Genomic DNA, 109,505 nt, shown 5'->3' on the forward strand with positions numbered 1-109,505 from the left:
CCGATGTCGGCGTAGACGAAGTCGGTGAGCTGCCAGACCAGGAAGCCGGCCGCGCACAGGGCCGCCGCCCGGGAGGGGCCGGAGCGGGTGCGGATGCCCCGCCGTACCGACCAGATGATCAGGGCCGCCCAGAACAGCACGAAGGCCGACAGGCCGAGCAGGCCCTGCTCGCTCAGGACGAGCAGGTACATGTTGTGCGGGGAACGCAGCTCCTGGCGGTGGAAGCCGTTGACCGGGTCGGCGGTGTCGCTGCTGGCCGAGACGTGCAGCGGCGCGTAGGTGTCACGGAACTCGGCGAAGCCGCGCGGCCCGACGCCCAGGGCGGGCCGGTCGGCCCACATCGTGACCGCCGTCTCCCAGAGGCCGTAGCGGTCGTTGACCGACTGGTCGGGCTGGGAGGAGACGTCGGCGATGGAGGCGGCGCGCTGCTTGAGCGTCGTCGAGCCCCAGCCGGTGGCGAACATCAGGAGCACGACCAGCGCCCCGGCCGAGACCAGGGCCAGCACCTTGCGCCAGCCGGAGAGCACGACCATCACCGCGCCGGCCACGAAGCAGGCCAGCCACGCGCCCCGGCTGAGCGACAGCACGAGCGCGGCGACCAGCAGGACCGAGGCGAGCACCGCGAGGATCCGGCCCCGCCCGCGCATCGAAAGCGCGATGGCCAGGGCGATGATCAGGCCGTAGCTGACGACGGTGGCCATGCCCATGACGTCGACCGCGCCGAAGGTGCCGACCGCCCGGATGTCCTGCCCGCCGTAGGAGGCGCCGGTGCCGGTCGCGGCCTGCCAGCAGCCGAGTACGGCCTGCACCAGGGCGGCGGCGAGCACGGAGCCGGCCACCAGCCACCGGTCGGTGCGATCACGCACCACCACGGCCACGGCGAGCGGGATGACCACGAAGATCTGCAGGAAGCGGACGAACCCCGGCAGGGCGGCGAAGACCTCGGGCGAGGCGATGGTCGCGGCGGCGACCGCCACGGCCGGCAGCGCCAGGAGCAACACCCGGCGCGGCAGCCGGCGCCGCTCGCGCAGCGCGACGACCGCCGCGCCCAGGGCCAGGCCGCCCGAGGCCAGGTCGGCGGGGGTGACGGTGAACGCGGCGTCGAGCTCGGCGCGTTGCTGGGGGGCGCACACGGCGGCGATGGCCAGCACGGCCAGCAGGCTGGGCCGCGCCCAGCGGGCACGTGGCGGCGCCGGGGCGGCCCGGCGTGGCTCGGCGTCGAGCACTACGCGCCGCCCAGCCGCAGGACGCAGCCGACGGTCCGGAGCGCGATCCGCAGGTCGAGGCCGAAGGACCAGGCCTCGATGTAGTAGTTGTCCAGGCGGGCGCGCTCCTCGATGGAGGTGTCGCCGCGCAGGCCGTGCACCTGCGCCCAGCCGGTGATGCCGACCGGGACGCGGTGGCGGCGGTCGTAGTGCTCGACCTGGCGGGAGAACTGCTCGACGAAGAAGGGCCGCTCGGGACGCGGGCCGACCAGGCTCATCTGGCCGATGACGACGTTCCAGAGCTGCGGCAGCTCGTCGAGCGAGGTCTTGCGCAGGAAGCCGGCGATCGGGCCGCTGATCCGGTTCTCGCCGACGGTCCAGCGGGTGGCCGAGTCGTGCGGGCTGCACGGCTTGAGCGTGCGGATCTTCAGCATGTCGAAGGGCCGGCCGTTCATGCCGACGCGCCGCTGGCGGAAGAGCACGCCGGGGCCGCCCTCGATGCGCGCGGCCAGCAGGCAGAGCAGCAGCACGGGGGACAGGGCCAGCAGCGCGAGCGACGCGATCGCCGAGTCCATCACCCGCTTGACCAGCCATAGCGGGCGCTGCTGGGCGCGGGGGCGCATCGGGACCAGCGGGAAGCTGTGCAGGTGCCGGTCGGGGACGACGAAGTCGTGGGCGAGGTCGTCGGGTGCGGGCGCGAACAGCACGTCGCAGCCGGTCTGGCTGATCTGCTGGAGCAACGTGCGGGAGATCGGCGGCCGGCCGGCCACGATCACCGTGCGGACGGCCGAGCGCCGGAGCATCGGGACGCACGTGTCGAAGGTGGCCAGCAGCGGCAGGTCGTGGTCGTCCTCGCAGCCGGGCAGGCCGTCGCCGATCAGCCCGACCGGCTCGACCCGGTACTCCGGGTGCTGGAGCAGGGCCTTGGCCAGCCGCGCGCCGTGCTGTCCCGAGGACAGCACCACCGCCTGGCGCGGTGCCCGGCACCGCGCCACCAGCCGTCCGGCCACCTGCCACACCGCGGTCAGCAGCCAGCCGAGCGCGGCGTACGCGGCTCCGGCCGCCAGCCATGTCACCGAGGGCGGCGGCGGGGCCGCGGCGAACCACCAGGCCTCCAGCATGAAGGTCACCAGTCCCGCCACCGGCGCGACCGCGGCCCGCCGCCCGAGTACGGCCCGCAACCCCCAGGCCAGCACCACCGCCGCGACGAGGTTGGTCACCGTCCAGCCGGCCAGCGCCGCGGCGGCCGGCAGGCACAGGGCCTCCCGGCCCAGCCCGGCGAGCGCGGTGGCCGGACCGCGCAGCGACAACGGCCGCCGCCCCGGCCCGGGCGCGGGGGAGTGCTGCACAGGGGCCGTCGTCGCGCGTTCGGCTGTCGGTTCGCTCGTCCCAACAGCTACGGCCATCTGTTGCCTCCAAGATCGCGGTCGCACACGGCGCTGCCGGAATCGGGTCTCGGCAGGGTGGGAGTCGTGGGTGGGTGCTGGTGCTCGGCGGGGTGCGATGGAGCGCAAGAATGGTGTTCATTCCGCCCCAGAACGTGGAGATGGTATCGGCGCGAGTAGCGCTTTCCGCTGGTGGACGACTCGTGCGGCGGCCAGGCATGGGCAAATCTTTCGGCAGCGCCCTGATCTTTGAATTAGGCGTGCCTTGCTGAATACCGCCCGTGCGTTGTGTTGCCGCGAACCCGGACAAGTCTCCGGTACCCGGCAGGCCCGCTCTATTGGTGGCCATCGCGACATGCCGCACCCGGATGACCGGCTGATACGTGCTTCGCCGATGAATGTCCGCATTATGCCGCGTAGGAGGTCCGTGCGGGCGACGCAATCTTCGTGTGCTATTAACCGGTCGTCGATGGCAAAGCCTGGGTCCCCTTAATCTAAGAGCGATGGTTGGCTGCGAACGGGCAGTGATACAACCTTTCTCAGTAGCTCGGCTGCGATAGCGCTTTGTGTGGTGTCCACGGCGCGCGTATCGCGGCTTTCGGAGTAATCGGCGCGCAGGTCATGCGAATTCGCGCCGCGTCCGATCACAGGCCCGAAAGGCAATCATGAATCGTGTAATCAAAAGCACTGCCATGGCAATGGCGTGCCTGGGAATGGCTGCTGCCCTGGCCGGTCCGGCCATGGCCGCCCCGGCCGGGTCCGACCCGCTCGGCGGCCTCCTCGGCAGCGCCACCAAGCAGGGCGGCGGCGGTGGCGGTGGCCAGAGCCCGCTGCAGGCGCTCACCGGCCCGCTGCAGTCGCTGACCTCCGGCGGTCAGAGCCCGCTGAGCAGCGTCACCCGCCCGCTCCAGGGTGCCGGTCCGCTCCAGGGCGCCGGCCGCCCGGTCCAGGCGCCCGCCGCGGTCGAGGCGCCCGCCGAGATCATGCCGCAGAGCGCGCCCGTCGCCGACCCGCCCCTCACCCAGGCGGTCCAGTTCGCCGGCCTGACCCCCGGCGGCACCCCCGTCGCGGCGCTGACCGGCGCGGCCTCCGCCCCGCTGGCCTTCACCAAGATGAACAGCAAGCGCGTCATGACGGTGGAGTACCAGCCGAGCGAGTTCCCGAGCGTCGTCGGCGAGGTCGCCAACCGCTCCGACCGTGTCCTGCACGGCCCGGGCCTGGGACAGGTCACCGAGTCCGTCCTGCCGCGCGTCATCGACCGGACGGCCGTCGAGACCGAGCCCATGTCCGCTTCGGTCTCCCAGGCCGCGAGCGGTGTCGACACCGAGGACCTGCTGGTCGGCCCGACGGAGGCGGTTCGCCACACCCTGCCGGAAGAGGTCGCCGCCGAGCTGGACCCCGTGCTGGGCGCCCCGTTGACGCAGCAGCACGCCGCTCGGGCGGGTGACGTCCCCCTCGACGGGATCGCCCCGCTCGTCGAAGGCCCTCTCTCCTCCGCGCCGGCTCTGCCCGGCACCGGGGGCGCCCCCGCCGTTCTGCAGGACACCCTGGAGAACGCCGGTGGGACCTCCCAGGCCCTGACGAAGCTCACGCCGAGCCTCTAGCCCGGCCCCGGCCTGAGCGCGACCGCTTTGGTCGCGCGGGCCTCCGCAAGTCTCGTGGACGGAGCTGGCTGGCTCCGGTCTCTGAGTCCTGACGCCCGGTACTCCGGCGGGGCCTCGGCCCCAGTGCCCCCGGTACGACCGTGGCGCTCGCCACCCGAAGCTTCCTGAACCCCCGTCCGGCGAACGGTGCCTTCGCCGGGTGTGGACCTCGGGAACGGGACGGCTTTCAGGAAGATCCGCCGGTCGACGGGCCGGCGGCGGATGATCACGCAGACCACCGGGCGCAGTGATGGTGCCCGCTTCACCGTCGCCCGGGGTCTCGTGTCCGTCCAGGTACAGGAAGATCGTCCATTTCGTGGGATCTCGTATACCGCTCCACAGGTGAGAAGGCGCTCGGCCGGCGGGTATTGCCGATCAAGGGCCGATGCCCCCTGAGTGCGGGCGATCCACCGGGAGCGGACGGCATGCGATTCACCTTCAACGGCACCACCCTGGCCATGACGCTTCTGGCCGTGACCTGGCTGCACCCGCCCGGCGTCCTGGCCGCCGGCGAGACCGACCCGGCGGAACGCCTGTCCTCAGCCGGTCAGAGCTTCTCGGTCGATCTGACCTCCGCCGGTGAGAGCCAGCACAACATCGACCACACCACGCGCGGCCTGCGCCTGCCCGCCCTGCCCGTTGACCTCGCCGGGGAAGAGGGCGCCCGCCACGGCTTCTACGTGAGCGCGGCCTTCGGGACCGCCGCCCCCACCCACCGGGTCCGTCCGGTCCTGTCGGCGCAGATCCCGCCCGGCAGCGACGTCCTGGTCGAGATCCGTGGCCAGACCGCCACGAACCGCTGGACCGAGTGGCGTGAGTTCGCTCGCGACGCCCCCGAGGTCGTCCTGCCGAGGTCCGTCGTGCGGCTCCAGGCGCGCATCACCCTGGAGCGCCACACCGCGTCCGGCCCCGGCCCCGAGGTGCACAGCCTGCGCCTCCTCGTCGACCCCGCCCGCACCGGACCCACTCCTGGGCCCAGTGCTGTACCCACCCCCACGGCCACCCCCACGGCCACCCCCACGCCCCAGGTCGCCCCCGAACTGCCGCTGACCAGCCGGGTCTACGCCACCCGCATCGGCCAGATCGGCGACAAGACCGCCAACGGCCACACCATCCGCAGCACCGACCGTTTCGCCGCCCTCCCGTCGCGCCGCGCGCTCAACGCCGGAATTCGCGACAAGGCGTACGAGGTCAAGATCTGCTACGCCGCGACCAGCCGTTGCGCCACCGCGCCCATTTGGGATGTCGGCCCGTGGAATATCCGCGACGATTATTGGAACGGTCCCGATGTCCGCGAGATGTGGCGCGATCTTCCGCAAGGAAAACCGCAAGCTCAGGCCGCCTATTTGGACGGCTACAACCAGCGCCGCGACGACCGCTCCCGCCAGGTGCGCAACCCGGCCGGCATCGACCTCGCCGACCGCCTCTTCCTGGACGACCTGGGGATGACCACCAACGACTGGGTCATGGTCACCTACCTCTGGACGGGCGACGACGAAGCGCTCGTCTAACCGCCCTGTACGGCCAGCACTTCCCAAAGAGATCGCAAAGCCGGCCGTCCGCCCCCGCCGGACGTTCTAGCGTTGCTGCGTGGCCCCCCAGCCATACCTGGACGGCCTGTTGCCGCCAGAAGGGAGCCCGGTGCCGCGCCGGGCTCCCTCTTCTTTTGCCCAGGGCCCGCCGCGCCGGCAGAGGTGTCGGCGAGGTGGCTCCCAGGTGTCGTAATCGCGACATGTCAGACAAATGGCAGGTCTGAGCGCTGGCGGCTCGCCCGTCCCATCGCTCACCCTCGTGTCCACAGGTTGTTGATGCGAGAGGTCTGCCCCCCATGCACTGGTCCGCACATGTGGCGGCGGTGGGAGTTTCCACCGCCGCCCTGCTGAGTCCCGCGCCGGTCGCGGTGGCCGAGGCGGCGCAAGCCGCACCCTTCGACGTGCACCGCGTGACGCTGGTCACCGGCGACGTGGTGACCGTACGGCAGGCGGACCAGGGCCGGCGAGCGGTGGAGGTGCGACCGGGCCCGGGCCGCGAGCGGATGGGCTTCCACACCACCGAGGAGGACGGGGAGCTCCGCGTCGTACCGGTGGACATGGTTCCGCACCTGGCCGCCAAGCGCCTGGACCCGGCCCTGTTCGCGGTCAGCGACCTGATCGAGCAGGGCTACGACGACGCGAAGACCAGCAAGCTGCCGCTGCTGCTGCTCAACGAGAGCAAGGGCGAGAGCTTCGCCGCCGCCTCGGGCACGCCGCTGCCGAGCATCGGCGGGCGCGCGGTCCAGGCCGACAAGGCCACGATCGGCAAGCTGTGGAACCCCTCCGCCCTCAGCCAGGGCGCGGCCAGGATCTGGCTCGACGCCAAGGTCAAGGTCGCCCTCGACCACAGCGTCCCCCAGGTGGGCGCGCCCGAGGCGTGGCGGGCGGGCTTCGACGGCAAGGGCGTGAAGGTCGCCGTCCTGGACACCGGCGTGGACGCCACCCACCCGGACCTCGCCGGGCGGGTCAAGCAGGCGGAGGTGTTCACCGGCGAGCCCAGCGCGGCCGACGGCAACGGGCACGGCACGCACGTCGCCGCCACGATCGCGGGCGGCGACGGTAAGAAGGGCGTCGCACCGGGCGCCGAACTGATCATCGGCAAGGTGCTCGGGGACGACGGCTCGGGCAGCACGTCCGGCGTCATCCAGGGCATGGAGTGGGCCGCCGCCTCGGGCGCCTCGGTGATCAACATGAGCCTGGGCGGCGAGGCCACCGACGGCACCGACCCGCTCAGCCAGGCGGTCGACTCCCTGACCGAGAGCACGGGCGCGCTGTTCGTGGTCGCCGCGGGCAACGACGGCCAGTCCTACTCGGTGGGCAGCCCCGGCGCGGCCACCTCCGCGCTGACGGTCGGCGCGGTGGACCGCAACGACGCCGTCGCCGACTTCTCCAGCCGCGGCCCGCGCCTCGACGACGCCCCCAAGCCGGACCTCACCGCGCCGGGCGTCGCGATCGTGGCGGCCCGCGCGGCGGGGACGTCGATGGGCCAGCCGGTGGACGAGCGCTACACCGCCGCGTCCGGCACCTCGATGGCCACCCCGCACGTGGCGGGCGCCGCCGCGATCCTCAAGCAGCGTCACCCCGACTGGCGGGCCGACCAGATCAAGAACGCGCTGATCGGTTCCGCCCGGATCGTGGACGGCCAGCTCGTCGACGACGCCGGCGCGGGCCGGCTCGACGTGGCCCGCGCGCTGCGCCAGGGCGTGACCGCGACCGGTTCGGTCAACCTCGGCAAGCACGAGAAGGGCGGCTCGACCGCCGCCGAGGGCACGATCGCCTACCGCAACGGCACCGACGCCCCGATCACCCTCGCGCTGTCCAGCACCCTGCAGGGCGTGGCGCTCAGCGCGCCGAGCGTCACCGTCCCGGCCGGCGGCACCGCCGAGGTGCAGGTCCGGGCCGACCTGGCCGCCCTGCCCTACGGCCGGTACGGCGGGCACGTCGTGGCCACCGCGGGCGCCGAGACCGTGCACACCACGATCGCGCTCACCTGGACCGGCCCCCAGCACACCGTCCGCTTCACCGCGGTCGACGCGGCGGGCAACCCGACCGGCGCGGACACCATCTCGATGTTCGGCGCCACCCGCCTGGACGACCTGCTCACCTGGCTGCCGCAGGACGGTCTGACCGTGGAGGTCGCCGAGGGCACCTACATGACCCAGGTGCTCAACCTGGCCGGCGGCTGGGGCCGCATGCACCCGCGGGACGGCCTGGTCGTCATCCCGGAGCTGAAGGTCGATCGCGACATGGAGGTGCTGATCGACTTCCGCAAGACCACCCCGGTCACGGTCAAGGTGAGCGAGCCGGCCGAGCAGGTCGGCATCTTCACCTACTTCACCCACCGGGCCTACGGCTCGCGCAAGATCTCCCAGGGCGTCATGAACTTCGACGTCATCGAGGGCCTCAACGTCTCGCCCACGCAGCCGGTCGCCGAGGGCAGCTTCGAGTTCGCCTCCCGCTGGCAGCTCGTCAAGCCCAAGATCACCGCGAAGCTGGCGGGGGAGACCTACCCGATGGGCCTGTGGGGCGGCTCGCCCGCGGTCGACGGCCGGCACCTGTGGCGGCTCGTCGAGGGCACCAGCGGCGTGCGGGGCAAGACCGCGATCCTCGACGCGGCCACCATGAACTGGGAGGACCCCGCGGGCGAGGCGGCCAAGGCGGGCGCGACCTCGGCGATCATCGTGCTGACCCCGGACAGCGCGTTCTCCCGCGGCTGGAACCCGGCGAACATCCACCAGCCCATCCCGCTCCTGGTCATGGCGAACGACCACGGGCAGCGGCTGCTGGAGCGGGTCAGGAAGGGCCGGGCCCTGCTCGACGTCACCGGCACGATGGCTTCGCCGTACCTCTACGACGTGTGGCAGGTCTCCAGCGGCCGGGTGCCGGAGCGGATCGTGCACGAGGTCAGCCACCGCAACACCGCGCGGGTCGACACCAGGTACCACGACGCGGGCGGCTTCGGCTGGGCCAAGGAGCAGCGTTTCGGCTGGCGGCCGTGGCAGGCGTTCTCGCTGGGCAATACGATGGAGACGCAGCGGGTCGTCAAGGCGCCCTCCAGCCGCACCGAGTACGTCAGCGCGGACGGCTCCGTCTGGCAGCACCTGGTCAACCACCAGTACACCTGGGACGACATGAACCGGCTGCGCGACGGCCTGACCGAGGCGCCGCGCAGCTACCAGCCGGGCGAGCGGGTCAGCGAGGGCTGGCACGGCCCGGTCGTCCGGCCGGCGATCCCCGCCTGGCTGGCGCAGCCCACCCGCAAGGACGACACCTTCGAGATCCGCGTCCCCGAGTTCGTGGATGCCTCCGGCCACGTCTCCCGGGCGGGCGTCGACAACGACACCGTCTCGGCCCGGTTCCTGCGGAACGGGGTGCTCGTCGAGGAGCGCGACGCCGCCTGGGGCGCCTTCCCGGCGGTCGCCGAGGAGGCGGAGTACCGCCTGGAGCTGTCCACCAAGCGCACCTCGGAGGAGTGGACGACCGCGGTGGCGACCGAGACCGCCTGGACCTTCCGCTCCAAGCGGGGCCAGGAGGCGGTGCCGCTGCTGCAGCTCGACTACGACGTCCGGCCGGGCCTGCTCGGCCTCGCCGTCCGGCACCTGCCGGGCGTCAGCGTCAAGGACCTGCGGCTGGAGGTGTCCTACGACGCCGGCGCGACCTGGCGCCGGCAGCCGGTGCACCGGCTCGGCGACGGCCGCTACACCGCGATCGTGCTGCGCTCCGGCCCGTCGCTGCGGGTCAGCGCCACCGACTCGGCCGGCAACCGGGTCACCCAGACGGTGATCAGGGCGTACTGATCGTCACAGCCAGTTCTCGCGCGCGGCGTGCCAGGCCAGTTGCATCCTGGTCTGGGCGCCCGCCTGTTCCATCAGGTGGGTTATGCGGCGCTGGACGGTCCGTTGCGACACCTTGAGCTGGGTCGCGATGGACTTGTCCGGCACCCCCGCGACCAGCAGCGACAGCAGGTAGAGGTGGTCGGCGTCGAGCGGGCTGTCCGGCCGGGTGAGGCTGACCGGGGTGGCCCGCTCCCACAGGCTCTCGAACAGCGCCTTGAGCGCGTCGAGCAGGCTGCTGGGCCGGATGAGCGCGGCGGTGAGCTGGGTCAGCCCGCCGGTGTGCTGGACCAGCGGGAGCACGCCGAGCTCGCCGTCCGCGATGATCATGCGGACCGGCAGCTCGGCCGCCGCCCGGGCCTGCTCGCCGAGCTTGATGCCCTCGGCCAGGTTGACCAGCATGCCCGGCTCCTCCAGCAGCGCCCGCTCGTACAGCACGCGGTAGCCGACCCCGCGGCGCAGCGCGGCGAGCTCCTCGGTGTTCTCCTCCGAGGTCATCGCCACGTGCCCGGCCCGGCAGAGGCTGACCACCTCGTGCCGGGCGTTGTCCTGGAGCAGCCGCAGTTGCTCGCGCAGCGCGGTCCTGCTGGTGATCACCTCGATGAGCTGGGTCGCCTCGCGCCGCCGCGAGTGCGCCAGGTACTCGGCGGTGAGCTGCTCGACCGCCTGCCGGGCGCGGTCGACCTCCTCCTGCCGGCGGTGCAGCCGGGCCGCCAGCGCCACGTCCGGCGCGACGGCCACGAACCGCTCCTCACCCGGTACGGCTCGCGCCAGCCCCTTGGCCAGCAGGGCGGCCAGCGCGTGCCGGGCGCTCTCGCTCTCGATGCCGAGGACCTCCGCCAGTTCGGCCGGCTCGACCCCGGCGCTCCTGATCAGGAGCCGGTAGGCGGCCTCCTCCTCGGTGGTCAGTCCTGCGGCGCTGAGCAAGGTCGTGCTTTGGGGTAGTTTGCCCGGTAAGTCGAGATCACCGGGCCATTCTAGAGACCGCCGCCGCGGCCGCGGGGAACGGCACCGGCGAGGAGGCCCCCGTCACCAGCCGCTTCGGCTGTCCGGTGCCGTCGGCGGGCACCGACCAGACGTCGCCGGCCCTGCCGTACAGGACGGTCTTGGTGTCCAGCCACGCCGCCTGGTCGTCCACGTTGGCCGGCTCGCCCAGCGGGGTCTGCCGCATGGTGGCCAGGTCGAGGACGTGCAGCCGCCAGTCGCCGCCGGGCATGCGCTTCTTGAAGGCCAGCCGGGTGCCGTCCGGCGACAGCGACGGGCACTCGACGTTCTGCGCCAGCGTCTTGGCCCGCCAGTTCGCGTAGTCGCCCTCCACCAGGTAGGTGCGGCCCTTGGTGGAGACGGTGGCGTAGAAGCGGTTGTCGTCGGCGGCGAAGCTGACGCCCCAGTAGTTGACGTCGACCGAGTAGTACCGCTTGCCGTCCAGGAAGAGCGGGATCTCCTCCATGTTCGTGACCAGGTAGCCGGTCTTGGTGTCGAGGATCCCGGTCCAGGTGGAGAAGCCGCCGCTGTTGTAGGAGTCGCCGGTGACGAAGACGGTCCAGGAGATCATCCGGCCGCTGGCCGAGACGCGGGCCCGGCTGGGGATGCCGGCGATCCGCACCCGCCGCACCTCGCGCATGTTCCGGTCGAGGACGAGCGCGAAGGTCTTCGGCACCGCGCCCGGCTCGACGACCAGGCAGACGCCGGTGTCGGCGGCCCGGTAGAAGCGCTCGCAGCGGCGGTCCGTGCCGGTGATCAGCCCGGAGGCCGCGTCGCGCACCAGGAGGCCCTCCGGCGCCCCCGCCACCGGCCCGGACCGCCACCACGCGTACCCGGTCACCCCCAGGCCGAGCAGCAGCGCCGCCAGGCTGACGATCAGCACCCGTTTCATCCCAGCACCGTCCAAGCCAGACCGAAGAGGATCGAGGAGAGCATGCGCGCCACGGCCTGCCCGGTCTGGACCCACGCCAGCCCGCTGGCCCGCGTCGCGTCCGGCAGCAGCGGGCCGACCGCCGCCATCAGCACGCCGTCGGTGGCCGCGTAGAACAGCCCGAGCAGCACCAGCACCGCCAGCGGCGAGGCGTTGACCGCCAGCAGCACGTACAACAGGGCCAGCAGGCCGTGCCCGGCCAGGAAGACCCGCATCCGGCCGAACCGGTCGGCCAGCCGCCCGACCGGCACCGCCAGCAGCAGGTAGGCCAGGGCCGTGCCGAGCGGCAGCAGCGGGAAGAAGGCCGGCTCGACCCGGTCCTGGAGCAGCAGGTAGATGAACGAGTCGCTGAGCGTGACCAGCCCGAACAGGCAGGCCAGCAGCAGGATGCGCCGGAAGCGGCGGTCGGTGGGCAGGCGCAGCGAGGGCCGCGGAGCCGGGGGCGGGGTGACCGTGGCCAGAGTGGCGACCGGCCCGGCGGGCACCGGGACCGGGACCCGCGCCGGAACCGCGTCGCGCACGTAGAGGACCAGCAGCACGACGCCGAGCGCGCCGAGCGCGAAGCTGGCCACGAAGACCAGGTCGTAGGCGCCGCCCAGGGCCAGGAGCCCGAAGGCGGCCAGCGGTCCGAGGAAGGCGCCGACGGTGTCCATGGCCCGGTGCACGCCGAAGGCCTGACCCTGCTGCCCCGGCTCGGCGCTGAGGGAGATCAGCGCGTCGCGCGGGGCGGTGCGCAGGCCCTTGCCCGCCCGGTCCACGGCGACCGCCGCGCCCAGGGCGGGCACCGAGGCGCCCGCCGCGAGCAGGCCGAGCCGTGACAGCGCCGACAGGCCGTAGCCGAGCCCGGCCACGAGCTTGCGCCGCTGCCAGCGGTCGGCCGCGTACCCCGAGGCCAGCCGTACCAGCGCGGTGACCCCGAAGTAGAGGCCGTCCACCAGCCCGAAGGCCAGCGGGCTGAGCCCCACCACGAGCACCAGGTAGTACGGCAGGACCGCGGTGACCATCTCGGAGGAGATGTCGGTGACCAGGCTCACCGCTCCCAGCGCGACCACGTTTCCGGGGACGGCCAGGAGCAGTCTGAGCCTGGTCAGTTTCGCGGTGGCGACGTACATCAGTGGCAGGAGTAGGTCGGGCTGGAGTCCTTGACCGAGCCGTCCAGGCCGATGAGCTGCGTCTGGAAGGAGTCGGTCCCGAGCGTCAGCTTGACCACGCCGTAGGTGTCGGTCAGCCGCTTGAGGCTGTTGGGCTGGACGTTCTCGATGGCGTACGGCGAGGCGCCGCCGGTGCCGCCGATGATCGACACGATGCCCTGGCTGTCGGAGCCGCCGTTGGCGTTCTGCGGGCCGAACCGCTCGTAGTGGTGGTCGTGCCCGCCCAGCACCAGGTCGGCGCGGGCGTCGTAGAGCGCCTGGAAGGTGGCCCTGGCGACCGGCTGGTTGCCGTGCTCGCCGGAGCTGTAGAGCGGGTGGTGCCAGTAGGCGGCGATGCACTTCTTGGTGTTCGCGGCCAGGTCGGCCTTCAGCCAGTTGAGCTGCGTGCTGCCGAAGTCGTTGGAGTCGAGCGCGACGAAGTGCCAGTTGCCGTGGTCGTAGCTGTAGTACGGCTTGCCGTTGGGGTAGGCGATGGCGCCGAAGTAGGACTTGTAGCCGGCCAGCGAGCCCGCGGGGTCGTAGGTCTCGTGGTTGCCGGGGGTGGGCCGGGTCTTGTTCTTGAACCTGCCCCACGTCTTGTCGTAGTAGTTGCGGAAGTCGGAGATCAGGGCGTCGTCGTACTGGTTGTCGCCCATGGTGATCACGAACTCGGGGTTCATCGACTCCACGAGGGTGGCGGTCTTCGGGTGGATACAGGAGCTGGAGCTCGCGGTGCACTGCTGGGCGATGTCACCGGCCGCGGCCACGACGAAGCTGCTGCCGCCGCCGGTGTCGGGGGCGATGTCCAGCTTGTCGATGTTGGGTCCGCCGACCGAGCTGGTGGCGGTGGCCCGGATGGTGTTGGCGCCGGCGTTGAGCGTGACCGTGGCGCTCTGGACGGTCCAGTTGGTCCAGGCCCCGGTCGGCGGGAAGGTCAGGCTGGCGGCGTTGGAGCCGTTGACCGTGACGGCGACCGGCCGGTTGCCGGTGGTGGAGTTGTTGGCGTAGCGGAAGTCGAGCCGGTGGGCCCCGGCCGCGGCCGCGGTCACCGTCCACTCGATGTAGCCGCCGGTGGTGTTGACGTAGTCGACGAAGCCGGTGCCGGTGTAGCCGGCGTGCTTGGTGTCGATGATCGCCTGGGAGATCGTGGCGTTCTCGGCCTGGTAGCTCGGGTCGGGGGTGGTGCCGCCCTCGCCGTAGACCTCCATCTCGTAGAGCGAGTAGCCGTAGGAGGTGCCGCGGGCCGTGCCGTACATGCGGACGTAGCGGCCGGCGCCGCTGACGGTCACCTCGTCCACGCCGCCGTCGCCGGTGCTGGTGGAGTAGGCGTCGGTCCAGGAGGAGCCGTCGGCGGAGAGCTGGATCTTGTACGTCTTGCCGTACGCGGCCTCCCAGGTGAGGCGGACGCGGGTGATCTGGCGGCTGGCGCCCAGATCGACCTGGATCCACTGCGGGTCGCTGCCCTCCAGCGAGGCCCAGCGGCTGGAGGTGTCGCCGTCGAAGGCTTCGCCGGCTTCGAAGCCGGAGGCTTCGATCGAGGAGGCGGTCGCGGGCTTGCCCTGCGAGAGCAGGGTCTCCGCGGCGACGCCGTTGAGGCTGGGGAAGAGCAGGAACAGGGGTAACAGGAATCGTGTCATGAAGGTTCCCGGGGGTGCAGGCGGCGTGGACCTGAGGGCCGGGGCAGCTCGACAAGCTGAGCACGTCACGTCCGGAGGGACGCCGCGCCAAGCCCTTCACTGGGCATCATGCAAGCCCTGCCGGGGGGTGTCAAGAAAGTTAGGAAACGTTCCTAACCTCTTAAGCCGGCGGCAACCGCGCTCTGGCCAGGCGAAAGATTGGGCCTTGTATGGTTCGGTAAGGCCGCTTACTCTCCGCTGAGAGTTAGGAACGTTTCTTAACTAACCGGGAGTGTCCTCGTGAAACTCTTCATGGCCGTCGCCCTGGCGTTACCCCTGCTGGTCCCGGCCTCGGCCGACCCGCTGGTGTCGCGAGGCAAACCCGCGGCCGCCTCCTCCATCGAGGCCAGCGGCTTCGAGGCGGGCAAGGCGGTCGACGGCAGCACCACGACCCGCTGGGCCTCGCTCGAAGGCGTGGACCCGCAGTGGGTGCGCGTCGACCTCGGCTCGGCCCACACCATCAGCCGCGTCCGCCTCAACTGGGAGGCCGCGTACGGCAAGACCTACAAGATCCAGACGTCCAACGACGCGGCCACCTGGTCCGACGTCTACTCCACCAGCAGCGGCGACGGCGGCGTGGACGACCTGACCCTTTCCGGCGCCGGCCGCTATATCCGCATGTACGGCACGCAGCGCGGCACCCCCTACGGCTACTCCCTGTGGGAGTTCGACGTGTACGGCGCCCCCGCCGGCGGCGGCGACACCTCGCCCCCCACCGCCCCGGGCAACCTCCGCGCCACCGGCACCACCTCCTCGACGGTGAGCCTGGCCTGGGACGCCTCCTCCGACAACGTCGGCGTGAGCGGCTACACCGTCTTCCGCGGCGGCACCGAGGTCGCCACCGTCACCGGCACCAGCCACACCGACACCGGCCTGACCGCCTCGACCGCCTACGCCTACACCGTCCGCGCGAGGGACGCCGCGGGCAACCTCTCGCCGGTCAGCAACGGCGTCACCGCCACCACCCAGGCCGGCACCGGCGGGGTCGCGGTGCCCTTCGGCAGCCACACCCGGCCCTACGTGGCGGGCATGCTGAAGCCGACCGGCGGCCAGTCCGCCCTCGACGCCCAGGTGGTCGACTACTACAAGCGGTGGAAGGCCGCCTTCGTCCGGCAGAACTGCGGCAACGGCTGGTACCAGGTCTACTCCCCGGACGCCGACCACGACTACGTCGCCGAGGCCCAGGGCTACGGCATGGTGATCGTCGCGACCATGGCCGGAGCCGACCCGGACGCCAAGAAGATCTTCGACGGCCTGGTCAAGTGGAAGCTCGACCACCCCTCCTCGATCAACCCCGACCTGCTGGCCGCCGAGCAGAACAGCTCCTGTGTCAGCGTCAACGGCACCGACGCGGCCACCGACGGCGACATGGACGTGGCCTACGGCCTGCTCCTGGCCGACCAGCAGTGGGGCAGCTCCGGCGCCTACAACTACAAGCAGCTCGCGATCCGGCACATCAACGCCATCAAGAAGGACGAGGTCAACCCCTCGACCAACCTGATGAAGATGGGCGACTGGAGCACCCCGGGCGGCGAGCACTACTACATCAGCCGCACCTCCGACTGGATGGCCTCGCACTTCCGCGCCTTCAGGAAGGCCACCGGCGACTCCGCCTGGGACACCATCCGCAACGCCCACCAGAACCTGATCACCACGCTGCAGAACAACTTCGCCTCCAGCACCGGCCTGCTGCCCGACTTCGTCATCAACACCAACTCCACCCCGAAGCCGGCCGCCGGCGAGGTGCTGGAGTCGCCGAACGACGGCAACTACTACTGGAACGCCTGCCGGGTGCCGTGGCGGATCGGCGACGACGCGGTCACCAGCGGGGACGCCAAGTCCCTCGCCCAGGCCCGCAAGCTGAACACCTGGATCAAGAGCAAGACCGGCGGCGACCCCGGCAAGATCGCCATCGGGTACAAGCTGAACGGCACGCAGCTCGCCGGCGGCAGCTCCCCGGCCTACTTCGCGCCCTTCGCGGTCGCGGCGATGACCGACTCCGGCAGCCAGGCCTGGCTCGACGCGCTCTGGAACCGGATGGTCGCCACGCCCATCGACAGCAGCAGCTACTTCGCGGCCAGCATCCAGCTCCAGGTCATGATCACCGTCACGCACAACCACTGGGTGCCGTAGCTTGCCTTAACTCCGTTGAACGGAGTACGTTGATCGCCATGCCGAGACGATCAACGGAAGTCAGCGAGCCGATGTACTTCGTGCTCGCCGCGCTCCTCGACGGCCCCCTGCACGGCAACGCGATCGCAGGACAGGTCATCGCCCTGTCCTGCGATCGCGTCCGTCCGTCGATCAGCACCCTTTACGGCATCCTCGAACGCCTCACCGCCCAGGGCCTGCTCAGCATCGACCGCGAGGAGGTCGTGAGCGGCCGCAACCGGCGCTACTTCCGGATCACCGACCACGGCCGGGCGATCACCGCCGCCGAGGCCGAGCGCATGCACCAGGCCGCCGGCGTGGTCAGGGGCCGCCTCGACCCGGGCCGCACGTGACCACCGCCGAGCGCTGGTACCGCCGGCCGCTGAGCGCCTCCCGGGCCAGTTCCTGGCAGGCCTCCAGGGTGTGCCCGGCCAGCGCCTCGCGCACCGCCGGGAGCGCGACGGCCGACATGGACAGGCTGGTGACTCCGAGGCCGGCGAGGATCGGCGCCAGGCGGGGGTCGCCCGCCGCCTCGCCGCACACCCCTACCGGCTTGCCTGCCGTACGGCCGGCGGACGCGCACAGCTCGACGAGCCGCAGCAACGCGGGCTGGGCCGGGTCGAGCAGGTCGGCCAGGCCGGGGTGCTGGCGGTCGGCGGCGAAGGTGTACTGGCCCAGGTCGTTGGTGCCGATGCTGAGGAAGTCCACCTCGGCCAGGATCTCGGCGGCCAGCAGGGCGGCGGCCGGCACCTCGATCATCACCCCGACGCGGGCGATCCCGGCGGCGCGGGCGCGCTCGGCGAAGGCGGCGGCCTCGGCCGCGGTGGCGACCATGGGGGCCATCACCGACGGCTCGGTTCCGGTCGCCCGCGCGGCCTCGGCCAGGGCGGCGAGCTGAGTGTCCAGCACCTCGGGCCGGAGCCTGTCCACGCGCAGCCCGCGGATGCCCAGCGCCGGGTTGGGCTCGTCGGGGAGGTCGAGGAAGGGGAGGGGTTTGTCGGTGCCGGCGTCCAGGGTTCTGACGACCACGTCCGGGCAGGCGCGGAAGACGGCGGCGTAGGCGGCCACCTGCTCGTCGAAGCCCGGCGTGGACCGGCGGCCGAGATAGAGCAGCTCCGTCCGGAACAACCCCACCCCTTCGGCCCCGGCCCCGAGGTCTTCGACCTCCAGGTCCGCCGCTGAGCCGATGTTGAGGAGGAGCTTGACCGGGTGCCCGTCGGCGGTCCGGCCCGGGCCGCGGCTGCCGGACAGCCGGGTCCGCTCGGCGGCGGCCTCCGCCTGGATCCGGGCCACCTCACCCGGCTCCAGACCCGCCACGACCTCGCCGCTGCCCCCGTCCACAGCCACCAGCGCCCCCTCCGCCAGCCCCAGCGCCCCCTCGCAGGCCACCACCGCAGGCAGCCCCCGTCCACGGGCCAGGATCGCGGTGTGACTGGTGGGCCCGCCCTTCTCGGTGACCAGCGCGAGCACGTCCCCGCTCAGCCCGGCGGTGTCGGCGGGGGAGAGGTCCTCGGCCACCAGCACGAACGGGTGCCCGGGATCCGGCACCCCCGGCATCGGCAGCCCGAGCACCGCGGCCACCGCCCGGTTCCGCAGGTCGTCCAGGTCGGCGGCCCGCTCGGCGAAGTACCCTCCAGCGGCCACGAGCGCCTCGCGGTGCGTCGCGAAGGCGGCGTCGAGCGCGTGCGCCGGGTCGAGCCCTTCCTTCACCAGGTCCTCGGCCGCCTCCCGCAGCATCGGGTCGGCGGCCATCATGGCCTGCGCCTCCAGGATCTCCCCAGCCGCACCCCCCGCCCGCGCGGCCCGCGCCTCCAGCTCATCCGCCACCGCGGCCAGCCCCTCACCCACGGTCCTCTCCGAATGGGCCGTCCCCGGCGGCGGCAGGACCGGCGGCGCCGCCATCCGGACCACCGGCCCGGCCGCCCGCCCCGGACTCACGCCGAGCCCCCGCAGCCCCCGATCCACAGCGCCCGCGTCGTCAGTCATCGGAGGCGTCCAGATCCCGTCCCAGCAAGGCGGCCAGCGCGTCCAGCGCCGCCTCCCCCTCGGGCCCGTCCGCCGCCCACAAGGTCACCTCGGTCCCCTGCCGAGCCCCGAGCGACAACACCCCCAGCATGCTGGCGGCCGGCACCTGCTTCCCCGCCCCCACGCTGATCTTCACCGCCACCCCGAGCCGCTGCGCCTCCTGGACGAACAGCTTGGCCGGCCGCGCGTGCAGCCCCGACCGCGACCCGACGGCCACCGTACGCTCCGCCATCTCCGCCTCCTACGGCTCGATCGTGACCTTGATGGCCTCGCCCCGGCTGACCAGGTCGATCCCGTCCAGCACCCGCTCCAGCGGAAGCCGGTGCGTGATGAGATCCGCCACCGGCACCTGGCCCGAGGCGATCAGCTCCAGCGCCTGCGCGTTGTGCGCGGGGCTCGACCCGTTGGCCCCGACGATGGTCAGCTCGCGGTAGTGCACGAGGTTGGAGTCGCAGGCGATGATCGGGTCGTCCTTGGGCAGCCCGCCGAAGAAGCTGATCCGCCCCTGCCTCGCCGCCATCCGGATCGCCTGCTCCTGCGCCTGGCCCGAGGCGGCGGCCGTGATGACCACGTCGGCGCCGCGCGAGCCGGTGAGCTTGAGCAGCTGCTCGACCGCCGAGTCGTCGATCACCGCGTCGGGCTGGACCAGGTCGGCGGCCATCGCCAGCCGTTCCTGGTTGACGTCGACGAGGAAGACCCGGTTCGCGCCGCGGGCCCGCGCCAGCCGTACGTGAAGGCAGCCGATCGGGCCCGCGCCCATGATCACCACGTCGTCGCCCTCGCCGACCCTGGCCAGTTCCTGGCCGTTCAGGACGCAGGCGAGCGGTTCGGCGACGGACGCCTCGGCGTAGGAGACGCCGTCGGGGATGCGGTTGACGCCGCCGACCGCGACGACCTTGTCGGGGATCGCCATGTACTCGGCGAAGCCGCCGTCGTAGTCGTAGCCCATCGACTCCTGGTTCGGGCAGACGGTGAGCCGGCCGCGCCGGCAGTCCGGGCAGGTGCCGCAGGGGATGGCGGCGATCACCTGGACGCGTTCGCCGGTGCCGACCACCTCGCCGGCGATCTCGTGACCCAGCACGCGCGGCGGGCGGAGCCGGTGGTGGCCGTGGCGGAGGATCTTGGCGTCGGTGCCGCAGGTCGAGCAGTTGCGCACCCGGATGACCAGGTCGCCCTGCGGCCGCGGCGCCTCCTCCAGCCGGATGTCGCCGGGGGCGTGGAAGCGGGCGACCTTCACGTGAGCTCCTTCAGAACGGTGTCGACATCGGTGGCCTCGCGCAACGTGCGGGCGCGTTCGGGATCGAGCAGGACCTCGGCGAGTTCGGCGAGCAGCGCCACGTGCCCGTCGCCGCGGGCGGCGATGCCGACGCACAGGGTGACCCGCTCGCCGTCCCAGTCGATCCCGGCGGGGAAGCGCAGCACGCAGAGGGCGTCGCGCAGCACGTGCTCCTTGGAGACGCCGTGCGGGATCGCCACCTGCTCGCCGACGTAGGTCGAGATCGAGCGCTCGCGCTCGATCATCGCCTGGACGTACGGCGGAGCCACCGCGCCGATCTCCACCAGCACCTCGCCGCAGCGCACGATCGCCTCGTCCCGCGTGGCCGCGCTCTCGTTCAGCAGGACGGCACGCGGCTCCAGAACCTCACGCACCGACGGTCCCGCCGTTCTTGATCGCGTCGATGACCTTGGCGACGGCCGGGTCGCCGAGGAAGATCTGGAACGGGACGACCACCTTGCCCGGCGCGGCGGCCCGCGCCCGGGCGGCGAGCCCCGCGTGGGTGAGCACCACGTCGGCGTCGGCGGGGATGGCGTTGACCGGGGTGTGCTCCACCTCGACGCCGGTGCCCTTGAGCTGCTTGCGGACCGTCCCGGCCAGCATCACGCTGCTGCCCATGCCCGCGTCGCAGGCGATGACGACCTTGCGGATGTCCTTGCTGTCGATGCCGCTCACGCGGAGGCCTCCTCTGCCTGCTGCTGCTCCTGCAGCTTCTTCTCGCCCCGGCCGAAGCCGAGCAGGATCGCCGCCACCACGAAGGTCACCGCGGTGGACAGCAGGATCCCCAGGCCCACCCCGAGCCAGCCGCCGCGCGGCGTGACCGCCAGATAGGCGAAGATGCTTCCCGGCGACGGCGGCGCGACCAACCCCGCGCCGGTGATCATGAAGATGAAGACGCCGGTCGCGCCGCCCGCGATGACGGCGAGGATCAGGCGCGGCTTCATCAGCACGTACGGGAAGTAGATCTCGTGGATGCCGCCGAAGAAGTGGATGATGATCGCGGCGGGGGTGCTGGGGCGCATCGCCAGCGGCCCGAAGACCATGAAGGCCAGCAGCAGCCCGAGGCCCGGCCCGGGGTTCGACTCCAGCATGAACAGGATCGACTTGCCGGTCCTGGCCGCCTCGGCGACGCCCAGCGGTCCCAGCACGCCGTGGTTGATCGCGTTGTTGAGGAAGAGCACCTTCGCCGGCTCGATCAGCAGCGAGGCGGCGGGCAGGACGCCGTTGTCGATCAGCCAGCCCACCGCGCTGCCGGCGGAGTCGGTGACCGCCTTGACCACCGGGCCGATGCCCCAGGCGCCCAGCAGGGCCATGCCGCCGCCCACGATGCCGGCGGTGAAGTTGTCCACCAGCATCTCGAAGCCGGGCTTGACGCGGTTCTCGGTCGCTCCGTCGACCAGCTTGAGGACGTAGGCGGCGAGCGGACCGATGATCATCGCGCCCAGGAACATGGGGATGGTGGCGCCGACGACCAGGCCGATCGTGGCCACCGCACCGGCGACCGCGCCGCGCTGGCCGTGCACCATCCGGCCGCCGGTGTAGCCGATGAGGATGGGCAGGAGGGTCGAGATGATCGGGCCGACGAGCTTGGCGAAGTCCTCGTTCGGCAGCCAGCCGGTGGGGATGAACAGTGCGGTGATCAGGCCGAACGCGATGAACGCGCCGATGTTCGGCATGATCATCCCGGCTAAGTAGCCGCCGATGCGCTGGATGGTGGCCTTGGCGCCGGTGCCGGTGACCGGCGGGGTGTAGGTGTCCGCCATGGTTACTCTCCCAGGGGGATGGAGGGATCTACGGGGCGAAGCCGGACTCGGTCGCGGCGGATGTCGGCTGGGCGCGGCATGCGGCTCCCGGGCAGCCCCACGGCCGCCGCGGCCCAGGCCAGCCCTTCACGCAGCCCGTCTTCGAGTGCCTGCGGCCGTGTCCCACCTGAGGGGGACCGGCCGGGTGTCGAGGTGGTGGCGGACAGGGCGGCCAGGAAGCCGGCCAGCAGCGCGTCTCCCGCGCCGACGGTGCTGCGGGGCTCGTCCACCCGGCACTCGCCGTACCAGACCCCCTGCTCGGCCACCAGCAGCGCGCCCCCCGCCCCCAGGCTGGCCAGGACCGTGCGCGCCCCGGCCGCCCGCAGCTTCTCGGCCGCCTCGACCGCGTCGCCCAGGCAGTCCACCGGCCCCCCGGTCGCCTCCGCCAGCTCGTCCCGGTTGGGCTTCACCAGCGCGGGCCCCGCCGGCAGTACGGCCAGCAGCGCGGGCCCGCTGGTGTCCACGGCCACCTGGATCCCCGCCCCGCTGAACCGCCGGCACAACCGCGCGTACACGTCGTGCGGCACCTCGGGCGGCAGGCTCCCGGAGGCGACCACCCAATCTGCCGAGTGCGCGGCGGCCAGCACCGCCTCGGCGATGGTGTCCAGCTCCGCGGCCGACAACGGCGTCCCCGGCTCATTGATCTTGGTGACCGTGCCGTCCGGCTCGGCCAGCGTCACGTTCGACCGGGTCCGGCCCCGGACCGGCACGGTCACCATCTCCAGCTCCGCGTCGGCCAGCAGGTGCACGAGCTGCCGCCCCTCGTCCCCGCCGAAGGGCACCACCGCGCACGACACCACCCCGTTGGCCAGCAGCGCCCGCGAGACGTTCACCCCTTTGCCGCCCGGGTCCAGCCGCGCCGCCCCGGCCCGGATCACCGCGCCGCGCTCCAGCTCGGCCACCTCGATCGTGCGGTCGAGGCTCGGGTTCAAGGTCAGGGTCAGGATCATGCCCGGACCACTTCCAGCCCCGCCCCCGCCAGCTCGGCGGCGACCGAGGCGTCCAGGCCGGTGTCGGTGATCACCAGGTCGATCTCCTGCACGGAGGCGAACCTGGCCAGGTAGGTGTTCCCGAACTTGGTGTGATCGGCCAGCAGCACGCTCCGCTCGGCCGCGGCCACCATCGCCCGCTTGATCGCCGCCTCCGCCGGGTCCGGCGTCGTCAGGCCGTTGGCCACCGAGCACCCGTTGGTCGCCATGAACGCCACGTCCACGTGCAGGTCGGCGAGCGGTCGCAGGGCCCAGTCGTCCACCGTCGCCAGCGTCCGCCCGCGCACCCGGCCGCCCAGCATGATCACGGTCAGGTTGCCCCGCGTCGCGAGCACCGAGGCCAGGGGAGGGGAGTTCACCACCACCGTCAGCTCCCGGTCCACCGGCAGCACCTGCGCCAGCCGGCCCGTCGTGGAACCCGCATCGATGATCACCGAGCCGTCGTCCGGGAGTTCGGCGAGGGCGGCCTTGGCGATCCGCTCCTTCTCCGCGGTCATCACCTCGTCGCGGGCCGCCAGCCCCGGCTCGAACCCCAGCCGCTCCACCGGGATCGCGCCCCCGTGCACCCGCCGGACCACACCCGCCCGCTCCAGCGCCGTCAGGTCGCGGCGGACCGTCTCGGTGGTGACGTCGAAGATCTCCGCCAGGGCCACTACGTCCACGCGTCCGGCTTCGCGAGCTCTGCGCAGGATCTCCTGCTGGCGCTCCTCGGCGTACATCGTGTTGGTTCACCGCCGTTTCGATGTGGTTTTGATTGTTTTTATCTCCGGATGTGTGACCGGTCAAGACCTGGCTCACGCGGGGGAGATGGCGGTGTGCGCGGTGAGCGCGTGGAGACCCAGGGGGCACGTCACCCTGGAAGTCCTGGAGGTCCGGAAAAACAAAAACGCCCCGAAGCGGCATTCGCTACGGGGCTTCTTGCTGGTAACTGGTGGTCAGGGGCGGGGTCGAACCGCCGACCTTCCGCTTTTCAGGCGGACGCTCGTACCGACTGAGCTACCTGACCTTGAGCGGTCCTGACGGGACTTGAACCCGCGACCTCCACCTTGACAGGGTGGCGAGCACTCCAAACTGCTCTACAGGACCTTGCTTTTGTTTCGCTTGGCGTTTCCGCCTCGCTTAGCTTACCAGGTTTTCGGAGGCCTTCGACCTGCCGTTTTCCCGGTAAACCCGGTGCCCCCAACGGGATTCGAACCCGTGCCGCCGCCTTGAAAGGGCGGTGTCCTAGGCCGCTAGACGATGGGGGCTCAGGATTCACATCCTGTTCCCGACGCCTTCCGTCGGAGACCTCTGAAGCATAGGGGACGATTGCCCCTCATGCCAAAGCGGTGACGCCGGCGTCGTAGTACCGGTGATCGTTCCCGTTGGCGACGGGGCGTTCGTCGGTGCTGGAGAAATCATACGTCCAGGGTCCGGCTCCACGTGACGCCGGATGTGGATGGACTGCTCGCCGAGGCCCCCGAGGGTCACATCGTCCCAGGCCTGGAGGCGGTGCGTGCGTTTGTCGAAATACAGAACAGACGCCTGGACGGGGGTCGGTTCGGCGTGTTCGAGGGCGCGCAGGCCGGCTCCGCCGGTGGATCCCTGGACGAGAACCCGGGTGCCGGAAGCGAAGACCGTGGTCGAGCGGCGGTGGGCGTGGCCGGCGAGGATCATCGGGGTGGACCCGGAGAAACCCTTACCGATGGTCGGGTCGTGGACCGCCACGAGGTCAGGGCCGGGCTGCGGCAGCCGTACGGCATGCTCACGGCCGAACTGCTCCAAACGGGCGGGGTCGTTGTCGGCGGCGACGGACTTGTCCGGGGTGAAGCGCGGGTCGCCGAGGCCGTAGATGCGCAGGCCGGCGACGGTGGCCTCGGCGTTGTCGAGCACGATGGCGTTCTTGTGACGGGCGACCGCGCGCTGGGTGATCTTGGAGTCGTGGTTGCCGCGGATGAAGACGTACGGCACGCCGAGCTTGCCGATGTCGTCGGTGATGTAGTTCTCCGCCTTCGTGCCGTGGTCGGACAGGTCGCCGGTGTCGACGATCAGGTCGATCTTGAACTGGTCCTTGAGCGAGCGGATGACGTCCCACGCGATCGGGTTGATGTGGATGTCCGAAACGTGGAGCACCCGCACCGAACCCGGGTCGGCGTCGTAGACGGGCAGGCCGGAGACGGTGTCGTAGAGCTTGGAGACGTTGGTGACCAGCTTGGTGAGCTGCCCGCGGTACGACTCGAAGCGGGTCATGATGGACTCGGCGCTGCCGATCAGCGACGGCGCGGCGGCGATGAGGCCGGTGTAGCGCGGCTCCATGAGCGACTGCGGCCGGAAGGTGACCGCCGCCGCGGCCCCGGTCGCGGCGAGGCCGACGGCGGCCGCGGTGATGCCGACGAAGGCGAAGACGGGCCGCCGGAAGACCAGCAGCACGGCGACCAGCGCGCCCGCGGTGGCGCACAGGATCGAGCGGATGACCAGCGTCTCGATGCCGTCCCTGAGGTCGCGTTCGATGATCCCGGGCAGCCGGTCGGTCAGCCGCGGGTCCTCCAGGAGGGCCTTGGCCTGCTCCTGGTCGATGTTCTCGAGGGTGACGCGCAGGCGCAGGGGCGCGGTGTGGGTGCGGAAGCTGAGGGTGCCGAGGGGGCTGGCGTCGACGACGGTCTCGCCCCGCCAGGCCGGGCGGAGGGACATACCAGTGTCGACGGGGCCTACGGGGGCGTGCACGGTGCCGCTGAGGAAGATGCCGAGCCACGCCCCGGCGGCCGCGATGAGCAGGACTGCGGCGAGCCGGAGAACTCTCATGGCCTAATATCAAGCGTGATCGAGGTATCGCGGGAAAAGTTCGAAGAGCTCGTCGCCGAGGCGTTGGACACGATTCCTGGCGAACTCACAGCGATGATGAGCAATGTGTTCGTCGTGGTCGTGGATGATCCACCCGAGCCCGATCTGCTCGGTCTGTACACCGGTGTCCCCCTGACCGAACGTGGCGACTGGTACTCAGGGGTCTTGCCCGACCGCATCGAGATCTACCGCAATCCGATATGCCAGATCTGCGATACCGAAGACGATGTGGTGGAAGAAGTGCAGATCACCGTCGTGCACGAGATCGCCCACCATTTCGGGATTGATGACGATCGGCTACACGAACTCGGCTGGTGACCCGACATATCGTCATCGGTGATTACAGTTTGCAAGGCCTTGGATGCTATCGGTTGCGACGTGCCACTCCATCAGGCACCTTGGGTGACATACCGAACACTCTGAGCAGTCACGGCGGGGACTATGGGGCGGCACCGACGTGCTCCCGAACGACAGGCCACCTACGGCGAAGTGATCGCCGTCCGGGAGTTCCGCGCGCTCTGGTACGGCCAGGGCCTTTCCCTCCTGGGCGACCAGCTCGCGCAGGTGGCGCTCGCGGTCCTGGTTTATGAACGGACCAGATCACCGCTGGCCACGGCGGCCGTCTACGCGCTGACCTACCTGCCGCCGATTCTGGGCGGCCCTTTCCTGGCCGGTCTCGCCGACCGATTCGCGCGCCGCCGGGTCATGGTGGTCTGCGACCTGCTCCGCGGTCTTCTCGTCGCGCTGATGGCGGTGCCGGGACTCCCGCTGCCCGTCATGTGCGTCCTGGTCTTCCTGGTCGTGCTGCTCAGCGCGCCCTTCTCGGCCGCCCGCGCGGCGCTGCTGCCGGAGATCCTCGACGGCGATCGCTACGTGGTCGGATCCGCGCTGCAGAACATCACCAACCAGGCCGTCCAGATGCTCGGCTTCGCCGCGGGCGGCGCGCTCATCGCCACGCTCGGCCCGTACCGGGCCCTCGCCCTCGACGCGGCCACGTTCCTGTTTTCGGCCCTCATCCTGCTGTCCGGGGTACGGCGACGCCCGGCGGCCGAGGCAGGCCGGGAAAAGCGCTCGATGTGGCGAATGACCAAGGCTGGGGCGGGGCTGGTTTTCGGCGACCGGAAACTGCGGACGCTCGTCCTGTTCGCCTGGTTGTGCGGCTTCTACGTGTTGCCGGAAGGGATCGCCGTGCCGTACGCGATGTCCCTCGACAGCGAGAACGCTCCGGTGATCACGGGTCTGCTGATGGCGGCCATGCCGGCGGGGACGGTGCTGGGGGCGTTCCTGTTCGGACGGTTCGTCACACCGTCCGGGCGGCTGCGCTCCATGGGCTGGATGGCGATGCTGAGCTGCGGCCCGCTGATCGGGTGCGCGATGCGGCCACCGCTGGAGATCGTGCTGGTGCTGTGGGTCCTGTCGGGCATCGGCGGGGCCTACCAGCTCGCGGCGAACGCGGCTTTCGTCCAGGCTGTTCCGGCCGAGCGCCGGGGCCAGGCCTTCGGGCTCGTGCAGTCGGGGCTGATGGCGGTGCAGGGGATCGGCATCCTGCTGGGGGGCCTGGCAGCCGAGCGACTCGGCCCCGAGCCGGTCGTCGCACTCGCCGGGGTCAGCGGGCTGACCGCGGCTGCCGTGCTCGCCATGCTCTGGGCCGAGTCTCGTGGAGACCTTGCCACGCCGGTCCGCGCTGAGGCGGCTGCCTGAGGCTCAGTGCTGCGGCTTGTCCTCCCGGGTGTCCTGGGTGACCGGGGTGTCCTGGGCCGGGATGGTCTCCTCGGGCTTGGTGACGTGGGTCACCGGCTCCTGCACGGTCGTCTCGGCCGGGGTGCTCTGAGGAGCCTGCGGCGGGTACGGGGCGCTCTGCGGCGCCTGCGGCGGGTACGGGTACTCCGTACGCCCGGGGTACTCGGTCGAGGCGGCGTCATGCCACGGGTTCCCCTGCTGGGTGTCCGAAGCGGTCGAAGCCTTGTGCTGCTGCTTGCTGATCAGATCCTGCACGATCGACGGCCGCCCCTCATCGGGCAGCAACAACCACCCGATCGCGTAGGCGGCGATTCCGGCCCCACCGAAAAGGGTGAGGATGGCGAGGGCGATGCGGATGATGTTGGGATCCACGCCGATGTACTGGCCCACTCCCGAGCACACACCGGCGATCATCCGCCCCTGCTGGGTCCTGCGAAGCTGCTTGGTCTCGTTCATGTCTTCAGACTGCCCTCCGTCCCGGTGTTCGCACATCGGGATTCCCCCTGGTAGAACCCTGGTAGCCCCCTATGCCCTCGGCTGAGAGGATTCCGGACATGGATGACTTGCTGCGCATCGACGACCGGCTCGACAGCGACCAGCGGCTGATCCGCGACACGGTCAGATCCTTCGTCTCCGACCGGATCCTCCCCTTCGTCGGCGACTGGTTCGAGGACGCCACCTTCCCCGCCCGCGACCTCGCCCCCGCCCTCGGCGAGCTCGGCCTGCTCGGCATGCACCTCACCGGGTACGGCTGCGCCGGAACCGATGCCACGTCGTACGGCGTCGCCTGCCGCGAACTCGAAGCCGGCGACTCCGGATTGCGGTCGTTCGTGTCGGTTCAGGGTTCCCTGGCGATGTTCCCGATCTGGAAGTACGGGTCGGAGGAGCAGAAGGAGGAGTGGCTGCCCCGGATGGCCGCCGGCACCGCCATCGGCTGTTTCGGCCTGACCGAACCCGACCACGGCTCGGACCCGGCCAGCATGCGCACCTACGCCAAGCGCGACGGCGCCGACTGGGTCCTCAACGGCAGCAAGATGTGGATCACCAACGGCTCCATCGCCGACGTCGCCGTCGTCTGGGCCCAGACCGACGAGGGCGTCCGCGGCTTCGTCGTGCCCACCGACACTCCCGGCTTCTCCGCTCCCGAGATCCACAAGAAGCTCTCCCTGCGGGCCTCGGTCACCTCCTCGCTCTACTTCGACGACGTCCGCCTGCCCGGCTCCGCCGTACTCCCGGGGGTCACCGGCCTTCGCGGGCCGCTCTCTTGCCTGTCCGAGGCCCGTTTCGGCATCCTCTGGGGCGTTGTCGGCGCCGCCCGTGCCTGCCTGGAGTCCGCGGTCGAGTACTCCAAGACGCGTATCCAGTTCGACCGGCCCATCGGCGGCTTCCAGCTCACCCAGGAGAAGCTCGCCTGGATGTACGTCGCCACCGCCCAGTCCTCCCTCACCGCCTACCACCTGGGCGCTTTGAAGGACGCCGGCACGTTGGAGCCGCGCCAGATCAGCTTCGGCAAGCTCGCCAACGTCCGTGCCGCCATCGACGTCGCCCGCCAGGCCCGCTCCATCCTGGGCGGCAACGGCATCACCCTGGAGTACCCGGTCATCCGGCACATGAACAACCTCGAGAGCGTCCTGACCTACGAGGGCACCCAGGAGATCCACACCCTCGTCCTCGGCGAGGCGCTCACCGGCCTGGCCGCGTATCGTTAGACGTCAGGGTGCTGTGCGTTATCGTGATCGGACCGCGCCGCGAATCGCGTCGCGAGCCGGGCACTACGCTCGGTACCCTGCATCTTGCGAGGGGCGTTAGCTCAATTGGCAGAGCTGCGGACTTTTAATCCCCTCGCTCTCTTTATACGTGCCGACCTGCGTAGATGCAGGTCGGCTTTTCTATGCGTGCCCCAAATCCGTGGCTGTCGATTTGGCCGCCTGGAGGGGATCGGAGGTAAGCGGGATGTAGCCGCTCGGTAAGCTCCGAGGGCCGGTTTCGGACCCCCCGAAACGGACGATCTCGGGCGCTCGTGCCCGTGACAGCACGCTAGCGATCAGCTACGATCCGAGATCAACCGCTCGGGCGAGGGCGTGGGGAATGAACGCCGCACCGGCCCGAGCCCTGCCAACCCGAGGCACTCACGGCCTGGGTCGGTGCGGCCCCCGAGAGGGGGAGCGGGGACCCCGGCAGGGAAATTGCCGGGGTCCCCAGTCTTCGGTGCAGTCTGGTCCCTAGCCGGTAGCCCTGTCCGCCACCTCGTCGCGGTCGGCCACGAAGGTCCCCAAGTTGGGCTTCGTGTAGACCAGGCCCTCCTCGCGCAGCCGGCGGATCGCCTTGCGCGTGGTCTTCGCCGAGACGCCAAGCTCCTGCTCCAGGGTCCGCTCCGACGGCACCATCATGTGCGGCCGATACGTCGCATCCTCGATGCGCGTCTTGATCAGCTCATAGACCTGGACCCACCGGTGCTCGTTCTCCCGGAACTCGAATTCCTGCACCGCACCAGGATCCGGCGGCACCCCGCAGCCCTCCCCGGCAGGCACCGGCATCCCGCGGGATCCCGCAGCCTCCCGCACCCACTCCAGTAGGGGCCGCGAGGGTAAGAGCGCGGCGCCCGTCAGCGCTCCCCCGAGGCCCTCCGCTTGCGCTCATCAGCCGTCGTCGGGAACGACCCGACGCCCTGCGAGGTGACGACCCACCCCTCATCGCGGAGCCGCTCCATCGCCTTGCGGATGGTCGGCCGGCTCACGTCGAACTCGGCCTCCAGCGACACCTCGCTCAGCTTGGTGTCCGGGGTGTACTCGCCGGTCTCGATCCGCTGCTTGATCTCGTCGACGATCTGGAGCCATCGCGGGAAGCGCGGATCGTAGATGAACATATCCCGACTGTAAATAGCTGCTGACCTGCGACGATAGAAACTGACGTCAGCTAACGTCAGCTAGCGAGTCTTTACGGGTGTTTACATGTAGGCGTAGTGTGAGGGGCACATAAAGACGGGCCCGGCAGGTGCGTCAACACCTGGTGCTCCGGGCCCTTGATCGCACGTGGAGGTGCGACCCGTGAGCCACCCTAGACCGGCCGACACGCAGGTGACCACACCCTGCGGCCGGCCCAGCTACGGCCCCTGCTTCACCACCAGCCGCCCGCCCCTGCCGTACGGGTGCGGCATCTGTGGCCACGCCCCCTACGAGCACGGCCCCACCGGCTGCGGCTCCGTCCCCGCCCACGAGTACGTCACCCCCGGCCCCGAGCAGGTGGCCGCGCGCTGGGACCTGCTGCGCGCCGCCGGCATCCAGGGCCGCCACATGCCCGCCACCGAGTGGCTCCCCCCGGTCGAGTGCGTCCCCGCGGCCCCGGCCCAGCCGGCCGAGCCGGACCTGACGCCCGTCGAGGAGCAGGCTTCCCCGCTGCTCGTCGACGAGACCGAGCACACCCTCCTGGAGCAGCTCGCCGCCAGCACCACCGCGCCGTCCCGGCCCAGCGCGCTGGACCTCGCCTGCCGTACCGCCCAGCCGTCGGCCGCACCCGCCGCGCCCCGGCCCTACCTGCCCGCGACGCTGCCCCGGCCGGTCGGGTGGCGGCGGCGAGCACCGTACCCCGGCGAGCAGCTCGCGGCGGTGGCGTGATGGCGACCGAGGAGAGCATCCTGCGCGAGACCACGCCCCTGGTGCTCGTGGTGGTCCCGGCCGATGCCGCCGCCCTGCGCGCCGAGTTCCCGCAGCACACGATCTGGCGCGCCGGCGGCATCTGGCAGGCGGCCGGGCCGTGCCCGGACCTCGGCTGCTTGTGCACGCGCACCGTGCACGCGCCGACCGTGGGTGGTCTGCGCTGCGAGCTTGTCGGCCGGAGGTGCGCGTGATGGCCAAGCCGCCGCTCACCGACGCCGAGCTCGACGAGCTGCTCGCCGACGCCACGCGCCAGCTCGACGCCGAGATCCGCGCCCGGATCGACCCGGCGGCGTTCGAGGCGTGGCTGACCACCTTCTACGCCGAGGGCAGGTGATCCATGCCGTTCGTTCCGCACGCGGAGGCCGACCCGGACCATGTCGCATGGGTTCCTGAACCCATCGACCCTGAGCTGCTGCTGGACAACTTCGAGACCGCCACACGCGTGCTGCGGGGGATGATGACGGGCGGGCCAGCGGCTGAGCCGTACATCCCGCCAGAGAAGCGCGGTGCGTGACGGCCACCGGCGCAGCGCCTGAGACCGTGCTCGTGATTGTCGGGCTCGGCCGGTACTGCCTGGCGCGTCTCGCCGACCCCCGGCCAGGGGCCGCGGTGGACTGCTTGTGCGGGCAGCGCGGTGTGGTCGCCGGCCGGATGCTCGGGCAGCCGATGACGCCTCAGCACGGTGACGCGATCCACCCGGTGTGCTTGAAGCTGTCGCGGCGGCCGGAGACCGACCCTTAGACCGGCGCGGCGGCGAGCGCCTGGGCGTCTGCCTCTCTCCCGGCCACGACCGGGTGGGCGCCCTCTGTGCCGCTTCTCGTCGCCGCGCCTTCCAGACGAGAGGGGGCGCCCGGACCCTTCCCCGAGACCGGACGCCCGTAGGGAGAGCCTACGCCGAGGCTGGGCTCCGCTTCCGGCACCAGGAAGCGGAGCCCGGTCAGGCTACTCGCGTTTCTTCCAGAGGCGGTCGATGACCCGGAAGGCTGCGCGCCGACGTTCGGGGCACTTCGACCAGACGGCCGGGAGCATGATGCCGACGACGATCAGCAGGACGACGCCGACGGCCAGAATGCCGGCGATGGTCGTCTTGTCCAGGAGCGGCCCGAGGGCCGGGATGAGCGCGACCGCGTGTAGGGAAATCCTTGCGGTGTTGGGCGGAGGCGTTGACCCCCGACGCTCCCCCCTCCTACGGTCATGGGATAGCTTGCTATTCAGGGCGGGCCTCCTTAGGGCTGCCTAACTTGGAATGACGGCCTCCCGTTGCCGCGGGGGGCCGTCGTCTTTTTGTTCGACAATGGCCCGTGGCCCTCGAAGGAAGATTGGATCAGTACCGGCGAGAGTTGGCAACGCGACCTGTGGACAGTCCTGTGGATTCGCTGTGCATAGAGTGGGGACGGTCTGTGGAAACTGTGGGCACTCGAACCACGACTTATGCACAACACTTCGTTGAGCTGCGGATACATGATGCACAAGCTGTGGATGAAGAAAAGTTTGAGCGACACGCCGTGTAATTGACCAAACCGCCGTATGCCCATTTCACCGCTGTCCGCGCGGTCGCCGAATGGTGAGCTGCGCTTGCCTTTTGCTGATCTTGCCGGGGGCGAAAATGCGAAAAATCCCCCGCCCGTCCCGGAGGACGAGCGGGGTTGGCGTGCGCTTAGAAGGCGTGGTCGCTGTGCACCCCGGGGTGGTAGCCCGGGGTTCGGGTCGACGCCTTGCCGTACGTCGGGGCGGCCTTCCAGCCGAGCAGCACTCCGGCGCCGGGCCACACGGACTCCAGGAGCCGGATGACGGTGTAGTAGCCGGAGATCGCCAGGGAGACGAGGACGACGCTGGCGGGCGCGACGGGCAGGTCTACGCCGTAGGAGGCGAGCCAGGCGGCGAGGGAGGGGATCCAGGCGGCGACGTTGGTGCGCAGCCAGGAGACGAGCCAGTCGGACAGGGACATGTGCCTCTCCTTCGGAGATGACGAAGCCCCGGCCGGGAGGCTCGGGGCGGGGTTGACCCTCGAGGGTCGGGGAGCGTTGACCCTCGAGGGTCAGGAGGCCGGGGTGGCCGACGGGGACGGGCTCGGGGTGACGCAGTCGAAGCGGGGGAGCTTCGACGCCCCCGGCTTGCCCGGCTTGCAGGTGGCGACCTGGCCGCCGAGGCTGATCTCGAACCCGGCGGTGAGCGGCTTGACGAGCTTGTCGACGCCCGACCGCGAGTACCAGGTGATCTTCTCTCCCTCGCGGCTGTTGCACTTGCCGTGCACGCTCTTGTCGAGGTTGTCGCGCTGAAGGATGCGCAGGTAGCCGGTGTTCTTGGGGAAGCAGCCGCCGTACGAGGCGGCGGGCTCCTTCCATGCCGCGTCGGCCGAGCCCGCGCCGAGCACGAGGACGGCGGCGCCTGCGAGGGCGGCGATGCTGGTCTTCTTCACGAGGGGTTCTCCTTGGTGAGGGCGGCCCAGCACTTGGCGGTCCAGCCGTAGCCGGTGCCGAGCTTGTGCTTGGCCTTGAAGCGGCGGACCAGCTCCATCAGGTCCGGGTCCTCGACCGCGTAGAGCGGTGAGGTCTGGTTGGCGGCACCGAGCGCCCGCCGGATCGTGACGACGTGCGGGGAGGAGTCGCCCGGCTGGAGCTCGGGACGGCGCGGCGCGGCGGGGCGCGCGGGCTTGGGGGTGTCGATGGGCATGCCGTCGTCGACCCAGGCGGCCAGGCGCGGGCCGGGGCAGGCGGTGGCGTATCGGTCGCCGTGGCCAAGCATCCGGAGCTTCCGGCCGGCGCGGCGGCATGCCTCCTCGTACAGCCAGCGGATCGCGCGCAGCGCGGCTGGGGAGGGGCTGTTGTCGCCGATGTAGGCGACGCTGACGCCGGTGCGGTTGTGGCCGGGGCAGTGCGCGCCGACGGCCAGCCAGCCGCGGCCCTCGAATAGCCGCCCGCGGTCGTCGACGAGGAAGTTGTAGCCCACGTCTGCCCAGCCGCGCTGCGGGCCCTGGTGGAACGCCTGGATGCTGCGCACGGTCTGCGTGGTGGGGCCGGTCGTGTGGTGGACGAAGAACTCCGTCCGGGCGCTCCAAGGCACCGTGTAGACGGTTCCGATGGGTGTGCGCGCGTCCCACTCGGCGCGGGTGACGATGTCCATGGTCAGTCTCCGTGGTGGGTGCGCAGGTGGTCGGCCTGCCCGGCGCGGATCTCATTCACCGCGTCCCGCAGCGTCGACCCGCCGTTCGGCTTCAACTGGGCCTCGATCGCCTCCAGGCGGGCCATCACGCCCGGCCGGGCGGGGACCCCGGGGCGGGCGGGCTCGCCCTGCCAGTCGTCGAGCACGTCGCCGCCGCGCTTGATCAGGCCGAGGGCTTTGGTGACCACTGCGGCGCCGCCGGCGATGGCGGCCAGGGCTATGCAGAGGTCGACGACGAGAATGCCGGTCACTCGGCGCTCCGTTCTGGGGTTGGTACGGCAGAGCGCCGCGGTGGATGGTCAGAAAGAGGAGATGAGGCCGGCGAAGCGCAGGGAGGCGAGGAGCTGGTTGAGCCTGCCCTTGGTGTCGTTGATCAGGTTCGCTTCGTTGCCGCTGTAGGTGGTGTCGGCCTCGCCGGTCACGTCCGACACCGCTGACCCTTGCGGGATGGTGGGTGGCACCAGGCTGTAGTCGGCCCCTGAGGCTGACCGCCAGCGCGCCTCACTGCCTGAGGCATACAGGTAGAAGCCGGACGGCGGGGTTGAGGGGGTGCCGGGCGGGATCAGGAGCGGCCCGGACGCCTGCGTGACGGGGATGCCCGGCCGTTGCCGCTCCCTGGCCTCCACGGCGGCCACTCGCGCGCTCAACGCCTGCACGTAGCGGATCAGGTCGTACGCGGACGCGCCGGCGTACGGGTCGAGCATGCTCACGACAGTGCGGCTCCTTCCAGGACGAGGGTGAGCCGGTCTTTGCCGCGGCCGCGGGTGCGCGGCTGCAGCTGCCAGCCGATGATGCGGAACAGCCGGTCGAACGTCGGCGAGCCGTCGGTCCGCAGCGGGTAGCGCGGGTTGTTGAGGCTGATCCGGGCGTACTCGCCGATCGAGTTGGGGCCGAAGGAGGAGCCTGCGCCGAGCAGCACGGTGGCCTGGAAGACGGCCGGGGCGCCGGGCGCCCGCGCCGCCCAGTAGGCGGCGTATTCGTCGATCGTCGTCTGGTCGGTGCTGTCGTGGCGCAGCCGTTTGTCGATCCATGGCCAGCCGGCTGCGCGGTGGGCGCTGGCCTCGATCAGCTCCGACCGGATCGCCGTCGCGGTGGTGGTGATGTCGGCCTGCTGCGGGGTGCCGCCGATGACGCCGAGGCGGGTGTAGCCGGTGAGCGCGGAGCGGGTGCGTGACCAGGTGAGGGTGTCGCCGCCGTTCGGTGATTCGACGAACTCGTGCGTGACCAGAGGGAAGTCGAGCTTGGGGGCGCCGAGCTCGATGGTGCGCAGGACCGCGCCGTCGACGAGGCGGGCGGCGGCGGTGTACTCGAACCCGTCCAGCGCCTTGGCGTAGGACTGCATGAGCTGGCCGATGTAGGCGTCGATGTCGCCCTTGAGCGGGCGCAGGCTCGCCGAGGTTCCGGCGCCGAGGGTGAGGCCGACGTTGGAGCCGGGGTCGTCCAGGGCGACCTGGACGAGGGCGCGGAAGTTGTCGAGCTGGTCGCCGAAGTCGAACTCGATCGCCTGCTGGAGGGCGACGTGGGCGAGGTAGCCGTCGAGGGTGACGCCTTGGATCTGCAGTTCGACCTTGCCGGAGCGCTGGTTGCGGGTCTCGATCACGGTGTGGATCCAGTGCGGGCCCCACAACTGCCCGCCACGCCAGGTGTGCAGGACGGTGCGGCCGACGCCGGCGCTCAGGTCGTACTCATCCGGCGGGAACACCTCGGCGGCTTTTGCGGCCTCCAGCGGTGAGGTGAGCGGGATCGTCGCGGAGAAGCTGCCGGGTTCGTTGATCCGGCCGTCCAGGCTCACGTCTTTGAGGGTGGGCAGGTCGCCGCGGAACTCGCCGGTGAGCAGGTCGAGGCCGACGAAGGAGGTGGTGCGGATGCCTTTGGCGGGTGCGAACGGCGGGAACGGGATCGGGGTCGGGATCTGGCCGCCGCCGGTGCCGCCGTCGGTCGACTGGATGAGCAGGGTGACGGCCCGCTGGGCGGTGGGGGTGGGTGCGGCCAGCATCCCGGCCGCGTCCAGGGGGGAGGTGGAGGCGTAGGGGCGGGCGGCGAGGGTGGCGGTGATCGCCCCGGTCTGGACCTGGTCCTGGGTGTAGCCGGGCAGGGCCGCCCACGTGGTCGCACCGAAGTTCTGCAGACCGGCCGAGTAGCGGATCTCGATTCCTGAGGGGCTGGAGGGGGTCAGGCCCGGCGCCATGTTGCTGGTGTCGAAATCGAGCTGGAGGCCGGCCAGGGTGGCGTCCCGGATGACGTGCAGGATGACGACGCCATCAGCCACGGAGTCCTGGGTGACCGTGTACTCCTCGGGCTCGTCCGCGCCTACGGTTTTGCCCCAGACGCGGGCGCCCGCCCAACTGGTGGACGGGAACTCGCCGAGGGGCTGCCAGGTGCCGCCGCCCGTGATGGTCAGGTCCGCGTTGGCCCCGAACGAGGCGGTGCTCCAGGCGAGGATGATGTCGCCCGGCTGGGCGGCGCCGCGCGCCACCGCGCCGGGGGCGACGCGGGAGACGAGAGAGCGGGTCTCGGCGGGCACGAGCTCACCCCCTCGGGTCAGATGATGGCGTGGTTCCAGAACGCCTGGAGTGGCGGCGCGGTGCCGTCGGCGGTGGAGTAGTAGATGCGGGAGATGCGCGGCTGGAGCACCATGTCGGGGATCGTGCTGGTGCCGTTGAGGCGGGCGCGCGCGACGGACTCGTCGCCGATCATCGCGGTGCCGCGCTGCACGTCGATGATCATGATTTCGTCGGCGGCGACTTCGACGTCGTACTCGATGACCCGCGTGTGCTCGGTGGCGTCCAGGTCGGTCCAGACGACCTCCACCTGGGGTTGTATGGCGGGCCCGCGCATCCGGTAGCGGGGGGGTGTCGCGGTGTTCCCGGCGTTGACGACGTCGACGAAGCCGCCGTCGGCGACGGTCGCGTTGGCCAGCTCCCGGCTGTAGAACCTGGGGTCGCTCATGGTGAACTGGACGTAGGCCTTGACGTGGCCGATCGGGGTCGGCTTGTCCATCGCGGCCCGGCGCTGGGTGACGCGGCCGTAGCCGACCCAGATGCGGTCGATGACCTGGACGGCGATCGGCAGCCGCTCGTCGGCCACGGCTTTGGGCAGGCCGATCGTGAACGCGTCACACACCGCCTCGATCTCGCCCTTGGGCGCTTTGATGAGGAGTTCGGCGGTCATGACGCGGGCCTGGGCGAAGTCCTGGCCGGGCAGCTCGCCGTCCGCGCTGGGGTGGGGTTCGTCGCCCTGGTCGAGGCCGGGCATGTCCCACGGGCTGCCGTCCACGCGGTGCAGCCGGTAAGGGGTGCCGCCGCCGATCTTGAACCCGTTGTAGGAGATCTGGCCTTTGCCGTCCAGGTCGTCGCCCGGGGTGACCGGGACGCTGACGGCCGGGTCGGGCAGCGCCGCGACGACGGGGATGGCGCCGGGGGTGGCGAACACCTGCTTGACCGTGGACACGTCCGGGGCGGGCACCGCGACGGGGACGGCGATCGCGGGCGGGTCGACGGGGACGACCCCGCCACCGACGAAGATCTGCGGGGTCGGCAGCGCGACGGTGACGGGGATGGCGGCGGGGCTGACGGTGGTGGTGAGCGACACCGCCGGGGCGGGCATCGCGACCGGGGCCGCGACCGGGGCCGGGGTGGCGTTGGCGGGGATCTCGCCGGGGATGAGGGGCGAGCGCGATCCCTGCCGCCACGGGATGCCGGGCCCGTCGTCCTGCGCCGCGCCGGTCCCGCCGGTCAGGGTGTTGCCGTTGCCGGACAGGTCGGCCAGGTCGGTGGTGCGGATGAGCGGGTACCAGCCGCGCAGCCCGGCCGTACGGCTGGGCATCTGCCGGAAGCACTCGGCCTCCAGCTCGGCCTGCGACAGGCTGGCCGACCACCAGCGGAAGGCGGCGAGGCTCCCGTCCATGGGGACGCCGCCGTCGTAGTGGTCGCCGAGCGCGAGCCGGGAGAACTGGTTGCTGCTGGCGCTGCCGTCCGACCAGGTCAGGACGGTGAACGAGGTGGCGGTGAGGGTGCGGATCACCCAGACGCCCGAGGCGCCGTTGTTGCTGTAGCCGACGTAGTGCCACACGCCGGCGGTCGCCGCCGGCCCGGTGTGGCCGGTGTCGCCGGCGATGAGCCGGAACTCGCTCGACTCGCTGAAAAGCATCTCATCGGCGCCGGTGCTGGCGTTGTTGAGCGACCAGATACGGCCGGTCGTGGCGACCGGTTTGATCCAGAATGCGACCGACCACTGGTTGCTGGTCGGCGGGCTGGCGATGGTCGCCCTGTACCGGTGTGCTTCCGCGCTGATCCGGACCGCCATCTGCTGCCTCCTAGGAGTCGGAGTAGGAGATGCGGACCTCGACGAGGGCGGCGTCGTTGGCGAGGGTGTCGGCGCCGTTGGAGCCGATCCGTCGGACGCGGAGTGCGACCCAGTCGCCCGCGGCCACGCTGTCGAGGTTGGACAAGGTCACGGTGGCCTTGTGTAGCCGCTTGCTGGTGGTGCCGAGGTGGGCGTCGTCGACCGTTTGCTCGGTGGCCAGCGCTTTGGTCTCGATGTCCTGGCTGTCGGATTCGGGGGTGATCGCGGCCAGAGATACGCCCCATCGGACGGTGCCGGTGGTGGCGTTGACCGCGTACCAGATGATGTCCACGGTCCAGTTGCCCGACCCGTAGTTGACGGCCTCCAACGGCCAGAACGCGGCCTCGTCCGCCGTGGCGTCGTACAGCAGCCGGGAGACGGGGAGGTTGGTGCCGTTGGCCTTGTCGTAGGGGGCGATGTTGCTGCCCAGGTGCAGCGCTTCCTCGGGCTGCAGGCGGTGCTTGATCGTCGCCACGTCGCCTCCTTACGGCACCAGGTCGAAATAGAGGATCCCCAGCGAGTCGTGGGTGACCAGGTAGTCGCCGTCCTGCGTTTCCTGCGTCAGTCCGAAGTCGATCGCCGCCAGCGCCCGGTTGCTGTGCACCGAGTCGTACAGCAGGTAGCCGCGCGCCTCGATCGTCGAATCGGCGATCAGGATGTTGTTCGCATCGAACGTCACCCGGCCGGAGGCGATCACCAGCGTCGTCCCCGTCAGCACCGGCCCGCCCGCCGTATACCCGGCGCCGGACGCCTCGTTGCCCGACGCCCACGTGCCCGTGCCGTAGGCGGTGTCGGAGTTGTAGTTCGGGGTGGCGGTGTCCTTGAAGAACGCGCCCTTGAGCTCCGTCTCCGACGTCCAGTCGGTCGCCAGCAGCGTCGGGTCGAACTTGTCGACGAACGCCTCACACATCACGCCTGAGCCTGCCCACGCCATCACGCACCTCCAGACTGGCCGAGCGCCTCCATGGCGGCCAGCAGCGGCCCCTGCTCGCGCGGGATCCGCTCCAGGTCGTAGACCGCCTTCGCGTACTTGCGCTTGCCCTTCTCGTCGCGGGCGTTCGCGTACTCGACCACGTGCCGTTCCGCCTCCCGCAGCCGGGCGAGCGCCCGCAACCACGTCCGCGTCTCGGCGTAGGAGGCCATGGCGGCCCGCTTGGCGGCCGCGGTCTCCTCGCTCGGATCGACCGCGTGCGCGGCCTTGGCCGCCTCCAGCCGGTCGTGCTCGTCGGCCAGCGCCAGCTCCAGGTCGAGCCGGGCGCGCACCCGTCGCGTGCTCGTCACTGCCGCCCCCCTCTCCCCGCAGCCCGCAGGGCCGGGACTTGGACCGTCACGTCACGCTGCTGGTCGTGGCGTTTGCCGCGGTACTCGCGGGTGATGACGAGCGCCCCGGTCTCGGTGACCTGGCCGATCAGCCGTACCCGCCGGCCGCCGACGATCGGCTCTCGCCTGCGCGGCGCGGTATATCCGTTGTTGGTCTGGATCGACTTGAGCCGGGCCAGGTCGTCAGGTGTGTAGCCCTGCAACCCCATCGGGCCTCCCTCCTTCAGTTGAGTACGGGCGCACGCAGCGAGAACTCGGCGCCCAGGGCGGTCACGACCTTCGGCAGGTCGGCCTCTTCGCGGACGGTGATCGTGCTGCCGGTCATGTCGACCTGCACGCCCGCGGGCCCGGCCGGAAGACGTGCGCCGGAGAACGCCGACGAGCCACCCAGCACCTGGGTCGGATCCCCGCCGCCCGCCCCGGCCACCATCCGGCCACCCTTGCCGCCGGTGAGCGCCTGCTCGGCATGCCCGACGAGGCTGCCCGCGGCCGACGACATGGCGTCGAGGACGCTGCCGGATCCGGCCTGGATGCCGACGACCAGGCCGGCCATGGTGTCCATGCCGATCTCGGCGAACACCTGGCTGGGCGACTTGATCTTCAGCTCTTTCTTGATCGCCTTCACGAGGGCCTTGACGATCTTCTCCATCATCCCGTCGAGCTCTTTCAAGCCCTCCTGGAGCCCGCGGAGGTACCCGTCGCCCGCCTTCTTGCCGGTGTCGAACATCGCGTCGGCGCCGGCCTTGCCCAGTTGCTTCGACATGTTGTCGATCTGCTTCTGGGCTTTGTTGATCGCCTTGATCTCGGAGCCGTCTTGGCCGACGAGCATCTCGGCGAGGCTGCCGCCCTGCTCCACGCCAGCGTTGATGATCTGCTGGAGGGTGGTCTTATTCAGGCCTTTCCGCGCCAGCTCCTGGATATTGCGGGCGAAATCCTTGATCTGCTGGGCGCGATTCTTGAGGCTGCCGGAGAAGTCTCCGGTCTCCATCTCCTCCTTGGTCAGCCCGGTGATGCTGGCCCAGGACTTGGCGTCACCGGCGATCTTCTTCGCGGCCTCGTTGGCGTCGGCGATCCTCTGGACGATCTCCTGACGCTTGAGCGCGAGCCCCTCCAGCTCCAAGTTGCCGCCGCGCACGAAGTGCAGCAGCCAGTCCTGGACGTCAGGCTTGTTCTTGAAGGCGTCCTTCACCTGGGCTATCAGGCCGTCGATGACCTGCTTGACGTCGGCGTCCTTCGCCCGCAGGCCCTTGAGGAGCCCTTCGACGGTCAGCTTGCCGATCTCGTGCATCGCGGTCGATGGGTGCCCGCCGCCGCCCGGTCCGTTCCCGGTACCGGTGGCCTTCTTCGCCGAGGTGATGACCTCTTTGACGGTGTTGTAGGTGGTGTCGAGGAGTTCCTTGCCCTTGTTGAGCAGGCCGTTGATGAACCCGTCGATCGTCCACTCGCCGATTTCTTCGGTCGCCTTGGACGGGGAGTGGCTGTCGACGGCGGCCTTGAAGGCTCCGAGGATGTTCGCGCCGAGGCTCTTGACGGCGTTGACTGGCTCCAGCGCCTTGGCCTTGATTCCGGCCACGAGGCCGTTGATCAGGTCTTTTCCGGCCTGGACGAGGAGCTTGCCGAGGTCGCCTAGACCGGTTTTGATCTTGGTCGGGATGTCCTTGACGAAGGTAACAAGATCATTAATCTTGGTGGAGACGGTCTTCTTGATTCCCTCCCACGAGTCAGCCGCCCGGGACTTGATGTCCTCCCACGACTGGCCGAAGAGCTCGGACACCTTCTCGCCGTAGCCATCGATCGTGTCCTCGAAGTAGCGCCAGATCGAGTCCCAGATCTTGGACAGCCCGGCCTTGATCTCCTCGAAGTCGCCGGTCAGCAGGCCCTTGAACAGCTTGAACAGGCCGGAGAAGGTGCCCCAGAAGGCGTTCCAGACGTTCAGGAAGTTGTCGACAACCCACCCGAGTCCAGTGAGGATCTCGTCGCCCCACTCGTCCCAGAACTCCTTGATGCTGGTCAGGACGTCCGTGACCACGGTCGAGACGGAGTCGAACCCCTCCTGGAACTTCTCCTTCCACTCGCCGAGCGTCTCGCCGTTCGCGGCGACCCATTCCTTGACGTCAGCGACGATCCCGTCCCAGATGCCGCCCAAGTCAGCAGCCCAGCCGCGGACCTCCTCGGCCACGCCCGACAGCTCGAAGCCCCGGGACATGACCGTCCCGAACTCCTCCAGCTTCGGCAGCACGCTCCCGCCGAGAAACTCGACGACGTTCTGCTCGATGCCGCGCTTCCACGCTTCGAGCTTCACCGTGGCCGTGTCGTTCAGGGTGTCGCCGGCCTCCTTGGCCGCCCCCTTCACCTTGCCGAGCGCCTCGGCCGCCGAGGCAGGGTCAAGCGCCAGCAGCGCGTCCTGAAGATCCTCGGCCTTGGTGCCGAAGAGCCCGACCGCCACCGCATCCTGCTCGACCGGGTCCTTCATCTCCCGGATGCGCATCAGGACGTCCCCGAGCGCGGCCTTGGCCGCCGGACCGCCCTTGGCGAAGACCTGGAACATGGTGTCGGCGTCGTAGCCGAGCGTCTTGAACGCCGCGGCGCTGGTGTCGGAGCCGTCCTTGGCCCGGATCGCGAATTCCTTGATCGCGTCCGCGATCGTGTCCGCGTCCCGAGCACCAGCCTTGAGCCCCTGCGAGATCAACCCCAGCGCGTCCGCGCCGGACAAGCCCAGCTCACGGAACTGGGTGGAGTACTCGTTGAAGGTGTCGAGCAGGTCCTCGCTCTTGTTCGCGCCCTCCTGAGCCCCGCGAACGAGCAGGTCGAACGCGTACTCAGCGTCCGGGGCGAGCCGGTTGCGCAGCATCTGCGCGACCGCCCGAGTCACCCCGGTCACGTTCTCGTCGAGGATCTTGGCGGTGTCCATGGCCCGCGCGCCCATCGCGCCGAGGCTCTCCTCGGAGGCGCCCTGCATCCCGTCGAGCTGCTGCACCACCGACTTCAGGGCCTCGGTGACGTCGCCCATGCTCTCGCCGTAGGCGTCGGCGTAGAGCTTCCCGGCGACCTTGCCGAGCTTCTCCGACTCGGCCTTCGTAGTGCCGAGCTGGGCGAAGAGCTTCTGCTTGGCCGACTCGGCGTCGAGCGCGCCCTCCAGGCCCTGCATCAGCTTCGCGCCGATGGCCGCGCCGGCCGCGAGCGCCAGGCCCAGCGCGCCCGCCTTCAGCCCACCGATCAGGTTCGCGCCGATCCCGGCCATCCGGCCGCCACCGCCCGCCCCACCGCCGCCGTCCTCGACTCCGTCGCCGAACTCGCGCCCGGCCTCCCGGCCGGAGTCGCGGGCGACCTGGTCGGCTTCGGCGAGCCCGTCCTCCAGGCCGTCGACGAGCTCCTCGCCGGCGCGGCGGCCAGCCTGCCGGGCGTCGTCGTCGAGCCGGTCGAACGCTTCGTCGATCTCGCGCTCAAGGTCGGAGGCGAAGGCGTCGGCCTCGGCGAGCATCTCGTCGAAGCTGGCGTCGAGCTCGCGTTCCAGTTGGTCGAGGTCGGCGATGGCGGCGGCCGGGTCGAGGCCGTCGCGGATCGACTGCTCGATCTCCGATAGGGAGCGGGTGACCGAGGACTCCATGCTGGCCATGGAGCTGCTGGTCTCGGTTTGCATGGTGCGTAGCCCGGCCGCGATGTCGCGGGTGCCGGTCTGGAAATCCCGGCGGTCGATCTGGGCGTAGGCGACGAGCTCGCCGACGGTGAGCGTGGCCACGAGGATCACCTCCTCGCGGGGTCAGTCGTCGAACGATGCCTGCTCTGGTGGCCTGGCTGGCCCGTGCTCGTCTTCGCGGGCGCGCAGCACGCGGAAGAGCCGGGTGGAGGGCTCGGAGAGGAGGCCCAGGATGCGGAGCCTCAGCCAGTGCCCGGTGCGCTCCTTCAGGAGCCCCGGTCGGCCGATGTCGATCTTGTAGGTCTGGTGGAGGTCTACTTCGACGAGCGCCCACCGCCCGAAGATGAGCTCCCACGTGATCCCTGAGTCCTGCGGTTCGGGGTTGTACCACTCCCTGAGGCCCGTCTCGGGGTCGACGGGCCCTCCTCCTGGGTCTCCGTCTGGTCGTCCGTCTCCGACGTCGACAGTCGTTTTGGGACGCCGCCCTCCCACACCTGGAGTGCGCGCTCCTCGCCGTGCATGTGCCACTGCATCGCGGTCGCGCCGCACCGGCGGATCTGCACCCAGGCGGCGCCGTCGGCCGCGAGCTCGTCGTAGATCTCGTCACCGAGTGCCTTGCGGAAGATGACCTCTTCGTCGACAGGCTCGTCGTCCTCTCCGAGGGCGCGCATGCCGGATGCGAAGCGTGCCCAGGTGTCGGCGTCCAGAGGCTGAATGACGTACGTCTTGGTTCTGCCGTTGGGGAGGGGGACGGGCAGGTCGAGGGTCTCGCCGAGGCTGGCGGCCATCTCGGGGAACTTGGGCATGAGGGTGCGCTCCTTCTGCTGTTAGGCGGCGGGGTTGGTGATGGCGGTGCGCTTGCCCTTGCCGCCGAACACGACGTTGAAGGGCTCCAGGGCGGTCACGGAGCCGCCGCCACCGCCGTACTGGACGTTGACGCGGCCCTGCCACGCGTCCGGGGCGCCGTCGCGGCGGTAGTACCGGATCTCGATGTCGGAGCCGACGCCGACCGCGTTGCCCGCCTCCAGGACGTACTGCTGGCCAGGGTCGGGGATGAACGACGCCTCGTTGTCGGCGTCGCGCTTGCGCTTGCCCTCGGTCTCCAGCTTCCACTTGCGCTGGGTGACCTCGTCGCTACCCCAGCCCTCGTTGTCGTAGTCGGAGTCGTCCTCCATCGTGGTGTCGATGGTCTCCTTGAAGGACGACATGCCCTTGAGCGGGGTCCACACAGGAACCGCGGTGGTCCCGGTGTTGACGTCCAGCGCCCAGGCGCTGGCCAGGAGTGAACGGGTTGCCATGGGGTGATCTCCCTATCCGGGGCGGTTGCTGCTGGGTTGGTGGATGAGCAGGTGGTAGGAGTCGGCGCGCTCCCAGCGGTGCAAGCTGTCGACGCCCATCGCGGCCTGCATGCGGCGTGTGCAGAGCAGCACGCCGTCGGCTGGCGCTTCGAGGCCCTGGAGCACGTCGAACACGTGGTCGGCGATGTCGTTGACGCTGCCGGGGTCCTCGCGGGCGCCGCGCATGCGCACCTGAAGGCCGAGGGTGCCGTCGGTGTTGACGGGGTCGTCTGCGAGCTGGTCGACGCCGTAGGTGGCCAACGCCAGGGCGCGGTCTGGGGCGGAGGGCAGCGCCCAGTGGACGATGGCGATCTCGGCCGCGCCGTACGGCGAGCCGTCCGGATGCCACACGCCGACGCCGGCCGCGGCGAGCCGTACCGAGAAGGCGGCGAGGAGGTCGGTGGTCCAGCTCATCCCATCGCCCGCCGCATCTCGGCCGCGATGATCTCCAGCATGGCGCCGCGCTCTTCGTCGGCCGGGTCCTCCAGGTACTTCGCCTTCCTGCCTTCGTCGTGCTTGAGCGTCAAATCCTCGTGCTGGATGATCGCGTACGGCGTGTCGTAGGACACCGCGCCGACCAGCTCGCCCTCGTCGACGACGACGGTGCCGGAGCGTTCGAGGGTGCCCTCCTCGTGGGGGACCTGCTCGCGGCTCTTCTGGAGCAGGTGCTCCAGCGCTTTCTTGAGGCCCTTCGCCGCGGCGTCGTGGACGGCCTGGTCGAGGTCGCCGATGTTGAGAGTCAAGTCGGACTTCTGCGGCATCGGCGGCCTCCTACTGCAGGGCGACCTCACGGTGTGAGGGGACGGGAAGGTGCACGCCGTCGACCTCGGCCGAGGTGATGGCGTGGGTGATGGAGCCGTCGGGGAGCGTCACGCGGGACTCAGCCGGGCAGGCGTCGGCGAGCTGCATGCGCAGCGTCGTCTCCGAGATGACCTCCGAGCCCGCGGAGTCGCGGACGAGCCGCCGCTTGGCCTCGACCAGCGCGCGGACGGTGACGGCCGGGCCGTACACCGCGCCGTACGGCCCGGCCCCCGCGTACGGCTCGACGATCACGTCCTTGCCCGCCTTGCGGAGCAGCCAGCCGGGGATCGCGCGCATCAGTAGCCCGTCCACGGCTCGTGCCCCTGCAGCCCGGCGCCGTCGAGGATCTCGACCGCCTCCGGTGCTCGGCGAGGGTCGCCGCGGGTCAGGTCGGAACCGCCCGCGCCCTTGGTGAACGAGATCGAGCCGGCGGCCACGCTGGTGTACTCGTCGCCAGCGCCCAGGCCGTCGTCGCCGTTCTCCTCCCACCACTCGACCAAGGCGCAGCACGCGTCACGCATGGCGGTGATGTGCGACTGCTCGGTGGGCAGGCCGTTGTCGTCGATGGGGTAGATCGCGGTCTTGAGGAGGACGTTGTTCATGTAGCGGGTGGCCCGGGCGAGCTTGCGGGCGGCGCTGGCGGGGACCGGGTCGGGGTCGAGCCAGGCCTCCAGCTCGTCGACGGTCGCGTAGGCCATGGCCACCACCTCCTGGGTTGTGTCGCGGGCGGGCGCGCACCCTCATAGCCCCCACCCGCCCGCGAGCTGTGGACCCCTACTTGGGGGTGATCTCGACGACCTCGTAGGTCACCGTGGTGATAGCCGAGAAGTCGAGGTGGACCGAGCCGTCCTCCTGGGCGTAAGCGCCGCCCCACGGGCCGAACCACTTCGTCGCCCCAGCGGCCAGAGGGATCACGCGGTCGGCCGGGGCGACCCCGTCGACGGCGGCGCTGGGCCCGAACTTCTCGGTCACGTTGATGCTCGCCCCGCTGCCGTTCGTGACCCGGGCAGCGCGCTTGGTGCCGTTCGGGATCGCGAGCCCGTCCACGGGCGCGGCGGCCGGGGTGACGGCGACGCCTGCGGTGGAGGGGATGGTGGGGGCGGTGACGGTGAAGCGTGCCATCTCCTACTCCTCTCCCTCGTCCTCGGCGGCCGTCATGCGGTCGTGGAGGTCGATGAGGTCCTGCTTGGTCATGGCCTCGGCGTCGTCGGGGAGCATGCCGTTGGCGACGGCCCAGCCGACCCATTCGGCCTTGGACGAGCTCTTCGTCAGCCGGGAGGCCGACGATTCGGAGCCGTCGGCCTCGGTGTAGGGGCTGCCGTCGGGGTTGACGCGGCGCAGGTAGCCCTTGGTCACCTGCTGCTGCATCACCTCAGGCAGCGGCAGGTCCATCGGCCAGGGCGCGCCACCGCCCTGGCCGACGAAGTAACCGGTCGTGGTCATCACGTGTTCCTCGGGACCTTGAACGCGGTCACGGTCATGGCCTGTGAGGTCTCGAACACGAGAGACCCGTCGGCCTGGAGGAAGCGGCCGGACTCGAACGGGCCCAGCCACTCGACGGCGCTGGCGGTCAGCGCCTCGACGTAGTCGCCCTGGCCCGCGGCGATCGCGGGCGGGTTGGCGCCCTTGAGCAGCGTGAAGTTACCGCCGGTGCCGCCACACACGACGCGCAGGAGAGTCCGCTCCGGCTCCGACTTGGTGATCTGGCCGCCGTTGCCGGCGCCCGCGGTGACGGCGGTACCGGCCGGGTCGGCCAGGGTGCCGTTGGGGACGAGGTTGCTGTACGGGACAGCGGTGCGAGGCATCGGTCTGCCCTCCTATCAGGCGGTCGGGTCGGCGAGGACGGTCGAAATGCAGTCCGGGCGCAGCAGCTTCGCGCCGTAGACGTGCAGGCCGCGAACTCGGTCGGCGAACCGGACCTCCGAGCGCAGGGCCTCGGTCTTGAGGATCTGCTCGGCGAAGGTGATCGCCTGGGGGACGCCCGCCATGATGACGCGCTGGTCAGCGGTCGGGTTCGGCGTGTTGTTGGACTTGTGCAGCCGGAAGCCGGCGGCGTCGCCGACGTAGCCGTTGCGCAGCGTCTCGGTGGTGCCGCTGGCGCTGGCGTCGGTGAAGCGCGGGTCCTTCTGCATGAGGCCGTGGAACCACGCCGGGATGACGACCCAGCGGCCCTCGGCGGGGACGTCGGCCTCGTCGAGCTTCACGCCCAGGTCCACGAGGGTGTCGTAGGCCTCGCCGGGCGCGTCGATGACGCGGGCGGCGCCGGCGTCGAGCCGGTTGGCCGAGGCGACGCCGGTGTAGAGGGAAGCGACGTAGCGATCGACGACGTCGCGCAGCCCGTAGGAGCTCTCGCTCATCGCCTCGGGTACGACGTTGGCGCGGGCCTGGGCGGCGTCGACGTCGTCGACGGTGATGGCCCAGTACTTCTCCTGGTCGACGACCAAGGTGCGCTGCGCGTCGGTCAGCTCCTCGTAGGAGATGTCGTTGTTGCGCGTGTAGGTGTTGATAGTGGGGCGGGAGATCGAGGTGATCCGCACCGTGTCGCCAGCAGCCCGGATCTCGCCCTCGTAGTTCGTGTTGCACAGGGAGGCGTAGACGTGGGCCCGCTTGAGGCTGGACAGCAGGAGGGCGGACCAGATCTCCGGACGGAACCGGGTGATGGCCATGGGGTCCTCTCTTACATGAGGTGCTTGAGCTTGCCTGCGGCGAACGCCTTCTCGATCTGGTCGGGCGTCATCCGGGCGAGCTGCTCTTCGGTGATGGGCTGGCCTTCGCCGGGGGCGCCGGCGAACTCGCCGCCGGACACGGTGGGCGTCGGGGGCGCGGGCGGGGAGGCCGGGGCGGCGGCCATCCAGGGGTTCGCCGCGAGGATCTCGGTGACCCTCGTGGTGAGCTGGGTGGCGAAGTCGGCCGCGTTGGGGTCCAGCTCGGCCGCGGCCTGCTGGAACGGGATGGAGCTGAGCAGCGCGTGGCCGTTCACCCCGAGGGTCGGGGCGGCGGCGAACGCGTGCTGTGCGACCGTTGCCGTCCGGGCGCTGACCCGGTACTTCGCGGACTCGCCGCGGAGATCCTGGATCTCCTTCTGGGCCCACTGCGGAAGCCGGGAGATGTCCCGGGAGCCGTCGTCGACGGCCTGGGCGGGCGGTGCGGGTACCGGCGGTGCGGGTACGGCAGGCGGCGGCGTCCACTGCGGGGCGGGCGGGGTCGGGGCCTGCGGTGCCGGGTTGACCGGCGGCGTGGGCGCCTGCGGTGCGGGCGCGGGAGCCGGGGCCGGGCTGGGTCCGGCATCGGTGGGCGGGGTGGGCATGGACATGCGGACCCTCCAGGGGACTCGCGGGATGGGACGCTCGGCTCCAGGCCGGGCGGAAACAGGTTTGGACCGCGCCAGGCGGCCCGTTTCGGGCATCCGTCTAAGACGATTCGGACGGATGGTGATCTAAGGGGGCGTACGGTGCGGACCATGCACCCTCAGCAGCCGCGGCAGGCGACGCAGGTCTACACGCAGCAGTACACCCAGGCGCCCGGGCAGGCGCCCACGCAGGTGCAGCCGCCGATGGGGCCGCCGCCGGGGTGGCAGCCAGCTCCGATGCCTCCGCAGCCGCAGGCGAAGCGGGGCATGCCGAAGGGGCTGATCATCGGGCTCATCGTTGCCGGCGTGATCGCCGCGGGCGGGCTCGTGAAGCTCCTCGACCCGAGCGGGCCCGCGACAACGTCGACGGCCAGCTCGGTGCCGCAGCCGGACGATGCCCAGGCGCGTGAGCTACGCGCGGCGCTTGGCGAGATCGACCCGGCGCTCGACCACGAGCGGTCCATCAGCCGGGCCCGGGACACCTGCCAGCAGATCCTCGCCGGTATGGAACGCACGCGCGTAGCCGCTGCAGTCCAGAAGCGGTTCTCAGGTACGGCCACCGTGGGCGCGGCCGATGCAAGGCGGATTGTGGAGCTGATCGAGTCCAGCGCGTGGTGCCGCTAGTCGACGCGCAGCTCGAAGTCCGGCCGGAACAGGCTCGGGTCGAGCACGCCGGCCGCGGGGCGGCCAGCGACGTACGCGTCGCGCATGATCCCCCACACCTGTCCGCTTGCACGTACCCCGGCCGGGCCGGCCGCTCGATCTGGGGAGAACCCGGCCGCCGCCTGGCCGTCGGTCCATACGTGGCCGAGCAGCAGCCCAGCCTGATCGTGAAGCGGCGCCTGCTGCTTCGGGCCCTGCGGGATGCCCGGATAGGTGCCGGAGCCGGACACAGGGCCAGGGGAGAGCCCGGCGTCGGTCCAGCGCACGTCACGTTGTTCTGCCATGGCCGTCTCCTTCCCTATCTGTAGCCCTCGTTGCCGTCGCCCAGCGCGGCCGGCATCCAGCCGTCAGGCTTCTGCCAGTCGTCGGGGACGATCTCCAGCTCCATGAACCAGGCGTCGCGGCCGCGAGTGCGGTCGTACCCCTCATATACAGCGTGTACGACGTAGCGGGAGTTCCTTCGGACTAGGATCTCACGCTCGTCCTCCTCGAAGGCGGAGATCGGCATAACGTTCATCGCGCTGTGCCCCTTGGGGACGCGGATCACGAGGTAGACGTCGCCGCTGAATGCCGCCCGCGCCCCGACGCTGGTGGACATGAAGCCGAGCTCGGGGAAGACCTGGCCGACGAGGCCTTGCATCGTCTCCGGCTTGGTGACGTCCGCGCCGAGGAACTTGGCGAAGGGAGCTCCGACGCCGCGGTGCACGATGATCGACTCCGGTGCTTTGGCCTTCGTGAACGCGCTGTCGAGTGACGCGAGCTGCTTGTCGTAGCGGTCCTGCAGCTCGGGGATGAGGTTGCCGCGGAGTCCGCTGTTGATCAAGCTGCTGGACGCGGTGTACGACTTGAGCGCTTCCAGCTCGTCCTCGGTGAGGTCGGCGGGCATGGGCATCTTGTCGCGCGCCCAGGTGAGGCCGTCGACGTTCGTTCGGTGGCGGAGTGCCTCCTGCATGCCAGGCGCCTGGCGGCGGGCCGCTTCGGCTGCGGCCTCGCGGCGCGCAGCCTCTTCGGCTTCGCGCCGGGCCTGCTCCTCGCGCTCCCGGCGGGCTCGCTCTTCGGCCTCACGCTGCTCGCGCTCGGCCTGCTCACGCGCCGCCTTCCCCTCGGCCAGGCGGCGGGCGGCCTCCTCAGCCTCCAGCCGGGCCCGGTCGTCAGCCGGGGGCGGTGCCGGCCGGGCGGGGCGTGCTGCGGTCGGGCCAGTGTCGGCCGGGCCGAGCGCCAGCTCGTCCTGCACGGGCGGTTCGAGCGAGGTGACGGGGCCGGCCTGGGGGCCGCCGGCGCGCGGGATGTTGCCCGCGCCGATCTGCTCCCGGTACGGCAGCCGCTTGAGCTTGGGGTGGGCGGCGAGGTGGGCGCGCAGGGCGGCCTGGGCGGCGCGGACGCGTGCGCCCGCTTCCTTCTTCGCTTCCGGGGTGAGCGCGCCGACTGCTTGGGTCTTGGCGTCCCTGATCTTGCGCTCCAGGGCGCGCTGCTTCTGGCGGGCCTTGTCGCCTTCGGGGTCCTCGGTGCCCTGCTTGAGGGTGGTGAGCCCCGGCATGTAGGCGGAGATCGAATGGCGACAATTCGGGTGCAGGAGTCCCTTGGCCATCGCCCCGGCGAGGGTGTCGAGCACGTCGACGGTGACCATGACGTCGTCCTTGGTGGCGTGCTGGACCCGCACGTTGCCGGTCGGGCCTGCGTCACGGCGCAGCACCTTCGACTCGAAGGGCCGGCACCGCTTGCACTCCTGGACGTTGTCGGACACGTAGACGAGGTCGATTCCGACGTCGGCGAGGCGGTCCGTCTGGCCCTGCACCATGGCGCGCTGGGCGTTGGTGCGCGCGGTCATCTCGACGTAGCTGCTCAGCTTCCAGCGGCGGCCGGAGCTGTCGGTGAAGTCGACGATGCCCTGGTCCATGAGCCGCTGCCAGGTGGCCTGGCTGGCCTGGCGGCGGGTGAACGCGCCGCTGGCGATGCGGGCGGCCGCACCGGCCTGGACCGCGCGGTAGGCGTCCAGCGGCGCTCGGAGGATGTTGGCGTCGACGCGGCCGACGTCGGCGTGGAGCGCCTGGGCGATGTTCTCGATGAGGCGCGCGTTGGGCATCTGCTGGATGCCCTGGCGGGCCTGCTGACCGATGCCGGACTTGGGAAACCACTTCTCGGGGAGCCCGACGAGCGCGGTGTCGCGGCCGGACCGGTAGGCGTCGGCGATGGCCTGCCGGATCACGCGCGCGCGGGTGGCCTGGAGGCTGGCCAGGATGGCCCGGGTGCTCGCCTGGAGCTTGCGGACGGCGTCGAGCTTGCCCTCCTGGAAGGGGCTGTAGTCGAGGCCTTCACGCAGGCGGGTGGCGATGGTCTTGACCAGGGCTGTCTCGACGTCGCGGTAGAGGTCGGCGACCGAGCTGGCGATCTGGTCGAGGAGGTCCTGGTCGACAGCCACGAGGACCTCCTACGTCTGCGTTTCCGCAGCTCAGGATCAATATCGGGAGATGCCGAAAATGCTCACTCCTCGCGTGCGGGCGGCCCGTTCTGCTCGTCGCCCTCCGGGCCGGGGCCGACCATCTCCTTGGGCAGCGCGAACGGGTCCTCGACCGCCTCGCGGGCCTTCTCGATCCGGTCAACCTCCTCCTGGACGTCGGGGTCGTCCCAGTCCGGGTGGAGTGTCTTCACCTTGATCCACGTCGAGATGGCCTCGGCCTGGTGGAGCAGGTTCAGCGTCTCGGCGAGCGCCTTCGGGTCGGTGGCCACGCCGTCAGGCCATTCGAGCTTGGGCGGCTCGGGGTTGATCTTCTTGCCGAAGTGCGCCACGTCCAGCGCCGCCTGCACGGCCAGGATGTGCCGCACCGCGCGCTGCTGGTACGGGATCTTCTTCCCGCGCGTCGTGAAGCTCCGCTCCTGCCGAGCGACCACCTCGGTCGCGGTCACCGCGACGTCGCCCTCGCCGCCGAACGTCTGCACCGAGTAGCCGGCGCCGCGCACGGCCTGCTCCAGCCAGTCAGCCGCGGTCGCGCGGTGCTCCTCGTGCCGGATCAGGAACTGCTGCGCGCTGATCTCCAGGCCGCCGTCCTCGGACATCGAGCCGATGCCCTCGTACAACTCCCGGTCCAGGTCGAAGCCCGCACCCTGGCCGGGGCCGTTGTTGGTGAGGTACTCGCGGGGAACGATGAGCCTCGCCTTGGCCAGACGGATGTCACGCCGCCACGAGCTGTAGACCTCGTCCAGGCCGTCGAGGAACGGCTCGATGCCCTGCAAGTCGGAGCGGCCGAGGTAGGCCGCGGCTGGCACGTTGCGCCAGATCCGGTTCGGGAGGATGTTCGGCGCGTACGACACGGTCAGCATGTCGATCCCGGTCGGGATCGCGCCGGCGGCGTTGACCACTGCGGCGAGGTGCGCGGTCGCCTGGTGCTCGGTGAGCGGGATCTGGTGGCCGAGCTCGTCTGTGCTGCCCTGGTAGAGGCCGTGATAGATGACGCCGACCTCGTGCCGTTCCAGGTGGCGTAGCACGATGCCGTCCTCATCGCGGAGGACGCGCCAGAAGGTGACCGCGGTGAGAACGCCCCACCGGAATTCCGGGATCGCTGCGTCGGCGTGCACCGCGGCGATCCAGGAGCCTTCGGGGCGGGCCTTCTTGTCCCAGCAGCCGCGGTAGAAGACGCCGGACAGGCCGGCGGCGAGCTCGGCGGACTCCAAGAGGGTGGAGTGGAGGAGGCCGTCTTCGACGATGGCGTCCCAGTAGGCCTGGGTGGGCTTGTCCTCGGACGTAATGTTGATCATCTCGCCGTAGAGCAGGTTGGCCGAGGTGGCGGCGATGTCGGAGGCGAGGGGGACGTGCATCTTCGTCCTGGGCTGGGCGCCGGACGGGCGGGTGCCCCAGAACCAGCGCTCCAGCTTCTTGCCGACGGACGCGCGCCAGCCGCCGCGCTCGGAGGAGAAGAAGCCGGTGGAGTCGCTGGTCTGCTGGCCGCCGTACACCGCGGCGAGTGCGTCGGGGTCGCTGGAGTACCAGGCGCTCCACTCGGCGAGTTTGGGGAGTACGGGGGCGATGGCGGGTGGCGGCCAGGTGCCGCCGCTCGGCAGCGGCATCGGGGGTCTCCTGGTGACGTGCTCGGGGATGTTAGTGAGGCCAGGGTGTACGGTCCGCCGCGTGTATCTCGTTATGTGCAGCCGAGACGGCGAAGCTAGCGGACCTGTGGGTTGGCATGACCTGGACATCGACGGATGCGTCACGGTCGGCGGCCTGAAGTACCGGATCACCGACAAGAAGGTCGAGACGCCTATGGGGGTGGCGCGCATTGCCATCTTGACCGGCAATTAGTCCGGCAGGCTGGGCTCCGTCTGCTCATTGGTGGGCGGGGTCCAGCCGAGCGCGATCAGCGTCTCCCGGGTCTTCTCGGGCACGTCCACGTGGGCCAGGCTGTCGAGGTCGAGGCCCCTCACGATCACGTCGAGCGTGACGGTGGTGAGGCTGTTGATGTCGGTCTCGACCTTGATGCCGCGCACACCCCTGACGGGCTGGCCGTCGATCTCGATGGTGCCACCGCGCATGCCCGGCGGTAGGTCGAGACGGATCTTCTTCGCGGCCATCAGGCGTGCTGCCAGTCGTTGGCGAGGATGTCGGTCTGGGACGCGACCCAGGGCACGAACTCGTCGTCGACGGTCTTCATCATCAGGTACGGCCGGAACTTGCAGACGGTGCCCTCGGGGAGGCCGGTCGCCGCCGCGGTGTTGGCGTTGATCGGGATGCCGTCGGGGTAGCCGTGCTGGAGGACGACGTACATGCCGCGCCCGTTCCAGCCGCGGCGGTTCATCCGGTTGCCGCGCATGAGTTGGTCGAGGGCTTCGGAGAAGTCCATGAGGGTGCTCCAGGGGTTAGGCGGCCAGGAGTTCCGGGCCGACGATCTCGTGTCGCCACTGCTGGCGGGTGGAATGGACCGCGTACCGGGCGGCATCCAGGCTGTGGTCCTCGGCCTTGATCGGGACGTCCTCGCCCTTTTCGGCGTAGTCGGGGTCCCACGAGTAGCCGGGGAACTCCTCGATCAGGCCGGTGCACGAGCGGTGCACGAGCAGCCGGCGCGTGGCCAGCAGGCTGGACACGTTGCGGATGCCGTCGTACACCGTGTTCGAGGCGAGGCGGCTGGCCAGCCCGTCGTGCTGTAGCTGCACGCGGAACGACAGCGCCGAGGGGTCGATGACGACGGCTTCCGGGACGACGCCGCGCAGCTCGGTGCCGGGCACGGGGACGTCGGCGAGCCAGGCGCGCAGGCGTTCGGAGTACTCGACGTCGGTGAGCTGCCGGTGGGCCTTCTTCGACTCGTACCGGAACTCCCGGGTGAGGTAGAGCTTGCGGTCGATGCCGAGGCCCAGGAGCAGCCCGGCGAAGGGGTTGCTGGTGCCGTAGTCGATCCCCAGGGACAGCCAGCGGGTGATGGTGGGGACGGTGTCGACGACGTGGACGTCGGGGTCGAAGCTGTCGTAGACGGCGCCTTCAGCCTGCACCCAGAGCCCGAGGACGGACCTCTTGTAGAAGAGGCCGGTGTACGTCGACGTGATCGTGTCGATGTACGTCTGGTCGAGGTGGATGTTGTCGGCCAGCTTGAAGTGCCAGGCGCGCAGGCCCGTCTGTGCGGGGCGGAGCAGGTACTCCTTGCGGAGCCAGTGCCCGGGGTTGTCCGGGTTCGTGGTGGCGAAGATCTTCGCGCCGGGGACGGAGCAGCGGGCGACGAGCTGGTCGAAGAAGTCGCGCGGCAGCGTGGACGCCTCGTCGACGTACGCGCCCGCGCAGGTCAGGCCTCGGATCTTGGGTTCGGCCTTCGCGTCGTTCGCGCCGATGATGTGGACCGTGCGCCCGAGGATCGTCGCGGTGGCCGCGCCGTTGGTGTAGTGCACCTGGGAGGCGAGGGTGCCGAAGATCTCCGGGTTCTGGAGCGGTGCGAACACGTTGCGGGCGATGCTGTCGCGGGTGCGGCCGACGACGATCAGTTCGCCGGTGGTGGGGGCCTCGGAGACATAGATCAGCCAGCGGATCAGCGAGGCGATCGTCTTCCCGGACCGGACCGAGCCGTGCCACAGGTTGATGCGGGCCTGCGCCTCGACGATGCTCCTGATCTGCTTGGCGCTGACGAGCTGAAGGACCTGGTCAAGACTCATCGTCTGGTGGGAGCTGGTCGTAGGCGGCCTTGAGGCCGGCGGCGAGCGCGCCGAGCATGCCGCGGCCGTCTTCGGCGCCGCCGTGGTCGATGTCGATGAGCTTGGCGTGCTTGTCGACGGCGACGGCGACGGCTCCGAGGATGTCGCGCTTGTCCCGGAAGGGGGGCTCGTCCACCTCGGCGGAGTTGTAGGAGTTGTCCCGGCCGCCGAAGGAGTGCAGGGTGCAGGGCTCCCAGAGTTGCTTGCGGAGTCGTTCGGCGTCGCCGAGGAGGTCGAGGGCGAGCTGGGCGCGGCGGGCCTTGGCGTCGTCGACGCGGGCGGCGGTCGCGGCGCGGGTCTGGGCGCGGTCGAAGCTCAGGCCCATGGCCTTGGCGTGGTGGCTGATGGTGGAGCGGTCGCGGCCGAGCTCCCGGGCGATGGCGTTGCAGCCGTGGCCGGCGGCGTGGAGGTCGCGGATCTGCTGGCGCTCGGCGTCGCTCAGGGGCTGGGCGGGGGGCATGGTCACCCCCTGGACGTGCGAAAGCCCCGCTCGTGGCGGGGCTCGATTGCGGCTGGTGGTCGGTCAGATCATGGTGACCACCTCCGTGTTCCGGGCATGCCGGAAGCGGTTCGATGATGCATCATGGCGGATCTTCGTGTCAATTCACCTGCTCTGACCTGCGACGATACGGCTCGCGCGGGGTTATCCACAGGGCTGATGATCATGCTCGGCCGCTTGCCCCACGAGGCTCCTCGCCCACCTGACGTTCCGTCGGACCGCGCTTGGCCAGCCGCTTCGCCCCCCTCTCCGTGAGGAGACCCGAGACCAGTTCGTCCGGCACCACGCCAACCCGCCGGCGCGCGACCGCCCGACGCATCCGCGTCACCTGCTGCGCGCTCTGCCGGGGCAGGTAGCGGGCCAGCCGGTCCCACTGCGTGATGGGCCAGCACGGCTGCCCGCTCCACCACGTGCCGACGACGCGCTGGGGTGGTTCGCACTGGCCGGTGCACATGATGGCGATCTGGTCGCCGGGCATCTCGACCACGAGCCAGGTGTGCTGGCCGCCTTCGGGGTGTTCCGCGGTGCGGCCTGAGCACCAGGGGCAGACGGCTCGGACGGTCTGGCCCGTGTAGGCCATGCCGAGGGTGCGGGCCACGGTCTCGTACATGCGCCAGAGCGTCTGGTGTGCGTGCCCGGCCCACTCGCCAGGCTCGCCCAGGTCCTCGTGCTCGGCGACCAGGCAGGCGCGGACGAAGTCGAGGTAGGGCCGGATGTCGAGGCTGCCGTACCCGGGGGAGGGCGGCTTGGGCAGGAGCTCGTCGTCGGCCAGGCGGCCGGCGAGGTCGTCGGCGTCGACGAGGAGGTCGAACGCTGTCTGGAGGATGGTGACGTCGAGCGGCGATGGGGTTTCGCCGGGCGCGAGGTCGGTGCGGAGGATGCGTTCCAGTCGTGCCTCGGCGTCGCGTACGGCTCTCGCTTCGGCTCCGATCTCGCTCTGTCTCCAGGGCCGGCGGGTGGCCATGGGGAGGCGGGCGTCGAGGAGGTCGGGCCAGTACTCCGAGATCCATTCGAGGGTCTCGATCGTCGGGTGGGTGGTCACGCGTTCCCCCGGGATGGTGGTCAGACGGTGGTGAGGTCGAACAGCGGGATGAGCTCGTACGAGGGCGGCGGCGGCGGGGCAGCGGGCGCGTGGCAGTCGCAGGGGCAGGTCCAGCGGCACATGCGGTTGGCGAGCCAGATGCTCGCCCACGCATCCGGGGCCGGCGGCACCAGGCCGGGTGGAGTGCGCCATGGCATGGCGTGCTGGTAGTCGAAGGGGAAGCGGGCGTGGTGGCCGCGCCGGTCGAGGATCACGCCTTCGGTGGAGGGGTGCACGGCGCGGTGGTGGCACGTGCCGTGCTGACTCGCCGCGCAGTGTCGGCTGAGCCCGAACTGGCAGGCGCACAGGGCGAGTTGGGGGTCTGCTCGGTATTCGGAGCGCAGGTGGCTGGTCCAGGCGTGCTCGCGGACCCAGGCGGCCTGGGCGGGGGTCATCATGGGCTGCTCCTGGTCAGTGGACGCGGTAGCGGGTCTTGCCGCACCAGGCGCACCGCTGGAGGTGGATGAGGCCGAAGGTCTCGGTGGTGATCCAGCGGTGCCGGTGGAACTTCATCGGCGCCGTCTGCGGTAGGCGCGCTTGATGCGGCGGGCGGCGGGGTGGGTGCGGTTGTGGAAGAGGCGGTAGCCGTACCAGGTCCAGGTGGTGCGGGTGGTCAGCGTGATGGTGAAGCTGCCGTTCGCGGTCCAGCCGTCGACGGCGTCCTCGAAGTCGGGCTCGTCGGGGGTGAGGGTGAGCCCGGGCATGTCGATGGTGCCGAGGTGCGCCCAGGTGGGGGCGTTAAGGTCGGTGTCGGGGGCGGCAATCCAGAGGTCAGCCATGGTTGGGCTCCGCGTCGAGGGCCTGGATGGTGGGGCACGGCCAGGGGGTCTGGTAGTCGGGGTAGTCGTTCTCGGAGCAGTGCCAGCAGTAGGGGCCGTAGTCCTTCTGGGCGTGGAGGGCGCGGACGCGGGCGATGGCGGCCTCGCCCTGCTCGGCACGGGCCAGCAGGGCGACGTGCTCGGTGGCCTGGACGACGGCCAGGCCCTCGGCGCGTAGGCCTTTGAGGGCGTGCTCGGCGTAGCCGTAGAAGCCGGCGTCGGGCGGGGTGGTGGCGAGGGCTTCGGCGACGGCCTGAACGGCGTCCTCGTGGATGTCAGCCACGGCCGCCTCCTCGGCTGATCCGGATGGCCCGTGCGGACGCCGACTCGCCGAGGGAGTAGCGAACGCCGCCGGCGGTGCGCTCGATCACCACAGCCACGTCCCCGGTCTTGGTGGCGTATCCGGCCTCTCCGAGGGTCTCGAAGGACACGTCGATGGTGGCGCCGCTCTGGAGCAGTAGCGCGGTGAGGGCGGTCTTCATCTCCTCGTAGGTGCCGAGCTCAGCCATGGTCGATCACCGCGTCCTTGAGGTAGGCGTCCTGCTCGCGCGCGGCGGCAGGGGCCAACGTTGGCTGGGTGGTGGTCATGTCTGGGGCTCCTTGATGTTGAGGAGGTAGGGCCGGCCGCAGGGTGCGGTGCGCCAGGGGTGGTCTTGGGGTGCGTGTCGGTGAGGGTTGTGGCAGTGGGGGCAGTCGCGGACGAGGAGGTGCATGTCGGCGGTGGTGGGGCTGAAGACGATCTCGGCGTCGGTGCGGGTGCGGGTGATGCAGATTTCGACGGGGGTTCTGGTGGTGGGCCTGGAGCAGACGGTGGCGCAGCCGGTCTCGCATGTGCCGAGGTCTTCGGGTCGTCCGCAGACCAGGCAGATGGTCATGCAGTGGGTGGTGGGCGGCTTGGGGAGTCCGAGGGTGTGGTTGCGGGGTCGCGAGGCGGGCTTGGGTGGTGTGGGAGAGGTGGGGGTGGGGTTGTCGTCCCAGAGGGTGGGCTGCTCCAGGAGGGCGGTTTGGGGGCTCATGGGAGGGCCTCGCGGGGGGTGTTCGGGGACGGGCTGTCCCCCTGTCCCCTCCTATAAAGGGAGGGGACAGGGGACAGGTCTGCCTGGGGACGGTGGGGGACTGCGGTGGGGACAGGCCTGAGGTGCGTTTTTGTGGTTTCGGGGGACAGGTGGGGACAGGTGTGGGGACAGCCGGGGAGGCGAGTGTGACGGGGACAGACAAAACGCCCATTAGTGGTCATTCGGTCAGGGCTCCTTGGGCGGGTTTCTGGGCCGCCTTGAGCGCCGCCACGACCTCCGAAATCGCGGCGTTCTTCCCCGGCAGCGGCACCTTGCGCTGAGCCGCCCACGCCTTCAGCGCGTCACGTCCGAGCCCGGCCGGGACGCCACGCATCAGCAGCTCGTCGACGAACGTCTGGACCTTCTGCCGGTGCGCGTCGGCGATGCTGCCGTCGGTCAGCTCGTGCCGGGTACGGCCGGGCAGCCACGCGCCGGCGGTCCGGTCACGCTCACCGCGGCGCGTGAGGTGGACGACGTCCTCACCCAGGCCGGTCCGGGTGTGGGTGCGGGTCAGCCGGAGGCGGGTGGTGATGGCCTCGATGGTGTCGGTGTAGGAGCGGGTCTCGTCGTAGGCGACGAGTTCCCACACGTGGTCGACGTCCTGGGTCTTCGCGCTGGAGCCGCGGCTGCCCTTCTCGGCGTCCTTGCCGAAGTGGTCGAGCCTGAGACTCGCGACGCCGCGGGCCTTGAGCGGCTCGTGGATGCGCCGGTACAGCTCCAGCCAGGTGTCGGAGTCGTTCTCCTTGCCTGAGATGAAGCGGCTGACGGTGTCGAGGATGACGACGTCCGGCTTGGCCTGGTCGATGAGGGCGAGCATCTCCTTGGCGGCCTGCTCGCTGGCGTTGAGGGCGCCGGTGAAGCGGGGGAAGAGCCGGTAGTCCAGGCGGTCGCCGAGGATCTGGAGGTCGTCGTGGGTGGCGCCGAGGGCGATGAGGCGGGTGGTGATGTCTCGGAGGGTGTTCTCGCGGTCGAAGTACAGGACGCGGACGGGGTCGCGGGGCTGGTCGCCGAACGCGGGCCGGCCGGTGATCGCCCGCCAGATCCAGTCCAGGGTGAACAGGCTCTTGCCGACCTTGCCGTCGCCCACCAAGGCGGCCTGCTGGCCGCGCTCCAGGAGCCGGCCGGGCAGCCAGTCGATCGCGGTGAAGTCGGTGGTGAACGCGGCGGTCCAGTCGACGCGAGGGAAGCGGTCGTCGGTGGGGCGGCCAGTGGCGAGTTCGGTGGCGGCCTTGTCGAGGAGGTCGCGGGTCTCGGCGAGGATGCCATCGATGTCGTCCACGTCGTCGTGGGCGAGGCGTTGGGCGGCGCGGGCGACGGATTCCTGGGCAGCGCGGTGGCGGGCCTTGCGGGCGACGGTGTGGGCGTGGTGGGTGAAGTCGAGGTTGGGGACGATTCCGCCGACCTGGTGAAGCTCGAAGATGTACTCGCGGTTGCCCACGCGGGGCAGGTCGCCGGCGCGGGCGAGGTGGTTGGCCAGTGCGATGGGGTCTGTGGGTGACCAGTCTTCGGCGAGGTCGAGGAGCGCCCGGTAGATGATCTGGTGAGCTGGCCGGTAGAAGAGCGCCGGGTCGGGGAGGGTAGCGCGCGCTTCCCGGACAACGGCGGGGTCGTCCATGCACTTGCCGAGGACCGCCTTCTCCGCGTCGAGATCGTGCGGCGGTTCGGTGATGGTCACGTGCGCTCCGGGTGGTTCAGAAGAGGTGTCGGGGCCGGGGTCGCTGGCGGGCTACGGCGGGGCCTCGCGGGCGTGGCGTTCGAGGTGGGGCAGGTCCTCGGCGGGGATGTCGGGGATGGTCCGGCCGGTGGTGCGTGCGCGTTGCCGGGTGAGGAAGCGCTGGACGACGTCCTTGGGGACGTCGGGGGCGTGGATGAGGTCCCAGAGGTTGATCACGTAGGTCATGAGCTGCTCCTGAGCCTGCGGTTGCGCTCCTGCTGTTCGGCGACGGTGGCCTTGGCTGCGGCCTGGGCCTGGGGGGATGCGCGCTTCTTGCCGGAGGCGATGTGTCGGGCGTCGATGACCCAGGAGTCGGCCAGGGAGGCGTAGGCGTTGAGGGGCTGGTAGGTGGGGCACTCGCGGCAGTAGCAGCGGCCGACACACGGCGGGTCGACGGGCTCGGGCCGACCGGCCAGCGCGCTGGGCGTGTGCGCGGGGCAGCGCGGGCCCTGGATGTATGGGCGCGCCGGTACGGCGCCGCAGCGGGTTGCTGTGGCGCCGTACCAGTGGGTGCATGGTCCGGTCACGCGGGGACCGGGGCGAGCTCGTACGTCTCGGTGGGGTGGCCGAGGGCGAGCCGTACGAGGGCGGCGGTGCCGGGGCAGCCGTCCCATGTTGAGACGACGACGTGGCCGCCCTGGCGTTCGGTCAGGGTGATGGTGGCGCGTGGCCGCGGGGGGACGGGCCCGGCCGTGCGGCCGGGCCCGATGGTGCTCATGGTCACGGTCACGCGCTCGCCGGGGCGCCGTGCAGAACCTCGATGCCGAGGCCCTCCTCGACCTGCTTGACCACGCTCAGGACCGCGTCGCGCAGCACCGCGGCGGGGTCGCCGAGCAGGTAGGTGACGTACAACTGGCCGCGCTCGACCCGGTAGCGGAACCGGGCCTCGATCCCGTAGACGACGGGGTCCTCCCCCTCGGGGATCGGGAGGTCCAGGCACTGGATGGCGATCTTGAAGGAGGTGGGGACCTTGAGGTTGCCCTTGGCGCCCGCGGTGGCGTCGGTGGTTTCCTCCCAGACGAGGTTGGTGTCGCCGGTGGAGAGCCGGGTCGCCGAGGCGAAGGACACCTTGGTCTTGGCCTGGAAGGTGGAGGCGATCTCCAGCATGTCGGCGGCGGCCGGCTCGCGGATGTCGGCGAGGTGGTCCTCGATGAACTCGGCGAACTCGCGCTGGGTGAGCTGCTTGCGGTCGTTGGCCAGCCAGGCGTTCCACGAGTCGGTGGTGGCCAGGCGGAGGTGCAGGCGGTGGTGGCCCCAGCGGGGGCCGTCCTTGGTGTGGGCGTCGAGGATGGTGGTGATGGTGCGCCGGGTGACGTCGACGTAGGTCTCGCTGTCGTCGTCGGCGTGCTTGGTGTAGTAGGCCGCGTAGCTGGCGACGTTGGTGACGATGGTGTCGCCGGTCTTGCGCTGGGGGGCGGCGAGGCGGCTGGTGTAGGCCGGGCTGGCGAGGTCGACGAGCTCGGGGCCGTGCTCGGTGGGGAAGGCGTAGAGCTTGCCGGGCTCCAGCTCGGTCGCCTGAGCCTGGGCGCGGGCGGCGTGCTGGGCGATCTCGATGACGGCGTCGTTCTCGGTGCGCTCGGTGTGCTCGGTGGTCACTTGGCCACTTCCTTGGGGTCGATGTTGGTGGTGGTCCGGCCGACTTCGCGGAGGCCGGGGATGGTGGTCTGGCGGGGGTCGTCGCGGACGAGGTTGTAGTCCTGGTCGGCGAAGAAGACGGCGGCGGCCGGGGTGGGGCGGGGGGACTTGAGGTTGACGTCGCCGGAGACGGTGAGGGCGTGGTCGCTGCCCTTGAGGGGCTCGATGGTGATGGTGAGGACGACCTGGCCCTTCTTGCCGGTCTCGCGGACGGCCTCGACGCAGTCCTGGAGGGCGTCGGCCGCGTCGTTGGCGACCTGGCCGTTGCGGATGTCGCGGAGGATGTCGGCGAACGGCCGCGTCTGGCCGGGGCCGTTGTTGGTCGGGGTGCTCACAGGAGTCCTTCCAGGTCGGTGGCGGTGGTGATGAGGACGAGGCGCATGCCGAGCGCGCGGGCGATCCGGTCGGCGTCGGCCAGGGTGGTCTTGACGAGCCCGGTCTCGCGGCCGCCGAGCGCGGCCGGGGACATGCCGATGAAGCGGGCGAGGCCGGCCTGTGTGTTGCCGAGGGCGAGGCGACGCGCACGCAGCTCGTGGACGAGCGGGTGCACCCGCCGGCGGCGGGCCATCACGCGACCGCCTGCCGCTGCGTGCGGAGGGCGGCGGCGTACCGCTGCACGGTCCGCTCGGTCACCCCGAGCTCCCAGGCGATCCGGCGCGTGCTGAGCGGCGGCCGGATCGCGGCGAGCTCGGCGTACTGCTCCATGAACCGGCGGGCGGCCGGCCGGGTCGGCCGCCACGTCGAGGGCTGGATGCGGCGGGGGAACCGCTCGATGGTGCCGTGCTCCTGGTGGCGCTCGTAGCAGGCCAGGATCAGGCCGCGCCCCTGGTGGCGGCCGGTCTTACCGCAGCAGGCGCAGGTGATGGTGGGGCGGACGCGGTCCATCAGATGACCACCTGCGGCCAGTCCACCTTGGCCAGCGCGTCACGCTGTGCCTTCGGCAGCTCAACGAGCGGCGACCCGAGGCGGTCGAGCCCGGCGGCGCGCAGCCACCAGGCGTCCACCTGGTTGTCGTCCCGGAGGTCGAGCTCGGCGCGCTTGATGAGCGCGACGCGCATGTCCGGCTTGGTGGCGTTGCCTCGGCCGGTGGCGTACTTCTTCAGCGTCGTCGGGGGTATGGCGACGTACGGCACGCCGAGCGCGGTCAGACGGTAGGCGATGTGCCACCACAGCCCGGCCGCCTCGTGGTGCCCGGCGCCGAGCGCCCGCGAGTAGGCCGGGCCCTCGATCACGATCAGGTCGGCGGCCTGGACGGTGCCGTCGCCGAGGATGTCGTTGGCGATCCAGGAGAAGCGGTCGCAGCCGCGAAGGTCGCCGGAGCGGATGGTGCGGGTGCCGGTGGCGTCGGCCACGCCGGTGGCGGTGAGCGACAGGTCGAGGCCGACCACGACGGGAGTCATCGCTGGCCCGCCCAGTGCTCGACGACCTCACGGGCCTGAACCATCGCCTGGTTGAAGTCGCCCAGAGTCGGGGCCCCGATGAGCCGGTCGAGGACATGCCGGTAGGCGTTGCGCTCGTCCAGAACGTCGTTGAGCACGGGCTGGTCGGCCGGCGCGGTGAGGCCGTGCTCGGCCTCCAGCACGCTGGCCGCGGTCGTCGCCGCGGTGGCCAGCTCGCGCGCCCACACCGGGTCATCGAGCAACAGCTCCTGGGTGGCCGAGAGCGTGAGCGGCACGGCGGGCCGCCCTTCGGCGACGTACTCCAGGGCGCCGGCGTGCGGCTTGCCCAGGAGGGGGTGGCGCGCGGTGCGCACGAGGTGCGTCATGCCAGGGCCTCCGAACGGGTGTAGGGGATGAGGGGCCACTCCTCGCGCCCGTCGAAGGGCGCGCCCTGCCGGGCCCGGTAGGCGCGGTGGCTGCGTGTCTGGTCAGCGTTCGCGGTCACCTGGAGCTCGTGCAGCTCGGTGAGGGAGAGTCCGCCGAGCTCGGCGAACCGGCGGGCGACGTCGGGCTTGAACCCGAACACCTTCATCAGCCAGTCCGCGGGCCGCTGGGCGAGCTGGGCCATCCGCCACGCCACGCGGCCGGCCGCGAGCGCGTCGCCGGTGGCGTCGTGCGCGTCCTCGATCGAGACCGAGTAGCGGGCGCACAGCGCGGTCAGGGTGCGCTTGCCGGGCCGGAACGGGTCGAGGTACTTGTCGAGCACCATGACGTCGATGACTGGGGCGATGGCCCCGTCGAGCCGGTCCGACAGCGTAGGCGCGCCGAGGCGGCGGCATCCGCGGTCGAGCATCGTGAAGTCGAACTGCACCTTCATGCCGACCAGAGGCCAGCCGAGGCCGGCGCTGTCGGCGAGGTTCCCGGCGAGGACGTCGAGAGCTTCGGCAGGGTCGACGCCCTCGGCCGCGCACCGCTCGCGGGTGATGCCGTGCACGGCAGCGGCGCCCTCGGGGATGTCGACGCCGTGGTCGAGAATCCAGGACTTCCGGCTGAGCCCGGCGCGGCCCTTGGACGGGTCGATCCACGCGAGGGACGCCTGCACGATCAGGTCGTTCTCGACGTCGACGCCGGTGGTCTCGGTGTCCCAGGGCGTCATGCGCAGGTTGTCGGTCCAGGCGGTCATCGGTCGCCGCCCGAGCGCTCCTTGCCGATGCGCACGACCATCGCGCCGACCTGCTCGTCGTCGCCGACCTCGTTCGTCACCAGCGCGGCGAGCTGGCCGGTCTGCTTCAGCTCGTGATGGATCTGCCGTAGCCGGTTCGCGCTCGTGCGCGGGTCGGTGATCTCCTCCACGTAGCTGGCCGCTGGCCGTACGCTGGCCTCGCCGCGCTCGATGTACTGCGAGTCGGGGTCCGGGTCACCGGTCGGCACCATCGCGGCGGTCAGGAGCAGCACGCGCAGCGCGACGGACTGCGCCTTGGCGGTGCCCTTGTCGGCCGAGTCGAGCGCCTCGCCCGCCGTCTGGAGCGTGGAGGGCAGCGTGTCCCCGGCCGGGCCGATCACCATCCACGTCACGACCACCGTGCACTCGCGCTGCACCTTGTTGTTGCTGTTCTTGAAGTCGCGGTAGGACGCGTCCACGTGAACGGGCAGCACGAGTACGCCGTGACGGCGCAGCACCGGGGCGAAGGCGTTCACCGTCCGGTCGACGCCGCGGAAGTTGTAGCGCGTGCCCGCGGCGTTGTAGAGCTCGTTCTTGCCGATCTTGCGGATGTCGCCCATGACGCGCGACCAGGCGACATGCACCGGCACCGCCTCGGGGCCGCCCTCGGGCACGTCCAGCTCGATGTCGGGCAGCACCTCCACGCTGGTGGCCGGGGCGGCGGCCGGGGCCGCGGGGGTGGTGTCGTCGGGGCGGGCCAGAGCCGCCGCGCGGTCCTTCAGGGTGGTCACAGGGCCTCCGTCAGCCGGTGGGACTTGGCGATGTCGATGCGCCGCGACACCGTGTCGCTGACGCAGGCGGCGTAGGCGTCGGGGAACTCCTCGGCCAGCCGGGCGAGGTTCACCGAGGCGCGCGAGCTGGCCTTGTAGCCGTAGGCGTATTCGTTGCCGAACGCGCCCATCTCGGCGTCGCCGAGCAGCTCGACCAGGCGGGCCTTGGCGGTGTCCTTCCGCTTCTTGCCGGCCTTCTCCTCCAGGCGGCCGGACTCGTACTCCAGCAACTGCTCGTAGGCGTCGGTGCCGTCGAGGGCGGCCACGCCGTCACGGTTCGGGTTGAGCTGCTCGTACAGCTCGACCAGCCGGTCGGGGTCGCCGGTGGAGTCGGGCACCCGCCCGGCCTTGATGTCGGCCCAGAGCCGGTCGCAGACGGCGACGATGTCGGCGATGAGCGCCTCGTTGCCGTCGCGGCGGATGACGTACTGGCGGTAGTCGTTGCCGCCGATGAGGCAGGCGACGTGGATGTGGTCGTAGCCGGTGACGGCGATCTGCCACAGCACCTGGGCGAGCACGTCGTCGGGGACTTCGCGCCGCCACTTGCCGGCGACGAACGCGTTGCGCGTCTTGACCTCCAGCGCGCACCGCTCGTGCACGTCGGGGGAGAGGGGGCATTCGGTGACGCGCCGGTCGAGGGTGCACATGCGGTGGGGGGCGTCCTGGTGGGCGACGATGCCGACGCGGCGGACGACGGACCGGTTGCGGCGGGCCCACTCGCGGGCGACGGTCTCCTCGTGGAGGTTCCCCCACAGGGCGGGTTCGCCGGCGTCGTCGTCGGTGGGGAGGTCGCCGCGCTTGTCGTAGTAGACGTGCTGGGCGGTCTTGTAGCCGACGCCGAGGGCGTCGGCGACGTCGCTGCTGCCGATGCCGTTGCGGCGGGCGGCGAGCCAGTCGGCGCGGTCGGCGCTGGCGGGCAGGACGAGGTAGGCGGTCGGGGTGATCCGCCGGGGTGCGGTGATGGTCACGAGCGGCTGCTTTCGGTGGCCGTGAGCTCGCCCAGGGGAGGGCCCCCCGCCCAGGTGAAGGCGGGGGTGTCGTGCTCGTCGGGGGTGAAGGCCTCGCACCAGTCGGCGGCGTCGATGGTGTCCGCGGTGTCGCGGTCGTCGAGGCGGGCCTGCCGGGCATGGAGGTGACCCTGCAGGCGTGCGAGGAGGCGGGTCACTGGTCACCGGCCCGGGGGAGGATGCGCATGATCGCGTGCGGGCCCACCGTGATCCCCCAGTTGCCCGACCACGCGGTCCGGGCGCCCGCGCCGAGCACGCCGCGCAGGCTGCCCTTGTACGGCTCGAACCGGTCGATCACGTGGTGCTCGCCGAGGTGCACGAGGACGTCGCCGACGGCCAGGTCCTGGCCGTGGATCGGCTGGCCCCACTCCGGGCGGCCACTCTCCGGCAGCTCAGGCAGGCCGTCCGGCTGCTTGCGGCGGCCACGGCGCGGCGTGGTGCTGGCGTCGTGCTGGAACTGGCCGCCGTACCACGCCCGCTGCGCCTGCGACCGCTCGACCGGCTTGGCCTCGCGCTCGGCGCGCTTGAGCGCGTTGTACTCGCGGACCGCGGCCAGGCAGGCGTCGCAGGACTCGACCTTGCGGTAGCGGTGCTGCTTGTAGCCCTTCATGGTGCCGTGCTCGATCCCGGCGGACTGGCCGATGACGCTCATCGGTCACCGCCCGACAAGCCGAGCGCGTTGCGCCCCTCGTCCGTCAGGCCGAACCGGACGACCGATTCGCGGTCCGGGCCGACCCGGACCGTGGAGCCGTCCTGGCAGCCCCAGCCGCTGTAGTCGGTCCACGCCTCCAGCGAAGCCCACCGGCCATCAGCGAGTTCGAGGACGGCGTACAGCTCCAGCTCGTTGCCGGTGGCGCCCGGCTTCCACGGTTCGCCGTAGTACGAGATCGCGAACGCGTCCACCCTGGCGACGCCGGCCGCCGCGATCGGGGCAGCCTGCACGGCGGGGAAAGAGGCGGTCGCGGTGTCGCGCGCGCTCTCTTCGATGGCCGTCTCCCAGTCGGAGGCGTCGGTGCCCTCCGGGATCCAGGTGTAGGTCTCGTGCTCGCTCATCGGCCACCGCCGAAGCATCCGCCCGACACGAGGTCCAGCTCCATGCCGATCGGCACGACCACGAGCTGCGCGCGGGTACGGCAGCGCACGTCCTGGAAGCACACCGCCAACACGCCCGGCAGCGGCGCGTGCACGCGGTCCACGCGGACCGGGTCGCCGCCGTTCCACTCGGGGGCGGAGACGACGAGCTGCGACTGGAGGTCGAACGCCACCATCAGCGCACCGCCGTCGTGATCGCAGCGTGCGCGCTGCAGGTGCGGCCGGCGCTCTCGCAGTCGACGCACTCGACCGGCTCGGCACGGACCAGCTCGTGCTTGGGCACGTAAGCCTGCACCTCGATGCGGACCCCGGCCCAGATGACCTCAGGGAGACCGAGGTGCAGGCCGTGGTCCGACGTCGACTCGATGATCGATGCCGGGTCGATGCCGAGCGCCTTGGCGAACGCGGCCAGCCCTTCCCGGGACGCCTCCTCGGTCTTGAGGTGGAGGCCGGCGTGCAGGTGATCGGGCCGGTAGGGGACGGCGCGCCAGTGCGCGAGCGGGAGGCTCGGGTCGGTGAGCGCCTGCGCGACGTGGAGCGTGTGCCGGTAGACGAGCAGGTCGGCGTGCTCGTCGCTCAGCGGCTCGGGGGAGTCGAAGCCGTAGTCGGCCAGCGTGGCGTCGGGGTAGACCGCGCGGATGCGGGTGAGCTGCTTGCGGGCCTCTGCGAGCGGCAGCATGTCGGTCGCGCCGAGCAGGCTGTCGCCGTCGCGCAGGAGGATGGCCACGTGCGGCGGCTGGGGTGCGATGATGGTCATGACTCGTGTCCCTTCAAGGACGAGTAGGGGATTGCGGGTCTGCGAGGTCCGGCCCTGCACGGCTGGGCCTCGCCGTGGTGGGTCTTAGGCGGCGCGCTCGGCGCGGCGCGCTTCGGCCTTCGCGGCCTTGGCCCGGCGCATCTTCATCGCGCGGGCCTGCCAGTAGGCGGTCTTCTCGCTCTCGGCCCGCCGCGTCCGCTCGCTGTACGGCAGCACGCCCTGGGGGTCCACCTTGGCCAGCCAGTACTCGATCGAGGCGGGGCTCGCCGCGCGCATCGCCGCGGTGGCGCGCATCCGGTCCTCCTCGCGCGCCCACCGGTAGTTGGCGGCGAGACGGGCGTGCGCGCTGCGCTCCTGCGGGCTCCTCACCGGACACCCGCGGTGAGCTTGGCCTGAGCCTCGGCGTCGGCGGCCTCGGCGCGGGCGTACTCCTCGCTGCTGATGATCGCGGCGAGCGGGACGCGGAGCAGGTCGGCGAAGCGTCGGCAGAAGATCACGGTGGGGCGCTTGCGGCCGGCCATCACGTTGCTGACGTAGGCGTGGCTGAACTTCAGGGCGTGCGCGAGCGTGCCGACCTTCCAGCCGTAGGCCTCGGAGAGTGCCCTGATGGTGGCCCCGATGCGCTCGTACTCGGGGGTGGGGTGCGTCATGCGGGCAACCATAGGGAACCTTGAGGAACGTTGCAAGACGCAAACGGGAAGAGCAGGGCGTTTGCGGCAAGATTGCAGGTCAAAAGCTTGCGTCTTGTTCCCTAAGGTTCCTGAAGGTTACACAGATGTGGCTGGTATGGGTTGTGGACTGTTCCCTACGGTTCCCGCATGATTAGGGGCCATGAGGAGTCGAGGACGGAACATCACGCGCGCCGGGAGGTTCACGGCCACGCGACGAGGCGAACTCGGCCTCACCCAGCAGGAGCTCGCCGACGCTGCCGAAGTCGACGTCAAGACGATCAACAGCCTCGAACGCGGCGCGCGATGGCCCATCGCCAAAAATCGGGCCGCGATCGAGCGGGTGCTCCGGCTCCCGGCCGGCCACCTTGAGCAACTCGCCGAGGAAAGGACGCTGGACTCATCCGCCCCTGCGCGACCAGTCGGCGTCGTTCACGCCCTCCTGCGCCGCTGGTTCGTCGCCGAGCTCGACCGCCGAAACCTGGCGCCAGTCGAACTCGTCGCGCCACTGGACACCCTGCGGTCGATCGCCGACGCCAACAACATGACTCTCGGCGAAGTCCTGGTCGAGGCAGGACTGGTCAGCGCCGACGAGTTGAAGCTCAGACCGGCCGGCCTCGCGCCCGCATCCGAAGACGACCCGATCGAGGAATTCCGCAGAGCCTTCGTAAACATAAGAACGTCCCCGCATCTCTCTCCGGCGCAGCGTAGAGAACTGGAAGGGGAATTCCAGAAGATTCTCGGTGCGACAGAAAAAAATGGCGGGGACGTGTAAACCGATTGCCTCGGTTAGACGACGGTCAGGCGGCCAGGCTCACGTTCGTGGCGGCGGCTGTTGAGCTCCTCCTTGATCGCCTCTTCCATGCGAAGCGCGGCGATCTTCAGGCGTACGTGGCCGAGAAGCCCATGGTCAGGGCGGGCCATCCACATGGCGACGGTAGTCAGCGTGGTGACCAGCGTGATCAGCCAGACCGTCATGTAGATCTGGATGTGCGGCTGGATCACAGTGGCGGCGATGATCGCCGACCATGCCGCCCCCGTGGCGGCCCCCGCGATCCGGCGGGTGGTGCGATTGCTCATTTTTCCCCTTCACGGCCAAACGCAGGTTCGGCGGCCACTGCGCAATTGTCTTCCCGAGGCACTCGCGGCAGTTAGAGAACTGTAAGCCGGTTTTGGTGCTGGCGGAATAGGACGGAAGGCCCTTTCTGGCGCAGCGATAACAATGCTTACCTGTCGGGTTACGCGATCTTACGCAAGGTAACCGTTACGGTGCGTAGTAGGGCCGTTTTCAACCACAGTGCCCCATACGCCCGGCTCGGCCGGTAAGAGAACCCTGTCTCCCCGGACAGTGTCCCAACCTGGGGCTCCTGCGTTAAATCCTGTTCCCCGGCGACAGCTTCGCGTGCGCCGCGTGCGCCCGCCGATCCGCAGCCGACCGGCCGTACTTCATCACCATCGCGAGGGACTTCCACCCGGCGATCCGCATGAGGTCCTGCGCCGAGCCGCCGGCCTCCATCCAGTCATCCGCCATCGTGTGCCGGAACCGGTGCGGGTGCACCCCGGCGACTCCCGCCTCGCGCCCGCGCCGGTAGACCATCTGCCGGATGCCCCAGCTCGTGAAGCGGCCCTTCGGCGACAGCCAGAGCCAGTCGCTCTCGGCGTGCGGGTGCCGGGCGCGTGCGCGGATGTAGCGGTCGAGCGCCTGGGCGGTCTTGGCGCCAATGGGGGCATAGAGGGTGTCGCCGCCCTTGAGCGTGATCCGTAGCAGGCCGTCCTTGAGGAGGACGTCGGCCTGGAGGAGCCCGGCCAGGCCGGAGATGCGCATGCCGGTGTCGATCAGGATGCGGAGGATCGCGGTGTCGCGACGGTCGGCGAAGGACGTCCCGCTGCACGCCTTGAGGAGGGCGCGGAGGTCGTCGTCGGTGAAGACGGGTGTGGGGTTGTCGTGGACGGTCGGCGCGGCGACGTTCTCCATCGGGTGGCCTGTCTTGCGCTCTCCCTCGCGGACGAGCCAGCCGAAGAACGCCTTGATGTTGCGCCAGTGCTTGTGGGCGTTGCCGGGGGAGGTGGCCTTCGTGCGGCACGGGCAGGGGTCGGTCTGGTCGTCGTCTGCCCAGCAGCCGTGGAGGGTGGCGGCGAGGAAGGCGCGGATGTGCTCGGCGGCTACCTCGTCGACGGTGGTGGGCATGTCATGCTGGTCGAGGTAGTCGCAGAAGAGGCGGCCGGTGAGCTGGTAGGACTTGATCGTGCCGGGGCTTCGGTTGGCCGATTTGAGGGCGAGCTCCCAGGAGTCGAGCATGGGTCGTAGCGGGCCCGAAGAGGCCCGGGATCGCTTGGGGGACATGGCGCGGATACTATGCTCTAGGCTTTACGTGCCCACTAGTCTTGGGGCAGGTGTTTCTGTTCCCCTGCACGTCAGGGGGCGGGTCGCGAGGGGCGTTAGCTCAATTGGCAGAGCTGCGGACTTTTAATCCGTAGGTTCCGGGTTCGAGCCCCGGGCGCCCTACCACCTCCACCTGCGGTTTCTTGTGATGCTGTGGCCTCCTCATCTGATCGTGAGTCACGGTGAGCCACGCGTGCGTCACACCTCCACGGTGTGACCCCTGCGTACCCTTCTCGCGGTCCTTCGAGCGGCTCGCAGGACCATCTGTGCCATGGCGCGGGCGCTGTCGTGGTAGAGCTGCGGCAGCACCGACGTGTAGACGTCAGCGGTCAGCACGATGCTGGCATGGCCTAGCAGGCCTTTGACCACTCGCAGGTCGGCGCCTGAGGCCAGGGCCAGTGTGGCTGCGCCGTGTCGGAGGTCGTGTAGCCGAATCGGCGGGAGCCCACTGGCCACGATGAGCTTGTGGAAGTGATAGGACAGGTAGTCCGGGTGAAGGGGGCCGCCATCCGGCTTGCAGAAGATCGGGCCGGTCACGTGCCAACCTGGTCCCAGCCCTCTTCGCTGCAACCGTTCTAGCTCGCGTAGAAGACGGAGCGTCTCGCTATCCAGGGCGATGGTGCGTTGGCTGGCGGTGCTCTTGGGCGGAAGCGCCAGCATTCCTTCCTCGGTCTCCACCAGTTGTCGGCTGATGGTGAGTTCGCGTCGGTCGGCGTCTAGATCTATCTAGCGCAATCCAGCGGCCTCGCCACGACGTAGTCCTCGAAGGGCCACCAGCCACCACAGCACGAAGAGCCGATCGTCACGTACGTAGTTCAGGAAGACGACCAGTTGATCGAGCGTTCACACCGCTACCGGTGGGCGCTCCCCGGTCTCCTGCCAGGCGGCCACGCGGCGGGCTGTCCACACGACAGCATGTGGATGCCGTGGCGACGGCAGCCGCAGTGCGCGTGCTGGGTTGTCCTTGATGAGATCTTCGCGGAAGGCTTCGTTCAGTGCGGCGCGGAGCGTCGAACGGATCCGCTCCAGCGTTGCTGGGCTGACCGGTTTGCCGTAGCGGTTCCGACGACCGGCCAGCTCGGCGAACATCCTGGTGACGTCTCTCCTGGAGAGGGCGGATAGCTCGATGTCACCCAGATGCGGGAGCAGATACAGGCGTACGTGATCCCTGTACGCCTTGAAGGTGCTTGGGCGTAGCCGGTGCTGGATCAACGCCGTCCAGTAGCGCAGCCATTGTGCGACCGTACATCCGTGGGTCATGGGTGCTTCTCGATGCGCGGCTCGAAGAGACTCGCCGGCTTCTCTGGCATCTTCGGCGGTGGCGTAACCGCCACGACGCATCCGTTCCCGCCGTCCCGAGACCGCCGTTGTCTGGATGGCGAAGTACCAGCTTCCGTGTTCAGCGGCTGCGAGTCGCGGGCATTTGGAGCCACGCCGCTTACCCGTTGCCGGGTCCGCGCAACCACAGCGTTTGTAGACTGCACAGGCCTGCTCAGAATTCGACATCTCGCTCCTCCTCCCCTTCAGGAGAGCAACGTGGAGAGAGATAAACAGGGGAACCTACCACTGACCCAAATGGGGGCATCTCGAGCGTAGTCCGATTATCTGCAGTTGATGAGGGCTTCCGTAAGGATCTACCTGACACTACTCGTCGGACATCGCGTGAGACCTTGTTCGTGGAACACCACAAGGCGGGCGAAGGTCGCGCATGACACTCTTGCCCCGATCGCTCATCGGTAGTAGCCGCAATACGGCGAGAGCGTTCGTGAGAGTCAGATAAGCCAGACAAAGAGGCGCCGCCAATCACCATGCCGCACACTGCACGGTTGAGGATCATGTGCGCTCTTGTGTTCCAGAGGTCTTTTTCCTGGCCGGATGGTTTTGCGTAGGCGCTGGGTTTGCAGGCGAGACGGTCAGCAACTCCGTTTCCGGCCTTCTTGATCCAGGTGATAGGTGGTGGCGAGGCTGACGCCGCAGCTGTCGGCAATCTCTTTGTGTCAGAGATGACCCGCCAGTTCCAGAAGCTCTTCGTCCATGGGTATGCGTACGCCAACCCTGCGGCACCAGCATGATCAATTCACCAAAGGAACTACCTCCAGCAAAACAGGCCGTCGGGCGTCGGCTCGCAAGGCTGCGGTGATCGGTTCGCCATTACCAGGACCACCTGATCTGGACGCCGTGACCACCCGGCGGAAGTGCGAAATCCTTAATAGTCGGGCCACTCAGCAGGTGGGTCCCATTAGGCTCATGCGTAACCTTGTGCGCCAAGGCCCACGGATGTAGCGATCAGATGTTGAGGGGATAACGCTGGCAACACAGTTGTTCGAGGACGATCCTGACCCGGGGAAGAAGCATCGGCTCGCGGCCTGGGAGTCCTTCGTCGCGCCGGTCGCCGCCCGATCAGACGCGATCAGTCCTGACCCACAGGTTGATGTGATCTCGGAGGCGGTCTTCAACGTGTTCGCCGCAAGGGACTCTGCTCAGGGGCTGACCAGAGGGGAAATCTGGGCGGCGTGTGCCGGGGTCTGCGATGAGCAGCGGTTCGACCAGCGCTACGAGACCTTCAAAGATCTCGGGATGCTGATTCCCGCGTTTGACAAGAAGAACGAGGGACGTCATCTGCTTCATCCGAACGCGCCCGTCGGGCTGGTCGTGTTCCAGCGGATCGCGTCCGAGGGCGGTATCGACGAGGTTCTGTCGCTCCTGGACCGGACGGGTGCCGCGATCCGGCGCGGTGACGCCACGAGCGACCAGGTCGCATCCGCCCTGTGGAAGGCCCGCGGGATGCTGGGCATCGCTGCGAACTATCTTCTTCTGCTGGTAAGGCGCCGGTCGATCGAAGTGATGGTGGCCGAACGGCACCAGCATCGGCATCCACACCTAATCGAGGACGTAAGAGCTGTGACACTACTCGTCAACGAGCGGTTTCCTCATCTCGATCCGATGGCCTACGAAGTGACCGTCGAGGCGCAGCGGTATCTGGGCGTTCGGACGGACTTTGTGGAGCGTCTCCTCGAGGAGGGTGCCCGCGCGGAGGACTTTGGCCTGCTCCGGCACGAGCAGTATCTGACGGCCGCCAGAGGATCGTCGCTCGAGGCTCTCGCCGAGGCGTTGAGCGGGTTCGTGTTTGACCCGCCCCACCCTCGCCTGAACCCCGAAACGATCGTCAGGGAGCTCGATAGCCTGACGCCGGCTCCCCCTGAGCGGGCCAAACCCGCCAGGCCTTCCACCGCTGTTGAGGGCGATGATCCGTTCGCCGCGATGCAGGAGCGTGAACGGCGGAGGTCTGAGCTCGCGAAGGCGCAGGCCGAGGTCCTGCTCTCCAGGCAGAGCGAGGTCGATCTCACCGTGCTGTTCCTAGAGCGGGGGTGGCCGGGGGCCGCCGGGCTCCTTGTCAGACTGCTCCACGCGTGCGCCACCGACCCAAAATTCGAGATCGTCATGCGGGACGTTCTACGTGTGGATCCCGCCGCCTCCGTCACCTATTTGTCGCAGGTCGTGCTCCGGCTGAGCGAAGAGCTCGATGATCAAGGGGAACCTCGTGGATAGCCGTTCTACCCGGCTGGAACTGGCCCGGCTCCGAGCCGAGGGCGCCGCCCGGATCGATCCGTCGGACATCCCCCGGCTCTCGGCAGGGGCGACCAGGGCGGGTCGTTCGCTCGTGACGACCAGACTCGGAACGGATCAGGTCGCCCTACTCGGTTGGGCTCCGGGGGCTGAGCCTTTCGACGAAGACCCTCGCTCAGGACCATCCCCCTTGCTGGTCAACACCTTCGCGGCCTGCCTGGGAAGCTGCTGGCGGCACAGGGACGCCCATCCGTGGCCGGGGCTGCCCGTGCCGGAGGCCGATGTGATCTCCGCGCTGGCCGAGGCCCGCGGCGAGCGAGAACTCCCCAAGACAGTCGTGGGCAAGGTCCGCAGCGGGATCGCCCTGCTCAGGTCCGCGATGTGGCTTGACCCGACGGTGAAGACGATCCGGCTGGGACCGCGCGTCGCCGCGTGGAGTGAGGCACAGGTCGACGTCCTTCGCGAGGCGTTCGACCGGTTGCCGCGACTCGACGATGAAGAACGAGCGCCACGATGAGCCGGATCGAGCAGCTGAACGACACCGATCAGGCGCTGGTACGCGCTGCCGTCACGGCCCTTGAGGATTCCGAGTCTCCCGTCCGTGAGCACCGACACCGCGCCCTTCAGCTTCCCGAGCTGCGGGACAGCGTTCGGCACTGCCTGGACGAGAAGGGCAGGGTTCTGATCAGAACCGAGCTGGGATACACCTCAGGCTACGCCGACGACGTCAGGGAGGAGCTGGCGGCGGCCGGGGAGGGGATCCTTAGTCCGGCTGAGCGGGCTGTCCTGGTCCTCCTACTGCTGCACAGTGTCGCGATCCCGCGGGCCAAAGGGCGCATCACGGGAAGCGGGTGGGATCACGGGGAGCCCGTGGACCGCGAGCAGATCTTCGACAGCAAGGTCTCCGACACCGACGTTCAGAACGCCCTGCTCGGGCTGGCTGCGCGAGGGTTGGTCCGTACCGTGGGCAGGAACAAGCAGTTGGCCCCTGGACCCCAGCTGGCACGGCTCACGCCTGCCGCATCCGCGCGGCTCTGGGAGGAGCTAGTCCTGCTCGCCGAGCCGGACGGGGTGCTCGCGGACGTGATCCGGCGGCGGCGTTCGGCCGGTACCACCGGGAATTACTGCCCAGGAGGCGTCACGCATGACCAAGACCGGTAGCCGGGGCCTGTTCGGCGGGAGGATGCCGGACGGCTCGCCTACGGGCGGGGTGATCGGCTCCCGGAAGCTGGTGGCGGTGCAGACCTTCGACATCGCGCGCTTGACGACGCATCCCGTCCCGATCGTCCCCGGATGCTTCGTGGCGGTGACCGGGCAAGGCCCCAAGGGCGACTCCAACGGCTCCGGCAAGACCACCTTCCTCAGCGCGGTCTCGCTGCTGCTCGGCGATCCCCAGTGGCGTCTGGACCTGGACGGCAGATACGCAACCGGTCTGCTGTTCCGACCTGGCGCGGCGGGGTTGGACGCCGCAGCCGGCGGTGCCGAACACGGCTATGTCGTCGGAATCTTCGCCCGTGATGACGCTGGTGCAGATGATCCGGTCACCGTGTGGATCCGTGTCTCCAAGCGTCCCGCGTACGTGCTCATGCGCTGGGCGCCGGGCCTGCACGGCGTCTCCGGCGCCACCGATCAGGGACGGCTCGACCAAGCCGACGCCGCGTGGCAGGGCCTGCCGACCAGCAACGAGCGCGGTTCGCGTCAGATGGCCAGCACACTCTTTGGGTCTGCTCCCCGCTGCCTCGCCTATCTCGATACCCCGATCCGTCCCTCGGTCCCGTCCCTACTCTCGCAGCAGATGACCGACATGTCGCCCGAGGCGATCGGGGCCGCCCTGATTGCGCTGACCGGACGCGATCATCTGCTGACCAAGGAGCTCGAACTGCGGCGCGCCCATGCTGATCAGGTCGAGACCCTGGCCGACCGCCAAGCGGAGGACCAACGGCAGCAGCTGGTCGAAAATGTCCAGCTCGAAGGCCTGGAACGCCGGGGACGGGCCCGATCCGACCTCGAGCAGGCCGATCGTTCCTGGGAGCTCTTCCTCGGCAAGGGCCTGCTCGAAAGATCCGAGCAGGACGCGAGCAAGGAGGCGGAACTCCAGATCGCCGACCAGCGGCTTCAGGAGCTGAGGACATCGATCGACGAGCTCCGCGCTGAGCAGATCCGGCTGTCCTCGGTCACCGAACTCCAGCAAGCTCTGGACGAGGCGAGCGCGGCGCGGGACACCGCCGATCAAAAGAAGGAGTCCCTCCGCGATGGCCTCGGCCGCCTCAACGAGAAGCTCGACCAGCACAGGATCCAGCGCAGCGAGCTTATGGTCCTGGCCGCGGGCGCCGACGGCCGATCCGTCAATGAACACGAGTCGCTGACGGCAACGGCGGCACACCAGGAACTCTCCGCACATCTCTCCGTTCAACAAGCCGATCAGTCGGTGCACGTCGCGCGGGACCACCTGGCCGCCGTCGAGAACGGACACGACAGCTCCACGCAAGAGGGCCTCAGGCTCCTGGCTGACGTCGGGGTCTCCGCCGTCTGCCTTGCTGACGTCGTGGAACTCCAGGATGATCACCGTGCCGAGTGGGAGTCCCGGCTCTGGCGTTACCGCAACGCCTTCGTCGTCGGCCCGGACGATCAGGACCGCGCCGAGGCCGAACTCGCCCGGATACCAGGTTCCACGCTCGTCCTCGCCGACGGCCCTCTCCACCTTCCTCCGGCGCAGGCTCCCGCACTGGGGGTCACGAGCTCGGTAGGCCTCACGCGATTCCTCGGTGCTTTGGAATCCCGACAGGAGCATCGTGACGCCCCCGACCGCGTCCACGACGCCCAGCTCTCCGAAACCCTGCTGGGCGGATTCACCGAACCCTTCCTCGGCCGTGCCGCACGCTTGGCCAGAGCACGGGATGCCTTGAACGCGGCTCTCCGAGCGCAAGAGGAATCCGTCGAGGAGTTGAAAGCGAAGAAGAAGGCGCTTGAGCATGCCGAGCGGCTGCTCGAGGCTGCCCGTGCCAAGGTGTCCCTGGCTGATCTACGCAAGGTCATCACCGCCAGCGAGCTGGCCGTCAGCGAAACGCAGAAGAACATCGCCGAAGCGCAGCGGGTCTGGCAGGGTGCCGACGAGCGGTACTCTGCCGCCAAGAGCGCGGTGGACAATCACAAGGCCGAGGTTGAGCGCCTGACCGCGAACATCAAGCACGCGGAGACCGAGCATGGAAGGGTGAAGCGCGACCGCGGGCGGCTCCAGGAGGAACGCGACCGGCTCCGACTCCACGACTGGACCACTGCCTGGGGGAACACTCTGGAGTTTGCGGTCGCTCTCGTGGGAGTCGATGACCGCCGGCCCTCTTCCAGACTGCTCGACCAGACGATCTCGCAGCTAAAGAGTGCCGTCAGCGGCCTGACCCACGAGACGGCGGCGGTCACGCCTGCTCTCGCCGGGATCGCGACCGGCTTCGACGCTCCCGTACATCCGCTTGAGAAAGGTGCGCCGCACCGCTCGGCTTACACGACGGTGACCCAACCGATCCGCGACCTTCTCATGGCAGAGCAGGAGCATGACGAAATCCTCTCCGAGCGGATCCGCCGGAGCCGTGCCGAACGCGCGGAGGCCATTCACAGGACCGAGGAGGAACTCGCGACGAAGCACGATGACCTCACCAAGGTCCAGGACATGGTCGAGACCTCGGTCGAGCGGGCGCTTCGCGACATCAGCGACCGACTCGACCAACTCGACCTCGACCGCGACGGAGGCTATGGCGCCCGTCTGGAGCTGGAGATCGCCCGACCTGCTAGCCCGGCCGAGGGATGGATCTGGCGTGTCACCCCCAGGTGGCGGCGTTCTCCGCTCGGGACGCACGTCTCCTATCGGGAGGTGGCCAACGGCGCCCAGATCAAGGTCTTCGCGATCCATCTGGTCCTGGCCGCACTCCTCGCCGACGACAGTGTCCCCGGGCGTATCCTCGTCCTGGACGAGCTTGGCAACAGTCTCGGCGACGCCAATCGCAAGGACGTCCTCGCGGCGCTCAACCGGGTCGCCGCCCAGCAGAGCGTGACCATCCTCGGTACCTGCCAGGACAGCGTCATCTACGACGCGGCCGACGAGTGTGGTGAGATCCTCTGGTTTTCCCACGCCTCGACGACCGACCCCTACAACCAGCCCACACGCGCATGGGGCTTTGACCCGGACCGAGGACGTGTGGAGCTGACCGCTCAGTGGCTCATGGAAGGACGGACTAGCTGACAGGTATCTAACGCAGTGCCGCGAGCAGCGCAGACACCCGGGGGAGCACGTCGTCGTGCAACGTCTGCTGTTCGCGGCTCTCTCCCGCCAGCTCCGGATGCTGGGCGATCTGCCGGGCGAGCTCCCGCCAGGGTTCCGGCGCCGAAACGGCCAGTTCCTCGGCGATCTCCTTCGCTCGGTTCAATTCCTTAAGTGTGACCGCACGATGCGGACCCTGCTCCCAGTCATCGGCATTCATGCCGATCGGCGTCATGGACAAGCCGGTTTGCTCCTGGAGAACCGTGGCGATTCGGACGCCGTCGGCGTCTAGGTCATTCCAGATCGCCGCGCGAGCCGGGGCCAGCACACGAAGCAGCTCGACCAGGCCGTGGGTGGCATAGCCTTTGCCCCAGATGATGATCCACTCATCGGCGATGCCCGGCAGTGCGCAGACCTCCTGGAAGGTCGTCTGGTTCTCGACCACGAAAACGCCCCTGGCTCCTGACACGTCGATCTCCCCCATCAGCCTGGCCCCGTGCGAGGGCAGCCCCGCCCAAGGTCTCGCCGTCCTCGCATCGACCGCCACCGAGCCTATTCGCCAGGTCAGAGGCCCCCGCACCCTGATCTCGTAGTCGGGGAAGCTCAGCACCTCGGTGAGCCGCGTTCCCAGTAGGTTCTCCACAGCGAGCCGCCGTGGCCCTGTCCATGTCTCCTTCGAGGCGTCCCTATCAGGAAACGCCCATGCCGCGGCCTCGTCCGCGGTCGGTGTCCGGGCCCCCTCAGGCCGCCGGTACCACCAGGCCGCCACCCTCAGCGCGAACTCGTAGGGGGACCACCGCGCCGCACGAGTCCGTGAGCCCGAGGGCGGCAGGGACGGGGCGGAAGGCGCCTGCTCAGCAAGCAGTCCACGTTCGCCCGCGAGCTCCGGAATCCCCTCCAGGACGGACAGCAGGCCGGACCTCAGCAGCGCCGGATCGCTCTTGCCCTTCAGCTCGCTGAGCTTCTCGCGCGCCACTTCGGCCCAGTAAGGCGTGAGCCGAACCCTAACGATCGTGTCGATCCGGTAGGACGCGTCCAAGGTCACTTTGACGACGATCCCTCCGCACCGTGCCATCGCGAAGGTCAGCTCGACAGCCCGCTCCTGCCATCGTGAGCGGATCCCCGCCCAGAGCCGGGACGGCCTCGACAGAAACCAGACGAGCTCGTCCTTGCTCAGCCCTTCCGGCGGAGCGAAGCCTTCGACGCCCCCGGCGGCGGAGAGCTCGGCGTTCCGCGGTCTGAGCCGACCACTGCGGTCCTCCGGCCTCCGCCCCACAGGATAGACCGCGAAGGCATCGAGTCCATCCGGTAGCCCGACGATCGGAATCCGCTCGCGAACAATCTCCGGTGTGAACTCATCTTCCACAGCTCAGTCCTCCTCGATGCACTTCGCCAAACCGCGGCCGATCCATCTGACGATCGATTCTCCCAGCCCGCACACAGAAATCAGCTGCTTCGTTGGTCGCGTACCCGATGACGGACAACGTCTCGGCACATTCGTCGTGACAATCAATCAGGCCCGCGCTGGTCAGAGACTCGTGATGGGCCGACTTCGATGACAACGGACACTTGATCGACAGCCGGGCAGAAGATGCTCTGCGTTGAAACCGGTGCTGTACAAGCGGCTGGAGACTATTCTGGACAGACCCTCAGGATGTGAGGATCCGCAAGGGTACGCCGTCGGCCGAGGGTTTATTCGATCAGAGATGTAGAGGAGCCGCATGGAGCCCCGCAGCGCAGGCGCCTTGGGCCGGGGCTTTCCCTACACCCTCAAGACCTTGTGCTACATCGAGGTGTTCGAGGATGGCACGGTGTCTCACGGCCGAGATACCGGGACATACGAGCGTGCACGAAGCGGCAAGTCTCGATTGCTCGCTGTGTGGCCGGGTGAGTGGGCCAGCCATCTCTTTACGATCGACGATCTCGACGAGTATGCCCGAGCCCACGGTCTCGTTCACGATGAAGAACGCACCGGGCTCGCCGATCACGAGCATGTGGTTCGCTGGGAGCTGGATCCCAGCGAGGACAAGCCAATGGGTACCTACATCACGATCCGAGTCCACTTGGACTGTGGATGCTCAATCCATGACCGGCGAGTGTTCGCGCAGCACATGCGAGAGCAACAAGGGTGGGAGATCAACACGACCGGGGGCTGGGGCGGGACCAGCGGCCCTGGCTACTACCTGCGCGCCCGCCGCAAAAGCCTGACCACCAGCTAGACCAGGCGCAACTTTCTTCCACAACGGATCTTTCGTGCTGTGGGGCCGAAGAGCGTTAACGACGAAGGGGGAGATCCTCCGTGCCACACCTCGGAAAGATCAAGATTTCCAGCCCGGACCCGGCAACGATAGATACAGATCATCTGATGGATGCCGTCGGTGCGGCCATCCAGGCAGGGTGGGAATCGCCACGGGTCATGCCAGAGGATGAGGTTGAGGACGAGCATGAGGAAGGAAGCTCGGTTGAGGACTACCGCGTCCTGGGATATCCAGGCGGTGCGATCGTCTATGTGCTGCTGGTAGGAGGCGAACTCGAACAGGTCGCACTCGCGGTGGCCGCGCTGGGCCGCCACCTGACCACGTGGAGCCCTGAACTGCTGGCATATTCGGTCGATGAGGTCAGCGTCTGTCGATACGACGAGCCGTACGATGCCGACAACTGGCTACCACCATTCGATAGCGATGAGCAGCCGCAGCCGTGCTGGTCGCCCGAGGAACTCCTAGACCAGGACCTCTTAGCACTCAACGCCCGATACCTTCTCGCCGGCGCCGTCAGATCGATGTGGGAACCAGGTCGACGCGTGGGCAGTCCGGCAGTCGATCCATACGATGTTGCGGCTAGCGCCGCCAAGCATCCGTGGGGAGGCGCATTCGTCCAAGCTCTGGGAACGCTGCTGATCCGCGCCGCCCGGCTCGACGCTCAGGCGGGTGCACGCACCAAGCTGACCGGCCAGGGATCAGGAGATCCAGCATTGGCCGCCGATCTATTGCGGCGGGCTCGTGAGACAGCCCAGCAGAGTGATACTGAAGGCTGGACGGACGACGAAATGCGCGGCCACCTGCTCGTCACCGGATTCACAGAAGATCATGGACTCGACTGGAATCAAGTCCGTGACGGCGAGTCAGCCAAGCAGACCGACACGCGTCGCGCCGGTCAGATCCAGCAGTTGCTGTGGGCCGGTCTCAGATCGCTGGCGACCCTCGCCTCCCCTCTTACTCACGTCAGCAACGCCTGGCAACTATTGGATGATCTCGGCGATGACGAGGTCGTAGCGCTTGTGGCCGAGTTGGAGAATGAACGTATCGATGAGGTCATTGACCATGACCAGCAGGAGGTGGAGGCTGCGGCATCTGCACACGCTGCGCTCTGGCTTGCCATCAACAGGCCGGAGCTGTTGGACACGGGACCGTGCCGGTGGCTCATTCACATCGTTGCGAGCGGCGTCGACACCTTCCATCAACTCGTCTACACGGCCACGGTGATGGCCGGGACAGGTCCAGTCCGGGCCGCGGTCAACAGCATCGAGATGCCAGCGCAGATGCATGCGGCCATGACGGAATTCGTCGAGGCGCAAGCCCTAACCGACCCGGATGGCACGAGCCCACATCATGGCGATGAGGAGGTCGGCGATGCGTACGACGATATGCACCATGCACTTGAAGCAGCTCTCACCGACGCTGGCGACCTTTCCAGGCGAATACAAGCACTTTTGAGAGTCGTCGGCCGGGCGGCTGAGCTTACAGCGACCGAAGTGAACGCCCATCTCGGCCAGGAGCGCTACATCTGTGCCGCCCAAGAGTTGACCAGAGAACTGCTTGAACGCGCAGCAGAGCATGCTTCCGTTATCCTTAGCGGTGAGGAACCTGACGACGATGGCAGCGTCCGGCTCAACGCTCTGTCTATGGTTGCCCGGATTGCTCCAGAGGCGGTGGGCGCGATGGCGGCAGATTTCCCCGACCTCGCCAGCGACGATCCTCGTGATGAACCCGCCGCCCGGACACGAGCACGCCAGTGGGTTGCAGACGCCTTGCGGGTGGTGCGCGAGCACCAGGAAAGCGATCAGCTGATGCCAGGAAAGGCCAGCCCAGACGCCGAACTGATTCTCAGCGTCGTCGTGGCCGAGAAGGAACTGCCCCAATGGCCGATTCAGCGAGCCGTCGCCGCTTCAGCCGAAGCAGCGGCAACCTTGCTTCACGCCGCCTCCCTCACCACGTCGGCAGCGGACGTCTTCACCAGAGCCTGACGCCCTATGACCCCCAGTAGGAACCGGCTCGAACAACAACTCGAGGCAAACGCCGTCACCCACTGGCAAGAAAAGGCAAATAGCGTCCTCCGCCTCCGTCGCCGCACGAATTCGGGACAGATCAAACCGTCAAGAGCGCACCATGGTGGACCGAATCGCGGGCCGCGTGCTCGTCGCGTGCTCTTCGGCCATCGGCACCCGCAAACACGTGCCGACATTTTCAGGCATTTTGAATGTGACAAAATTTGACAGAGCGACACAATTGAATATGGCGAGACACGGCCCGGCATAGATCCTGTCGTCTTTTAATCCGTAGGTTCCGGGTTCGAGCCCCGGGCGCCCTACCACTCTCAACCTTGGATACCGGCCCTGAGCTGGGTCCTCCTTCTGGTACGGCTCGCGCCGTGCAAGCGGCCGGATGCCGAAAGACACCCGCACGCTGCGAGTGCGGCCTGCGGGCCGTTCCCGCGCGCGACGTGCGCGGGCCGCGTCGGTCGCATGCCACTCTGATCACATGCCCACAGCACCATCCCGCGCGCAGATCGAGGCCCAGTTCACTGGCATCCTCGACGGCACCGTAACCCGCGATGAAGCCGATCGCTGGGCCGCCCGATGGGTCACCGCGGACGACCCTGACGTGGTTGACGAACAAGTGTGGTGGGCGCTCACACATCTCCACGGCATCGACCTACGGCCTGGGCCTGACGAGCCATATCTCCACAGTGATGAGCAGGTCGCCGAGTGGCTGGCGGCGTTCAGAGCCCAAAGCTATGCCTCCGGCGGGGGCACTCCGGCTCCAGGCTGAGGGCCGTTGGTGGTTGAGGTGGAAGCCTGATCATCCCGCCCGGCCCGCTTCCCCTTACTACTCCACGTACGAGCCGTCAGGGCGCATGATCTCGTGTCTGCTGAGTGGACGAATGGCGGACCAACCAGCATCGTCCACCTCAACGGCAAGTCGAAGAGAGCCGTCTCCATCGGGGAGGACGTGGGACTGCACGCTGTATGTTCGACCGTCCTCGGCCACTACCCGTCGAAGCTCGGATTCCCCTTCGGTCTCCATCGCAGCGAGCTCCGCGTAGGTGGCTCGTCGCATCCACTCGGCCATGCGCTCGTCGGCGATTCGTGCCGCGATCTCCTTGTTAAGCCCCACGTCAACCCCCTGATCGTCGTGCCATTAACCCCGATGCCGAGGGGCCAGCCACGGTCACTCATGACCGGCCCGAGGGTACTGCTGACCAGCCAATCCAAGCTCCAGAGCCGGCGATCACAGCAATTCCCAAGCCGACAGCGCTGGATCGCGCGAGGTTAGATTCGGAAGGTGTCGGACCTGTCTGCGAGGATCACCTCGGTTTGATCCTGGTGGAAGGCGGATTGATGAGCAGCGCAACGGCAGCGCCTTACGAATGGCTCTATCAGGAGTTCACCACAGATACCACTTGGCTCTGCGTCAGCTTCGTACGGGATCTTTCCCCTGAGGCGGCCCTGCAACGAATCAGCGTCACCCCGGGCACCTTGGACGACTCCGGATTCGGCATCGGGGCCTATGCTGCTCGCGGTGGAACCGCCCTGATCGAATACGGCTGGGGAGGGATCGTCTATTACCGGTCCGACTTGCTGTCCGGAGGAACAACCTCGGCTGCAGTGTTCGCGAATATCAATAACGACGACTTCGCCTATTACGTCGACGGCCAACTGATCACAACGTTCGGGCTTCACAGCTACGGCTACCGGCGCGGAGCCAGCCCCGACCAGTTCCAGTCCGACCTCGGCGATCTCGGCATGCGTCTCGACGACGAAGAGCCATACTTCGTCGACAACCCCGTCTCCAGCGCTCTCGCCCTTGCCGAGCGGGTCAGCGGTGTGCATCTGCCCCGTGCTCACTACGCCAGAGACGCACTCATTGGAGCAGTCGGCCACCTGGACCCCTACCGGTGATGGGACGGCATCCCCAGAAGATCCGGAACATGCACGGAATGGTCTCAGCCCGCCTTGCTCGACACCTTGGAAGAGGGCAGGTCACGTCGCCGGGTGACTAACAGGCCGATCCGTAGGTTCCGGGTTCGAGCCCCGGGCGTCCTACCCCCCAACCCGCGACGTCGTCGACCTGCCGCCGAGTGCCTGCTCGTGACGGAGTGATCTGGTCGGTCCGAGCTCGGCCACCCGCGGACCGGCGCCTACCGATCACCACGGTAGGTTCTGGCGTCATCCTTACGGGATTGACGACAACAGCGCCAAGGTGGCCGATGGCGTGCCGTACAGACAAGGAAACCGTATGACCACCACCGCGCTCATCGTCGGCGATCTGCAGGCGGGCATCGTGGACAACTTCCCCTTCGCCGCCGATGTGCTTCCCGTCATGGAGAGGGTTGTCCCTGCGGCCAGAGCTTCCGGGATTCCGGTGATCTTCATACGTTTCGGGCTGCGAGCCTCAGGCCTTGATGTGGGAGCGGGAAACCAGTTGATCAGAGGCCTGCACGGGGCGGGGACGCTGTTTCACGAAGAATCCCCCGAGACACTCGTGCACTCGCGCATCGAGCCGTTGCCGGGTGAGGCCGTCGTCCTCAAGCGCCGCGCCAGCGCGTTTGCGGCAACCGACCTCGATCGGCTCCTGCGCGCCCAGCGCATCGACTCGATCGTGTTGACCGGTGTCGCGACCGGGGCGATGGTCGCCGCTACGCTCTACGACGCCGCCGACCGCGACTACCAGGTGACCGTGCTCAGCGACGCCTGCGCGGACGGGGAACCGGACGTGCACGACTTCCTGATCAACCGCGTCTTCCCGGCCAGGGGTGTTGACGTCCTCACTAGCCACGAGTGGATCGCCCGCCTGTGACCAGCCGCGAGCGTTGACGGTCTGGGCCATGCCCGGAATGAGGCGACGCAGTTGACCGCTCAGCCTTCGCGCGAGGGTGGGTTGGCAGTGCTAGCGCCTCGTGGGCCAACCCGATTGAGGCGCAGTTCGGGCCGCTGCGCATCTTCGTGATGAGCAACTTCCCAACATCTCGAGGTGCTGGCGGCCAACGCCGTGAACGCGCCCGAGTCCGAAGCAGGAAACAGGGCTGTTGGGGACGGCTCGCCTGCCGAGCCGCGTGATCACTTCACCCGGCGGACTTTCGTGGATACCGCACTAGATCAGTCTTCGCACGCCGATGACGGACCTCTTCGTCCCACCCGCAGCCGATCACCAAACCTCTACCGGCTGGCCGAGATGAGGTCCTGGATGGCGACGACGGCGGCGCCGCGGGCCCAGTCGGGGAAGGTGGTCTCGCGGACCGTCAGTCTGGCGCGGGCGGCCGAGCCCACCGCCTGCCGGGCGAAAGCCGTACGGATGGACGGCTCCATCAGGTCGCGGGCGGCGCTCAGGCCCTCGCCGGTGACCACGATCTGCTCGGGCCCCAAGAGGTTGGCGACGGTGGAGATGCCCACGCCGACGGCGCTGCCCGCCTTCGCGAAGACGGCCTGGACGGCGGGGTCGCCGGATCGGGCCAGGTCGAGCGCCTGCTCCAGTGTGAGGTGCGGCAGGCCGGAGCGGTCACGAGCGGCGGCGAGGATGGCGTCGGTGGAGGCGACCGTCTCCAGGCAGCCGGAGCCTCCGCAGTAGCAGGGTTGGCCGTCGAGTTCGACGGTCGTGTGGCCGAGTTCGCCCGCCACGCCGTACGCCCCGCTCAGCAGGCCGCCGTCGAGGATGAGGCCGCAGCCGATGCCGCTGCCGACGGTGATCAGGACGAGCGAAGTGGCGCCGATGCCCACGCCGAACCAGTGTTCCGAGGCCGTCAGCGCCTTGACGTCGTTCTCCACGCTGGGCTTGGGCAGGTGCGTGGTCGTGGCGACGAGATCGGCCAGGGGCACGTCGTGCCAGCCGAACGTGGGCTCGTGACGTACCACCCCCGCCCGGCGGTCCACGTCGCCGGAAATGGCCAGGCCCAGCCGGGTGATGTCGCCGCCCAGTTTGTCCAGCATCAGGTGGATGCCGGCGATCACCTCGGGCACCGAGCACGAGGCGAGCTCCACGCGCTCCTCGGCCTGGATCTGGGCGGTGAGGTCCGTGGCCACACCGATCAGCACGCTGGGTTTGATCTTGATGCCGACGATCCGCTCGCGGCTCGCGCAGACAGCCAGGGGGCTGGCCGGACGGCCGGCGCCCGGTCCGGTGCGCTCCTTGTCGGGGAGCTCCTCCAGGTACCCCGCGTCGATCAGCGGACGCGCCACCTTGGTGACCATCGTCATGGACAGACCCAGTTGCCGCGCGATGTGTCGACGGCTGACCGGCCCCTGTGTGAGGACGGCGTAGAACACCGCGACCCCTGCCGGTGACAGCGAGCTGTCCAGATTCATGGGCCGAAGATAACGCAAATAATTAGACAACAGAAGGATTGAATTCCGCGAACCGGACTTCTAGGCTGCGGGAACCCCGGTCCTCTCCTCGGAGGAGATATGCACAACTCCCCACACCTGACCCGGCGCCATGCGCTGGGCCTGCTCGGAGCGACGTTGCTCACCGGTTGCGCGATGGGCGGGGGCGGTAGCGGCGCACCGGCCAGCAAGGCCCCGACCGGCAAGGTCTCGGCCGGCAACCCCTTCGGCGTGCCGGACAGCGGCAAGGTGGAGCTCGCCTACTTCAAGGGCGGCACCCCGAACTATCTCGCCGAGACCGTCGAGCCTCTGCTCCAGAAGAGCTTCCCGAACATCAAGATCCAGCGGACCATGTCCGAGCGCTTGTCGCAGACCCTGCAGCCGCGTTTCGTCGGCGGCAGCCCGCCGGACTTCGTCGACAACGCCGGCGCCGACGCGCTCAACTTCGGCGCCCTCATCCAGGACGGCCAGGTCCTCGACCTGACCGCCTTCTACGACGCGCCCTCCATCGACGATCCCAGCAAGAAGATCAAGGACTCGCTCCTGCCCGGTGCCTACGAGAGCACGCTCGTGGACGGCGTGCCGTACACGGTCTCGTTCGTGGCCCGCTCCTTCGGCCTCTGGTACAACGCGAAGCTCGGGCTGGAGGCTCCCACGACGTGGGAGGCCTTCATCAAGGTGTGCGAGGAGCTCAAGAAGTCCGGCATCACCCCCTTCGGCTACGCCGGCAAGAACGCGGCCGACTATCAGGCCGAGGCCATCCTCACCAGCGCCGTGAAGATCGGCGGGCTGGAGCTCGTGCGCGCCATCGACAACCTCGAGGACGGCGCCTGGCAGGCGGAGGCGGTCAAGCAGGCCGCCGAGGCATGGGCCGAGATCGGCGCGCGGTTCTCGGACAAGAGCTTCGAGGGGCTCATCCACACCGAGGTGCAGCTGCGGCAGAACCAGGGCAAGGTCGCCTTCTACCCCTCCGGTGACTGGCTGGAGAGCGAGCAGCAGAAGACCACGCCCAAGGACTTCGAGTACACGATGATGCCGACCCCCAGCATCACCTCCTCCGACAAGCTCCCCGCCGCGGCGGTCTACGCCCTGCTGGGCAGCAGCATGTTCGCGACGGCCAAGGGGCAGAACCCGGCCGTCGCGCAGGAGTTCATGCGCCTCATGGTGTCCAAGGCGGGCGCTCGCGCCTACACCCAGGCCAGCGGCTGGCTCACCACCGTGCCCGGCGCGGCGGACGGCCTGGAGCTGTCTCCCGGCACGCTGGTCAGCCAGCGGGCCCTGGCCGCCGCGGGAGAGGCCAAGGCGCTGATCACCTGGAAGTGGAACGGCTGGTACCAGCCGCTGCTGACCGAGATCAGGGATGCGACCAACGCCCTCATGTACGGCAGGGCCACGGCGGCGGAGTTCACCGAGCGCATGCAGAAGAAGGCCGACGAGGTCAAGGCCGACCCCGCCGTCAAGAAGTACCAGCGCTGATCATGCGACACGGCAGATTCCTGTTCATCGCCGGCTTCCTGGCCGCGCCCGTGATCCTCTACGCGGTTCTCGTGATCGGGCCGTACCTGCAGGCCTTCCAGATCGCGCTGACCAACTGGCGCGGGGTGTCGGCCCAGGCCGATTTCGTGGGGCTCGACAACTTCGTCCGGATCTTCCAGGACGGCCTGTTCTGGAAGGCCCTGCGCAACCACGGGCAGATGCTGCTGGCCGTACCGCTGATCACGATCGCGATGGCGCTGGCCTTCGCCTTCCTCCTCAACGTGGCGGGGCGGCGCACGAAGGGGCTGCGGGGCTCGGGGATCTACCGTGTGGTCTTCTTCTTCCCCCAGGTGTTGTCGCTCGCGGCGGTCGGTGTGCTGTTCCAGCTCGTCTACCGCCCCGACGAGTCGGGCATCCTCAACGGGCTGGTCACCGGGCTCGGCTTCGAGCCGGTGGGCTTCCTCACCGATCCGGGGCTCGCCCTCTGGGCGATCATCGGGGTGATGGTCTGGGCCGGGGTCGGCTTCTACATGGTGCTGTTCTCGGCCGGCATGGCGGCGATCCCGACCGAGATCTACGAGGCGGCCGAGCTCGACGGCGCGGGACGCTTCCGCGTCTTCTTCAGCATCACCCTGCCGCTGCTGCGCAACACCGTGCAGGTGGCCTGGGTCTATCTCGGCATCGCGGTGCTGGACGGCTTCGCCCTGGTCCAGGTGCTGTCGGTCAACAACGGCGGGCCCGACGGCGCCACCTCGGTCCTCGGCCTGCAGGTCTGGCAGCACGCCTTCGGCAACTCCACCTTCGGCTACGCGTCGGCGATGGGGGTGGTGCTGTTCTTCGTCATCATGTCGATCACCGCCGTGACGATGCGTGTCACCCGGCGAGAGCCGCTGGAGTACTGATGGGCGCACGAGCCTTCAACGCCATCGCTCACCTCATGCTCGCGGTGTGGGCGCTGGTGGTCATCGTCCCGCTGGGCCTCACCTTCCTGGGCTCGGTGAAGGACACCACCGAACTGTTCGGCGACCCGTTCACGCTGCCTTCGACGCTGCGCTGGGACAACTGGGTCAGGGCCTGGGAGACCGCCAACGTCGGGCAGTTCATGATCAACAGCGTGATCGTGGTCTTCTTCGGCGTGGCCGGCACCATGCTGCTGGGCTCGATGGCCGCCTATGTGCTGGCGCGCTACGACTTCCGCGGCAACCGGTTCATCTACTACATGTTCGTCTCGGGGCTCACCTTCCCGGTGTTCCTGGCGCTGGTGCCGCTGTTCTTCGTGGTGAAGAACCTCGGGCTGCTGGGCACCCACACCGGCCTGGTGCTGGTGCACATCGCCTACTCACTGCCCTTCACGATCTTCTTCCTGGCCGCCTTCTTCAAGACGCTGCCGACCAGCGTGGCGGAGGCGGCCTTCATGGACGGCTGCTCGCACGCCAGGACCTTCTTCCAGGTCATGCTGCCGATGGCCAGGCCGGCCGTGGTGAGCGTGACCATCTTCAACATCCTCGGCCAGTGGAACCAGTACTTGCTGCCGCTGACGCTGCTGCCCGGCGACGCCGAGGACAAGTGGGTGCTCACCCAGGGCATCGCCAGCATCTCCACCGCCGCCGGGAACCAGGCCGACTGGGGCGCGCTGTTCGCCGCGCTGACCATCACGATCCTGCCGATGCTGGTCGTTTACGTGATCTTCCAGCGGCAGATCCAGGCAGGACTCACCCAAGGCGCTCTGAAGTAACCCTTCTCCGTTGGAGTGACACTCATGAACGGCAAGCCTCTCCTGACCCTTGTGGCGGCGGCGACCCTCGTGGCGTCGGCCCCGGCCACCGCGCGGGCGTCAGCCCCGGAACCCGTCGTGGTCGCCCCCGGCGTGACACTGACGCAGCTCTCGCTTGGCGCCAAGGACGCCGACGACTTCTGGACCGTCCACGTGTACCTGCCCGCCACCATCGACGGCCCGCTCGCCCGGGCCGGGACGGCGCTCGGCTCCCGGGAGATCGCCGACCGGGTCACCACGGCACTGCGCGAGAAGGGTTTCGAGCCGCGCCTCGAAGAGGTCGCCCTGCCGGCCTTCGCCGACCGTCCGGGAGGCACGCTCGGCTGGATCGTCCGCGTCGGACGGTATGCCACCGCCGCCGAGGCCGCCACCGGCCTGGCGAAGGTACGGGCGGCCGGCTTCGCGGGCGGCACCCGCTACACCGCCCAGGACGGGACCGACGCCGGCGCGCCGCAGAAGGTACACGTGCTCCGGGTCGACTTCCGCGAGTTCCGCGGCACGGTCGGCACCGACTTCGGGCCCACCCTGAACGGGATGGAGACGCTCACCAGCCTCATGTCCTCGACCGGCGCGGTAGCGGGCATCAACGCGCAATGGTTCCTGAACGGCTCGCCCACCGGCCTGTACGTCAAGGACGGCAAGGTCATCGGCTCGGCCACGCAGGGACGCGGCGGCATCAAGATCACACACGGCGGGCGGCGGGTGGACGTCGACTCCTACACCGCCCACCTGACGCTGCGCGCCGGCGGTGAGACCGTGGAGCTCGACGCCGTCAACCGGATCCCCGGCGAGGTCTGGAACTGCGGCGGCGTGGGCGGCGACCAGCCGACCGAGAAGGCCCAGCACGACTTCAAGTGCACCGACGACAGCGAGCTCGTCCGCTTCACCCCCGAGTGGGGCACCCCGCCGTCGGGCGCGGGCGCCGAGGCCGTGCTGGACGCGCGTGGGAAGGTGCTCGCCGTGAACTCGACCCGCGGTGCGGCCGTGCCGCCGGGTGGCTCGACCATCCAGGCGATCGGCGACAGCGCGGGCTGGCTGCTGGCGAACGCCAGGCCGGGGCGCAAGCTGACCGTCACCGAGCGGGTCGAGGACGGTCGCGGACGGCGCGTCCCGCTCACCCCGGACACCACGATCCTCCAGGTCGGCCCCACGCTCGTCCGTGACGGGCAGGTGTCGGTCAACGCTGACGCCGACGGGATCCTTCGGGACGGCACGGACCAGACGTTCACTTACAACTGGACCGTGCGGGCCAATCCCCGGTCGATGATCGGCGTGGACGGCGAGGGGCGGCTCATCCTTGCCGTCGTGGACGGGCGGCAGGACGGGTACAGCGAGGGGCTCGGCATCGCGCAGACGGCCGAACTGATGAAGCGGCTCGGGGCCGTGCAGGCACTGAACCTTGACGGGGGCGGCTCCAGCGTCATGGCCACCGCCCAGGGTGGCATTGTCAACCGCCCGTCGGACGCCACGGGGCAGCGGAGCTTGGGCAACGTGTTCCTCGTCCGTGCGGCGGGGTGAGAGGGGAATCGCTCGACGCACGGCTCGTACTGCGCAGCTGATTCGGTGCGATCGCCGTCTGGAAGCGAGGTCTGCGCGCCCATGTCGCGGGAGGCTCCATGAGCATTCCGCCGTGGCTCGTGCTGCCTCGTCCGCGATCTGGGTGCGCGGAATGATGTGCGAGCACGACCTTGACGTCGTGCTCGCACATTTCCTAGCGAGTGACCCTCAATGCCCACTGGACAGATTCGGGCGCATCGATGGCGAGCTTAATCGACCGGGCGGTCGCGAACTTGAGCTCGTTCAAGGTGGGAGTGGTAGATCCGTCCACGCAGGTAATAGGCAATGTACCCAGGCCGCTTACCTGAATGTGGGCCACTCCGCTGCCGATGCAGTCGAACAGCAGCCAGTGTTTCCCCTTCTTCGCCGAGAAGTCTCCGACGATTTCTTGTCCGGAGGACGGGCCGGCAGTCAGAAGGGTTTCAGAGCCGATCTCTTGCCTGGGTATCGCCACCTGCGATGGAGAGGGTGAAATCTCGACCTCAGGTGTGGTTTCCGAAGTCGGGATGCCTGAACCCCCATGGGTATTACCCGTTGAGCATGCCACCAGCACGCTCAGGCTGATGATGAGTCCAGATGCCGCACTTCGGGGGTTCATTCAGCTCTCCCAGACAACCCAGCCGACACGCCATGGTGAATAGGCGGTGACGGTCTTCCAAGTAGACCCGACACCGCCGTGGCAGTACTGGCCGACCGTCTTCTTGCGCCATACCCCGTAAGCGGCGTGGCCCCACTTCTTGGGCCCGACCGAGAACGAGATGGTGTTGCCCAGCGAGGCGGTGATGCTGGCTGAGAGAGTGACTCCGAGCGCGGCGGACGCCTTCGAGAGAATGATCCCCGCATCCGCGCTGGCCGTACCGGTGTAGCTGAGCTGGACCGTGCCGGAGACCTGGGCCGTGAAGGTCATCGTCGCGGGGCCGGTGCCTTTGTTGTAGTTCGACTGCTCGGCACCGATTCCCTGGTGGCTGTTGGCGGAGCTGGAAACCTTGTAGTTCCTGGCTCCGCAGGTGGGGACGGCGAGCACTCCCACGGGCCCGTCCTGGGGAACGGGCGTTGCCTCGGTTTCCGGCGTGGACCCGACCAGAACATCGGGGTTGTTGGGACTGGGGACCGGATCGTCCGCAAACGCGGGCGGAGTAGCGATCATCGCCACTCCCGCGCATGCCGCGACCAGCATCGACCTGTACCTGGTTAACATGCTGTGTGTAGACTCCTTCGTGCATCGAAAGGTGCTCCACGGGCGGGTGCCGGATGCAAAACAGCCCCGTCCGTGGAACTAAGGACAATCGCCAGTTCCCGCAATGATGAGTTCGCGCTGCCGGCTGATTTGTGCGGCCCCGCAGGTTCCTCACAGCGTTCTCACAGGATTCTGACTAAGGCGACCTTAACATTCTGTTTTTCTCTAGAACAACTCTTGTTGTCGTCGTCCCGCTTTGGTACAAGGAAGCCTTTCTCGCGCCCCTCGAGGCCGGCGGCAAAAGGGCGCCGTCCGTGCGGTGTGAACCTCGTCGCTTCTCAATGATGTGTCGCAATGTGTGGGGTGTGCCACATAGCCTGCACATATAGGGCCGAGTCGTAATTGATTTAACGCTAAATTGCAGTCGGATTGCAGGCCTGAAAACGTATACACCAAAACATCGCTCTGTTCCATTGCGCCGTGGGCATCTTCCCGGGGCTACGTCGGACAAGCGGACTTCGAGCACGAAGACCGTTCGAGTCCGTGGGGGAGGCAGGGGCGCTGCACCTTCAGCCCTAGGCTCTTCGCCAGCTTCACATGAGGTCGCCGGGCCATCCTGACGAGTAGCCGGACCTGTCGGGCCTCCAAGGAAGGTGGCTCGGTGTTCGGGCCGCAGGGTGGCTACGACTGCTGACAAAGCTTTGGTGACTTGCGGCCTGGCGACGAGGGGCTCCTGGTCGGTGGGGGGAAATTGCTGTGGTCTTCGGGCTCGTGGCATTATCCGCGCAGGTGAAAGGATGTGGTGGTGGTGCCGGGCCTGCGAGACGCACCCGTCGGGTTGGTGAACCGGGTCGTTGAGCGGGCGGTGCTGAGCGAGTTCCTCGAGGCTGTGCGCACTGGCGAGGGGCGGGCGCTGGTGGTGAGCGGGGAGGCGGGGCTGGGGAAGACCGGGCTGCTGGATGACATGGCCGCCCAGGCCCAGGCACAGGTCCAGACCCACGCCTCAGCCCACGCGCAGAGCCAGCCCGACGCCTCAGTCTCCGACCACCCCCACACCAACACGTCAGCCCCGGCATCGAGGCGCGGGTTCAGGGTGTTGCGGGTGGCGGGCATGCAGTCGGAGATGGAGCTCGCGTTTGCGGGGCTGCATCAGTTGTGTGGGCCGTTGCTGGAGCGGGCGGAAGCCCTGCCGAGGCCGCAGGGGCTGGCGTTGAAGACGGCGTTCGGGCTGGCGGAAGGGCCGCCGCCGGCACGGTTCATGGTGGGGATGGCCGTGCTCAGTCTGCTGTCGGAGATCTCCAGGGAACAGCCGCTGCTGTGCGTGGCCGATGATCTGCACTGGCTGGACAGGGCGTCGGCGCAGGCGCTCGGGTTCGTGGCGCGGAGGCTCGGGGCGGACCCGGTGGGGATCGTGTTCGGGACGCGGATGGCGACCGATGAGGTGGCCGGCGTGCCGGAACTGCGGCTGGAGGGGCTGGCGGAGGAGCATGCGCATGAGCTGCTGTCCCACGCGCTGAGCGGGCCGCTTGATACGCGGGTGCGGGATCAGATTGTGGCTGAGACGCGGGGGAATCCGCTGGCGTTGCTGGAACTGCCTCGCACGCTGTCACGGGAGGAGTTGGCTGGGGGGTTCGGGTTTCCGGGGACGGGGCCGTTGTCGGGGCGGATTGAGGAGAGTTTCGCCCGGCAACTGGATGCGCTGCCCGATGACACGAGGCTGCTGGTGTGCCTGGCTTCGGCTGAGCCGTCGGGGGATGCGAAGTTGGTCTGGCGGGCGGCGGGGCGTCTGGGGATCTCGCATCTGGCTGCCCGGCCGGCGGCGGAGTCGGGGCTCGCGGACTTCGGGCAGCGGATCAGCTTCCGGCATCCGCTGCTGCGCAGGGCGGCCTATCGGTCCGCGACGGCCGAGCAGCGGCGTGCGGTGCATCGGGCGCTGGCGGAGGCGACGGATCCGGTCGCGGATCCGGATCGCCGGGCTTGGCATCGGGCGCAGGCGACGGACGGGCCGGACGAGGCGGCGGCGGCCGATCTCGAACGGTCGGCGAGCAGGGCTCAAGCTCGGGGCGGGCCCAATGCGGCGGCGGCGTTCCTGGAGCAGGCCGCGGTGCTGACCGTGGACCCGGCTCGCCGGGCCGACCACATGCTCGCCGCGGCGCACGCCAACCTGCAGGCCGGCTCCTACGACCGCGTGCTCGAACTGCTCGCGATCGTGCGGGCGGAGCCGCTGACCGAACTGCAGAGCGCCCGCGCGGACCTGCTGCAGGGGAACGTCGCCTTCGCCTCGGGGCTGGGCAGTGACGGACCGCCGCTGCTGCTGCAGGCGGCCAAGCGGCTCGAACCGCTCGACCTCGACCTGGCCCGCGAGACCTACCTGAACGCGTGGATGGCGGCGATGTTCGCGGGTGATCGCGCGGTGGGCGGAAGCCTGGCGGAGGTGTCCGGGGCCGCCCGCAAGCTGCCGGTGTCGGCGCACCCGGACGAGGCCGAGCTGGTCCTTGACGCGCTGGCGCGGGTGATCGTCGAGGGCCCGGCCGCCGCGGCGCCGGTCCTGCGCCGGGCGGTCGGCGCGATCGTCGGCGCCTCGCTCACCCCGGACGAGGTCCTGCGCTGGGGCTGGTTCGCGCACGCCGCCGCGGTCGGGATCTGGGACTTCACCAACTGGCGCTTCCTCCTCGAACGGGAGCTCAAGGTGCTCAGGGACGTGGGGGCGTTCGACCTGCTGCCCATCGTGCTGGCCACGCTGGGCACCGTGACCACCTGGTCGGGCGAGTTCTCGACGTCCGCGGCGCTGTTCGCCGAGGCCGAGACGATCTGCGAGGTGACCGGTGCGCCCGCCGCCGCCTTCGGGCCGACGATGCTCGCCTGCCTGCGCGGGGACGAGGAGACGGCGGTCCCGCTCATCCGGTCGATGATCGCCGAGGTGGAGGTGACCGGGCAGGGCGCGAGCGTGACGTACGCCAACTGGGTGGCGGCGGTCCTTTACAACGGGCTCGGCCGCTACCGGGAGGCTCAGGCCGCCGCCGTTGCTTCCAGTGAGAGCTCCTCCGACCTGTTCATCGCGCTGTGGGCGCTGCCCGAGCTGGTCGAAGCCGCCTGCCGTACCGGAGAGGTCGAGGTGGCCGAGGCGGCGCTCGCCCGGTTGGCGGAGTCGACGTCGGCCGGGGGGACCGAGGTGGGGCTCGGTCTGGAGGCCCGGTCGCGGGCGTTGCTCAGCGGTGGCGAGGATGCGGAGCCGTACTATCGGGAAGCTGTTGACCGGCTCGGCCGGACACCGTTGCGGCCCGAGCTGGGGCGGGCGCACCTGGTCTACGGCGAGTGGCTGCGCCGGGGCAACCGCCGCGTGGATGCCCGCCACCACCTGAAGATCGCGCACGGGCTGTTCACCGACCTGGGGATGAGGGCGTTCGCCGAACGCGCCCGCCGCGAGCTGCTGGCGACCGGCGAGCGGGTCCGGCAGAGCGCGCGGCGGAGCGAGAACACCCTCACCGCCCAGGAGACGTTGATCGTCCGCCTCGCGACCGACGGCCTCACCAACCAGGAGATCGGCGCCCAGCTCTTCCTCAGCGCTCGCACCGTGGAGTGGCATCTGCGCAACGTGTTCGGCAAGCTCGGCGTCACCTCCCGCCGCCAGCTCGCCACCGTGCTGCACCAGGGCTCCGGCTAGGCGCGGACGAGCGGGTTGGTGTGCAGGCCGTCGGCGGCGCGGGAGACGTCGGCGCGGTGGCGGTGGCGAGCGGCGCCTCGGCAGCGGGCGGTGACCCGGACCGGCCAGGCGCCGGCCCGGAGCCGGGGATGCTCCAGGGGAGCGCCGCACCGCGTGCAGCGGGTCTCGGCGGCGGCCGTCTCGTAGACGATCTCGATCAGCCATCTGTCCACGGGTGCGGGAGGCTCGTACCCGTGGGGTCCGCCGAGGTAGGCCATGAAGGCCCAGGGCGCGAAGAACCACTCCATGTCAGCGCCCGCCGGCCAGGGACGCCGTGGTGTCCCGGTAGGTCTCGAGCAGCCGGAGCCAGACCTCGCTGAGCGTGGGAAAGGCCGGTACGGCATGCCAGAGGCGGTCGAGCGGGATCTCGCCGGCGATCGCGAACGTCGCGGACTGGACGAGTTCGGCGACGCCCCGGCCGGCGAAGGTGGCGCCCAGGACGGTGCCGCGGGCGGGGTCGAGCAGGATGCGGGCCCGGCCCCGGTACCCGGGGCTGTGCTGGTGGGCGCCGGCGAGGAGGCCGAGGTCGTAGTCGACGATGTCGACGTCGCGGCCGAGGCGGGCGGCCTCGTCGGTGGTGAGGCCGACGCCGGCGATCTCCGGGTCGGTGAAGACGACCTGGGGGACGGCGGCGTGGTCGGCGGTTCCGGTGTGGCGGCTCCACGGGGTGCGGTCGAGGGGACGGTTGCGGGCGCGGTCGGCGATGACCGTGCCGGCGATCCGCGCCTGGTACTTGCCCTGGTGGGTGAGGAGGGCGCGCTGGTTGACGTCGCCGACGGCGTACAGCCAGTCGCCGGGGATGCCGGGCACGGTGTAGGTGTCGTCGCTCGGCAGCCAGTCGCCGGGGCGCAGGCCGACGGTCTCCAGACCGAGGTCCTCGGTGCGCGGGGTACGGCCGGTGGCCAGCAGAAGCTCGTCGGCGTGGAGCACCCGGCCGTCGGACAGCTCAAGCCTGAAGTCGGCGTGAGGCACCTGCCCGTCGGACAGCTCGAGCCGGACGTCGGTGGTGCGCGTCGCGGCGGTGACGGTGGTGTCGAAGCGCAGGTCGACGCCCGAGGCGCGGAGCGCGTCGGCGACCAGGTCGGCGGCGAACCGTTCCATCCGGGGGAGCAGCCCGGACTCCCGGACCAGCAGGGTGACCTGCGAGCCGAGCGCCTGCCAGGCCGTGGCCATCTCCACGGCGACGACGCCTCCGCCGACGATGGCCAGCCGCGGCGGGACCCGGGTGGCGCTGGTGGCCTCGCGGCTGGTCCATGGCCGCAGCGCGGCGAGGTCGGGGAGTGGCGGGAGCGCGGCGCGGGTGCCGGTGCAGACGGCCACGGCGTGCCGGGCCGACACCCGCAGGACGCCGCCGTCGGCGCCGGTCACCTCCACGGTCCGCGGCCCGGACAGCCGCCCGTGCCCGCGGATGAGGGTGACGCCCGCCTGGTCCAGCCATTGCACCTGGGACTGGTCGTCCCAGTCGCCGGACATCCGGTCGCGATGGCGCAGGACGGCCTCGACGTCCAGCGGGCCCGGGTCGAGGCCGGGCATGTCGCGGGCCTCGGCGTGCAGCAGGACCGGCCGGAGCAGGGCCTTGCTGGGTTCGCACGCCCAGTAGGAGCATTCTCCGCCGACCAGTTCGGCTTCCACGATGACGGTGTCCAGCCCGGCGGAGGCGGTCCGGCCGGCCACGTTCTCACCGACCGGTCCGGCGCCGATCACGATGACGTCGTACATGCGCACAAGATCTCCAGAAGAAGACAGGGGAGGGCCGTGGTCCGCCCTCGCCCGTGGGGACAGCGGTTCAGCGGCCGGGAGCGCGCTGGGTGACCTCCTGGAGGAACCACTGGTTCCCGTCGGGGTCGTCGAAGGAGGCGAACGAGCCGTAGCTGGCCCGCTCGGGATGGAATCCGGGCACCCTTTCCGCGTCGCCGGGGTGGTGGAAGACCCCCGTCTCGTCGCGGAACGGCTCGCTCACCGCCACGCCCCGCGCGGTGAGCTCCTTGAGCGCGGCTTCGAGGTCGGTGACGATCAGGTGCGGGCCCAGGTAGGTGCCCGGGGCCGCCGTGGTGAGCCCGTCACCGAAGATGATCGAGCAGGCGGAGCCCGGCGGGGTCACCTGGATGACGCGGTAGCCGTCCCGGATGGGGAAGTCCGCGTCGAGCCGGAATCCGAGCGTTTCGGTGTAGAAGGCCTTCGCGCGGTCCACGTCGGACACCGGCAGGATGACGACTTCAAGCTTCCAGTCCATGGTTTTCTCCTCAACGAGTGCGAGTGCGAGTGCGAGTGCGAGTGGCGCGGTCGGCGGTTTCGATGACGTCGACGACGACGCCGGGGTGCGAGACGGTGACCGCGTGGGACGCGGCGACCTCGGTGACGTGCGCGTTGGCGCGCTTGGCCATGAACCGCTGGGCGGCCACCGGGATGTTGAGGTCCTTGGTGGTGATCACGTCCCAGCTCGGCTTCTCCCGCCAGGCGGGAGCCGTCGCCTGCTCCTCCAGCGCGGCCTGGGCGACCGGGCGCTGGGCGGCGGCCATCAACGCCGCCTCGCGGGCGGGGACGTCGGCGGCGAACTGGCGGTGGAAGGCGTCCTGGCGGATGTACAGCTCGGGGCCGTCCGGGCCGGTGACCGTCTCCAGAGCGCCGGGCAAGGTCGAGCCGGGGAACTTGGTGCTAAGGCCGAGGGCGCTCTCGCCGGCTTCCGGCAGGAACGCGGCCACGTAGACGAGGGCCTTCACCTTGCTGTTCCCGGCGCCGGCGGCGCTGATGACGCTGCCGCCGTAGGAGTGGCCGACGAGGATGACCGGCCCGTCGACGTGGTCGATCAGGCCGCGCAGCGCGGCCGCGTCGGAGGCGACGCCGCGCAACGGATTGGCGGCGGCGACCACCGGGTAGCCGTCGCGGCGCAGGCCGGCGACGACCTGGTTCCAGCTTGAGCCGTCGGCGAACGCGCCGTGCTCCAGGATGACGGTCGGCTTCGCCGTACGGTCGCCCGCATCCGCAGTGGCGGCGGCGGGGAGGACGGTGACGGCGGTGGCCACCGCCGCGGCGATCACGGCGAGACCTCGCCGGTGATGGGTGCTCATCGAGCTCACCTTCTGAATCGGTGGGGCGGACGCTCCAACTTTCGGCCGCGGCCCTAACCGCGCACATCGGTCATCTGACGGTGAGTCAGACGACGCCGATGACGACCGGCAGTCAGGTGACTGATGCCAGGCGACCAGGGCAGCGGCGATAGTGGGTGAGCAGGGCAGGGCCCGCGCCGACCCCCGTGGCCCCGGGGGACGGGCCAGGGTCGTTCCCTGGGGCTTCGCGACCGCCGGCCCGGCGAAGCTGTCCGTCAGGCATGCCGTGGCGGAGGGCGGGGGTCGGCGAAGTGATCATCGGCAGGGATCGTGAGCGGGGGAGGATCTCCGGTCTGGTGGAGTCGCCCGCCGGCCAGGTTCTCGTCGTGCGGGGAGAGGCCGGAGTCGGCAAGAGCGCGCTGCTCGAGGAGGCGGCGGAGCTGGCCATCCGGGACGGCCACCTGGTGAGCCGGATCACCGGCGTCGAGGCCGAGTCGCAACTGCCCTATTCCGGGCTGCACCAGTTGCTCTACCAGTTGCTCCCGCTGAACGACGAGGTCCGCACGGTGCTCGACGTGATCACCGGGCGGCGGCCCGACGACCCGCCCTCGGTGATGAGGCTCGGCATCGCGGTGCTCGAACTGCTGTCGGACCTCGCCGCGCGGCGGGCGCTGCTGGTGATCGTCGACGACGGCCAGTGGCTCGACGACTCCAGCGCCGACGTCTTTGGCTTCGTCGGGCGCCGGATCGGCGGCGTCCCGGTCAAGCTGCTGGTCGCCGTCCGGGAGGAGGTCGCGTCCCGGTTCGACGGCGCGGTGCTGCCCGAGATGCCGGTCGGCCCGCTGACCGACGAGGACGCGGGACGCCTGCTCGACCACCACCACCCGGCCCTGGACGCGCGAGTGCGCCAATGGGTGCTCGACCAGGCCCTCGGCATCCCCCTGGCACTGCTGGAACTACCGTCCCAGGCCGGCGACGCGGGACTGCCACGCAGGCTTCACCACCTGTACGGCTCCCGCATCGCCGCGCTCAGCGGCCCGGCCCGGGCGGAGCTGCTGATGGGCGCGCTCGACGGCGTCGGCACCCGGCCGGGCGACGGCGGGCCCAAGCCGCGCCACCGGATGCGGAACGTCGACGAGGCGGTGGCGTGCGGCCTGCTGAACGCCGAGCCGATCACCGGCGACATCACCTTCCGGCACCCGCTGGTCCGGTCGAGCGTCGTGCAGATGGCCACCCCCGAGGAGTGCCGGGCGGCGCATCGCGCGCTCGCCGACGTCCACCACGACGACCTCGAACGGCGGGCGATGCACCTGGCCGCGTCCCAGGTCGCACCTGATGAGGAGGTCGCCGAGGCGTTGGAGGCCGCCGCCGACTCGGCCGTCCGCCGGGGCGGCGCCATCACCGCCGTCGGCTGGCTGACCCGGGCCGCCGAGCTGAGCGAGGACGCCGCCGAACGGGCCCGGCGGCTCAGCTACGTGACGTTCCTGTCCGGATACGCGGCCCGGTCCGACAGCGCGCCTTTCCCGGTCCATCTCACCTCCGGCCCTGACGCCACGGTCAACGCCATCCACCAGGCGTTCTTCGAGGACGGCGACGTGCGCTCGGCCCACCGGCAGGTGCTGGCGGCGCTCGACGGCCTGGACGGCGAGCCCACGGAGACCCTCACCCGGTTGCAGGTCCTGCTGCTCGCCATCAGCCAGTACGCCGCCGATCCCGTGCTGTGGAACGAGACTCATGAACGGCTGGCCGCCCTCGGCGACCTCGTCACCGAGCAGACGCGGCTCTACAGCCACACCTGGAGCGACGTGGTCCTGCACGGGCGCGGCTGGGCCGGTCCTCTGGAGCGGGCCGCGGCGAACCTGCGCGACCGGGAGCCCTGGGACGTCACCCGCCTGGCCACCGCGGCCTACCACCTCGACCTCGTCAGCCAGTACCGGCCGCATCTGGAACGGGTGGTGGACCGCGAACTGGCCACCGGCGCCGTGTTCAGCGGGATGCTCATGCTGCAGATGATCATGCTCGACCAGATGGGCTCCGGTGAGTGGGACGCCGCGGTCCGGACCGGGGAACGGGCCCTGGCCCTGCAGATCGAGCACGGCCGGCACCTGCTCGCCCACCAGACGCGCGCCTACCTGGCGCAGCTCGCGGCGTGGCGCGGCCAGGTCCCCCGGGCCCTCGAACTGCGGGCGGAGATCGACGCCTGGGCCAGGCCGCGCGGGGTCGGCTACGTGACCGACCTGGCCGACTCCATCGCCACGACGGCCGCGTTGAGCGCGGGCGACTTCGAGGCCGCCTACCAGCACGCCGCCCGCATCACGACGCCCGGCACGTTCCGCCCCTACTGCGGTGCGGCGTCGCGGACCCTCCTCGACCTCGTCGAGGCGGCCCTGCACACCGGCCGCGCCGAGCCGGCCCGCCGCCACGCCCTCGCCGCCCGCGACGCCGGCTTCCTCGACCTTTCCCCGCGTCTGGCCCTGACCTGCTACGGGGCGCTGGCGATGACCGCGACCTCCGATGGGGAGGCCGCCGAGATGTTCGCGAACGCCGCCTCTCATCCGGCGGCTGCCCGGTTCCCGTTCGAGCTGGCGCGGATCCAGCTCGCGCACGGAGCCCGCCTGCGGCACGCCCGCCAGCGCACCGCCGCCCGGCCGCTGCTCGCCCAGGCCACCGAGACCTTCGAACGGCTCGGCGCCGCAGCCTGGGCCGAGCGGGCGGGCGCGGAGTTGCGGAGCGACGGGGCGGCGCCGCTGGTCGCCACGCCGCACCTGTCGCTGACCTGGCAGGAGCGGCGCATCGCGGAGCTGGCCGCCAGCGGCCTCACCAACAAGGAGATCGGCTCGCGGCTGCGGCTGTCTCCGCGGACCGTCAGCTCCCACCTGTACCGGATCTTTCCCAAGCTGGGCGTGACCACCCGGGCCGCCCTTCGGGACGCCATGAACCGCCCCGACCCCGAGCATCTGGAGAGGACGTCACCGGTTTGACGGGTGACGCTAATGCTGGCAGCATCGTCACCAGTTGAACCGGTGACGCCAACCGAGGCGCACCCAGGGAAGGAATCGCCATGGCTGCCAGCTACACCGCCGTCGTCACCGTCACCGGAGAGGGCCGCAACGGCGGTCGCGTCTCGGCCCACGACGGGCTCCTGGAGACCGGCCTCGCCATCCCCAAGGAGTTCGGCGGGGCCGGGGACGCCACCAACCCCGAGCAGTTGTTCGCCGCCGGCTGGGGCGCCTGCTTCCTCGGCGCGGTGCGCAGGGCCGCGGCCGAGCGCAAGGTACGGCTCGCCACCACGAGCATCACCGTCGAGGCGACCCTGAACCACGGCGACGACGGCGAGTTCGGCCTCGCCGCCGTGCTCAACCTCGAACTGGGCGGCGTGGACCAGCAGACCGCCGAGGAGCTCGGCGCCGCCGCCCACCAGATCTGCCCCTACTCCAAGGCCACCCGCGGCAACATCCCGGTCACCGTCGTGGCGACCGCCGTCTGAAAGGACCATCTCATGAAGGTGCTGTCAGTGGTCGTGCTCGTGCTGGCCGTCGCCCTGGCCTGCTTCGCCCAGGTCTGGTGAGGACGGATTGCCCGCCTCGGAGTCACCCGTCAAACTGGTGACGTGAAACATGTGTTCCTGTGCGGCGACCCCGCGCTAGACCTCGCCTGCACGCTTCGTGCCCGCCGTACGCAGCGGGTCGAAACGCTCGACGCCCCCGACCGGCTCGACGCCTGGTTCCTGGAGTCGGGTGTCGTGGACGCCATCTCCCCCTCCGGGGAGGCGGACCTCGTTCAGGCGGTGGCCGTCCGTGAGGCCATCTACGCGCTGGTCACCGCCCGGGTCGCCGATGCGGGCTACGACGACGACGCGCTCGCCCTGGTGAACGCGACGGCCCGCAAGCCCCCGGCCGAACCCCAGCTCACCGCCGAGGGCCGGTGGGTCGAGGCGACCCCCGAACAGGCGCTGTCCACCGTGGCCCGGCACGCCATCGAACTGCTCAGCGGGCCGGACGTGCCGCTGATGAAGGAGTGCGCCAACCCCGAGTGCACCAAGATCTTCATCGACCGGTCGCGTGGCGGGCGCCGGGAGTGGTGCGGCATGGAGTCGTGCGGCAACAAGGTCAAGGCGGCGGCCTACCGCGCGCGGAAGAAGGAGGCCCGGGCGGCCACGCCGTAGCCGCCCGCCGGGTCCGGGTCAGAAGTGGTCCACGTCGACCACGGCCTGGGCGAAGGCCGTGGGCGCCTCCTGCGGCAGGTTGTGGCCGACGCCGGGCAGGAGGCGGTGCGCGTACGGCCCGGTGAACATGCCGCGGTAGGCCGAACCGTCGCCCGGCGGCGCCGTGAAGGGGTCGCGCTCGGCGTCGAGGGTGATGGTCGGCACCTTGATCACCGGCCGGGCCGCGAGCCGCCGCTCCAGAGCGTCGTACCGGCGTTCCCCGTCCGCCAGGCTCAGCCGCCAGCGGTAGTTGTGGATCACGATGGCGGCGTAGTCGGGGTTGTCGAAGGCGGCGGCCGTGCGCTCGAAGGTGGCGTCGTCGAAGGTCCACGTCGGGGAGACGGTGTCCCAGACCAGCCGGTTCAAGGCGTTCCGCCGGTCCCTGTCCTCCATGGCCAGCCGGCCCCGCTCGGTCGCGAAGTAGTACTGGTACCACCACGCGTACTCCGCCTTCGGTGGCAGCGGCGAGAGGTTGGCCTCCAGGTTCGTGATCAGGTAGCCGCTCACCGACACCAGCGCCTTGCACCGCTCGGGCCAGAGCGCGGCGATGATGCCGGCGGTGCGCGAGCCCCAGTCGAAGCCGGCCAGCACCGCCTTGTCGATCTTGAGCGCGTCCATCAGGGCGATGATGTCGAGCGCGATCGCCGACTGCTGGGCGTTGCGGAACGTCCTCGACGACAGGAACCGCGTCGTGCCGTGACCACGCAGGTACGGCACGATCACCCGATACCCCTGCGCCGCCAGCAGCGGGGCCACGTCGACGAAGCTGTGGATGTCGTACGGCCAGCCGTGCAGGCAGATGACCACGGGGCCGCGAGCGGGACCCACTTCCGCGTATCCCACCTCCAGCACCCCCGCCCTGATCCGCTTGAGCGAAGGGAAGGAGCCGGGCGTGACCGGCCCGCGCGTGCCGGCGGTCGCGGCGGGCAGCTCCGTCAGGCCCGCCAGGGAAGCGAGGCCCATACTGGCGGTGGTCAGGCCGAGAGCCTTGCCGAAGGTACGCCTGTTCATCATGTCGAGTCCTCCAAGAAGGGGTGGTGACGGCCCGGCGGCCCCGCCTGCGACGGGGCCACCGGGTGCCGGGTCAGCGCTGGACGGCCCGCGGCTGGGCCCGGCGGGCGCGCCAGGCCAGTAGCGCGGCCTGGGCGAGGAAGAACACGCCGCCGCCGGTGGCGTACACCGACAGCACGTCGAGCGCCGGCGTGCCGTCCAGGGCCTGGAAGTTGTAGAAGATGCCCACGAGGAAGGACAGGCCGCCCGCGACCAGCATCGGCCACTGCTGGCCGAGCTCCGGGCCGCGCCGGCGCAGGCCGACCAGCACCTGGGCCGCTCCGGACACGACGGCCCAGGCGCCGAAGACGTGCAGCACCGCCGCCGCCCCGCCGAACCCCGCGACGCCGACGGCCACGGCCGCCACGGTGCTGAGCACGCCGTTGAACTGCGTGACCCGGCGCTCCGACCGGTCAGGGTTGCTGCGCAGGTCGATCAGCGAGGACACCGCGTCGATCAGCGGATAGCCGACCAGCAGGGCGATCGCCACCGCGTCCAGTTCGGCGTGCGCCGAGGCGAACGCGGCGGCCCACGCCACGGCGAGCAGGCCGCGGCCCAGGTAGAGCTTGATCAGGGAAGAGATGTTCATGTCGGTGGGCCTTTCACGCCGCGCGCTTGGTGGTGCAGTAGTGGCTGGCCGCGTCGGCCGGGTCGCCGTGGCCGGCGTAGCGGGAGACGGCCGGGTACAGGCACAGGTTTCGGGTGACCGTCCTGCCGGAGGAGTCCGTGATGGCGGCGCTCAGCGTCCGCGGGGCCTTGCCCTGCTCCACCCAGGCGGTCAGCGCGCCGAGCGGGTCGGTGGGCACGGGGCCGGTGCTCGCGGGGGTGCCGCAGTGGTCGGCGCCCGGCGCGAGGAACACGCGGTAGAAGTCGTCGACCCGCTGCGATCCGCCCATGGCCGCCGCGACCCGCTCCCGGTAGTTCACCGTGCCCTGGGTGGGGATGAGCTGGTCGGCCTGGCCGTGCCAGGTGAGCAGCTTGCCCCCGGCGGCGCGGAACGCCGACAGGTCCGGGTCGTCGCTGCCGATGACCTGGTCGTACTCGGCCTGGGACTGGGCGAACAGCTTGGCGAACTCGGCGTAGGTGATCGTGGTGAGGTCGAAGGCGGGCTGGCGCTTCAGCCAGGTCGCGACCCAGGCGGCCGGGACCGGTGAGGGTGCGCCCACCCGGGTGCCGTCGGGGCCGGGCTGGGTGCCGGCGAGGTCGAAGGCGGCGCCGATCGGCACGCCGTACCAGAGCTTGCGGCCGGACGGCGTGCGCGGGCCGTCCCAGATCTTGCGGACCACCCTGGCGTCGGCCGCGGTGATGGTCTCCTGCCCGTTCTCGCAGGCGACCGTCTTGCCGATGAGGGTGCGCGGGTCGAAGGCGCACCGGGCCGGGTCGCCGATGACACCGTCGCGGACGCCGTCGAGCGGGTCGCAGGCCTTGACCGCCGCCTGGTTGAAGGCGGCGAGCTCGCAGGCGGCCGGGAAGGTGTTCTCCTCGTTCATCACCACCTGGGGCCACAGGGTGGCGACCTCGAACTCGTCCCAGTTGATGGCGGGCGCGGTGGCGAGGATGCCGTCGTAGTCGCCGGGGTGGCGCTGGGCCTCCATGTAGCCCTGGCGGCCTCCGGTCGAGCAGCCGTTCCAGTAGGAGTAGGAGGCCGGCTTGCCGTACACCTCGGTGATGACCTGCTTGGCGACGACCGTCATCTCGTGCTGGGAGCGGTCGGCGAAGTTCTTCAGCAGCTCGGTGTTCACCTGGCCCGCGCTGGTCAGGGCCCAGGTGGTGTCCAGGTAGGCGCCGACGCCCGCGTCGGTCGTGGCGGCGGCGTACCCGGTCTTGATGGCCCCGGCCAGCGCCGCGCCGTAGTCGCCGGCGGCGTAGGCGCTGCCGCCCAGCGCCTGGAACCGGCCGTTCCAGCCTGTCTCGGGCAGCCAGACCTGCACCTTGGCGTGGTCACCGGCGCCGGGATGGGTGAGCATGACCGTCACGGCACAGTGCGCCGGAGCCCCGGGGATCTCCACGCTGGGCAGCGGCGGCACCGGCGGGACGGTCACGGTGCCCGCCTCGCGGTACTGCGCGGTCACCGACTCCACCGTGGTGCCCGCCGGCGCATTCAAGGACACGGACGAGCAGGTGAACGGGGTGGCCGCCGAAGCGCTCACCGGCAGGAAGATCGCCGCCGCCAGCGGCACGGAGGCCGCCAGAGTGGTCAGAACGCGTTTCATGATTCTCCAATGGCTGATGCGGATTCGCAGCGCCCTCATCGTTCGCCCGCGGCCTGCACTGGCACATCAGTCAGTTGACGGTCGGAATCGGCGGCCCACGCTCCCCGGAAAAGCGGCTTCGAGCGTCAAATCGCTCAACGCCACCTGGGCGAGCGTCTTGTACGATGGGAGTCATGGAGATCGAGGTCGACAGAATCTAGCCACCGAACTGCCGGTGGCTTCATCTGCGTGCGGGGCTTGCCCGCACTGGTGAAAGACCGTTCTCTTACGCCGCAGCGTGAGTCCGCCCGTCCCGGGCGTCGACGCCTGCGCGGAACCTACCGGCACGTTCGCGTCGCACCGATCTCGGTCGCGGCTCGTGCCCGCGAACGCGCGTGACTTCTTCGGCTGTTCCATGCCATCTGCGCCGGTCGAAGGTCTCGCCGCGGCTCCGCACCACCTGGGGTCGGTTGTCAGCAGACAGCAGACAGCAGAAAGAGACCATCACCCATGTCCCAGAAGTCCGCCATCACGCTCCGAGACCTCACCTTCGAATGGCCGGACGGCACCGTCGCGCTCTCGAACGTCAACGGCACCTTCAACACCGGCCGCACCGGCCTGGTCGGACGCAACGGCGCGGGCAAGTCGACGTTGCTCCGGCTGATCGCCGGCCTCCTGCGGCCGACCGCCGGCCAGATCGACGCCGTCGGCGAGGTCGGCTACCTGCCCCAGACGCTCACCCTCCGGCAGGAGACGACGGTCGCCGAACTCCTCGGGATCGACCGGATCCTCGCCGCGATGAAGGCGATCGAGACCGGCGACGTCGACGAGCGCCACTTCGACACGATCGGCGACGACTGGGACATCGAGTCCCGCGCCGACGAGGCCCTGCACCAGATCGGCTTCTCGGCCGCCGACCTCGATCGCCGCGTGGCCGAGGTCTCCGGCGGCGAGGCCATGCTCATCGCCATCACCGGCCTGCGCATCCGCCGTACCCCGATCACCCTGCTCGACGAGCCCACCAACAACCTCGACCGGCCCACCCGCGCCAAGCTCGCCGAGTTCGTCGACCAGTGGCCGGGCACCCTCATCGTGGTCAGCCACGACCTCGACCTGCTGGAGCACATGGACAAGACCACCGAGCTGTACGGCGGCGCACTCGACACCTTCGGCGGCCCCTACAGCGCCTGGAAGAAGCACCAGGAGCAGGAACAGGCCGCGGCGCTCCAGGCCGCCCGGTCGGCCCAGCAGACGCTGAAGGTCGAGAAGCGCCA

121 protein-coding genes and 4 tRNA genes (2 of these 125 only partly in view) are annotated in these 109,505 nt (G+C 69.9%); 33 read left to right on the forward strand and 92 right to left on the reverse strand.

The genetic code is table 11. The annotated features are described in order from the left end of the window. Positions 1-1,226: the 5' portion of an O-antigen ligase family protein gene (locus ACIBG7_RS18365; protein WP_357929063.1), read on the reverse strand. It extends 118 nt beyond the left edge of the window; only the first 1,226 of its 1,344 coding nucleotides appear in the window; the start codon lies at positions 1,224-1,226; the stop codon falls past the left edge of the window. Continuing rightward, positions 1,226-2,554 (reverse strand): exopolysaccharide biosynthesis polyprenyl glycosylphosphotransferase, encoded by a 1,329-nt coding sequence (locus ACIBG7_RS18370; RefSeq protein ID WP_397336939.1) that lies wholly within the window; start codon positions 2,552-2,554, stop codon positions 1,226-1,228. Before ACIBG7_RS18370 ends, ACIBG7_RS18365 begins: the two co-directional genes overlap by 1 nt. A 749-nt stretch (positions 2,555-3,303) precedes the next feature. On the opposite strand from ACIBG7_RS18370, the gene ACIBG7_RS18375 reads away from it, so the two are divergent. The 3 genes from ACIBG7_RS18375 to ACIBG7_RS18385 all read left to right on the forward strand — a co-directional run bounded on the left by ACIBG7_RS18375 (position 3,304) and on the right by ACIBG7_RS18385 (position 9,562). Continuing rightward, positions 3,304-4,194, forward strand: a complete 891-nt coding sequence (locus ACIBG7_RS18375) for a hypothetical protein (protein WP_357929058.1) — start codon at positions 3,304-3,306, stop codon at positions 4,192-4,194. Between the two features lie 464 nt (positions 4,195-4,658). Further along, complete coding sequence (locus tag ACIBG7_RS18380) at positions 4,659-5,744, forward strand: hypothetical protein (RefSeq protein WP_397336940.1); 1,086 nt, start codon at positions 4,659-4,661, stop codon at positions 5,742-5,744. A gap of 317 nt (positions 5,745-6,061) precedes the next feature. After that, positions 6,062-9,562, forward strand: coding sequence for a S8 family peptidase (locus ACIBG7_RS18385; protein WP_397336941.1), 3,501 nt, complete (start codon positions 6,062-6,064; stop codon positions 9,560-9,562). Positions 9,563-9,565: 3 nt separating this feature from the next. Here ACIBG7_RS18385 and ACIBG7_RS18390 read toward each other — a convergent pair whose 3' ends face one another. Genes ACIBG7_RS18390 through ACIBG7_RS18405 form a run of 4 tightly spaced genes read right to left on the reverse strand, consistent with a single transcriptional unit; the run spans position 9,566 to position 14,280 of the window. Continuing rightward, positions 9,566-10,525, reverse strand: a complete 960-nt coding sequence (locus tag ACIBG7_RS18390) for a helix-turn-helix domain-containing protein (protein ID WP_397336942.1) — start codon at positions 10,523-10,525, stop codon at positions 9,566-9,568. A 37-nt stretch (positions 10,526-10,562) separates the two neighbouring features. After that, positions 10,563-11,474 (reverse strand): hypothetical protein, encoded by a 912-nt coding sequence (locus ACIBG7_RS18395; RefSeq protein WP_357929046.1) that lies wholly within the window; start codon positions 11,472-11,474, stop codon positions 10,563-10,565. Beyond that, positions 11,471-12,625 (reverse strand): MFS transporter, encoded by a 1,155-nt coding sequence (locus tag ACIBG7_RS18400; RefSeq protein ID WP_357929043.1) that lies wholly within the window; start codon positions 12,623-12,625, stop codon positions 11,471-11,473. Before ACIBG7_RS18400 ends, ACIBG7_RS18395 begins: the two co-directional genes overlap by 4 nt. Further along, entirely contained in the window at positions 12,625-14,280 is a 1,656-nt protein-coding gene (locus tag ACIBG7_RS18405; protein ID WP_397336943.1) for a discoidin domain-containing protein, read from the reverse strand. The genes ACIBG7_RS18400 and ACIBG7_RS18405 overlap by 1 nt, the downstream gene beginning before the upstream one ends. A 279-nt stretch (positions 14,281-14,559) precedes the next feature. Between ACIBG7_RS18405 and ACIBG7_RS18410 the strand changes: the two genes are divergently transcribed. Both ACIBG7_RS18410 and ACIBG7_RS18415 read left to right on the forward strand, forming a co-directional pair. Then, the gene (locus tag ACIBG7_RS18410) at positions 14,560-16,452 is read left to right on the forward strand and encodes a glycosyl hydrolase family 8 (RefSeq protein WP_397336944.1); all 1,893 of its coding nucleotides are present in this window, start codon (positions 14,560-14,562) and stop codon (positions 16,450-16,452) included. A 38-nt stretch (positions 16,453-16,490) separates the two neighbouring features. Further along, a complete protein-coding gene (locus ACIBG7_RS18415; RefSeq protein WP_357929036.1) occupies positions 16,491-16,823 on the forward strand; it encodes a PadR family transcriptional regulator in 333 nt (110 codons plus the stop codon). Here the strand turns inward: ACIBG7_RS18415 and ptsP are convergent. From ptsP to ACIBG7_RS18475, 12 genes are all read right to left on the reverse strand, one after another. After that, on the reverse strand, positions 16,792-18,456 hold the full coding sequence (gene ptsP, locus ACIBG7_RS18420; protein ID WP_397336945.1) for a phosphoenolpyruvate--protein phosphotransferase: 1,665 nt from the start codon (positions 18,454-18,456) through the stop codon (positions 16,792-16,794). The genes ACIBG7_RS18415 and ptsP overlap by 32 nt on opposite strands. Then, positions 18,449-18,727: an HPr family phosphocarrier protein gene (locus ACIBG7_RS18425; RefSeq protein ID WP_357929031.1), complete on the reverse strand. Its 279-nt coding sequence runs from the start codon at positions 18,725-18,727 to the stop codon at positions 18,449-18,451. Before ACIBG7_RS18425 ends, ptsP begins: the two co-directional genes overlap by 8 nt. A 9-nt stretch (positions 18,728-18,736) precedes the next feature. Next, complete coding sequence (locus tag ACIBG7_RS18430) at positions 18,737-19,732, reverse strand: zinc-dependent dehydrogenase (RefSeq protein WP_397336946.1); 996 nt, start codon at positions 19,730-19,732, stop codon at positions 18,737-18,739. Then, positions 19,729-20,145, reverse strand: coding sequence for a PTS sugar transporter subunit IIA (locus ACIBG7_RS18435; RefSeq protein ID WP_357929025.1), 417 nt, complete (start codon positions 20,143-20,145; stop codon positions 19,729-19,731). The genes ACIBG7_RS18430 and ACIBG7_RS18435 overlap by 4 nt, the downstream gene beginning before the upstream one ends. Continuing rightward, positions 20,138-20,446 (reverse strand): PTS lactose transporter subunit IIB, encoded by a 309-nt coding sequence (locus ACIBG7_RS18440; RefSeq protein WP_357929021.1) that lies wholly within the window; start codon positions 20,444-20,446, stop codon positions 20,138-20,140. The genes ACIBG7_RS18435 and ACIBG7_RS18440 overlap by 8 nt, the downstream gene beginning before the upstream one ends. After that, entirely contained in the window at positions 20,443-21,534 is a 1,092-nt protein-coding gene (locus ACIBG7_RS18445) for a PTS mannitol transporter subunit IICB (RefSeq protein WP_357929018.1), read from the reverse strand. The genes ACIBG7_RS18440 and ACIBG7_RS18445 overlap by 4 nt, the downstream gene beginning before the upstream one ends. Before the next feature lie 2 nt (positions 21,535-21,536). Then, a complete protein-coding gene (gene pfkB, locus ACIBG7_RS18450; protein WP_357929016.1) occupies positions 21,537-22,523 on the reverse strand; it encodes a 1-phosphofructokinase in 987 nt (328 codons plus the stop codon). Then, positions 22,520-23,281, reverse strand: coding sequence for a DeoR/GlpR family DNA-binding transcription regulator (locus ACIBG7_RS18455; protein ID WP_357929013.1), 762 nt, complete (start codon positions 23,279-23,281; stop codon positions 22,520-22,522). Before ACIBG7_RS18455 ends, pfkB begins: the two co-directional genes overlap by 4 nt. A 210-nt stretch (positions 23,282-23,491) precedes the next feature. After that, positions 23,492-23,568, reverse strand: a tRNA-Phe gene (locus tag ACIBG7_RS18460). Positions 23,569-23,573: 5 nt separating this feature from the next. Then, positions 23,574-23,648: transfer RNA gene (locus ACIBG7_RS18465), tRNA-Asp, on the reverse strand. 88 nt (positions 23,649-23,736) lie between these two features. Further along, positions 23,737-23,809 (reverse strand) — tRNA-Glu (locus ACIBG7_RS18470). A gap of 7 nt (positions 23,810-23,816) precedes the next feature. Next, positions 23,817-25,343, reverse strand: coding sequence for a metallophosphoesterase (locus tag ACIBG7_RS18475; protein ID WP_397336947.1), 1,527 nt, complete (start codon positions 25,341-25,343; stop codon positions 23,817-23,819). 15 nt (positions 25,344-25,358) lie between these two features. Here ACIBG7_RS18475 and ACIBG7_RS18480 point away from each other — a divergent pair, with 15 nt between their 5' ends. Both ACIBG7_RS18480 and ACIBG7_RS18485 read left to right on the forward strand, forming a co-directional pair. Next, on the forward strand, positions 25,359-25,700 hold the full coding sequence (locus tag ACIBG7_RS18480; RefSeq protein WP_357929008.1) for a metallopeptidase family protein: 342 nt from the start codon (positions 25,359-25,361) through the stop codon (positions 25,698-25,700). Positions 25,701-25,823: 123 nt separating this feature from the next. Further along, entirely contained in the window at positions 25,824-27,083 is a 1,260-nt protein-coding gene (locus tag ACIBG7_RS18485; RefSeq protein ID WP_357929006.1) for an MFS transporter, read from the forward strand. A 3-nt stretch (positions 27,084-27,086) separates the two neighbouring features. Here the strand turns inward: ACIBG7_RS18485 and ACIBG7_RS18490 are convergent, their stop codons facing one another. Then, positions 27,087-27,578, reverse strand: a complete 492-nt coding sequence (locus ACIBG7_RS18490) for a PspC domain-containing protein (protein WP_397336948.1) — start codon at positions 27,576-27,578, stop codon at positions 27,087-27,089. A 98-nt stretch (positions 27,579-27,676) separates the two neighbouring features. Between ACIBG7_RS18490 and ACIBG7_RS18495 the strand changes: the two genes are divergently transcribed. Further along, positions 27,677-28,831 carry an acyl-CoA dehydrogenase family protein gene (locus ACIBG7_RS18495; protein ID WP_397336949.1) on the forward strand — a complete coding sequence of 385 codons (1,155 nt, stop codon included), beginning with the start codon at positions 27,677-27,679 and terminating at the stop codon, positions 28,829-28,831. Positions 28,832-29,344: 513 nt separating this feature from the next. Here ACIBG7_RS18495 and ACIBG7_RS18500 read toward each other — a convergent pair. Both ACIBG7_RS18500 and ACIBG7_RS18505 read right to left on the reverse strand, forming a co-directional pair. After that, a complete protein-coding gene (locus ACIBG7_RS18500) occupies positions 29,345-29,608 on the reverse strand; it encodes a winged helix-turn-helix domain-containing protein (protein ID WP_397336950.1) in 264 nt (87 codons plus the stop codon). A gap of 119 nt (positions 29,609-29,727) precedes the next feature. Then, positions 29,728-29,988, reverse strand: coding sequence for a GntR family transcriptional regulator (locus ACIBG7_RS18505; protein ID WP_397336951.1), 261 nt, complete (start codon positions 29,986-29,988; stop codon positions 29,728-29,730). A gap of 181 nt (positions 29,989-30,169) precedes the next feature. Between ACIBG7_RS18505 and ACIBG7_RS18510 the strand changes: the two genes are divergently transcribed. Genes ACIBG7_RS18510 through ACIBG7_RS18525 form a run of 4 tightly spaced genes read left to right on the forward strand, consistent with a single transcriptional unit; the run spans position 30,170 to position 31,292 of the window. Then, positions 30,170-30,736 carry a hypothetical protein gene (locus tag ACIBG7_RS18510; RefSeq protein WP_397336953.1) on the forward strand — a complete coding sequence of 189 codons (567 nt, stop codon included), beginning with the start codon at positions 30,170-30,172 and terminating at the stop codon, positions 30,734-30,736. Then, on the forward strand, positions 30,736-30,969 hold the full coding sequence (locus ACIBG7_RS18515) for a hypothetical protein (protein ID WP_397336954.1): 234 nt from the start codon (positions 30,736-30,738) through the stop codon (positions 30,967-30,969). Before ACIBG7_RS18510 ends, ACIBG7_RS18515 begins: the two co-directional genes overlap by 1 nt. After that, on the forward strand, positions 30,969-31,112 hold the full coding sequence (locus tag ACIBG7_RS18520; RefSeq protein ID WP_397336955.1) for a hypothetical protein: 144 nt from the start codon (positions 30,969-30,971) through the stop codon (positions 31,110-31,112). Before ACIBG7_RS18515 ends, ACIBG7_RS18520 begins: the two co-directional genes overlap by 1 nt. Positions 31,113-31,115: 3 nt before the next feature. Further along, positions 31,116-31,292: a hypothetical protein gene (locus tag ACIBG7_RS18525; RefSeq protein WP_397336956.1), complete on the forward strand. Its 177-nt coding sequence runs from the start codon at positions 31,116-31,118 to the stop codon at positions 31,290-31,292. Positions 31,293-32,435: 1,143 nt separating this feature from the next. Here ACIBG7_RS18525 and ACIBG7_RS18530 read toward each other — a convergent pair. The 23 genes from ACIBG7_RS18530 to ACIBG7_RS18640 form a co-directional block, all read right to left on the reverse strand. Continuing rightward, entirely contained in the window at positions 32,436-32,726 is a 291-nt protein-coding gene (locus tag ACIBG7_RS18530; protein WP_397336957.1) for a hypothetical protein, read from the reverse strand. A 90-nt stretch (positions 32,727-32,816) separates the two neighbouring features. Further along, positions 32,817-33,197: a hypothetical protein gene (locus ACIBG7_RS18535; RefSeq protein ID WP_397336958.1), complete on the reverse strand. Its 381-nt coding sequence runs from the start codon at positions 33,195-33,197 to the stop codon at positions 32,817-32,819. Then, positions 33,194-33,901 carry an N-acetylmuramoyl-L-alanine amidase gene (locus tag ACIBG7_RS18540; RefSeq protein ID WP_397336959.1) on the reverse strand — a complete coding sequence of 236 codons (708 nt, stop codon included), beginning with the start codon at positions 33,899-33,901 and terminating at the stop codon, positions 33,194-33,196. Before ACIBG7_RS18540 ends, ACIBG7_RS18535 begins: the two co-directional genes overlap by 4 nt. A gap of 2 nt (positions 33,902-33,903) precedes the next feature. Beyond that, positions 33,904-34,191: a hypothetical protein gene (locus ACIBG7_RS18545; RefSeq protein ID WP_397336960.1), complete on the reverse strand. Its 288-nt coding sequence runs from the start codon at positions 34,189-34,191 to the stop codon at positions 33,904-33,906. 48 nt (positions 34,192-34,239) lie between these two features. Beyond that, positions 34,240-34,650 (reverse strand): hypothetical protein, encoded by a 411-nt coding sequence (locus ACIBG7_RS18550; protein WP_397336961.1) that lies wholly within the window; start codon positions 34,648-34,650, stop codon positions 34,240-34,242. Beyond that, positions 34,647-36,464 carry a hypothetical protein gene (locus tag ACIBG7_RS18555; protein ID WP_397336962.1) on the reverse strand — a complete coding sequence of 606 codons (1,818 nt, stop codon included), beginning with the start codon at positions 36,462-36,464 and terminating at the stop codon, positions 34,647-34,649. The genes ACIBG7_RS18550 and ACIBG7_RS18555 overlap by 4 nt, the downstream gene beginning before the upstream one ends. A gap of 17 nt (positions 36,465-36,481) precedes the next feature. Then, positions 36,482-38,245 carry a LamG-like jellyroll fold domain-containing protein gene (locus ACIBG7_RS18560; protein ID WP_397336963.1) on the reverse strand — a complete coding sequence of 588 codons (1,764 nt, stop codon included), beginning with the start codon at positions 38,243-38,245 and terminating at the stop codon, positions 36,482-36,484. Between the two features lie 10 nt (positions 38,246-38,255). Next, a complete protein-coding gene (locus ACIBG7_RS18565) occupies positions 38,256-38,759 on the reverse strand; it encodes a hypothetical protein (protein WP_397336964.1) in 504 nt (167 codons plus the stop codon). A 9-nt stretch (positions 38,760-38,768) separates the two neighbouring features. Then, the gene (locus tag ACIBG7_RS18570; protein ID WP_397336965.1) at positions 38,769-39,194 is read right to left on the reverse strand and encodes a hypothetical protein; all 426 of its coding nucleotides are present in this window, start codon (positions 39,192-39,194) and stop codon (positions 38,769-38,771) included. A gap of 23 nt (positions 39,195-39,217) precedes the next feature. Then, complete coding sequence (locus ACIBG7_RS18575) at positions 39,218-39,565, reverse strand: hypothetical protein (protein WP_397336967.1); 348 nt, start codon at positions 39,563-39,565, stop codon at positions 39,218-39,220. Beyond that, on the reverse strand, positions 39,562-39,813 hold the full coding sequence (locus ACIBG7_RS18580) for a hypothetical protein (protein WP_397336968.1): 252 nt from the start codon (positions 39,811-39,813) through the stop codon (positions 39,562-39,564). The genes ACIBG7_RS18575 and ACIBG7_RS18580 overlap by 4 nt, the downstream gene beginning before the upstream one ends. 14 nt (positions 39,814-39,827) lie before the next feature. Continuing rightward, positions 39,828-43,343: a phage tail tape measure protein gene (locus ACIBG7_RS18585; protein ID WP_397336969.1), complete on the reverse strand. Its 3,516-nt coding sequence runs from the start codon at positions 43,341-43,343 to the stop codon at positions 39,828-39,830. A gap of 212 nt (positions 43,344-43,555) precedes the next feature. Then, positions 43,556-44,047 carry a hypothetical protein gene (locus ACIBG7_RS18590; protein WP_397336970.1) on the reverse strand — a complete coding sequence of 164 codons (492 nt, stop codon included), beginning with the start codon at positions 44,045-44,047 and terminating at the stop codon, positions 43,556-43,558. A gap of 21 nt (positions 44,048-44,068) precedes the next feature. Next, complete coding sequence (locus ACIBG7_RS18595; RefSeq protein WP_397336971.1) at positions 44,069-44,539, reverse strand: phage tail tube protein; 471 nt, start codon at positions 44,537-44,539, stop codon at positions 44,069-44,071. A gap of 12 nt (positions 44,540-44,551) precedes the next feature. Next, positions 44,552-44,992: a minor capsid protein gene (locus tag ACIBG7_RS18600; protein WP_397336972.1), complete on the reverse strand. Its 441-nt coding sequence runs from the start codon at positions 44,990-44,992 to the stop codon at positions 44,552-44,554. Beyond that, entirely contained in the window at positions 44,989-45,339 is a 351-nt protein-coding gene (locus ACIBG7_RS18605; protein WP_397336973.1) for an HK97 gp10 family phage protein, read from the reverse strand. The genes ACIBG7_RS18600 and ACIBG7_RS18605 overlap by 4 nt, the downstream gene beginning before the upstream one ends. 10 nt (positions 45,340-45,349) lie before the next feature. After that, entirely contained in the window at positions 45,350-45,676 is a 327-nt protein-coding gene (locus tag ACIBG7_RS18610; RefSeq protein WP_397336974.1) for a hypothetical protein, read from the reverse strand. Next, positions 45,676-46,077, reverse strand: coding sequence for a hypothetical protein (locus ACIBG7_RS18615; protein ID WP_397336975.1), 402 nt, complete (start codon positions 46,075-46,077; stop codon positions 45,676-45,678). The genes ACIBG7_RS18610 and ACIBG7_RS18615 overlap by 1 nt, the downstream gene beginning before the upstream one ends. 76 nt (positions 46,078-46,153) lie before the next feature. Beyond that, positions 46,154-46,501 carry a hypothetical protein gene (locus ACIBG7_RS18620; protein WP_397336976.1) on the reverse strand — a complete coding sequence of 116 codons (348 nt, stop codon included), beginning with the start codon at positions 46,499-46,501 and terminating at the stop codon, positions 46,154-46,156. Positions 46,502-46,504: 3 nt separating this feature from the next. After that, entirely contained in the window at positions 46,505-46,822 is a 318-nt protein-coding gene (locus ACIBG7_RS18625; RefSeq protein WP_397336977.1) for a hypothetical protein, read from the reverse strand. Continuing rightward, positions 46,822-47,184: a hypothetical protein gene (locus tag ACIBG7_RS18630; protein WP_397336978.1), complete on the reverse strand. Its 363-nt coding sequence runs from the start codon at positions 47,182-47,184 to the stop codon at positions 46,822-46,824. The genes ACIBG7_RS18625 and ACIBG7_RS18630 overlap by 1 nt, the downstream gene beginning before the upstream one ends. 15 nt (positions 47,185-47,199) lie before the next feature. After that, positions 47,200-48,045 carry a coat protein gene (locus tag ACIBG7_RS18635; protein WP_397336979.1) on the reverse strand — a complete coding sequence of 282 codons (846 nt, stop codon included), beginning with the start codon at positions 48,043-48,045 and terminating at the stop codon, positions 47,200-47,202. An 11-nt stretch (positions 48,046-48,056) separates the two neighbouring features. Beyond that, complete coding sequence (locus ACIBG7_RS18640; RefSeq protein WP_397336980.1) at positions 48,057-48,692, reverse strand: hypothetical protein; 636 nt, start codon at positions 48,690-48,692, stop codon at positions 48,057-48,059. A 147-nt stretch (positions 48,693-48,839) separates the two neighbouring features. On the opposite strand from ACIBG7_RS18640, the gene ACIBG7_RS18645 reads away from it, so the two are divergent. Beyond that, on the forward strand, positions 48,840-49,352 hold the full coding sequence (locus tag ACIBG7_RS18645; protein WP_397336981.1) for a hypothetical protein: 513 nt from the start codon (positions 48,840-48,842) through the stop codon (positions 49,350-49,352). Here ACIBG7_RS18645 and ACIBG7_RS18650 read toward each other — a convergent pair. The 3 genes from ACIBG7_RS18650 to ACIBG7_RS18660 form a co-directional block, all read right to left on the reverse strand. Further along, positions 49,349-49,675, reverse strand: a complete 327-nt coding sequence (locus ACIBG7_RS18650; protein WP_397336982.1) for a hypothetical protein — start codon at positions 49,673-49,675, stop codon at positions 49,349-49,351. The two genes, ACIBG7_RS18645 and ACIBG7_RS18650, sit on opposite strands and share 4 nt — an antisense overlap. A gap of 14 nt (positions 49,676-49,689) precedes the next feature. Next, complete coding sequence (locus ACIBG7_RS18655) at positions 49,690-51,810, reverse strand: phage minor capsid protein (RefSeq protein ID WP_397336983.1); 2,121 nt, start codon at positions 51,808-51,810, stop codon at positions 49,690-49,692. 62 nt (positions 51,811-51,872) lie between these two features. After that, complete coding sequence (locus ACIBG7_RS18660) at positions 51,873-53,453, reverse strand: hypothetical protein (RefSeq protein WP_397336985.1); 1,581 nt, start codon at positions 53,451-53,453, stop codon at positions 51,873-51,875. A gap of 61 nt (positions 53,454-53,514) precedes the next feature. Between ACIBG7_RS18660 and ACIBG7_RS18665 the strand changes: the two genes are divergently transcribed. Next, the gene (locus ACIBG7_RS18665; protein WP_397336986.1) at positions 53,515-53,685 is read left to right on the forward strand and encodes a hypothetical protein; all 171 of its coding nucleotides are present in this window, start codon (positions 53,515-53,517) and stop codon (positions 53,683-53,685) included. Here ACIBG7_RS18665 and ACIBG7_RS18670 read toward each other — a convergent pair. The 30 genes from ACIBG7_RS18670 to ACIBG7_RS18815 all read right to left on the reverse strand — a co-directional run bounded on the left by ACIBG7_RS18670 (position 53,682) and on the right by ACIBG7_RS18815 (position 69,235). After that, positions 53,682-53,954, reverse strand: coding sequence for a hypothetical protein (locus ACIBG7_RS18670; RefSeq protein ID WP_397336987.1), 273 nt, complete (start codon positions 53,952-53,954; stop codon positions 53,682-53,684). The genes ACIBG7_RS18665 and ACIBG7_RS18670 overlap by 4 nt on opposite strands. Continuing rightward, positions 53,954-54,223, reverse strand: a complete 270-nt coding sequence (locus ACIBG7_RS18675; RefSeq protein ID WP_397336988.1) for a DUF2829 domain-containing protein — start codon at positions 54,221-54,223, stop codon at positions 53,954-53,956. The genes ACIBG7_RS18670 and ACIBG7_RS18675 overlap by 1 nt, the downstream gene beginning before the upstream one ends. A 16-nt stretch (positions 54,224-54,239) precedes the next feature. Continuing rightward, positions 54,240-55,517 carry a PBSX family phage terminase large subunit gene (locus tag ACIBG7_RS18680; RefSeq protein WP_397336989.1) on the reverse strand — a complete coding sequence of 426 codons (1,278 nt, stop codon included), beginning with the start codon at positions 55,515-55,517 and terminating at the stop codon, positions 54,240-54,242. After that, a complete protein-coding gene (locus ACIBG7_RS18685; RefSeq protein WP_397336990.1) occupies positions 55,507-56,016 on the reverse strand; it encodes a helix-turn-helix domain-containing protein in 510 nt (169 codons plus the stop codon). Before ACIBG7_RS18685 ends, ACIBG7_RS18680 begins: the two co-directional genes overlap by 11 nt. A 202-nt stretch (positions 56,017-56,218) precedes the next feature. Then, complete coding sequence (locus ACIBG7_RS18690) at positions 56,219-57,097, reverse strand: hypothetical protein (RefSeq protein ID WP_397336991.1); 879 nt, start codon at positions 57,095-57,097, stop codon at positions 56,219-56,221. 20 nt (positions 57,098-57,117) lie between these two features. Then, positions 57,118-57,534, reverse strand: a complete 417-nt coding sequence (locus ACIBG7_RS18695; RefSeq protein ID WP_397336992.1) for a DUF6248 family natural product biosynthesis protein — start codon at positions 57,532-57,534, stop codon at positions 57,118-57,120. Between the two features lie 111 nt (positions 57,535-57,645). Next, positions 57,646-57,915, reverse strand: coding sequence for a hypothetical protein (locus ACIBG7_RS18700; protein WP_397336993.1), 270 nt, complete (start codon positions 57,913-57,915; stop codon positions 57,646-57,648). Next, a complete protein-coding gene (locus tag ACIBG7_RS18705) occupies positions 57,908-58,237 on the reverse strand; it encodes a hypothetical protein (protein ID WP_397336994.1) in 330 nt (109 codons plus the stop codon). The genes ACIBG7_RS18700 and ACIBG7_RS18705 overlap by 8 nt, the downstream gene beginning before the upstream one ends. Further along, positions 58,230-58,463, reverse strand: a complete 234-nt coding sequence (locus tag ACIBG7_RS18710) for a hypothetical protein (protein WP_397336995.1) — start codon at positions 58,461-58,463, stop codon at positions 58,230-58,232. Before ACIBG7_RS18710 ends, ACIBG7_RS18705 begins: the two co-directional genes overlap by 8 nt. Positions 58,464-58,538: 75 nt before the next feature. Beyond that, on the reverse strand, positions 58,539-58,970 hold the full coding sequence (locus tag ACIBG7_RS18715; protein ID WP_397336996.1) for a hypothetical protein: 432 nt from the start codon (positions 58,968-58,970) through the stop codon (positions 58,539-58,541). A gap of 217 nt (positions 58,971-59,187) precedes the next feature. Beyond that, positions 59,188-60,684 (reverse strand): AAA family ATPase, encoded by a 1,497-nt coding sequence (locus ACIBG7_RS18720; RefSeq protein ID WP_397336998.1) that lies wholly within the window; start codon positions 60,682-60,684, stop codon positions 59,188-59,190. 51 nt (positions 60,685-60,735) lie between these two features. Beyond that, positions 60,736-60,909 (reverse strand): hypothetical protein, encoded by a 174-nt coding sequence (locus tag ACIBG7_RS18725; RefSeq protein WP_397336999.1) that lies wholly within the window; start codon positions 60,907-60,909, stop codon positions 60,736-60,738. Next, complete coding sequence (locus tag ACIBG7_RS18730; RefSeq protein WP_397337000.1) at positions 60,906-61,250, reverse strand: hypothetical protein; 345 nt, start codon at positions 61,248-61,250, stop codon at positions 60,906-60,908. The genes ACIBG7_RS18725 and ACIBG7_RS18730 overlap by 4 nt, the downstream gene beginning before the upstream one ends. Then, positions 61,247-61,441 carry a hypothetical protein gene (locus ACIBG7_RS18735; protein ID WP_397337001.1) on the reverse strand — a complete coding sequence of 65 codons (195 nt, stop codon included), beginning with the start codon at positions 61,439-61,441 and terminating at the stop codon, positions 61,247-61,249. Before ACIBG7_RS18735 ends, ACIBG7_RS18730 begins: the two co-directional genes overlap by 4 nt. An 8-nt stretch (positions 61,442-61,449) precedes the next feature. Further along, positions 61,450-62,319, reverse strand: coding sequence for a DUF2303 family protein (locus ACIBG7_RS18740; protein WP_397337002.1), 870 nt, complete (start codon positions 62,317-62,319; stop codon positions 61,450-61,452). Next, complete coding sequence (locus tag ACIBG7_RS18745; RefSeq protein ID WP_397337003.1) at positions 62,316-62,693, reverse strand: hypothetical protein; 378 nt, start codon at positions 62,691-62,693, stop codon at positions 62,316-62,318. Before ACIBG7_RS18745 ends, ACIBG7_RS18740 begins: the two co-directional genes overlap by 4 nt. Beyond that, positions 62,690-62,926 carry a helix-turn-helix domain-containing protein gene (locus ACIBG7_RS18750; RefSeq protein WP_397337129.1) on the reverse strand — a complete coding sequence of 79 codons (237 nt, stop codon included), beginning with the start codon at positions 62,924-62,926 and terminating at the stop codon, positions 62,690-62,692. Before ACIBG7_RS18750 ends, ACIBG7_RS18745 begins: the two co-directional genes overlap by 4 nt. After that, positions 62,926-63,243: a hypothetical protein gene (locus ACIBG7_RS18755; RefSeq protein WP_397336539.1), complete on the reverse strand. Its 318-nt coding sequence runs from the start codon at positions 63,241-63,243 to the stop codon at positions 62,926-62,928. Before ACIBG7_RS18755 ends, ACIBG7_RS18750 begins: the two co-directional genes overlap by 1 nt. Then, positions 63,243-63,758: a hypothetical protein gene (locus ACIBG7_RS18760; RefSeq protein ID WP_397337004.1), complete on the reverse strand. Its 516-nt coding sequence runs from the start codon at positions 63,756-63,758 to the stop codon at positions 63,243-63,245. The genes ACIBG7_RS18755 and ACIBG7_RS18760 overlap by 1 nt, the downstream gene beginning before the upstream one ends. Continuing rightward, positions 63,755-64,123: a hypothetical protein gene (locus ACIBG7_RS18765; protein WP_397337006.1), complete on the reverse strand. Its 369-nt coding sequence runs from the start codon at positions 64,121-64,123 to the stop codon at positions 63,755-63,757. The genes ACIBG7_RS18760 and ACIBG7_RS18765 overlap by 4 nt, the downstream gene beginning before the upstream one ends. Beyond that, entirely contained in the window at positions 64,120-64,920 is an 801-nt protein-coding gene (locus ACIBG7_RS18770) for an exonuclease domain-containing protein (RefSeq protein WP_397337007.1), read from the reverse strand. The genes ACIBG7_RS18765 and ACIBG7_RS18770 overlap by 4 nt, the downstream gene beginning before the upstream one ends. Further along, entirely contained in the window at positions 64,917-65,690 is a 774-nt protein-coding gene (locus ACIBG7_RS18775) for an ERF family protein (protein ID WP_397337008.1), read from the reverse strand. Before ACIBG7_RS18775 ends, ACIBG7_RS18770 begins: the two co-directional genes overlap by 4 nt. Beyond that, positions 65,687-66,697: a YqaJ viral recombinase family protein gene (locus tag ACIBG7_RS18780; RefSeq protein ID WP_397337009.1), complete on the reverse strand. Its 1,011-nt coding sequence runs from the start codon at positions 66,695-66,697 to the stop codon at positions 65,687-65,689. The genes ACIBG7_RS18775 and ACIBG7_RS18780 overlap by 4 nt, the downstream gene beginning before the upstream one ends. After that, positions 66,694-66,894, reverse strand: coding sequence for a hypothetical protein (locus tag ACIBG7_RS18785; protein WP_397337010.1), 201 nt, complete (start codon positions 66,892-66,894; stop codon positions 66,694-66,696). The genes ACIBG7_RS18780 and ACIBG7_RS18785 overlap by 4 nt, the downstream gene beginning before the upstream one ends. After that, the gene (locus ACIBG7_RS18790) at positions 66,891-67,388 is read right to left on the reverse strand and encodes a hypothetical protein (RefSeq protein WP_397337011.1); all 498 of its coding nucleotides are present in this window, start codon (positions 67,386-67,388) and stop codon (positions 66,891-66,893) included. Before ACIBG7_RS18790 ends, ACIBG7_RS18785 begins: the two co-directional genes overlap by 4 nt. Beyond that, on the reverse strand, positions 67,385-67,789 hold the full coding sequence (locus ACIBG7_RS18795) for a hypothetical protein (RefSeq protein WP_397337012.1): 405 nt from the start codon (positions 67,787-67,789) through the stop codon (positions 67,385-67,387). Before ACIBG7_RS18795 ends, ACIBG7_RS18790 begins: the two co-directional genes overlap by 4 nt. Further along, entirely contained in the window at positions 67,786-68,004 is a 219-nt protein-coding gene (locus ACIBG7_RS18800) for a hypothetical protein (protein ID WP_397337013.1), read from the reverse strand. The genes ACIBG7_RS18795 and ACIBG7_RS18800 overlap by 4 nt, the downstream gene beginning before the upstream one ends. Then, positions 68,004-68,585 (reverse strand): hypothetical protein, encoded by a 582-nt coding sequence (locus ACIBG7_RS18805; RefSeq protein WP_397337014.1) that lies wholly within the window; start codon positions 68,583-68,585, stop codon positions 68,004-68,006. The genes ACIBG7_RS18800 and ACIBG7_RS18805 overlap by 1 nt, the downstream gene beginning before the upstream one ends. Before the next feature lie 84 nt (positions 68,586-68,669). Further along, positions 68,670-68,954: a hypothetical protein gene (locus ACIBG7_RS18810; RefSeq protein WP_397337015.1), complete on the reverse strand. Its 285-nt coding sequence runs from the start codon at positions 68,952-68,954 to the stop codon at positions 68,670-68,672. Further along, positions 68,951-69,235, reverse strand: a complete 285-nt coding sequence (locus ACIBG7_RS18815) for a helix-turn-helix domain-containing protein (RefSeq protein WP_397337016.1) — start codon at positions 69,233-69,235, stop codon at positions 68,951-68,953. The genes ACIBG7_RS18810 and ACIBG7_RS18815 overlap by 4 nt, the downstream gene beginning before the upstream one ends. Before the next feature lie 181 nt (positions 69,236-69,416). On the opposite strand from ACIBG7_RS18815, the gene ACIBG7_RS18820 reads away from it, so the two are divergent. Continuing rightward, a complete protein-coding gene (locus ACIBG7_RS18820; protein WP_397337017.1) occupies positions 69,417-70,028 on the forward strand; it encodes a helix-turn-helix transcriptional regulator in 612 nt (203 codons plus the stop codon). A 14-nt stretch (positions 70,029-70,042) separates the two neighbouring features. Here the strand turns inward: ACIBG7_RS18820 and ACIBG7_RS18825 are convergent, their stop codons facing one another. Together ACIBG7_RS18825 and ACIBG7_RS18830 are read right to left on the reverse strand one after the other, a co-directional pair. Further along, positions 70,043-70,333 (reverse strand): hypothetical protein, encoded by a 291-nt coding sequence (locus ACIBG7_RS18825; protein WP_397337018.1) that lies wholly within the window; start codon positions 70,331-70,333, stop codon positions 70,043-70,045. A 292-nt stretch (positions 70,334-70,625) separates the two neighbouring features. Further along, positions 70,626-71,552 (reverse strand): tyrosine-type recombinase/integrase, encoded by a 927-nt coding sequence (locus ACIBG7_RS18830; RefSeq protein ID WP_397337019.1) that lies wholly within the window; start codon positions 71,550-71,552, stop codon positions 70,626-70,628. Positions 71,553-71,686: 134 nt separating this feature from the next. Here ACIBG7_RS18830 and ACIBG7_RS18835 point away from each other — a divergent pair. After that, positions 71,687-71,762 (forward strand) — tRNA-Lys (locus tag ACIBG7_RS18835). 72 nt (positions 71,763-71,834) lie between these two features. Here ACIBG7_RS18835 and ACIBG7_RS18840 read toward each other — a convergent pair. Continuing rightward, entirely contained in the window at positions 71,835-72,362 is a 528-nt protein-coding gene (locus tag ACIBG7_RS18840; protein ID WP_397337130.1) for a tyrosine-type recombinase/integrase, read from the reverse strand. A 117-nt stretch (positions 72,363-72,479) separates the two neighbouring features. Then, a complete protein-coding gene (gene xerC / locus ACIBG7_RS18845) occupies positions 72,480-73,142 on the reverse strand; it encodes a tyrosine recombinase XerC (RefSeq protein WP_397337020.1) in 663 nt (220 codons plus the stop codon). 813 nt (positions 73,143-73,955) lie between these two features. Between xerC and ACIBG7_RS18850 the strand changes: the two genes are divergently transcribed. The 4 genes from ACIBG7_RS18850 to ACIBG7_RS18865 all read left to right on the forward strand — a co-directional run bounded on the left by ACIBG7_RS18850 (position 73,956) and on the right by ACIBG7_RS18865 (position 79,437). Next, entirely contained in the window at positions 73,956-75,185 is a 1,230-nt protein-coding gene (locus ACIBG7_RS18850; protein ID WP_397337021.1) for a hypothetical protein, read from the forward strand. A gap of 208 nt (positions 75,186-75,393) precedes the next feature. Further along, positions 75,394-75,720 carry a hypothetical protein gene (locus ACIBG7_RS18855; RefSeq protein WP_397337022.1) on the forward strand — a complete coding sequence of 109 codons (327 nt, stop codon included), beginning with the start codon at positions 75,394-75,396 and terminating at the stop codon, positions 75,718-75,720. Next, entirely contained in the window at positions 75,717-76,364 is a 648-nt protein-coding gene (locus tag ACIBG7_RS18860) for a hypothetical protein (protein ID WP_397337023.1), read from the forward strand. The genes ACIBG7_RS18855 and ACIBG7_RS18860 overlap by 4 nt, the downstream gene beginning before the upstream one ends. Beyond that, complete coding sequence (locus tag ACIBG7_RS18865) at positions 76,348-79,437, forward strand: hypothetical protein (protein WP_397337024.1); 3,090 nt, start codon at positions 76,348-76,350, stop codon at positions 79,435-79,437. The genes ACIBG7_RS18860 and ACIBG7_RS18865 overlap by 17 nt, the downstream gene beginning before the upstream one ends. Before the next feature lie 7 nt (positions 79,438-79,444). Here ACIBG7_RS18865 and ACIBG7_RS18870 read toward each other — a convergent pair whose 3' ends face one another. Then, positions 79,445-80,821 carry a Wadjet anti-phage system protein JetD domain-containing protein gene (locus ACIBG7_RS18870; protein WP_397337025.1) on the reverse strand — a complete coding sequence of 459 codons (1,377 nt, stop codon included), beginning with the start codon at positions 80,819-80,821 and terminating at the stop codon, positions 79,445-79,447. Between the two features lie 355 nt (positions 80,822-81,176). Here ACIBG7_RS18870 and ACIBG7_RS18875 point away from each other — a divergent pair, with 355 nt between their 5' ends. The 4 genes from ACIBG7_RS18875 (at position 81,177) to ACIBG7_RS18890 (ending at position 86,531) form a co-directional block, all read left to right on the forward strand. Continuing rightward, positions 81,177-81,674, forward strand: coding sequence for a hypothetical protein (locus tag ACIBG7_RS18875; RefSeq protein ID WP_397337026.1), 498 nt, complete (start codon positions 81,177-81,179; stop codon positions 81,672-81,674). 80 nt (positions 81,675-81,754) lie between these two features. Then, entirely contained in the window at positions 81,755-83,698 is a 1,944-nt protein-coding gene (locus ACIBG7_RS18880) for a hypothetical protein (RefSeq protein WP_397337027.1), read from the forward strand. A 1,359-nt stretch (positions 83,699-85,057) separates the two neighbouring features. Continuing rightward, on the forward strand, positions 85,058-85,633 hold the full coding sequence (locus ACIBG7_RS18885) for a DUF6461 domain-containing protein (protein ID WP_397337131.1): 576 nt from the start codon (positions 85,058-85,060) through the stop codon (positions 85,631-85,633). 337 nt (positions 85,634-85,970) lie between these two features. Further along, positions 85,971-86,531 carry a cysteine hydrolase family protein gene (locus ACIBG7_RS18890; RefSeq protein WP_397337028.1) on the forward strand — a complete coding sequence of 187 codons (561 nt, stop codon included), beginning with the start codon at positions 85,971-85,973 and terminating at the stop codon, positions 86,529-86,531. A gap of 359 nt (positions 86,532-86,890) precedes the next feature. Here the strand turns inward: ACIBG7_RS18890 and ACIBG7_RS18895 are convergent, their stop codons facing one another. Next, positions 86,891-88,033, reverse strand: coding sequence for an ROK family transcriptional regulator (locus ACIBG7_RS18895; protein ID WP_357928983.1), 1,143 nt, complete (start codon positions 88,031-88,033; stop codon positions 86,891-86,893). A gap of 99 nt (positions 88,034-88,132) precedes the next feature. On the opposite strand from ACIBG7_RS18895, the gene ngcE reads away from it, so the two are divergent. The 4 genes from ngcE to ACIBG7_RS18915 are packed head-to-tail and all read left to right on the forward strand — an operon-like array spanning position 88,133 to position 92,819. After that, positions 88,133-89,527, forward strand: a complete 1,395-nt coding sequence (gene ngcE / locus ACIBG7_RS18900; RefSeq protein WP_397337029.1) for an N-acetylglucosamine/diacetylchitobiose ABC transporter substrate-binding protein — start codon at positions 88,133-88,135, stop codon at positions 89,525-89,527. Positions 89,528-89,529: 2 nt separating this feature from the next. Continuing rightward, complete coding sequence (locus ACIBG7_RS18905; protein ID WP_357928978.1) at positions 89,530-90,429, forward strand: sugar ABC transporter permease; 900 nt, start codon at positions 89,530-89,532, stop codon at positions 90,427-90,429. Next, positions 90,429-91,262, forward strand: a complete 834-nt coding sequence (locus tag ACIBG7_RS18910; protein ID WP_397337031.1) for a carbohydrate ABC transporter permease — start codon at positions 90,429-90,431, stop codon at positions 91,260-91,262. The genes ACIBG7_RS18905 and ACIBG7_RS18910 overlap by 1 nt, the downstream gene beginning before the upstream one ends. Positions 91,263-91,286: 24 nt before the next feature. Further along, positions 91,287-92,819 carry a phosphodiester glycosidase family protein gene (locus tag ACIBG7_RS18915; RefSeq protein ID WP_397337032.1) on the forward strand — a complete coding sequence of 511 codons (1,533 nt, stop codon included), beginning with the start codon at positions 91,287-91,289 and terminating at the stop codon, positions 92,817-92,819. A gap of 193 nt (positions 92,820-93,012) precedes the next feature. On the opposite strand, the gene ACIBG7_RS18920 is transcribed toward ACIBG7_RS18915, so the two are convergent. Further along, positions 93,013-93,456 (reverse strand): hypothetical protein, encoded by a 444-nt coding sequence (locus ACIBG7_RS18920; protein WP_397337033.1) that lies wholly within the window; start codon positions 93,454-93,456, stop codon positions 93,013-93,015. Next, a complete protein-coding gene (locus tag ACIBG7_RS18925; protein ID WP_397337034.1) occupies positions 93,457-94,035 on the reverse strand; it encodes a hypothetical protein in 579 nt (192 codons plus the stop codon). Between the two features lie 841 nt (positions 94,036-94,876). Here ACIBG7_RS18925 and ACIBG7_RS18930 point away from each other — a divergent pair. Continuing rightward, a complete protein-coding gene (locus ACIBG7_RS18930) occupies positions 94,877-97,699 on the forward strand; it encodes an ATP-binding protein (protein ID WP_397337035.1) in 2,823 nt (940 codons plus the stop codon). On the opposite strand, the gene ACIBG7_RS18935 is transcribed toward ACIBG7_RS18930, so the two are convergent. The 4 genes from ACIBG7_RS18935 to ACIBG7_RS18950 all read right to left on the reverse strand — a co-directional run bounded on the left by ACIBG7_RS18935 (position 97,696) and on the right by ACIBG7_RS18950 (position 100,806). Beyond that, entirely contained in the window at positions 97,696-97,986 is a 291-nt protein-coding gene (locus ACIBG7_RS18935; protein ID WP_397337036.1) for a hypothetical protein, read from the reverse strand. The genes ACIBG7_RS18930 and ACIBG7_RS18935 overlap by 4 nt on opposite strands. Before the next feature lies 1 nt (position 97,987). Continuing rightward, complete coding sequence (locus ACIBG7_RS18940) at positions 97,988-99,457, reverse strand: dihydrolipoyl dehydrogenase family protein (RefSeq protein ID WP_397337037.1); 1,470 nt, start codon at positions 99,455-99,457, stop codon at positions 97,988-97,990. A 67-nt stretch (positions 99,458-99,524) separates the two neighbouring features. Continuing rightward, positions 99,525-99,971, reverse strand: a complete 447-nt coding sequence (locus ACIBG7_RS18945) for a VOC family protein (protein WP_357934028.1) — start codon at positions 99,969-99,971, stop codon at positions 99,525-99,527. 10 nt (positions 99,972-99,981) lie between these two features. Next, entirely contained in the window at positions 99,982-100,806 is an 825-nt protein-coding gene (locus tag ACIBG7_RS18950) for an alpha/beta fold hydrolase (RefSeq protein ID WP_397337038.1), read from the reverse strand. A 260-nt stretch (positions 100,807-101,066) separates the two neighbouring features. On the opposite strand from ACIBG7_RS18950, the gene ACIBG7_RS18955 reads away from it, so the two are divergent. The 3 genes from ACIBG7_RS18955 (at position 101,067) to ACIBG7_RS18965 (ending at position 104,950) form a co-directional block, all read left to right on the forward strand. Beyond that, on the forward strand, positions 101,067-103,766 hold the full coding sequence (locus ACIBG7_RS18955) for an AAA family ATPase (RefSeq protein ID WP_397337039.1): 2,700 nt from the start codon (positions 101,067-101,069) through the stop codon (positions 103,764-103,766). A gap of 80 nt (positions 103,767-103,846) precedes the next feature. Further along, positions 103,847-104,272: an Ohr family peroxiredoxin gene (locus tag ACIBG7_RS18960; protein ID WP_357934019.1), complete on the forward strand. Its 426-nt coding sequence runs from the start codon at positions 103,847-103,849 to the stop codon at positions 104,270-104,272. Between the two features lie 123 nt (positions 104,273-104,395). Next, entirely contained in the window at positions 104,396-104,950 is a 555-nt protein-coding gene (locus tag ACIBG7_RS18965; protein WP_357934016.1) for a CGNR zinc finger domain-containing protein, read from the forward strand. A gap of 18 nt (positions 104,951-104,968) precedes the next feature. Here the strand turns inward: ACIBG7_RS18965 and ACIBG7_RS18970 are convergent, their stop codons facing one another. The 3 genes from ACIBG7_RS18970 to ACIBG7_RS18980 form a co-directional block, all read right to left on the reverse strand. Beyond that, complete coding sequence (locus ACIBG7_RS18970; RefSeq protein WP_397337041.1) at positions 104,969-106,003, reverse strand: alpha/beta fold hydrolase; 1,035 nt, start codon at positions 106,001-106,003, stop codon at positions 104,969-104,971. Positions 106,004-106,073: 70 nt separating this feature from the next. Next, positions 106,074-106,628 (reverse strand): DUF308 domain-containing protein, encoded by a 555-nt coding sequence (locus ACIBG7_RS18975; RefSeq protein WP_397337042.1) that lies wholly within the window; start codon positions 106,626-106,628, stop codon positions 106,074-106,076. A 13-nt stretch (positions 106,629-106,641) separates the two neighbouring features. Then, positions 106,642-108,252, reverse strand: coding sequence for a DUF6351 family protein (locus ACIBG7_RS18980; protein WP_397337043.1), 1,611 nt, complete (start codon positions 108,250-108,252; stop codon positions 106,642-106,644). Positions 108,253-108,741: 489 nt separating this feature from the next. Between ACIBG7_RS18980 and ACIBG7_RS18985 the strand changes: the two genes are divergently transcribed. Beyond that, positions 108,742-109,505: the 5' portion of an ABC-F family ATP-binding cassette domain-containing protein gene (locus tag ACIBG7_RS18985; protein ID WP_397337044.1), read on the forward strand. 844 nt of this gene lie beyond the right edge of the window; the window shows 764 of its 1,608 coding nt (coding positions 1-764); the start codon lies at positions 108,742-108,744; its stop codon lies off the right edge, out of view.

This window comes from Nonomuraea sp. NPDC050328, from assembly GCF_044459405.1.
Lineage (GTDB): Bacteria > Actinomycetota > Actinomycetes > Streptosporangiales > Streptosporangiaceae > Nonomuraea.

Coding starts and splice junctions, on each gene's coding strand:
- ACIBG7_RS18635 (WP_397336979.1), bottom strand. CDS start 48,045: ATGGCCATCACCCGGTTCCGTCCGGAGATCTGGTCCGCCCTCCTGCTG.
- ACIBG7_RS18960 (WP_357934019.1), top strand. CDS start 103,847: ATGGCTGCCAGCTACACCGCCGTCGTCACCGTCACCGGAGAGGGCCGC.
- ACIBG7_RS18735 (WP_397337001.1), bottom strand. CDS start 61,441: ATGAGCACCATCGGGCCCGGCCGCACGGCCGGGCCCGTCCCCCCGCGG.
- ACIBG7_RS18760 (WP_397337004.1), bottom strand. CDS start 63,758: ATGACTCCCGTCGTGGTCGGCCTCGACCTGTCGCTCACCGCCACCGGC.
- ACIBG7_RS18385 (WP_397336941.1), top strand. CDS start 6,062: ATGCACTGGTCCGCACATGTGGCGGCGGTGGGAGTTTCCACCGCCGCC.
- ACIBG7_RS18605 (WP_397336973.1), bottom strand. CDS start 45,339: ATGCCGCAGAAGTCCGACTTGACTCTCAACATCGGCGACCTCGACCAG.
- ACIBG7_RS18660 (WP_397336985.1), bottom strand. CDS start 53,453: ATGCCGCTGCCGAGCGGCGGCACCTGGCCGCCACCCGCCATCGCCCCC.
- ACIBG7_RS18795 (WP_397337012.1), bottom strand. CDS start 67,789: ATGAGCGAGCACGAGACCTACACCTGGATCCCGGAGGGCACCGACGCC.
- ACIBG7_RS18560 (WP_397336963.1), bottom strand. CDS start 38,245: ATGGCGGTCCGGATCAGCGCGGAAGCACACCGGTACAGGGCGACCATC.
- ACIBG7_RS18485 (WP_357929006.1), top strand. CDS start 25,824: ATGGGGCGGCACCGACGTGCTCCCGAACGACAGGCCACCTACGGCGAA.
- ACIBG7_RS18915 (WP_397337032.1), top strand. CDS start 91,287: ATGAACGGCAAGCCTCTCCTGACCCTTGTGGCGGCGGCGACCCTCGTG.
- ACIBG7_RS18515 (WP_397336954.1), top strand. CDS start 30,736: ATGGCGACCGAGGAGAGCATCCTGCGCGAGACCACGCCCCTGGTGCTC.
- ACIBG7_RS18920 (WP_397337033.1), bottom strand. CDS start 93,456: ATGAACCCCCGAAGTGCGGCATCTGGACTCATCATCAGCCTGAGCGTG.
- ACIBG7_RS18765 (WP_397337006.1), bottom strand. CDS start 64,123: ATGACGCACCTCGTGCGCACCGCGCGCCACCCCCTCCTGGGCAAGCCG.
- ACIBG7_RS18890 (WP_397337028.1), top strand. CDS start 85,971: ATGACCACCACCGCGCTCATCGTCGGCGATCTGCAGGCGGGCATCGTG.
- ACIBG7_RS18445 (WP_357929018.1), bottom strand. CDS start 21,534: ATGGCGGACACCTACACCCCGCCGGTCACCGGCACCGGCGCCAAGGCC.
- ACIBG7_RS18910 (WP_397337031.1), top strand. CDS start 90,429: ATGGGCGCACGAGCCTTCAACGCCATCGCTCACCTCATGCTCGCGGTG.
- ACIBG7_RS18955 (WP_397337039.1), top strand. CDS start 101,067: ATGCCGTGGCGGAGGGCGGGGGTCGGCGAAGTGATCATCGGCAGGGAT.
- ACIBG7_RS18940 (WP_397337037.1), bottom strand. CDS start 99,457: ATGTACGACGTCATCGTGATCGGCGCCGGACCGGTCGGTGAGAACGTG.
- ACIBG7_RS18525 (WP_397336956.1), top strand. CDS start 31,116: ATGCCGTTCGTTCCGCACGCGGAGGCCGACCCGGACCATGTCGCATGG.
- ACIBG7_RS18770 (WP_397337007.1), bottom strand. CDS start 64,920: ATGACCGCCTGGACCGACAACCTGCGCATGACGCCCTGGGACACCGAG.
- ACIBG7_RS18805 (WP_397337014.1), bottom strand. CDS start 68,585: ATGACCATCATCGCACCCCAGCCGCCGCACGTGGCCATCCTCCTGCGC.
- ACIBG7_RS18685 (WP_397336990.1), bottom strand. CDS start 56,016: ATGCCCCCCGCCCAGCCCCTGAGCGACGCCGAGCGCCAGCAGATCCGC.
- ACIBG7_RS18790 (WP_397337011.1), bottom strand. CDS start 67,388: ATGAGCGTCATCGGCCAGTCCGCCGGGATCGAGCACGGCACCATGAAG.
- ACIBG7_RS18825 (WP_397337018.1), bottom strand. CDS start 70,333: ATGAGCAATCGCACCACCCGCCGGATCGCGGGGGCCGCCACGGGGGCG.
- ACIBG7_RS18490 (WP_397336948.1), bottom strand. CDS start 27,578: ATGAACGAGACCAAGCAGCTTCGCAGGACCCAGCAGGGGCGGATGATC.
- ACIBG7_RS18860 (WP_397337023.1), top strand. CDS start 75,717: ATGAGCCGGATCGAGCAGCTGAACGACACCGATCAGGCGCTGGTACGC.
- ACIBG7_RS18570 (WP_397336965.1), bottom strand. CDS start 39,194: ATGTGTGAGGCGTTCGTCGACAAGTTCGACCCGACGCTGCTGGCGACC.
- ACIBG7_RS18680 (WP_397336989.1), bottom strand. CDS start 55,517: ATGAGTCTTGACCAGGTCCTTCAGCTCGTCAGCGCCAAGCAGATCAGG.
- ACIBG7_RS18935 (WP_397337036.1), bottom strand. CDS start 97,986: ATGGAGTGGTTCTTCGCGCCCTGGGCCTTCATGGCCTACCTCGGCGGA.
- ptsP (WP_397336945.1), bottom strand. CDS start 18,456: ATGACTGACGACGCGGGCGCTGTGGATCGGGGGCTGCGGGGGCTCGGC.
- ACIBG7_RS18715 (WP_397336996.1), bottom strand. CDS start 58,970: ATGAGCCCCCAAACCGCCCTCCTGGAGCAGCCCACCCTCTGGGACGAC.
- ACIBG7_RS18400 (WP_357929043.1), bottom strand. CDS start 12,625: ATGTACGTCGCCACCGCGAAACTGACCAGGCTCAGACTGCTCCTGGCC.
- ACIBG7_RS18865 (WP_397337024.1), top strand. CDS start 76,348: ATGACCAAGACCGGTAGCCGGGGCCTGTTCGGCGGGAGGATGCCGGAC.
- ACIBG7_RS18620 (WP_397336976.1), bottom strand. CDS start 46,501: ATGGCACGCTTCACCGTCACCGCCCCCACCATCCCCTCCACCGCAGGC.
- ACIBG7_RS18725 (WP_397336999.1), bottom strand. CDS start 60,909: ATGACCTACGTGATCAACCTCTGGGACCTCATCCACGCCCCCGACGTC.
- ACIBG7_RS18830 (WP_397337019.1), bottom strand. CDS start 71,552: ATGCTCGACTCCTGGGAGCTCGCCCTCAAATCGGCCAACCGAAGCCCC.
- ACIBG7_RS18640 (WP_397336980.1), bottom strand. CDS start 48,692: ATGTCCATGCCCACCCCGCCCACCGATGCCGGACCCAGCCCGGCCCCG.
- ACIBG7_RS18530 (WP_397336957.1), bottom strand. CDS start 32,726: ATGTCCCTGTCCGACTGGCTCGTCTCCTGGCTGCGCACCAACGTCGCC.
- ACIBG7_RS18455 (WP_357929013.1), bottom strand. CDS start 23,281: ATGTACGCCGAGGAGCGCCAGCAGGAGATCCTGCGCAGAGCTCGCGAA.
- ACIBG7_RS18980 (WP_397337043.1), bottom strand. CDS start 108,252: ATGAAACGCGTTCTGACCACTCTGGCGGCCTCCGTGCCGCTGGCGGCG.
- ACIBG7_RS18815 (WP_397337016.1), bottom strand. CDS start 69,235: ATGACGCACCCCACCCCCGAGTACGAGCGCATCGGGGCCACCATCAGG.
- ACIBG7_RS18975 (WP_397337042.1), bottom strand. CDS start 106,628: ATGAACATCTCTTCCCTGATCAAGCTCTACCTGGGCCGCGGCCTGCTC.
- ACIBG7_RS18925 (WP_397337034.1), bottom strand. CDS start 94,035: ATGCTGGTCGCGGCATGCGCGGGAGTGGCGATGATCGCTACTCCGCCC.
- ACIBG7_RS18905 (WP_357928978.1), top strand. CDS start 89,530: ATGCGACACGGCAGATTCCTGTTCATCGCCGGCTTCCTGGCCGCGCCC.
- ACIBG7_RS18475 (WP_397336947.1), bottom strand. CDS start 25,343: ATGAGAGTTCTCCGGCTCGCCGCAGTCCTGCTCATCGCGGCCGCCGGG.
- xerC (WP_397337020.1), bottom strand. CDS start 73,142: ATGTCGAATTCTGAGCAGGCCTGTGCAGTCTACAAACGCTGTGGTTGC.
- ACIBG7_RS18540 (WP_397336959.1), bottom strand. CDS start 33,901: ATGGACATCGTCACCCGCGCCGAGTGGGACGCGCGCACACCCATCGGA.
- ngcE (WP_397337029.1), top strand. CDS start 88,133: ATGCACAACTCCCCACACCTGACCCGGCGCCATGCGCTGGGCCTGCTC.
- ACIBG7_RS18945 (WP_357934028.1), bottom strand. CDS start 99,971: ATGGACTGGAAGCTTGAAGTCGTCATCCTGCCGGTGTCCGACGTGGAC.
- ACIBG7_RS18425 (WP_357929031.1), bottom strand. CDS start 18,727: ATGGCGGAGCGTACGGTGGCCGTCGGGTCGCGGTCGGGGCTGCACGCG.
- ACIBG7_RS18375 (WP_357929058.1), top strand. CDS start 3,304: ATGGCTGCTGCCCTGGCCGGTCCGGCCATGGCCGCCCCGGCCGGGTCC.
- ACIBG7_RS18800 (WP_397337013.1), bottom strand. CDS start 68,004: ATGGTGGCGTTCGACCTCCAGTCGCAGCTCGTCGTCTCCGCCCCCGAG.
- ACIBG7_RS18710 (WP_397336995.1), bottom strand. CDS start 58,463: ATGGCTGAGCTCGGCACCTACGAGGAGATGAAGACCGCCCTCACCGCG.
- ACIBG7_RS18415 (WP_357929036.1), top strand. CDS start 16,491: ATGCCGAGACGATCAACGGAAGTCAGCGAGCCGATGTACTTCGTGCTC.
- ACIBG7_RS18405 (WP_397336943.1), bottom strand. CDS start 14,280: ATGACACGATTCCTGTTACCCCTGTTCCTGCTCTTCCCCAGCCTCAAC.
- ACIBG7_RS18875 (WP_397337026.1), top strand. CDS start 81,177: ATGGAGCCCCGCAGCGCAGGCGCCTTGGGCCGGGGCTTTCCCTACACC.
- ACIBG7_RS18600 (WP_397336972.1), bottom strand. CDS start 44,992: ATGAGCTGGACCACCGACCTCCTCGCCGCCTTCTCGGTACGGCTCGCC.
- pfkB (WP_357929016.1), bottom strand. CDS start 22,523: ATGATCCTGACCCTGACCTTGAACCCGAGCCTCGACCGCACGATCGAG.
- ACIBG7_RS18645 (WP_397336981.1), top strand. CDS start 48,840: ATGCACCCTCAGCAGCCGCGGCAGGCGACGCAGGTCTACACGCAGCAG.
- ACIBG7_RS18505 (WP_397336951.1), bottom strand. CDS start 29,988: ATGTTCATCTACGATCCGCGCTTCCCGCGATGGCTCCAGATCGTCGAC.
- ACIBG7_RS18950 (WP_397337038.1), bottom strand. CDS start 100,806: ATGAGCACCCATCACCGGCGAGGTCTCGCCGTGATCGCCGCGGCGGTG.
- ACIBG7_RS18615 (WP_397336975.1), bottom strand. CDS start 46,077: ATGGCCTACGCGACCGTCGACGAGCTGGAGGCCTGGCTCGACCCCGAC.
- ACIBG7_RS18380 (WP_397336940.1), top strand. CDS start 4,659: ATGCGATTCACCTTCAACGGCACCACCCTGGCCATGACGCTTCTGGCC.
- ACIBG7_RS18675 (WP_397336988.1), bottom strand. CDS start 54,223: ATGGACTTCTCCGAAGCCCTCGACCAACTCATGCGCGGCAACCGGATG.
- ACIBG7_RS18820 (WP_397337017.1), top strand. CDS start 69,417: ATGAGGAGTCGAGGACGGAACATCACGCGCGCCGGGAGGTTCACGGCC.
- ACIBG7_RS18695 (WP_397336992.1), bottom strand. CDS start 57,534: ATGATGACCCCCGCCCAGGCCGCCTGGGTCCGCGAGCACGCCTGGACC.
- ACIBG7_RS18395 (WP_357929046.1), bottom strand. CDS start 11,474: ATGAAACGGGTGCTGATCGTCAGCCTGGCGGCGCTGCTGCTCGGCCTG.
- ACIBG7_RS18970 (WP_397337041.1), bottom strand. CDS start 106,003: ATGATGAACAGGCGTACCTTCGGCAAGGCTCTCGGCCTGACCACCGCC.
- ACIBG7_RS18595 (WP_397336971.1), bottom strand. CDS start 44,539: ATGGCAACCCGTTCACTCCTGGCCAGCGCCTGGGCGCTGGACGTCAAC.
- ACIBG7_RS18590 (WP_397336970.1), bottom strand. CDS start 44,047: ATGCCCAAGTTCCCCGAGATGGCCGCCAGCCTCGGCGAGACCCTCGAC.
- ACIBG7_RS18520 (WP_397336955.1), top strand. CDS start 30,969: ATGGCCAAGCCGCCGCTCACCGACGCCGAGCTCGACGAGCTGCTCGCC.
- ACIBG7_RS18610 (WP_397336974.1), bottom strand. CDS start 45,676: ATGCGCGCGATCCCCGGCTGGCTGCTCCGCAAGGCGGGCAAGGACGTG.
- ACIBG7_RS18580 (WP_397336968.1), bottom strand. CDS start 39,813: ATGGGGTTGCAGGGCTACACACCTGACGACCTGGCCCGGCTCAAGTCG.
- ACIBG7_RS18670 (WP_397336987.1), bottom strand. CDS start 53,954: ATGGCCGCGAAGAAGATCCGTCTCGACCTACCGCCGGGCATGCGCGGT.
- ACIBG7_RS18650 (WP_397336982.1), bottom strand. CDS start 49,675: ATGGCAGAACAACGTGACGTGCGCTGGACCGACGCCGGGCTCTCCCCT.
- ACIBG7_RS18630 (WP_397336978.1), bottom strand. CDS start 47,184: ATGCCTCGCACCGCTGTCCCGTACAGCAACCTCGTCCCCAACGGCACC.
- ACIBG7_RS18700 (WP_397336993.1), bottom strand. CDS start 57,915: ATGGCTGACCTCTGGATTGCCGCCCCCGACACCGACCTTAACGCCCCC.
- ACIBG7_RS18625 (WP_397336977.1), bottom strand. CDS start 46,822: ATGACCACGACCGGTTACTTCGTCGGCCAGGGCGGTGGCGCGCCCTGG.
- ACIBG7_RS18495 (WP_397336949.1), top strand. CDS start 27,677: ATGGATGACTTGCTGCGCATCGACGACCGGCTCGACAGCGACCAGCGG.
- ACIBG7_RS18895 (WP_357928983.1), bottom strand. CDS start 88,033: ATGAATCTGGACAGCTCGCTGTCACCGGCAGGGGTCGCGGTGTTCTAC.
- ACIBG7_RS18755 (WP_397336539.1), bottom strand. CDS start 63,243: ATGGACCGCGTCCGCCCCACCATCACCTGCGCCTGCTGCGGTAAGACC.
- ACIBG7_RS18750 (WP_397337129.1), bottom strand. CDS start 62,926: ATGGCCCGCCGCCGGCGGGTGCACCCGCTCGTCCACGAGCTGCGTGCG.